This window comes from Lysinibacillus sp. DFXJR4 (assembly GCF_057196045.1).
On record NZ_JBXUNW010000015.1, the window covers coordinates 1 to 110,346 of the forward strand.

Here is a 110,346-nt window from a genome sequence, read left to right on the forward strand (position 1 = left end):
CCGTTCCCATACCGAACACGGAAGTTAAGCTCTTTAGCGCCGATGGTAGTTGGGGGCTTCCCCCTGTGAGAGTAGGACGTCGCTAGGCAATAGTAAAACCAGAGTTTATTTCTCTGGTTTTTTCTTTTTTATTAAATATGGAAAATTAAAATTTATAAAATTGTGTTATTCCAACAAAGTTTAAACAAAAACATAAATTTTGAATTATTCAATTGATATACTCTCTATTAGGTAAGCAGATAACAAATAAAATCTGTCTACCTAATAGGGAGTTTTTTTCAATACAAACAAACTTTCAAAAAAAGTAGATACATGTGCTCGAATTAGAACTCTAGAGCGTTTCGAAGATTATTTAAATAAGATTGACTAACGGGCAGTTCGCTTCCATCCTTTAGGGTAATTATAAAATTGGAAGTAAGATCACGCGCCATTTTTTTTATGAAATGAATATTCACAATATAGGATCTATGAATGCGAATAAAGAATGAGGGTAGACGCATCTGTAGCTCCTTTAGCGTGATACTAGTTTTGAATTGATCTCCGTCCACATAAAACCACGTTTTCTTCTGTAGACTTTCAATATGAGATATCTTATCAATAGCTACAGGATTCCATTCTTCCTCATGCTTGCCTGTTAAGAATTGAAATGGCTCTAATTTCTTTTCTATAAAGGCTGAAGGCAATACTACAACCAGTGCTGCGGGTGCATCTAAAATGTGTATTGGATAGCCTATACCATAATAGGGTGTTTCAAATAGGGAATTATCTAATATTGCATCTGTCCGTTTTCTTGTACGTATCACCTGCTCTGCAATGCTTCCAGGTTGTACTTGTTGACCCACTTCCAGGTTGATGTTTTGATGTCCAGAATGAAAATAGATATAGGAGTTTTCGACAGCAATTGCAATGGAAGAGTAGGCTGGAATCCAGTCCTTTAGTATTGAAATAAACTGTTGTGAAATATCTTTTGGTGAAGAAAAAAACTCATTATTCATTGTGAATATCCCCCTTGTTTGTAAACAGATTACCAAATTTCGTCGCTGAAAAAACTGGTTTTATCATTAAAATTTGGCCTTTTATCTAAAAATAATGAAAATTCAGATGTTCTGTTATATATTAATTTACAACAAATAAGCCTGTTATGGAACAGTTAATTAAAAAGTTTTTTAACAGAGTGAATTGTATACAAAGGGGAAGGTGGAATTTCAATATGTCAACACGTCAAGAAAAAATTCAAGCACTAGAAAAAGAATGGGCGGAGAACCCACGTTGGGCAGGCATTGAGCGCTCTTATTCAGCTGAAGAGGTTGTAAAGTTACAGGGGTCTGTTGTGCTTGAACAAACTTTAGCAACTAAAGGTGCTGCACGACTTTGGAAGTCTCTACATCAGGAACCATTTATTAATGCATTAGGTGCATTAACTGGTAATCAAGCTGTACAACAAGTAAAGGCAGGATTACAAGCAATTTACTTATCAGGCTGGCAAGTAGCAGCTGATGCAAACCTTTCTGGTCAAATGTACCCTGACCAATCTTTATATCCAGCGAACTCTGTACCAGCAGTAGTAAAGCGTATTAACCAAGCTTTACAACGAGCTGATCAAATCGATCATGCTGAAGGACGTGTAGATCAATTTGATTGGTTTGCTCCAATCGTAGCTGATGCTGAGGCTGGCTTCGGTGGTCCTCTAAATGTATTTGAACTTGTAAAAGGAATGATTGAGGCAGGAGCTGCTGGTGTTCACTTAGAGGATCAATTAGCTTCTGAGAAAAAATGTGGTCACTTAGGTGGTAAAGTTTTACTTCCAACACAAAATGCTGTTCGTAACTTAGTTGCTGCTCGTCTTGCAACAGATGTAATGGGTGTAGATACAATTTTAATCGCACGTACGGATGCAGATGCAGCAGATATGGTAACATCTGATATTGATCCACGCGATGCTGAATTTATTACGGGTGAACGTACACCAGAAGGCTTCTTCCGTACAAAACCAGGTATTAAACAAGCAATTGCACGTGGATTGGCTTATGCACCATATGCAGATTTAATTTGGTGTGAAACATCTAAGCCATCTCTTGACGAAGCTCGTGAATTTGCAGCAGCTATTCATGCTGAATTCCCAGGTAAAATGCTTGCGTATAACTGCTCACCTTCATTCAACTGGAAGGCTAACCTTTCAGAAGAAGAAATCGCTGAGTATCAACGCGAACTTGGTAAATTGGGTTATAAATTCCAATTTGTTACATTAGCAGGTTTCCATGCATTAAACCACTCTATGTTTGAGCTTGCACATGATTATAAAGACAATGGTATGGCTGCTTACTCTAAGCTACAACAAGCTGAATTTGCTTCTGAATCAAAAGGTTACACAGCTACACGCCATCAACGCGAGGTTGGTACTGGTTACTTTGATGAAGTTTCTCAAGTTATTTCTGGTGGTACTTCTTCAACAACAGCAATGGCTGGCTCTACAGAAACAGAACAATTTGTTTAAGTCTAAATTAATTACGCGTATATCCTAAATTCATAATCATAGATAGTCTCCTCCGCTCCTCCTAAGGCGGGGGACGACTCAACTAAATTCACAAAGGTGGGGGAAACTACTGATGGAACAAGCAACAACTGGTAAGCTTAATATTGTTGGGGAACAAAATGAGCAAACAAAAGAAATCTTAACACCAGAAGCCCTTGAGTTTGTTCTTGCCCTGCACGAAAAATTTGATGCTCGACGTAAAGAATTGCTAACAGCACGTCAAGAACGTCAAAAGCGACTTGATGCAGGTGAGAAGCTTGATTTCTTACCCGAAACAAAGCATATTCGTGAGGGAGATTGGTCAATTGCACCACTTCCAGCTGATTTGCAAGATCGCCGTGTTGAAATTACAGGACCGGTGGATCGTAAAATGGTTATTAATGCATTAAACTCTGGTGCAAAAATGTTTATGGCTTGCTTTGAGGATGCATCATCCCCGACATGGGAAAACATGATTGGCGGCCAAATTAATATGCGTGATGCTATTAATAAAACAATTGAATTTACTCAAGCATCCAATGGAAAGACGTATAAATTAAACGAGCAAACAGCAGTGTTATTAGTACGTCCACGTGGTCTTCATTTACTTGAAAAGCATGTCCTCGTGGATGGAGAACCGATTTCAGGTAGTTTCTTTGACTTCGGCTTGTATTTATTCCACAATGCTAAAAATGCATTGGCACAGGGTACGGGCCCATACTTCTATTTACCAAAGCTTGAAAGCCATTTAGAGGCACGACTGTGGAATGATGTCTTTGTGTTTGCCCAAGATTATATTGGCATTCCACAAGGTACAATTAAGGCTACAGTTCTAATTGAAACCATTTTAGCTGCATTTGAAATGGATGAAATTTTATATGAACTACGTGAGCATTCAGCTGGCTTAAATTGTGGTCGTTGGGATTACATTTTCAGCTATATCAAGCGTCTACGTAACCAGCCTGATGTCATTTTACCTGACCGTGGGCAAGTAACAATGACAGTACCATTTATGAAGGCGTATACATCATTGTGTATCCAAACATGTCATAAACGTAATGCACCTGCGATGGGTGGTATGGCAGCCCAAATTCCAGTTAAAGGTGATGATGAGGCGAACGCTGTAGCATTTGCAAAGGTTGCTGAGGATAAGCGTCGTGAAGCAACAGATGGCCATGACGGTACTTGGGTTGCACACCCAGGCATGGTTGCTACGGCGATGGAGCAGTTTGATGCGATTATGACAACGCCGAACCAAATCCATAAAAAACGTGAGGATGTAAATGTTATAGCTGAAGATTTAGTAGCTGTCCCAGAAGGTACAATTACACTTGATGGACTTCGTATAAACTGTAGTGTAGGTGTTCAATATATTGCCTCATGGTTACGAGGAAACGGAGCTGCACCTATTAATAACTTGATGGAAGATGCTGCAACTGCGGAAATCTCTCGTACACAAGTATGGCAATGGATTCGACATCCTAAAGGTATTTTAGATGATGGTCGTGGCATTACATTGGCATTCGTACTAGAAATCTTGGAAGAAGAGCTTGTGAAAATTAAAGATGCTGTTGGGGAACAAGCCTATAACAGTGGTCGCTATGATGAAGCTGCCGAGCTGTTTAAATCTTTAATTGAGCAGGATGAATTTGCCGAATTCTTGACACTTCCAGGTTATGAAAAATTAGCTTAATCAATAGCAATCTACTAAACGAACATATCCAACTTTCCTAAAATAATTTATGGACTGAACTCGAATGCAGTCCACCCAATTCCACTATTGAATGAGCAGGGTCTGTTCCCCTGTTCTTTCCTAAACGAAATGAGCGCGTTTTTGTAATAAAAAGGGGTCTACTTATAAAAGTAAAGAGATTTAAATGGGGTGTAAGATGTCTTGCAAGCTTAGATGGGGGGCTTGTAGGACATCTTTTTCGTAATAAGGTAAACTAAAAACAGTCTAGAGAATCATTTAAGAATCTTTTCAGGGAGATGTCTCAGAATTTATGAGACATCTCTTTTTATTATTTAACGATCGCTAGCACAAAGCCATCGTACCCCTTAGTACCAACCGTTTGTATAGCTGTTGATTCAATTTGTGTTTCTTCTTTTAATAAATCCATAAATTGTCGCACACCTTGTACCCGTTCATCTTCACTTTTTACATCTATTACTTCGCCATTGCGCACTACATTATCAGCGACAATTACAGCTCCTGAGTTAGCTAATTGTATAGCCCATTTTAAATAGTCTGGATTATTAGGCTTGTCTGCATCGATAAAAATGAAATCGAAAGCTGGAGCTGCATTTTTCAGGGTAGGTAATGTATCTAATGCATTACCAACAATTATTTCCACTTTATTTTCATAACCAGCATTTTTAATATTTTGCTTTGCTAGGGAAGCATACTCTGGATTAATCTCAAGAGTGTAGATTTTTCCTCCTTTTGGAAGGGAGCGTGCTAACCATAAACTACTGTATCCACCAAGAGTTCCGATTTCTAAAATATTCTTTGCACCTTTCATCTTGGCCAATAAATATAACAGCATGCCTTGAGTTGGTGAGACATCGATTTCGGGAATACCTGCTACTTTATTTGCCTGTAATACAGCTTCTAGTTTTCTATCCACCGGTATTAACTTTTCCAAAAAATACTCATCTACATGATTCCAAACAGTTGAATCGGTCATCAAATCTTCTCCATTTCCACATTTTCTCTTGCAAGCTTGCAAGTTAAGTGTATGTTAGAATAAATCATAATAAAAATATATTATTGTTATTAATCCATAACTTTTGATTATGGGTACGAGGTGAAACCATGAATATTCATGCATTGAAGTTATTTTATCAAGTTGCTACAACTGGTAGCTTCACAAAGGCAGCAGAGTTACTCTGTATTAGTCAACCAGCCATCTCAAGTCAAATTAAAAAATTTGAGCATGAAATTGGTGTTCAATTATTCAAACAGCAAGGAAGAGGTGTACTATTAACTGATTTTGGAGAAGCCTTAGCAGAAAAAGCGAGAAACCTTGTTGCACTTGAAGAGCACATTGAATCATTTATTGAGGATTATCTATTTGCAAAAGCTGGTACGATACATATTGTTGCAACTTACTTACCAGCCAACTTTCTAATTCCAAAATGGGCAGCTACCTTTAAAGGAGCACATGAAGATGTGAACTTAGTCATTACAACAACTAATACGAAAGATGCCTTTGAACAGCTAATTCACTATAAAGCTGATATTGCCATTTATGGTGGAGGGATTTCAGAAAGGCCGGAGGAAATAGCTTGGGAGGAGCTTTTTGAAGATGAATTATGGTTTGTTGTTTCACCTGCCCATCGCTATGCAAATCAAAGCATTGCACTTGCTGATATGATGAAGGAACCCTTTATAATGCGGGAGGAGGGTAGCTCTATGAGGGAGCATCTTTTTTCTTTATGTCAAACCTATCAAGTGAAACCGCCAAAAATAGCTCTTCAATTCAATGGCATCAATGAAACAATTCGTTCCGTTATGGCAGGTTATGGTGCAAATTTTATTTCATCCTTAGCAGTTCGCGAGTATGTGGATAGCGGTCAATTGGCAAGAGTTTATGTAAAGGATATTCATATTAAACATAAAATTACTATATGTACTAGAAAGAATGAAAGGCATAGTATACTTGTACAAAAATTTATAGAAACGATTAAGAGCTCTCTATAACTTTTTTTTATGCATAATAATCAAATATTTGTTATATTATTTGTATAACAAATATGGAGATGATTGAAATGTATATTCAAATTGAGCCTCAATCTGACGTTCCTATTTATGAACAGGTAACACGTCAAATTATTGAAGGGATTGCAAGAGGAGAAATGAAGCCTGGTGACACCTTGCCATCCGTGCGTAATTTAGCGGCTGATTTAGGTGTTAATATGCATACAGTCAATAAAAGCTATCATGAGCTAGAAGAGAAGGGAATTATCACAATAAGAGCCAAATCAGGAGCTATTATTCGTTCAGCTGAAGAGCGAGCCTTAACACCTAAACAATTACAGCAGATTGAAAAAAATTTAAAGCCTGTTGTGGCAGAAGGAATGGTGCTTGGCGCAACAGCAGAGCAGATCGAGCACATGATGAAAAAGGTATTCGCTGATTTGCAAATATCCGTAGAAGGGGTATAGAGAGATGTTACTTGGTGTTTTTACCACAATCTACATCATAAATTTAGCTTTACAAGTTTTTATTCCCTATATTGTACGAGAAACAATTATCTTTGGTGTTACTGTGCCAGAGCAGAATGTAAAACATCCTACATTAAGGAATATGAAAAAGCATTATGCGCAAATAGTAGGCATATTTGGGATTGTGTTTTTAATAGTTATGATTGTAGGCTTTTCTTTTATACAATCTACCTTCATACAAGGGAATTTACTTCTAGGGTGCTTTTTTGCTATGCTTGCGGTGAGTATGGCACTATATTGGATGAACCATCATAAAGTTTTAAAACTTAAAAAGCAAGAGCAATGGGGCTTGCATATTAAGCAAGTGCGCTCCGTTGATTTAACAGCACGTAGCAGAGATGAAATGCTGCCATGGCCATTTTATGTAGCACCTGTAGGGGTAACAATCTTTTTAATCATCTTTACTTTGCTACATTACGAACAAATACCAGATAAAATAGCTGTTCATTGGGGGCCAAGAGGTGAGGCAGATTCTTGGAGAAATAAATCGTATTTTACAGCCTTATCTTTACCATTGATTATGCTAATGATGCAATGTATGATGTGGGGAGTTGTTGATTCTATAAAGCGTTCAGCGATTAAATTAGCTGTTAATCGTAAGGAGGAATCGTTGGAGGATCAACTGAAAAGTCGAAAATATATGAGTTGGAGTATTATGCTAATAAGCTATACGCTAACAATTCTATTCACGGTGCTACAGCTTAGCAATATTTATCCTTCAATAGCTGAAGGCAATAAACTATTACCTTTATTTATTTTTTATTTAGTAATTATTCTAGGCTCTCTACTTGCTTATGCATGGAAAAAACGTCAGTTGCGTGTGAAGTTTGAGGAAAATTCCGATTCTAAAGTAATGGATTTGGATGATGACCGCTTTTGGAAAGGCGGACTAATCTATATGAATAAGCAGGACCCTTCTGTTTTTGTGGAGAAACGCTTTGGCATAGGCTGGACGATGAATCTTGCAAATCCAAGAGGCTATATTGTTATTGGATTACCACTTCTTAGTATGCTGTTAATTTGTATCTTTGCACTCTAAAAACCTCTCGCTATTGCAGGAATGTAATGCAAATATTTTGCAATGCACCTGAAAAAATAGGCGAGTTTTTTTGTCTCCAAAAAGTAACATATGATAAATTTTAAGGAGCGTAAGGAAAAATGGAGGGTCAAATTATATGAAAATTCTTGTTGTGGATGACGATGTGCACATCTTGCAGCTTGTGAATATATATCTTACAAAAGAGGGCTATCAGGTTTTACAGGCTGAAAATGGACAGCAGGCACTACAATTACTTAAGGGGAGCTTACCTGATTTAGCAATTGTAGATGTGATGATGCCCGGAATGGATGGTTTTACACTGACGGAGATCTTGAGTCAAGATTACGATATTCCTGTCTTGCTGTTAACTGCAAAGGGAGAGCTTGAAGATAAGGAACGAGGATTTTTAGCAGGCTCAGATGACTATGTTGTGAAACCTTTTGAACCAAGAGAATTGTTATTTCGTGTAGCGGCTATATTACGTAGATTAGATAAAAAAAATCAAATTACTATCCAAGTAGGTAGGCTACTCATTGACCGTCGAAGCTTTGAGGTTGTCATTGGAGAAGATACATTAGTTTTGCCATTAAAGGAATTTGAGCTACTTGCTTTACTCGCCTCACGTCCAAATCAGGTATTTACACGTAGTTTCATTATGGCACAAGTGTGGGGCTATGATTATGAAGGTGATGAGCAAACGTTAAATACGCATATGAAGCGCATTCGAGAGAGATTGCACCACTATATAACAGATGTTGAGATTACAACAGTTCGTGGTGTTGGTTATAAGCTTGAGGTTATTACATGATGAAAACATTATATAGTAAATTTGTAATCACAACGATGCTTGTTATGATTGGTAGCTTGTGTATAGGCTTTCTAGCGACAAATACTTATTATCATCAAGTTGTAAAGGAAAAAAATGATGCTAAAAATGTGAATATTGCGCGGGAAATTGCGAGCTATATAGAGACCGCAAAGCCTGAAGACCTTGATAAATATTTCACAACTTTAGGCGGAATTGGCTACCAAATCTATGTTACAGATGGTGATGAAGGGCAATTTTTCGGTGGTGAATACCGTGATAAATCACTGTCATCTAAGGTCGTTGATCGTGTTATAGGTGGGGAAATTTATCATGGTATGCGTGAATTTCCTAAAGAGACATTTGTGACAGGCTTTTTTGCGAATGAGCTTATTAATACGATAGGTGTACCATTTACAATTGAAAATAAGCATTATGCATTGTTTTTAAGACCTGATATTCGATTATTATTCTCTGAGGTGCATACGATACTAGCGGGGCTTATTTTAGTAATGACGATCCTTAGCTTATTAGCCATGCTATTATTTGCTAAAGCATTAATTCGCCCCATCACAAAGTTAACTGAGGCCACACATCAACTAGCCCATGAAAAATTTGATACGTTATTGAATATTGACCGTGCAGATGAGATTGGACAACTGGCAATTAGCTTTAATGTCATGACAGAAAAATTACAGGAAAATGATCGCATGCGTAAGGAGTTTATTAGTAATGTATCACATGATTTTCAGTCACCATTGCTAAATATTCAAGGTTATGTAGATTTATTAAAGAATCCTTCGCTAACAGAACAGAAGCGGCAGGAATATACAATGATTATTGAACTGGAAACAAAGCGCCTTTCTACGTTAACGAAGCAGTTACTTTTGCTGACTTCATTGGATCAATCTACAAGATTATTAAAGCGTGAACCTTATCGTTTAGATGAGCAATTGAGGGAGACTGTTAGCAAGTATCGCTGGCAACTTGAGGAGGCAAATATGCAATTAACCTATCAGCTTGTGCCCCTTATTTATAGCGGCGATGCAGGACTGCTACAAAATGTTTGGGATAATTTGTTGACCAATGCTATTAAATATAATGTCGAGAACGGAGAAATTCATATTCATTTACAGGAGCAATCGACCTATGTTGAAGTACTAATCGAGGATAGTGGTATAGGAATAACTGCTGATCAATTACAGCAAGTATTTGATCGTTTTTATCGAGTAGATGCTTCAAGAACAAAGCAAGGGACTGGGCTTGGGCTAGCTATTGTTAAACAAATCGTAGAGCTACATGAAGGCTCAGTTCAGATGGAAAGTGTTATTCATTCCGGTACAAAGGTTTTTATCCGTTTACCAAAATTGTAATAAGGAGTTCATGTAAAGTTCATGTTCCCCCAGTAAACTACTGATAGTTAAAAAAGCTTAGGGGGAATCATCGAATGGAACAAAAATGGAGTTTACGTTTAATACGCCTTGCTGCAATTTTTGCGTTGTTTGGAACGTATTTGGGTTCACATATGTCCGGTTCAGGAAGTTATCAATTTAGACCAATACATGCACACGTTTTACTAGTAGGCTGGTTAAGTATGTTCGCATGGGGAATTTTTTACCGTGCGTTCAAAGTGAAATCTCAAAAATTAGTAGTTATACATGGCTGGACAGCTATTTTAGGTGTTTTTGGCTTAACGTTAGGGATGTGGTTTTACAATTTAAACCCATTCAATTTTAGCAGTACATTTACATTAATTTTCTTTATTGTAGGTGGGACAACCTTGTTAATAAGCTTTGCATTATTTATCGTTGTAACATTTATGATTCAACAAAAAGAAGAAATGAAAATGTAAGGCGAATACCGTGTCACAGTTAGGTTAGCAGGTGACATGGTATCCCCGTTTAAGTGGCTATTCTTTTATATTTTCGAGAGACATCTTTAGCCATTTTGTTGCCTCATTATAATCTTGAGCAACACCCAGCCCCTTTTTATACAGCATACCTAGCTGAAATTGGGCCTTTTGATGGCCTTGATTAGCAGCTAGACGATAAAGTTGAGCGGCCTTTACAAAATCCTTAGGGACACCCTGTCCATGACAATGCATTTGAGCTAATTGATATCGTGCTTTAGCATGCCCCTGTGCTGCAGCCTGTTCAATCCATTTCGCTGCCTCTGTATAATCCTGTTCGACACCTTTTCCTTTATCAAATAAATTTCCAAGCTGATATTGAGCACCTGCATGCCCTTGAATGGCTGCTAGCCGATAACAGCGCCGTGCCTCTTCTAAATTTTGTTCAATTCCTATGCCCTGTTCATATAAAAGTCCCAATTGGTACTCTGCATTAATATGAGACTGATCTGTGGCTGCTCTCCACCATTTCGCAGCCTCCTTATAATTTAATGTGCCACCAGCTTCATTTACATATAATAATCCAAGCTCGTACTGGGCATCAGCATAGCCTTTTTCTGCGGCTTTTTTAAAATAAGGTAAGGCTTTGTCAGACTGCTCAAGCTGATATACATACATACGCCCAAGCTCGAAGCCTGCACTTATATGTCCATGACTAGCAGCGAGCTGCAACCATTTTTCAGCTAAAGCTATATCTTTTTCCTTTTGATACAGCAGACCGAGACAATATTGAGCATTTGTATGCCCACTATGTGCCGCAAGCTTAAACCACTTAATAGCCTCTACTTGGTCCTGAGCAATACCTTGACCTGTGTTATAGAGCATTGCTAATTGAAATTCTGCATTCGTATGGTCTTGGAGTGCTGCCATGTGGAACCATCTAGCAGCTTCTTCAAAATTTTGTGTGATACCACGACCTTTTAGATACATGTAGCCGAGATTATACTGGGCACTTGCATCACCTGCTAAGGCGGCCATTTCAAAATAGGTCATCGCCTCTTCATAGCTTTGCTCTACACCTGTTCCGTTATGATAAAGAAATCCAAGGTTATTTTGAGCACTTGTATTGCCTTGATTGGCTGCAGAAATATACCATTTTGCTGCCTCAAAAAAATCTACAGGTACACCTAGTCCTTGATTAAAAAGTACGCCTAAATTATACTGAGCATCAGCATTTCCTAAATTCGCAGCCTCTTTATAGTAGTGAGCTGCTTTCTCATAATCCTGCGAGACACCCTGTCCTAAATGATAAAGTACTCCTAAACTATATAAAGCATTTACATCTTTTTGCTCCGCAGCTCTCTCATACCATTTTCTTGCTAGAGTATAATCTTTTTTTACACCGCGACCGTGATTATAAAGCACCCCTAAATTATATTGGGCGCTTGGATTGCCCTGTTTTGCTGTCATCTCGAACCAGTCTGCTGAATTTTTATAGGCCTCTACTGACTGATGCTCTTGATGTAGTATATTGCCATTTAAAATGGATGTTAAATCTTCAAAATTAGAGCTTTTACTTGGTAATTTGGCCTTGAAGCTTCGATCGTAGCGTTTAAGAAACCACTCTACAATATCACTTAAATAATCAAGAACAATTTTCGCAGCCTTTGCCTCGACAACCTCATTGCTTTGACTGGAGGCCATTTTATTCACAAGGTTCATTAGTAAATAGATACGGCGTGGATGTATTTTAGCAACAAAATCACGTTGATTAAGTAAAGAATGTATGTTTTTTAGCCTAGGTTCTACATGCATTTCTAACTTATAAATTTCATATAAAATTTCCTCTAGTACGAGAAGTGATTTATGTAGGGATAGAGCTGGCTTCGAAATAGCGAATGCATTTGCACCCTGTAAATTTTCAGCTAAATTTAGGAAGGATAACGCTCTTACTTTCTTACATTGATCTTGTAGGATTTCCTCTTGCCTGACGATTGTCCTCACCTCTTTCATCCTCTTTTTTCATATATCGGGAAAATATCTATATTATTGATATGTTTAATGGGATTCATCAGTTGAATTGTCATCGTTACATGATACTATGTGATATAAGGGAGAATTTCAAAAAGAATTGTTAAAAAGTGCATCTGCCAACGTTTCATTTTAATGCCGTCCGGAGGATAGAAATAATGAAAAATATTGCAGCCGTTATTCCAGCATTTAATCCACAATCTTCATTAATAACATATGTACATCAGCTTTTAACAACAACGATTTCACAAATTATTATTGTTAATGATGGTAGCGATGATAAATATGCAAATATTTTCGAAGAGTTGAAGAGCATTAATTGCTGTCGAGTGTTAGAGCATGATAAAAATATTGGAAAGGGCGGCGCACTGAAAACAGCATTTTCTTATATATGGTCTCAAAAAAGTCAGTTTCAAGGTGTAATAACTGTCGGTGCTCACAATCAACATACAGTGCAAGATGTAAAATTGGTATTAACGATGACAAAGGTATTCTCAGAAGGGATTGTGCTAGGAGTACGTAATTTTCATTCATCAGACAGTACCCTTTTGTCCTACTGGGGAAATCGTGCAACAAGCTTGTTTTTTGAGCTTCTTTACCATAAAAAGCTAATGGATACTCAGACTGGTCTAAGATATATCTCTATAAAAGAACTTCCATGGTTGCTGCGAGTAAAGGGAGCACGTTATGATTATGATACAAATATGCTAGTTGCAGCACTTAAAAGAAAGTGTCCAATTTTTGAGGTGGAGATTGGGCAGTTACGTATAAAGAAAAATACCATTATTCAATATGATGAAATAAACAATGCAGGAACAATTATTACTAAAATGCTTATGAATTATTTAAAACCAAGGGACAATAATCAATAAGTTTATAAATAAATAACATTAATTACTCAAGAACGTAGCGAGTATGGAAAAAAGGAGCAATGATGATGGAGTATTCAGATCAAGTAAAAAATCGTGTTAAACGTATGGAAGGCCAGCTACGTGGTATTTTGAAAATGATGGAGGAAGAAAAGGATTGTAAGGCAGTTATTACCCAATTGTCTGCAGTACGTTCAGCAGTAGATCGTACAGTAGGGGTGATTGTAAGTACAAATCTTTTAGAATGTGTACAAAATGCTGAAGGGGATGGCGAGAAAATGAATGAAGCTATTCAGGAAGCCGTTAATTTAGTAGTAAAAAGTCGTTAAAATCATGGAAAAAATACCCACTAAACTCACTAATTTAGGTGGGTTTTTATTTTTGCAAAAATATAGTTCATTTCGGTGCTAATTTAGAAAAATTAGGGATTTTAACCTATGCAGTTTTATGGTTTTATTAGTTAAAAGTCATAGTTAGTGAACTTGTACGATAGATTTATAGTTACTTTTTCTGTTATGCTAATTATTAAGAAGATTACCATAAATCGGAAGGTGATTGTTATGAAAAAATGGCTGATAGGTGGAGCAGCTTTATTGATGTTAAGTCCAACAGCAGCTCTTGCTCAAAATACAAATACTCATCCAGAAAATACTTCCCCAGTGATTGCTTATAATGCAGTAGCTAATTCTAAAGTAACGACTTGGGATCAATTTACAGCAGAAATCGTCAAGCAATTAAATAATTTCACACCAGAAATTAAAATTACATATAGTGGTCCAATGACTAATTTTAAAGATAAATTTATGGATGCCTATGAAAAGGCTCAGAAGCAAGCCGTCTATGCGAGTGGTCATTTGGAAAGTACCGCTATATCTGCGGATTCATCTGGTAATGTGACGTTTAAAGTCAAATATTTCACAAACCAAACACAAGAAGTAGCTGTACAAAAAAAGATTGATCAAGTATTAAAAACAATTATTAAGCCTTCTATGACAGAATTTGAAAAAGTAAAGGCCATTAATGATTATATTGTATCAAATAGTGAGTATGGTACAAAGACAAAGGCTAGTCCTCATAGTGCATATGCGCTGCTAATGGAAGGGCAGGCTGTTTGTCAAGGTTATACGCTAACGGCTTATAAAATGCTGGAGCAAGTAGGGATCGAATCGAAATATGTTGTTGGCTTTGTTAACGGCAATGAGGACCATGCATGGAATTTAGTGAAGGTCGATGGCAAATGGTATCATTTAGATACAACATGGAATGATCCATTACCAAATCGTGTAGGTGTTTCTTCATACGATTATTTTTTAGTAACAGATGCACAGCTTAAAAAAGATCATACTTGGATAACGTCAGATTATCCTGCTGCAACAAGTACAACATATAGTTATATGCAAAATGTTCATTATGCTTATCAAGATAAGAACACATTATACTTTAGCAATACAGCAGATAATGATAAATTGTATAAGCTTGATTTAGCAAGTGGTAAGAAGACTAAAATTATTGATAAGCGTGCCCTCTACATTACTGGTGCGGACGACTTTTTGTACTTCAGTGACTTCAGTAATAGCGGTTACTTAACGAAACTAAATCTAAAGACATTAAAAATGGAAGTGCTAGTAAAGCAATCCGTTTCAGATTTAAGAATTAGTGATAATCATTTAGTTTACAATATGAATAAAAAAGAACAAAAACTTAAAATAAACTAGGATTCTAAAAAACGTAAAAAATAGAACCTCTTAAAATTAAGTATCTGTAAATAAAATGTAAGCACAAAGGAGCTCTCAAGTGAGTTCTTTGTGCTTTTTTGTATATAATAAAGAGGAAGACGGTTGGAGGTGAGGATTTTGTGGAAAAAATTAGCCATTATCGTAATAATCGTTATATTTATTGACCCAATTTATACGACTGGAAAAGCAGTTGTCCAACAAGTAATTACTTGGGCAAATAATGATGAAATTGAAACAATGCTGCTCTCAACAAAGGAAAAAATTGTAGATGTCACTGCCAAATTGTCAGAGAATACCTCTATTGAAACAGCCACACCTCTAGAAGAGGAACCAGAAGCAAGGGTTGCTGTGACAGCTCCTACTGCTCCGAAGCCTGACGCAAAATTAGTAGTAACAAATGCAAAGGAAATGGCTGATGCAATGTATGCCTACTACAGTAGTTTTTCACCAACGTTTGAGATTCAATATAAAGGGAGTACACAACGAATTGAACAGATTGTGGAAGAAGCCTATGACAATGCTATAAAACGAGATGACTATGTATATGGACATATTAGCAAACACTCAATCCGGTTTGAATATGGTAGAAAAACAGCCACAATTTATGGTAAACAAAGCTATTTGATGACACCAGATCAAGCAGCATATGTGGAAACAAATATTCAAGACATAGTTGCTTCTATTCAACAAAAATCTTTAAATGATATAGAGAAGGTAAGGGCTGTTAATGACTTTATCGTTGCTAACACAGCTTATACCGATCAAACTTCTTCAAGCCCACATAGCGCATATACTGTACTGGCTGAGCATGGGGGGGTTTGTCAAGGATATGCATTGTTAGCACATTCGATGCTCCAAAAGCTAGGTATAGAAACAAAATATATAGTGGGCTATGTTGGACAGGAAGGACATGCTTGGAATTTAGTCAAGCTGGACGGCCAATGGTATCATCTTGACACAACATGGAATGACCCAGTCCCTGATCGTAAAGGAGCGGTGCGGTATCAATACTTTTTAGTGGATGATCGAACGATGGCAAAAGATCATACCTGGATTGCTGAAGACTATCCTAAAGCGACGAGTACTAAATATAACTATTTTCATAATATAGACTTTCCGGCTCAGGTAGGGCAGCAAATTTTTTATAGTGATGTTACTGATGATAATAAACTATATATGCTTGATTTGAGAACAGGTCAGTCAATGCGTATTTCAAACTCTCGAGCACAATATATCGTGTATGCAGATGGCTGGCTCTACTTTAGCAATTATTCGCATGGCGCGTATTTAACAAAAATTCGTCCTGACGGAAGTGGGGAACAGATTCTTAATAGAGAGGATACGAAGGATTTATTTGTAAAAGACGGCTATTTATATTTTACAACAGATGGATTGAAAAAAATGGCGCTCTAAATCAAAAGGCCTATGACATTATAAATTGTCATAGGCTCATGTTGTTGAAATACTATTATGTCAAGGAAATCAAGGTGACAAATTAAAAAGTATAGCCCTTTTTCAAAACGAGGGGTTGATCTCCGTTCCGACTGAGTGCTTTCCTGGGGGCGTCCGATGAGCCGCTTCACTCGCGTTCCAGGGTCTCATCTGTGACGCTGAATCCCCGAGGAGTCACTCAGTCTACACTCCAATCAACCATTGCTCATAGTATTTTCTTCTGGCATTTCACACAAATTAATAGTGATAAATTTGAAGTCTTAGCCATCACTATTTTTCGCAAAAATGGAGCTTTGATAACATTTTTCTATGTGTGCAGAGCGACAGTAATAAGTGCAATTATGTAAAGTGAAAAAGTAGTTTTATGCATAGAATGTAGGTTGACAGCTATAGAATTGTACCACTATTCTATCCATTTAATGATGGTGAGTAACATGTTTTTAATTTACTTTTGAAGGAAGAAAATATTTAAAGTTCTACACTATTGCTGATTGGAGTGCAAGGCTACTCGACTCCCGTGGGATAGTGAGACAGACGAGACCCGGCACGGAGCGTCAGCGCAGGAAGCGGCTCGTCGCTCGCCCACAGGAAGCTTTGCTCTGTGCGAAAGCGAAGCGTCAGCAACAAAGCGAGTAGCCTGGAACGGAAATCATCTTCATTTTGACTAAATATTCACAAAGGTATCCTTGACCATTTAGTTTTTCAACACTATGGGCCTATGACATTATAAATTGTCATAGGCTCTTTTTGTACGCTCTATAAGGTAATAAATGGGCTGATGTTGGCATAAGGAAACCTCAATTTGTGGATACATGGATTTCATTTCCTGAGAGAAGGTTTTAAAAATAATTGGGTTATGCTTAATAGCACCACCGTTGCAATAAAGGTTAAATGTGCCACCATTGTAGCCTATTTTTTTCAATACAGCACAAGCTAAAAGCACTAATTCATGGGCAGCTTGCATGGATATTTGAATGGCGCAAGAATCCTTTTTAGTTACTGCATCTGCCAAAAATGCGCCCATTTTTGCGAGCTGTGCATTTGTATAAGATGGATTGAACAGCCATGCAGCTAGTTCCGTAACATCTTGAATGCGTAAATAATGATAGACTGCATTTTTTAGGATGGTTGGTTCCCCGCGTCCGTCCTCCATCTTGAAAATAGCACGAATTACTTCTTGTCCTAGCCAATAGCCGCTACCTTCATCCCCTGCGCGATGTCCCCAACCACCAGCGCGTGCAATTTTAGAGCCATCAAAGGCATACGCAATGGCACCTGTGCCTGCAATAAGTAAAGCACCTGCTTGTTCAGCAGTGACCCCTAGTAAAGTAGCTTGTGCATCATTTTCAATAATAAGTGTTTCGACTTGCAATGAAGTAGAGGAGATGGCCTGCTGAACAATAGCTGATACAATTTCATGATCTTTAGGGGAATCAATCCCAGACAATGCAAAGGTCGCTACCTCAATTTTTGAATCCTCTTGTTTTTGTAAAAAATCATATACATTTGCTAGTAAGGATTGCAATACTGCTGTAGCTGATTCAGTACCAATGGCTTGATAGTTGGAGCCCTTTGTGGAATTTGAATAGTTAATTTCACCAGATTCGACATGTACGACTGCACAAGCCGTTTTAGTAGCACCACCGTCAACAATAAGGAGCCATTTCATCATTGATTCCAGTCCTCTAAAAATACAGTTAATTGTTTTTCTGCCTCAATGATTTTTGTCTCCTTTGCATGAATCCAGGCATAAAGATCTTGAGCTTTTACCTTAGATTTTTCAAGCGATGCCTTCATCGTTTCTGGTGCTGGGCCACCAGGCAATGTACGAACACCTACAAAAGTTTCTGGTTTTAAAGTATTATAAAAATCCTCTTCAGAAATATTTAACGGTTTACCAGTAATTAGCTTAGATTGTGTATTCGCTAATCCCCATGAAAGGCTTGCTAAAGATTCCTCACCGTGAGCAAGCAGTACTTTTATGCATTTGCTGACAATACTATGTGACTGACGGAAGGATATCCCCTCAGATCGTACCAGGGTATCAGCAAGCTCTGTTACGTTGGCAAAGCTATTTTCTGCTCGATTTCTTAATTTTTTCTTGTTCACATTCATTGTCACAACAAGTGAACCAAATAGTTTGTAAATACCTAGTAAACGATCAATAGCACGCCATAAATAGGGTTGCATATCATCTTCTGTGTCTACGATATCTCCAAACGGTGTATTATGTACCATTTGTAATACTGTACTAGCATCCCCAACAACCGCTGAGAGTAATGAACGAGTATGCTCAATTGAAACAGGGTTACGTTTTTGTGGCATGATGGAGCTAATTTGTACATATGGACTTGCTAGTGTAAAGGCATTGAATTCCTGCGTAGCCCACAGTAAAAAGTCCTGTGATGTACGACCAAGATTAAGCGCTGCAAGCTGTACAATGCTTGCTGCCTCAGCAATATAATCTGCACCTGCGACCGCATCCCAGGCATTTTCGATAATCTCATCGAATGCCAATAAATCACGCATACGCTCTCGACTAATTTTGAAGCCTGTCGTTGTTAGTGCTGCTGCCCCCATACTGCTGCGGTTAACTGTTTTGTAGACATGCTGCAAACGTTCGAAATCCCGTTCTAACTGATCGATAACAGCCTTCAAATAATGCGCAAAGGTTGTTGGCTGTGCCTGTTGAGTATGGGTATAGCCAATCATAATAGTATCAACATGCTCCTCTGCCGCTGCGATTAAATCATCACGTAATGTTAATAATTCACGCATAAGCAATAATAATTTCTTTCTTAATGTCATGCGATAAATGGCAATACCCATGTCATTACGACTTCTGCCAATGTGAAGATTTCCGGCAACATCACCAGCCAATTCTATCAATTTATTTTCGATACGGAAGAATAAATCCTCATATCTTGGGCTGTAATCCTCTAAGCGATAATAGTTTAAATCTAGCTTTTTAAGTGCGACACCAATTTGTTTTGCCTCTTCTTTTTTAATGAGTCCTTGTTCTTCTAGCATTTTCAAGTGTGCAATATTAATTTGTAGCATGATTGATAAAAAGTTTTTCTTTGCTTCATCATAGGCCGGTTGTAAGACAATTTTGCGATAAATATTAGAAGGGAAAATCATCCCATCTTCTTGCTGTGTTTTGTTGCGGAAATCTTCAAACATGTTCATTGTGTTCATTGCCTCCTAGTAGATGAGCAGTTAGATGGCTGAGCCAGCACTGCCCTTAGATAACTTCTCAGAAATAATCAGTACAATTAAAATTAAACAAATTTGTAAAACACCATAAGCACAGGCAGTTCCAAATTTAAAAGAATATAGTTTTTGGAATATAGCGACGGACAATGGAATAGTTGATGAACTGTAAATAAGAATGGATGCTACAAACTCACCAATGCTTTGGACAAGCGCTAATAATGTTCCTGCAAGAATTCCAGTAAAGGTAAGCGGTACTACGATTCGTCTAAACGTATACCACCAAGTGGCACCTAGGCCTCGTGATGCTTCTTCAATAGACTGATCTAATTGCACAAGTGAAGCGGATGTCGAGCGAAAGACAAGTGGTAAATGTCTAATAAAGTAAGCTAATGGCAAAATCCAGAACGTCCCAATAAGTACCTGATTAAAAGCAAAGACGTTTTCGGTACTAAAAGCGGCAATTAAGTTAACTGCAACAACAGTCCCTGGTAATGCCCATGGTACCATAATTAGTATATCAAGTAATGTTTTACCTTTGAAGTTTAATCGTATCATAGCGTAAGCAGCTGCAACCCCAAAAATTATATTACCAATCGTAGCAACAACACCCATCTGTATAGAATTCCAAATGGGTCGCCATGTGCGTTCATCTGTAAACAGTGCTACATAATGACTCATTGTGTATTCAGTTGGGAGAATTTGCGTTTTCCATGCACCATCCACGGAAAATGAAATTAATACAAGCACGAATATGGGTAAAATCAAAATTAAGGTACCAATGAACGAAGCAGCAGAGGCAGCTATTTTCATTCCCTTTGAAGATACTTCTGATCGATGGATACTGACGCCTTTGCTTAGATTTTGATAGTTTCGACGATTTTGATACCAACGCATTAGCAACAGAAAAGAGATAGACACAAAGGATAAAATCATAGATTGTGTCGCTGCCATATCTAAATTGCCATTCGTACGAGATAAATAAATTTGCATTGTCATTGTACGCTCTACACCGAACATTAATGGTGCCGTGTAGGATGCCATAGATATCATAAATACTAACAATGAAGATGCCACTATTGAGGGGGTCAGCATCGGTAATATAACCTTTGTCCATATACGGATACGTCCAGCGCCAAGGCTCGTAGCTGCTTCCTCTAAAGCTGGATCCAGCCCCTTTATAGCTGCAGAGGCAGTTAGATAGAAATAGGTATACATCGTGAACGTATGGACAACGATAACTCCCCAAATTCCCTTTAACGAAAAGGGTACCTGATCCAATCCAAATAAATGCTGGAAGGCGCGTGGAAAGATACCGCTTTCTCCATATAAAAATGTAAAGGACAACACGCCTACTAACGGTGGAAGAGCCATCGGTACTAATACTAAAATTGATAGCAGCCGTCTTCCAGGGAAATCATAACGTTCCAGTAAAAATGCCATTGTCACACCGACAATTGCACAGCATATAACACTGATGACTGAAATATATAGACTAGTCCATAATGCTTCTAAATTGGCGGGGCTAGCCAGATCAAAAAATTTTTTATAGGAGAAAAATGGATCATCACCTGAAAAACTCTGTAAAAAAGTTTGATAAAAGGGATAAACCACATAGCCAAACAATACTAAAAATAATGGCGCAATGAGGATATATACAAACCCATTAGAATACGTAATTCGTGACCATATACTTTCTTTAGGAGAGTTGATGGGCGTTTTGTTCATGTTATTCCCCCCTATTCCCCTAAAAAATACATTGCATCGTACGGAATATTTAACGTAATATCCTCACCAATCTTTTTTAATGAACCGCTTGAATTAACAATCATAACTTTTAACGAAAATTCATGAAAATCGACAATATAATTCACGCTAATTCCAGTAAATTCAACAAAAGAAATTTTACCAGTCAATGTATTGTCACCTTTATCAAGACGAATCGATTCTGGACGAATAGAGATAAACACTTTGTCTCCAATCATATGCGATGAAGTTAGAGAGCTTTGGTGCTTTCGCCCAGTGAGAACAAGTCCATTTGCTGTTTTTGCTTGTATATGCTCGTCATCAATAGCATCAATGGTTGCTTCGATTAAGTTTGTTTCACCGATAAAATTTGCAACGAAGCAGCTTAAAGGGCGATGATAAACTTCCTGAGGGGTACCAATCTGCTTGATATAGCCATTTTCCATCACCATAATGCGATCAGACATGGCCATGGCTTCCATTTGATCATGCGTCACATAAATAGTTGTAACACCAAGCTCGCTTTGAATTCGTTTTATTTCAATTCTAGTTTCCTCACGCAATTTTGCATCTAAATTCGATAAAGGTTCGTCAAGTAGTAAAATATCAGGCTCAATCACAAGAGCTCTTGCCAACGCGACCCTTTGCTGTTGCCCGCCTGATAGCTCATTGATTTTTCGGTTTCCATAGGGTTCTAGATGAACAAGCCCTCGAATTCGATCGACCTTTTGTTTAATTTCGCTTTTGGTAAGTTTTCTAACCTGTAAACCAAAGGCTATATTTTCATCAACCGTCATATGGGGAAATAGAGCATAGTTTTGAAACACCATACCGATATTCCGTTTATTGGGCTGAAGCCGAGTCACATCCTGATCATCAAATAGAATTTTTCCCGCTGTTGGGTAGTAGAAGCCGGCAATCATTCTCAACGTAGTTGTTTTACCACAGCCACTCGGACCAAGAAATGTAAAAAATTCCCCAGCTTTAATATCAAGACTTAAATTTTTTACACCATGCACCTGACCAAATTGCTTAGAGACATTCTCTATTTTGACACTTCTCAAAAAAGTGCTCCTTTCTCGCAGAAAGTTAGAATACATGAAGGCTTTCAAATAAGAAATTCTGTTATCCTTTCGGTGAGCAATAGGTGGTCATTTATACAAAAATAGCAAACTAGTGATAACACTAGTAAGCTATTTTCTATCATTAATGAGAAATGTTATTTACCACGTCCTTTAATATTATTATCCCAGTATTCCATCCACTCGGCTTCTTTTTCCGACATAAGCTGCCAATCAATATCAAAAGTTTTTAAATCTAGCTCTTGGAACCATTCAGGCATTGTTGCTTTATCGATATCAGAACGTGTAGGAATCTGATAATAATCATTAGCTAGTTGCGTAACCATACCCTTTTCAAATAGGAATTCAACGAACAGCTTTGCATTTTCTAAGTTTTTCGCATTGTTGACAACAGCTACACCATCTACTAAAATTGGTGCACCGCTTTTTGGATAAATGTAGTCAAAAGGATAATCTGTCGTATATTTTTTTAATAAAATATCTTGCAGATTCCATAACGAAACACTGCCCTCCTGACGAGTAAGCTTTAAATAAAGTGCATTTGGATCTTGTGTATATTCTTTTGTATTGGCATCTAATTGTAATAGCCAATCATAGCCCTTTTCAGGGGAATCATCACCTTGACGTACAATCATCGAGGAATAAATAGTCCGCATAGTTCCAGATGCTAAAACACCACGAATTAAAATTTTATCCTTCCATTTAGGATCTAATAAGTCATCCCAATCCTGTGGACCAGATTCTTTCGTTAATACATCACTGTTAATCATAATTACTTCGGGTAGAAGCATTTCACCAAACCAACGTCCTTCTGCATCTTTATGCGCAGTATTGATGGAATCAATAAAACTTGGTTTCCATGCATGAAGTAAATCCTCATTGGCCCCAACAATAAGCGCTGATTGTGTACCACCCCACCAGAAATCAGCCTGTGGATTTGCCTTCTCACCACGTAGGCGCTCTAAAATTTGCTGAGCCCCCATTGTCAAAAACTCTACCTCAATGTCTGGATACTTTTCATTAAATTGATCGATTACCTTCTGTACCATCTCCTCATCGCGGCCAGTATAAATAACTAACTTGCCTGATGGTGATGTTTCAACATCAGCTTTTTCAGGATTTGGCGTTTTGTCATCATTTGTAGAATTCTTGTTGTTCTCACTACTACATGCAGCTAGGACAATGAGCATTAGCACAAGGAAAAAACCGAAAATATGCGATTTTTTCATCATCTTCTCCTTTCTCCAATTGAGTAACTTGCATATAGCAGTATAATACGGAGGTAACACAATAATGTTAGAATTATTAAAAAATTCTAATTGCCCTCATCATAAACTAAATAAATATTGGTTATCAACGCCATCATTACAAAATTCGAAAAAACTCCTTAAAAAGGGCTAAACCATTTTTAAGGAGCTTCATTTAAATTATGCGTTTTTATTGTTAACTGGTTCTAAAAAAGTGTCTTTTTGTCGACGTTGGGTAAGAATTGTAGGAAGCATCATCCCGACAATGACAAGAATTATACCGAATATTTGTATAGCAGTTAATGGTTCATGTAGAACAATAACGGAAACTGTAACTGCTACAGGAAGTTCAATGGCACTTAATATGGAGGCAAGGGCCCCACCAATTTTCGGAATGGCTATTGAAAATAAATAAATTGGCAAAATAATGCCCAAAAGCCCTAAAGCTAATCCATACTTCCATAAGCCTTGAACGAATAATTTTCCATTCCATATAATTTCAGGGTTCAGGAAGATACTAATTAAAATAAGTGCAACGAAGGATACAATTAACACACGGGCAGTAGTAGTAATACCTTCCACAGGTCGTGAGTTAAATTGAATAAAGCAAGCAAAGCTAAATGCAGCAGCAAAGCCAAACAGCCACCCTTTTATTGGGATGCCACTTAGATCCACATTTAACACACCAGCAGCTAAAATGGTTCCTGCAAATAAAATAATAAGAGAAATCACTTCAGGACGACTTGGTAACCGTTTATGTAATGCACAATCCAACAGTAGACCTATCCAGGTAAATTGAAAGAGCATCACAACTGCTAAAGAAGCAGGTAGATATCTTAATGATTCCCCATAAACAATACCTGTTGTTCCAGTAAGCAGTCCTGCACAAACCAAAATAGCTAGCCCGCTTTTCGATGGCTTGGGTAATTGTCTTTGTGTTATTAAAAAAATAGTGAGGACCAGTATGAAGCCAATAATATATTGACTTGATACAGCCTCCGCTGATGTAAAGCCATGTTGCATCGCTACTTTGACAATTGTCGACAGTACTCCATAGCTACTAGAGGCAATAACAATCAGTAGAGGATATAGTAAATTAGTTTTCATATTTTTGCGATTCACTTCCTAAATTTGCTTCACCATATGATGAAAAGGTTCATCAATAATTGACCATGGTTCTGTAATGACGAAGCCTAAACGTTCATACAAACGACGTGCATTTTCTTTTTGAGTTTCAACATTTAACGATAGTTTTTTAAAGCCTCGCTGCTTTGTTAGTTCCTCTGCATATTGAAGCAGCAATGTACCAATTCCTTTACCACGAGCCTCAGATGTAACACATACTGTATCAATATAGTACTCGTCCTCGTGAGCCTCTTGATCAATGATAATAGAAGGCGCATTTTTAGCTTTCAGCCATTTTACAAGGTTAGCATCCATCTCAATAGCCTGCTCGCCATTGTAATAAACAAGAATTCCTAATACGTGTTCATCCTCAATGGCTACATAAGTATTTAAATAAGAATGTCGATTATCTTCACGCTTGAAAAGGTTTGTTAATTCTCGTTTAACAGCTTCCTCTGTCTGTTCACCAGTTAAACGATTGGCAATATCACCAATAGCATCCATTATTAATGGAACAACGGCATGGGCATCCTGTGGTTGCGCTTGTCGAATTGTTATACTCATTGTCAAAATCCCTACCTTTCTATAGGCAAGTATAACAAAGATAGAAGATGACTCAAGTTTTAAGTCAAGGATGCTCGCATTCCTATTTTTCAGAAAACTTTAACTTCCTTCAGCGTTATGTCGAGGCATAATTGATACATAAGCCCATCACTATGGAGGATTAAGGAAAGGCATCCTCATGAAGTTTCACTTTATGCGACAACTATTTTCATGTTAATCTATAATGAATAGACTTTTGGGAGGACAACAATGACAAAGGATGAGAAGGATTTTATATTAGTCTATGGAGATGCTTTTATTGACTATATTGCTGATGATGTAACAAATACATCTTTTACTAAATATATGGGTGGGGCGACTGTAAATGTGGCAGCGGGTATTAGCCGTATTGGTGCGCCATCTGCATTAATTACCATTACAGGGGATGACGAGGGCTCACAATTTGTGAGAGATGGACTTGCACAAGAAGGGGTGACTCTGGATTATGCAGTTTTTAACCCTGCAAAACGTGTAAGTGGTGTCTATGTACATTTAACTGAAGCATGTGAGCGAATTTTTAAAGATTATGTCGATGAGACGCCAGATTTACAAGTAGAAGCGTCTCAATTGAATGAAGAAGCTTTTAAACATGCCTCCGCGTTAACTGTTTGCTCAGGTACGATGTTCCATCCCACAGCACTTGAAACAACACGTGCTGCAGTTGATATGGCTAAAGAAAAAGGGGCTATTATTGCGATGGATGCGAATATAAGACCTCTACGCTGGAGCAGTGAGGAAATCTGCCGTGAAACAGTCACATCTTTTTTTGAACAGGTAGATATTTTAAAGGTCACAGATGATGAACTTTTCTTCCTTACAGAGACAACAAGTTTAGCACAGGGAATTGAGTATTTAAACAGCTACCTAGTGCCAATTATTTTAGTAACTGTTGGTGAAAACGGGACATATGCGGTATTAAATGGTGAGACGATTTATGTACCAACAGAGAAGGTAGTACCAGTGGATACTACAGGTGCTGGGGATGCCTTTATGGCTGGTGTATTACGTGATGTTCATTACAATGGCTTACCTACAACAGAAGAGGAACTAATTCGTTGTGTAAGCTTTGGCAATAAGCTAGGTGCTTTAGCGGCAACAAAAGCGGGGGCTTTAACAGCTCTTCCTTATTATGATGATATTAAGCATTTGCTTAAATAATCATGTGAAGGGTCTATAAATGGAGAAGAACTATGATGTGTTAGTGAAGGATCGATTATTTTTCGGTGGGGCAAAGGATGCTGAAGCGGCTTTTGAGCATGAGTCCGTTGATATTGTAATAGATGTTCGGGTAAATGGCCTTACCCCAGAAGAACAGAATGAGTCTGCATATCTGTACAAGCATTTACCGATAGCTGATGATGATTTAGAGGTAGCACCATCTATAAAAAAGGTAGCCGATGAAATCATTTCTTCCTATGAGAATGGACAGAAGGTATACTTTCATTGTGGAAGTGGCGGTGGACGAGCAGGTGTTGCAGCCACAGCAGTATTGATGGAGCTTGGATTTGCAAGCTCTCTAGAGGTGGCTGAAGCGGCTGTAAAGGAGGCACGACCACAAGTAACAATCCGTCCAAAAATGGCGGATGCTTTGCGGAAACTATATAAATAATGATCAGAGGAGTACCATAAAGTATTTTGGTACTTCTTTTTTATTTCTATAAAACGGTCCTTTTTAGCAAAAACATAACTAAATAGATTGGCATTTTCTTATAATGGTGTTTCCTTAATTTTGTTCTATACATATTAGAACAAAATTTGTTATAGTAGTGGTATAACAACAAATTGAGGTGATCAGTATGATAGAGCAGTTAGGGAATATTCCATGGGCAATCATAGCACCACTAATCATCGTACAATTAATTTTAATGATTGTAGCTCTATTTGACTTACGAAAAATTCACGCAACGAATGGTCCTAAGATTTTATGGGTTTTTATAATTGTTTTTGTTAATCTACTTGGACCCATTGCATACTTTATTGTTGGGAGAAAACAAACATGACAATATTGCTTAAAGTAACAGGTCTGACTAAGCAATTTGCAGAAAAAGTTGTAGTGGATGATATTGATTTCACACTAGAAGAAAATACATCAACAGCTTTGATTGGACCGAATGGTGCAGGGAAAACAACAACTTTATCAATGTTAACCGGCCTATTAAAGCCAACTTTTGGAAGTGTAAAGTTGCAGAATGGTGAGGTAAGAGACAACATTGGTTTTTTACCACAATATCCACAATTTCATCCTTGGCTAAGTGCGATAGAGTTTACAGAAATGGCTGCAAAATTAAATGGAGTCCCCGCTAAAAGCGCTAAAAAAGATGCACAAAAAACGCTTGAATTTGTAGGGTTGGGTAATGACTTAAATAAGAAAATTGCTACATTTTCAGGTGGTATGAAGCAACGTCTTGGCATTTCTCAGGCAATTGTGCATAAGCCTAAATTACTGTTATTAGATGAGCCTGTTTCTGCCTTAGATCCAGTAGGACGAAGGGAAGTTCTTGATTTATTAAAGGGCTTACAGCAAGAAACGACTATTTTATATTCCACACATATTTTAAATGATGCAGAGGAAATGACAGATCAGCTATTATTTTTACGTGATGGCAAATTAGTAGAGCAAGGAACATTGCGAGAGGTACGCCAGCGCTTTGATGAGCTCCATTATGTCATAGAATTTAGCTCCGAAGAAGAGGCAAAACATTTTACTGAGCAATATGAGCTGAAAGGCAAAATCAAGGGATGTTTTGTATATATAGAAATTATTGATGAGAAGCCAAGTATGCAGCAGTTACTGCAATATTTAAGTAATGCCCCTTATAAAATCAGAAAAGTGGAAAGACAAACGGCATCACTTGAAGAAATTTTTATGAAGGTGGCGAAAAGAATATGAGAGGATTTAACGTACTTCTGCAAAAGGAATTTAGAGAAGCCTGGCGAAGCAGGAAGTTTTTATGGATACCTCTTGTATTCGCATTACTAGGTATGAGTGATCCACTGACAAACTATTATATGATGGATATTTTAAATGCTGTTGGAAATGTACCAGAAGGATTTGAAATGTTACTGCCAGAGTTAATGCCTGCCGATTTACTACAAGCTTCTATTGGACAGTTTCAAACAATAGGGTTACTAGTGATAATGGCTACTTTTGTTGGAGCAATTAGTAAGGAGCGCGCAAATGGAATGGCGACGCTCTTATATGTACGTCCAATTTCATTTGCTGCATATTTTCTAAGCAAGCTTACGGTTTTAAGTGTTATAGGTTTGGTTAGTATTATAGCAGGCTTTACAGGTAGTGTTTATTACACAGTCATTTTATATGGATCATTTGATATAGCAACACTTCTAGCAAGCTTTTGTACTTATTATGTTTGGCTGGTATTTGTACTAGCGGTCACACTTCTAATGAGTGCAGCCTTTAAAACAACTATTGCCACAGCATTTACGTTCATTGTGATTTTTGTTGGACAGATTATAGATGCATTGGTGGGCTCATTTTGGACTATATCACCGTGGAAAATTCCGGGATATGGTGTACAGCTTATCCGTGGTACGATGGAAATGTCGGATTATTGGTGGAGTATATTAATTACGGTTATACTACTTATAGCTTGTATCGTTTTAGGAATATGGACCATGAAGAAAAATGCTGCAATGACAAAGATTTAGAGCAATTTAAAAAAGGGTGACATGGCTAGCAAAATAAAGTGCTAGTCCTTTTTTGTTGTATAGTATATAGTTTTTTAATGGATTTAAAAATACATATTGATGCACAGCTTGAATGAAAGGGAGGTGTGAGATGGCATCCATTATCTATTATATAGTACAGCTGGGGAACAGCTATTATCACGGGTCAGATGAAGATTCTATGCTTACTACAGATGAAGAGCAGGCATTTGCTTTTACGTATAGTGAGGCCGCGGAGCAATTTGCCACCAAGGTTAATGGAACTGTTCTGACAAGAGAAGTCAGCTATGAAGAACTAGAGGAACTCTCAGCAGATCATTGGACAGAATATGATGCACTGCCAAAAGATGAACGAGACATCATTGAATCCTTTTGCAGCAACCTTAAACTAGGCAAGGATGAATAAATTTCAGGTTATTCAATCATTTTATCCCTTCAAATAAAGTAAATTCACAAACTGTTCAATGAAAGCGTTTTGAATGTGAACAGTTTGTGAAACCCCTCACATAACACTTTTCTTTTAAAAAAATCGGAGTAGAATAGGAATCAAGTTAGAAGTTGTTATAAAACAGTTAGATAAAAATATTACCAATAGCTTAATTGTTATAATACAAAAACAAATTGATGGGGGATTTTACTATGTGGGTTATTACAGTATTTGAGCAAAAAGATGTTCGTATTTTTGAATATACAAACAAGAAGGAAGCTACACAAGCACTTCAGCATTTTAAGAAAAACGCAGTATTGTCTTATACAAAATAATCTTAACCCTTAGCTATCTTAAAACGTAGCTAAGGGTTTTGTTCTTTTATACAAACAACAACAGGAACTATTCATTTCTATCTTCTTTCATCACTTCACCTGTACCTTTTCTTGGAATCTTAGTCATTTAGGCATATAATGTAGCTATAACTCGAAATTTGTCAAATAACTCGGAAAATATGAAAACTAACATGTGAAAGAAGGTTAGTAAATTGACAATACAAAATTCCGATCGTTTTCTTACAGCATTTAATCGAATAGATCATAGGTTAAGAGATATTGTAGGTGCCAAAGATTTCATGCCCTTTTACCGACTGATTGATCAGGCAAAGAAGAAGGATGTACTAGTGCGGAAATACGAAGATGATTTGAGGTCCTATGCAGACCTGAGAAATGCCATTGTACATCATCGAACGTCGATGGAATTTGTGATAGCTGAGCCTCATCTTGATGTAGTTGAAAGAATTGAGCATATTGATTCAACCATCGCCAAGCCTACATTGGTCGGACAAATGTTTCGAAAAAAAGTGCTCGCTTTTCAGGAAAGAGATTCCTTAAGGCATGTGTTGAAGGTTATTCGTCAACGTAAATTCACACAGTTTCCTGTATACCATAAAGATCAATTTAAAGGATTAGTGACGACAGTTGGCATTACTAATTGGCTAGCTACGATGATGGGAGGCAATCAAATTCCAAAGCAGATTCCAACCCTACATGATATTTTAATGCATGAAAAAAACCGAGTGAATTACAAATTTGTGAGTAGATACATAACGATTTATGAGGCTGAAGATATTTTTAAGCAAGGTGTGGAACGTGGTCGACGATTTGAGGCATTGTTAATAACTGAGCATGGGAAGCCGCAGCAAAAGCTAATTGGAATTATTACACCTTTAGATATTGTGAAAATTGATTAAGCAAGACGATTCAAGCTGTTAAGGGCTTGATCGTCTTGCTTTATCCTTCAGACTGATATATAACGAACCATTTGCTTGAACTTGAGCAAAATAGACATCTTCAACGGATTGGACATTCTGCTTTTTCAGCTTTTTCATTAGCCAGTCTTCTGTTAATTCAAGTTCAACTAGGTTTTCATAAATAAGCTGTCCATCTGAAACCACTTCTGTTGGAATATAACTTGGCGGGGTAACATCGGCCTTCACATCCTGCTTAGTTGCTGGTTGTTCGGCTGGCTTTGGAAGCACACTCAATTTACCAGTAGTTTCAAGCAACGCATATTGAACATCTTGAACGGAGAAAACAGCCTGTTCTCGAAGCATCATTGTTAGCTCATCCATATGCAATCGATTTTTCTTTAAGGCAGATTCTAAAATAAGACCGTTTTGAATAACAATGGTTGGTTTGTCATCTATCAATACTCGAGCCTTTTTAGATTTAATAGTAATAATCGTCATTAAATAGGTTAACACACTCCACCAAATTAATGCGATAAGACCATCTGTAAAGGGCGTCTCTGCCTGTGCTGCTATTTCAGAGGCAATCGAACCAAATGTAATACCTGTTGTATAATGGAAGAATGTGAGCTGTCCAAGCTGCTTTTTCCCAAGAATACGAGCTAAAATGAGTAATGCAAAAAAGGAAAGTGTAGCTCTTAGAATCATTTCCCAAAAATTAACTTCAAAAAAATCGTCCATATTCATCAACTCCTTACACTGCTATCGGTAATTAGCTTGTGCAAAAAGGCCAAGAGTATGCGATAATCATTTATTATCGTAATTTGAGAAAATTTAGAAAGTGGGTGTGCAGCATGAACAATTCAGTAGAAAAAATAAATAATCCAATCTATCCAATTATGATTGCAATAGCTGTTGCCCATCTTATTAATGACACGATGCAGGCGGTTATACCAGCAATGTTCCCAATATTCAAGAGTGATTTAGGTTTAACCTTTACACAAATTGGACTTATTTCATTTGTTTTAAATATATTCGCCTCCGCCTTACAGCCCGTGGTAGGTTTTGTTAGTGATAAAAAGCCAATGCCCTATGCTTTGCCAATTGGTATGATAAGTTCATTCATAGGTATTGCTATCATTGCGTTTACAACCCAATATTGGGTAATTCTTATAGCTGTATTATTTTTAGGCTTCGGCTCTGCTATATTTCACCCAGAAGGCTCTCGTGTTTCATTTATGGCAGCAGGCTCTAAAAGAGGGCTAGCACAATCGATTTATCAAGTGGGTGGGAACTCAGGTCAAGCGTTGGCACCATTAATTAGTGCCTATATTTTTAGTGTTTTTGGTCAACGTGGTGCCGCAATGGTATTAGTTGTAGCAGCTATTGGTATCGTTGTATTAAGTAAAATTGCTACATGGTATAAAAAGAGGTTAGAGCAGGAACGTTTAGCAAAGAAAAAGCGTGTATTAGTATCCTCCTTACCACCATTAACAAAAAATCAAGTAGTTATTGCACTGACTTTATTATTTACTATTATTTTTGCACGATCATTTTATACAACCAATATTACAAGTTTTTATGTATTTTATTTGATGGATCATTATGATGTTAGCCTTCGACTCGGGCAAATTCTTATTTTCAGCTTTATGGCATTTGGTGTTGTAGGAACATTTTTCGGTGGTTCATTATCCGATCGAATTGGTAGAAAGAATGTGATACTGTTATCTGTTGTTGTACCGATGCCGTTTTGTCTGGTACTTCCATATGTTCCATTATGGGCAGCTATGATATTCCTAGTGATTATTGGTACACTTATTATGATTAGCTTTTCGGTGACAGTTGTATACGCACAAGAGCTAGTCCCATCAAAAATTGGTACAATGGCTGGCTTAACAACGGGCTTTGCTTTCGGTATGGGAGCAATCGGAGCGATGGTCATTGGTGTTTTAATGGATCATAAGGGAATAGATTTTACGATGATGGTCGTTTCCCTTTTACCATTATTGTTATTAGTAGCCTTTTTCTTACCAAAGGATAAACCTTCATCAGCAGTATAAAAAATTAAACGCGTCTCAAAATTTTAAAAGAACCTGCGAAGGACATTTAAAATTTGAGAACGCGTTTTTTATTGACGTAATGGTGATAAAAACTCTGCTGGTAGATTTTCTTTATCTATAACGTAGCCCTCTGATATATGAACTTCATGCATTTTATCGTTATAGGTAAATTTAAAAATGCCATTGTCAAAGTCGGTGCCAATTTCTTTAAAGAAAATGCCCTCAATCGATACATATTTCGGACATGTAAATCCTACTTTAAAGCTCTCATGCTCTTTAATCAAATAAGCGCGTACACCTTTCTCATATATGTCATTTGCATCATCATCTGTTGGACGCTGAACAGCAACAATATGGAAATCGACAAAGGGAACCTCTTTTAACAATACGTTTAAGAATGAGCCTTTTGTAATCTCTTCCCAACGACTTTGCGCACTTTGACCTACAATTATTTGTGATATTCCAAAATTCTTTGCTACCTCTGCGATAACTTTTTGTATAGGGCGTTTTTCATCATCTAATAAAATGAATTTTTCAACATCTAGCTCATCCGATAGCTTTTTCCATTGCTCTATGTAGCTAGATTTTTCTGCATCAAATGCGTCAAGGGGCTGTGAGTCTACCGAAAGAATATAGAGCGGGCAATCTAACATTGTAGCCATTTTATGTCCACGGCGTATTAAGCGTTCCCCATTAAGACCGTAATAAACACAAACTAAAATACTTTCGTCTAAACGCCCTTTCACATGCTTCATAAAAAATGACACCTCTTATCTTGTTGTTATTTTGTTATTTCCACTGTCTATTTCGAAAAAATTATCCTAAAACAGCTAAAATTGATGCTGTTACAGTGCATTATGCTCATTTATATTGTATACTTAAAAATGTATAAAAGTTAATGACAATATATCGAGAAATCCTTGAGAAATTAGGTTTATTTCTATAACTCACACATATTTTATTTATGCATTTTGCGCATGTAAACGAATTGTCTCTATATGCCACACTATTATGCAGTGAGTTAAATAGATAGTCAAGTCTCTTGGCATTCCTTAGTAAGATTGCGTTTAATTTTAATAAGCTTTCAATTTTAAAAGTACTTTAGTTACCAATTCTAAGTCCCTCTAGTTTTTTCTTACAGCACTATTATAAAAAGCTTACTGACTCATAAATTAAGTTGCAATAAAAATCCTTTTATCTCACTTTTAATTCATCATACATGATATCTTCTAAAACCCCTTAAGGATTATTCGAAGGAATTTCTGATATATTTGTTTAGCTTTACTATATTCATATTGGTTTTTTTTCGGTAGGTAATGAGTACTAGCTGAAATAAATAAAGTGTCCTCAACAACGTAGTTAATTTTGATTGCTATGAAATAAAGCATACTATCTTCATTAGATTTGGGAATACTTTATTGGGATCATTAAAATCAAACAACTGTCTGTAGGGCGAAATCGAAAGTAGGAGGTTTTCATTTGGTTACAGTTCTTATTGCGATACTTTTTCCATTTGTCTGCGCTGCGCTTATTCCACTTCTTTATAGGCGACTAAGGCGTGTTACACATCTTGGCTGGTTTGTGTTAGCCGTTCCATTCATCTTGTTTCTTTTACTCGCTCGCTATATTCCTCAAATTGCCGAGGGTAAAACGTTTATTCATACATATGAGTGGATTCCCTCTTTTAATATAAATTTCACAACGTACCTAGACGGTCTCAGTATGATATTTGGCTTACTGATTACTGGTGTAGGTAGTTTGGTTATTTTATATTCTATTTTTTATTTATCAACGAAAGAATCTCTTCATCATTTTTACTGCTATCTTTTACTATTCATGGGCGCTATGCTTGGCGTCGTTTTTTCAGATAATTTAATGGTATTATACACGTTTTGGGAATTAACGAGCGTGTCCTCATTTTTATTAATAGCATTTTGGCATCATCGAAAGGCATCTCGAGCTGGTGCGAGAAAAGCCATGACGATTACAGTTTTTGGTGGACTATCTATGCTTGCTGGTTTTTTAATGCTTTTTGTGGCATCAGGATCATTTAGTATTCGTGAGATTATAGCTAATGTAGAAGTAATACGTGATCATACACTATTTACGCCGGCATTAATCCTTATATTAATTGGTGCTTTTACAAAGTCAGCACAATTCCCATTCCATATTTGGCTACCTGATGCAATGGAGGCACCCACTCCAGTCAGTGCTTACTTACACTCCGCAACTATGGTAAAGGCTGGAATCTATTTAGTTGCACGTTTTTCCCCTGTTTTTGGCGGCGAGGCCATTTGGTTCTGGCTTGTTAGTGTGATTGGTCTTGCAACTTTATTCTGGGGTTCATTTAATGCGGTACGCCAAACAGATTTAAAAGCATTATTAGCATTTTCAACAATAAGTCAACTTGGCTTGATTATGAGTTTATTTGGACTAGGATCGGTTGGTCATTATTACGGCTATGCTGAAAATACTATTCTTTATACGCAGGCAAGTTTTGCGGCATTATTTCATCTTGTGAATCACTCTACTTTTAAAGGCGCGTTATTTATGATGGTCGGTATTGTCGATCATGAAGTAGGTACCCGTGATATACGCCGTCTAGGTGGCTTAATGGCATTGATGCCTGTAACGTTTACAATTGCCGTAATTGGTGGTTTTTCGATGGCTGGATTACCACCGTTTAATGGTTTTTTAAGTAAAGAAATGTTTTTTGCTGCAATGCTAGCTATTCGTAATGTAGAAGCCTTTTCAATCACTGATGTAGGGCTATTATTTCCGATTATCGCATGGGTGGCGAGCATATTTACATTTGTCTACAGCTTTATTTTAATAAGCCGTACATTCTTTGGAAAATTACAGCCGGATAAAATAGATAAAAAACCACATGAAGCGCCAATTGGTATGCTAATTTCGCCAATTATCCTAAGCATCCTGGTAGTGGGAATCTTTTTCTTTCCGAATATGCTAGGACATTATATTTTAGAGCCTGCAATGGCAAGTATATATCCAACTTTCCCATCGACAAGTGAGCTTACACCGCATATTCATGCTTGGCATGGCATTAATGCAGAGTTGTTAATGACACTAGGAGTTATCATTATTGGGGCTATTTTATTTAAAACGTTAAAAAGTTGGAAGCCCTTATATCGAATATTCTCACAAAAGTATACATTTAATACGTATTACAATCGTCTTATTGAAATGAGTGAAAATGGTTCAGCAAAGCTAACTAATCGCTATATGACAGGTCATTTAACTCATTATTTTATCTATATATATGTATTTTTTGTTGCGCTTATTGCTGGCTACTTTATTTGGTCAGATGCTATTGTATTTGATTTTGCTAAGGATTCCACTGTTGAGTCCTATGAGTTAATTCTAGTGTTTGTAATGGTGTTCGCTGCGATATGGATGATTTTTGCAAAGGGTCGTGTCACAGCCATGTTATTAAATGGTGTACTTGGTTATTCAATTGCCTTTTTCTTTGTTATTTTCCGTGCTCCTGATTTAGCCTTGACGCAATTAGTTGTCGAATCTGTAACGACTGCTTTATTTCTTCTATGTTTTAAATATTTACCTGATTTAATGCCAGAATCAGCCCATAAAAAGATCCAATGGTCAAATGCCACTATATCTATTTTAGTTGGTGCTACCGTTACATTGATAGGCTTAGCTGTAGTTCATTTTGATCGCTTTGAGCCTGTTTCTACTTACTTCAATGATGCCTATGAGCTTGCAGGAGGCTCAAATATTGTAAATACGATACTGGGTGATTTCCGTGCATTTGATACGATGCTAGAGGTTGTCGTTCTTCTAATTGCTGGCTTAGGCGTGTATACACTTACGAAGCTCAAGCCACGAAAGGAGAAGACTGACCATGAAAATTAATGACGTTATTTTACGTACTGTAACGAAAGCAGTCGTATTCATTATTTTAACCTTAGGCGTTTATTTGTTCTTTGCAGGGCATCACGCTCCAGGTGGAGGCTTTATAGGTGGTCTTGTACTTGCATCGGGTATTGTTCTGTTGTATTTAGCCTATGATATAGAAACCGTGCATAAAGGAATGCCATTTGATTTTAAAAAAATGGCAGCGTTAGGAGTATTGCTTGCTACGGGAACAGCTATCGGATCACTATTTTTTGATGTCCCATTTTTAACACAGGCACATACCTATATTGAGGTTCCGATATTTGGGAAAATGGGCTTTTCGACTGTCACCATTTTTGAGGCTGGTGTAGCGTTAACCGTCGTAGGTGTTGTAGTGACAATTATTTTAAGTATAAGTGAGGATGAGTAGCCAATGGAATCTTTAATACTTGTATTAGTTGGTGTATTAGTAGCTGTTGCGACGTACTTAATCCTCTCGAAACAGTTATTACGCGTAATTTTAGGAACTGCGGTTTTATCACATGCAGCCCATCTCCTAATTTTAACAATGGGCGGGCTGAAAAAAGGGGATGTCCCACTTTTAGGAGAATCAGAAGGTCCCTATACTGATGCATTGCCTCAAGCATTAATTTTAACTGCAATTGTTATTAGCTTTGCAGTGACAGCATTTGTGCTTGTTCTTGGCTATCGTGCCTATAAAACAAATGGTTCAGGGAATTTTGACGAATTGAGAGGTACGCCAGATGAGTAATATGATTGTTTTACCATTAATCGTACCTGTTATTACGGCAATTTTACTAGTTTTTTTACGTGAACATGTTACCCTGCAGCGCATTATTAGTGTATTAACATTAAGCTTTGTGGTTTTAATTAGTATCGTATTATTATTAGCCATTCAGGAGCAGGGTGTGTTGCGAATCGATTTTAGTGGCTGGGGACCACCCTTTGGTATTCTATTTGTTGCAGATTCATTTTCCATTTTACTTGTTTTAATAGCGAATATAGTCGCTGTTATATGTGTCCTATATGCCTTGTTTACGATTGGCAGTAGCTATGAAAAAATGTATTTCTATCCATTCGTATTACTCATGGTAGCAGGAGTCAATGGTTCATTCTTAACAGGGGATATATTCAATCTGTTTGTGTGCTTTGAGGTAATGTTACTGGCCTCCTATGCGCTTATAAGTTTAGGGGGCGATAAGATTCAGCTTCGGGAGGCATTAAAATATGTCCTTATTAATATTGTTGCCTCTTGGATTTTCTTAGTAGCATTAGCTTTTTTATATGGAACTGTTGGAACATTAAATATGGCACATATTTCTGTCCGTGTAATGGAGGCTGGGGCAGATCCAGTTATTACAACTGTTGCTCTTATTTTTTTAATAGTCTTTAGTTTGAAGGCTGGTTTATTATTGTTCTTCTGGTTACCAGGCTCATATAGTGTTCCACCTACAGCGATTGCCGCACTTTTTGCTGCATTACTAACAAAAGTTGGCATTTATGCGCTTGTTCGTACCTTTACCTTGCTATTTCCAAACAACCCAGAGGTTACACATGTTGCACTCGGGATTATGGCAGGGCTTACAATAATTGCTGGTTGTATGGGTGCATTGGCAGGGCGAGATGTACGAACTATTGCCTCTTATAATGTCCTTATTGGTGTTGGATTTATAGTCGCTGGTCTTGCGATTGGTACTGAGTCAGCACTACAGGGAGTAACTTATTATTTAATGCATGATATGGTAGCTAAAGCTATGTTATTTTTGGCAGTAGGTATGATGATTTATGTTACGGGTGAAACGTTGATTGATAATATGAGTGGGCTAATTCGGAATTATCCACTTTTCGGCTGGTTATTCTTTATTGTTATGTGTTCACTTGCTGGTATTCCTCCTTTAAGTGGTTTTTTAGGCAAGGTGTTAATTGGACAAGGTGCAATTGAAGGTGGGAATTTTATCCTATTAGGTCTAGGGTTTTTTTCAAGTTTAATTGTCTTGTATTCCCTTCTACGAATCTTTCTTTCCTCATTCTTTGGAGAAACAATTATTAGTCTAGAAGATGAGAAACCATTACCGAAACGCATAGTCTTGCCATTAGCATTATTGGCCGTTTGCACAATTGGTTTAGGGGTTGGCGCTGAGTGGATGGCGCCATTTGTAACAGATGCAGCAGAAACACTTTATACGCCATCGATTTATATTGATGCTGTGTTAGATGGAGAAGTATGGCAGGGTGAGGTGAGTAAATAATGGCAATGCAATTTATTCTAAATTTATTTATCGCAACACTTTGGCTATTATTACAGGATGAGATAGTTCCGCAATTTTCTACATTCCTAATTGGCTTTATTGTAGGTATTGGGATTTTGTATGCGTTGCATCGCTTTTATGGCACACAATTTTATTTGCGACGTGTGTTTTCCATTATTAAATTACTATGGCTCTTCAATTGGGAGCTACTATTATCGAGCTACAGCGTATTAAGACAAATAACCACGCCAAGACTTCAAATTACTCCTGGCATTTTTACGTATAAAACAGTACTGAAGGGAGATTGGGAAGTAACAGCACTTGCGTTGCTACTCACACTTACTCCAGGATCAGTAGTGATGGAGGTTTCTGAGGAGGGCGATGTGTTCTATATTCATGCAATGGACATTGAGCAATCGAAGGATGCTGTTATACGTTCTATAGGAAAATTCGAACAAGCAATAATGGAGGTGACACGTTAATGATTGAAAATATTTTACTCTTAGCCTTAGCTTTATTTAGTGCTTCCATTGCGCTGTCACTGTATCGTGTTATTCGGGGACCGTCTATGCCAGACCGTGCCATTGCTCTTGATACTATTGGTGTAAATTTATTGTCAGCAATCGCCATCGTATCGATCGTATTAAAGACAAAGGCATATTTAGAAGCAATTTTGATACTAGGCATATTAGCATTTATCGGTACAATCGCTTTTACAAAATATATCGAAAGAGGTGTGATTGTTGAACGTAAATCAAATGATTGAATGGGCGGCTGTCATCCTCATTTTGATTGGCTCCATTGTTAGTGTTATTAGCGCATATGGGATGATTCGTTTACCTGATGTATACACACGCTCCCATGCTGCAACGAAAAGTTCTACGTTATCGGTATTAACATGTTTATTAGGTGCATTCATTTATTTTTGGGTGCATGATGGCTTTGTAAGTGTACGGCTAATATTAGGTATCCTCTTCGTCTTTGTAACCGCACCTGTAGCAGGGCACTTAATCTGCCGTGCTGCCTATCGCTCCCGGGTTCCATTAGCAGAAGGCTCTGGTGAGGATGAGCTGAAGCCTAAGCTATTTCCAGAAGAAAAATAGAAGGAAGACTGTTTGCCAAAAGCAAGCAGTCTTTTTTGTATTGGTGGATAGAGGTTTTAAAGTGCTGGATAGTCATACTGAATTGGCGGATTAAACCTCCGAAATGGTGGATAGAAACGCAAAATGAATGGTTAGTGTTATCACAATTTGAATGAGATTTTATGGGAATTAAACAATTGTAGGATAAAAGCTGGTGAAACGGAAAATAGTAAAGGTACCTTGGAATAAACACTAAAAATAAATTGACTTATCAGAAAATTATGTTTATAATATTTGGCTAAAAATTATTCACTTTAGCTTGATTATTATTTCAAAAGAGTATATCTTAATTAGCAGATAGATTTTTTATTCTTTTGAATGAATAATTATCCATTCGACTATTTTCGAGAAATACTTTCTCATACACAATAAAATATACTTAAAAGGAGATCTTGGATGATGAAGAATAAATTTTTCTTGCTTATGCTTGTTCTAGTAATTGGTGTACTAGCTGCATGTGGCGCAAAAGAAAATAAAGACAATAGTGCAAATTCAAATGCTGATGGGGCTACAGAGCAAAAGCAAGTATTAAAAGTAGGTACTTCTGCTGACTATGCACCATTTGAGTATGTGGATGCTGCAAAAGGTGAAGATATTATCGGGTTTGATATAGATTTAATCAAATTAGTTGGCGAAAAAATTGGTGTAGACATGCAAGTGCAGGATATGGATTTTAACAGCCTAGTACCAGCATTACAAGCAGGTAAAATTGATGTAGTTATTTCAGGTATGACGCCAAACCCAGAACGTGAACAGGTCGTTGATTTCACGGATAAATACAATGAGACAGAACAAGTAATTATCGTGAAAAAGGAAAGCGGTATTAAAAAAGAGGCTGATTTAGCTGGCAAGAAAATTGGTGTGCAAACAGCTTCCATACAAGAAAATTTAGGGAATAATATTGCAAAAAAAGTAGATGCAACTGTTGAAGGACGTACTCGAATTCCTGAAATCATCCAGGATATGATGTCTAAACGTTTGGATGCCGGAGTTTTAGAAGGCGGCGTTGCCAAAGGTTATCTCAAAACTAATGATAAATTAGCTGCTTTCCCTGTTGAAGAGCAACCAGAAGATTTCAAAGCAATCGCTGTTCCAAAAGGAAGCGACCTAAAAGATAAAATTAACAAAGCATTAAAAGAATTAGCTGATGAAGGTAAAATTCAAGAGCTAGAAGAAAAATGGTTAGAAAAAGTTGAATAAATAAATGGACTGCGGTAGCTCTATTTTGGGCTATCGCTTGTGCTTTTCATATTCTTAACAGAAATCAAGAAAGGAGGGAGATGCTGTGAATTTAGATTTTTCAGCTATCGTTCCCTCTATTCCTTATATACTAAAAGGAATAGGTGTTACACTTCAAATTGCAATTGGTGCCTCGATTATCGGTTTTATCGTAGGGGTGTTACTCGCATTATGTAAAATTGGTAAAGTGCGTATTTTACGTTGGTTTGCAGATTTTTATACATCTATTTTCCGAGGTACACCACTTGTCCTACAATTATTAATTATTTACTATGCAGTACCACAGCTATTTGATATTCAAATCGAACCAATCCCAACAGCGATTATGGCTTTCGGCTTAAACTCAGGTGCTTATATTTCAGAAATAATTCGTGCTGGTATTAATGCAGTTGATAAAGGCCAGATGGAAGCAGCACAAGCACTTGGAATTCCCTATACAAAAATGATGAAGGATATTATTATCCCACAAGCCGTAAAAAATATTTTACCATCTTTAGTCAATGAATTTATTACATTAAATAAAGAAACAGCAGTAGTAACAGTTATTAGTGCCTTAGATATTATGCGTCGTGCTTATATTGTTGGGGGTTCAACATATCGCTACCTTGAGCCATTACTCTTCGCCGGTGTAATTTATTACATCATGACGCTTGTTTTAACGTTCCTTGGTAAACGAATCGAGAAAGGAATGAGAAAAAGTGATTAGAATTGAAGATCTTCATAAGTCATATGGACAAAATGAGGTACTTAAAGGAATCTCAACTGAAATTAAAGAAAAAGAGGTTATTGCCATTATTGGTCCATCCGGCTCGGGTAAATCAACATTTCTTCGCTGCTTAAATCTATTAGAAGAGCCAACGGGTGGAAAAATTACTATTGCTGGTGATGTTCTAACAGATAAAGGGACAAATATTATGAAAATACGTGAAGAAGTCGGCATGGTTTTTCAGCATTTTCATCTTTTTCCTCATAAAACAGTACTAGAAAATTTAACATATGCCCCCATTAATGTGAAGGGAATGGACAAGTCGGCTGCTATAAAAAATGCAGAGGATTTACTGACAAAAGTGGGGCTATTTGAGAAGTGCCATGAGTATCCTAACCGTTTGTCTGGTGGGCAAAAGCAACGTGTTGCCATTGCTCGTGCCCTTGCAATGGATCCAAGGGTAATTTTATTTGATGAGCCTACCTCTGCACTTGATCCAGAAATGGTTAAAGAGGTTTTGGCGGTTATGAAAAATCTTGCAGATACAGGGATGACGATGTTAATCGTTACACATGAGATGGGCTTCGCTCGTGAGGTGGCAGATCGCATCCTATTCCTCGATGGCGGGAAGCTAATTGAGGATGCTCCACCAGAACAATTTTTTACAGCGCCATCTACTCAACGTGCAAAGGATTTTTTAGAGAAAGTGCTATAGTTTTAATACTGCATCTTAAAAAAAAATAGCTACACCAAGCGGATAAGGCAATAAAGCACGGTGATTGTTAGATAAATTTCTAATAATCATCGTGCATTTTTTAATTAAGAAAATTCTTCTATCAATGAAGAAAACGTAAAAGGTTTCTTTATTGTTTCGATGGTAAACAATTCCTCAATATGATAGGCTCCTGCTGGTTGATGATGTTCAAGTGATTCAGTAGCAATAGAGAAATAGTGATGCCAATTATGGGGAAAGGTTAAAGGAGTTCCATCATTATATTATTGAGGGGCGGCTTCCAACTGTAGAGGGAGAACAAGGAATTGTTATTTTTGATAAAGAACTAAGGGTACTATCTAGTAATACAAAGGCTTACGAATTGTTATCAATTTTAAGAAAATATGAAAGCCTAACGGAATGGCAAGTACCTAAGCCTATTCAAGTAATATGTGCGAACCTACTTGCTGCCAATTACAATACCAATACTTCTTTAATAGTCCCTATTAAGGATATAGGTTATATTGCTATTCGTGGATCACTTATGCTAACTAGCCTTCAAGAACAGCAAATTGCTTTATTAATAAATGAGGCATTATCGAGAGAAATGCTAAATGTTTTAATAATGGCTTACAACCTTACGCCGAGGGAAAAGGAAGTGGTATTTGAAATTATAAGAGGAATTCCAACAAAAGAGATTGCTTATAATCTTGGTATTTCACATTATACTGTACAGGATAATTTAAAGGCTAGTGTGGAAGATTTTTTCTCGATTTCAATTAGATTAATAATGTGGATTTAATAAAAGAATTTACTAAAATAATAGCAGATTCTTATCATTGATAAACGGTCTTTTTGATGAAATAATAGCTCATAATCAAAGCCTCGTACATTTAAAATTGTGGCATGATTCTCAAAAATGGATTCTAAATTTGCCCAGAATGTGACAAAAGAGCAACAGCAAACAGAGGAAAACTCAATTGATAGGGAATTTGAAGCACCGAGCGATAAAAGATATGGATGTTATACCTTGGATTTTTAGCAAAATGATTCTTTTATATCGAACTGATAAAAATAATGTGACGACATTAATCGGAGCATCCGAATGGGATTACGCAATTTTGAATCGCACACACCAATACGATTATGGACAATGCTAAGAAAAAATTAACGACAGGAGGAGAGTGTTAAAAATGGCAACTTGGACTTTTTCGTTAATGCTAACTAATTGCAACAGATTATGAATTAGAAGTTTTTCATAAGCAGCTAGATTGGGGTATTTGGAATACAGAGGATATTGAAGACAAGGCGCCTCTTCATGTTCCGCCTAATACAACTATTCAGGCATTAGGCATAAAGGCTTCAACTGGACCAAATGGCTATGAATGTTCTTGCTCTTGGCGAGATAAGGTACCATCAGGTGAAAAATCTTAGGGCACCATCTCGTTATCATTAAATGTCCCGCAAAAAAAGAAAAATAGAATGCTTAGCTGATCATCAATTTCATATAGATGGCTGGGGGACTTACCAGAAAAGGGTCATAACTTTGTGCGATCCATCATTGTAATCACTAAAGATTTTTAGAAGAGATTGGAGCGATAAGATGAGAGTAGAGCTTAAGCCTATTACGAAAGATGATGAGCCATTTCTCTATGAAGTCTATGTTTCTACTAGAAGAAAAGAAATAGATTCATGGGGATGGTCTGCTGAACAAATACAGCACTTTTTAGAAATGCAGTGGTTCGCACAGCAGACTTCATATAGGAAGAAATTTCCAGATGCAAGCCATTGTATTATTCTTTCAGATGATAAATATGTAGGTCGGTTGTTAACAGAAAACCTACCAGAACATCATCATCTTATTGATATCTCTATTTTGCCAAGTTTCCAAGGTAAAGGAGTAGGAACATTTCTAATTACTCAACTTCAGCAAAAGGCAAGAGAAGAAAATAAATCAGTGATATTGCAAGTTTTTCAGACAAATCCTGCAAGAGACCTTTATGAGAGACTAGGATTTCAAGTAATGTCAGCTGATGAAATATATTTGAAAATGAGATGGCAATAAAAAGAGGATGAACTTAGGAAATAAATATAGGCATGAATATGATATAGACTATTTGAGTATTCTAAGTGCATGTACTTTGTTTTTTGCTTATAATAGGAGAGTCAGAATTATTCTGAACAAGTAGCCACAGGGTGAGCGATTGCGATTGAAAAAATTATTATATGTAGTTATCTTTTTTGTTTTTATAGTCATTTTTTTGTACGTAAACAATCACTGGCTGGTTGTCAGCAGGCATGTATTCGAATCGGAAAAAGTGCCTGCTAGCTTCGACGGGCTACGCATTACCCAAATAACAGACCTACAGGATGCTCTCTTTGGTGAACAGCAAGAGAAACTCATAGCAAAGGTGAAGACAACAAATCCTGACCTGATTTTTATTACAGGTGATTTAATTGACAGTAATCGCTATGATTTGGAGCGTAGCTTGCAGGCTGTTAGAGGATTAGTGAAACTAGCGGATGTCTACTATGTACTTGGAAACCATGAGGTAGCTACTAATAAGGTAAGTGAAATTTATGAGGTGCTTTCATCGTTAGGTGTACATATATTAGCCAATGAATCGACAGTTATAGAGCGCGACGGGGAGCGCTTAGCGATTGTTGGTATAGAGGATCCGTTAATGGGTAGAACAACAGAAGACATGCTAGAGATGGTAAATGTACATCCAGATGTTTTAACCATTTTATTAGCACATCGACCAGAAGTGTTTAATACGTATGTAAATTATGAAATTGACTTAGTGTTTGCAGGACATGCTCACGGTGGACAGGTCCGTATTCCCGGTATTGGTGGTATCTTTGCTAGAGGCCAGGGATTATTCCCAAAATATACGGCTGGTGTATATGAAGAAAATTCTACAACGATGGTCGTTAGCCGAGGATTAGGGAATAGTTCTGTACCTTTTCGAATTTTTAATTTGCCGGAAATTGTCGTCATGGAATTAAAGAAAAAATAAAGCACTGCGTCTTTACTGCGCAGTGCTTTCTATTTGTTTTCGTTCAATACGTTTCACAAGATATATACTTATTTCATATAAAATAACCATTGGAATTAGTACAAGCAGCTGACTGATAAAATCAGGGGGGGTAATGACAGCCGAACCAACACCCATCGCAATATAAGACCAGCCGCGGATTTTTTTCATAGATTCAGCTGTGAGAACACCAATGGATGATAAAAATAAGGCGACGATAGGTAACTCAAATAGTAATCCAAGGGGAACTGTGGTCATAACTAAGAAGTGCATGTATTCACTTGCTGACACCATTACATCAAAGTTTTTGGCTCCAATGCTTACTAGGAATGTGTAGCTAAGTGGATTTACAACAAAATAACCAAAGGCTACACCCATTAAAAAGAGCACAAGCATGACAGGTGCATAGAGTCCAAGGAAGCGACTTTCTTCCTCCTTTAAACCTGGCTTTACGAAGCCCCACAAAAAGTGAACTAGAAATGGCATCGAAAGACCAAAGGCAAGTGTGGTAGAGATTGTCATGTAAAATTTGACTACCTCTAATGGACCTAAAATAATAAGTGAATGCCCCCGAGTTACATAAGGAAACCAAATATTAATGGTAGAGAATACAACAATAAAAAATAAAATAAAAACGACAAGTCCTTTAATTATTTGCTTTCTTAATTCTATAATATGCTCAAACAATGAAGCCATTGGAAAGAGTGGTTGATCCGTCACGGAACCCTGTTCAATTTCAGCTGGAGTTTCAACAAAAGCCTCCACAGATGTGAGAGGCTTAGCTTCTTTCTTATCAAGAGGACTTAAATATTTTCTTTTTCTGTCTTCATATGGATCCATAGGAACACCTCCTACGAAGCATCAGATTTTTTTTCTGTTTTTTTCGGTTGCTCATCATCATCATCTATAAGCCCCTTTGTGGACTTTTTAAACTCTGCAAACGTTTTACCAACAGCTCCGCCGATTTCTGGTAGTTTTTTCGGGCCAAATACAATTAAAACAATGACTAAAATAATAATTAGTCCAGGTACTCCAATCGCTCCAAGTCCTCCCATAGTCTCGTCTCCTTTTAAATTAGTATATTTTTTACACCAATGAACCGCCTGATTTGCTATATTTCACAACACCCTCTGCACATCGGTATGCTAGTGCACCTAATGTACCAGTAGGGTTATAGCCGCTATTATGAGCAAAGTTTCCTGCGCTCACAGCAAATAGATTCTCTACATCCCAATGTTGAAGATAATTATTGACAACCCCATCCTCTGGCTTTGAGCTCATAACAGTTCCGCCGGTGTTATGTGTTGTTTGATACGGCACAATATTGTAATCAGTGATTTCAGCATTTGGGACAACTGTTTTTGCGCCCATTTCCTTCATAATGTCAGCCGCACGAGCCGAGATAAATTTATGAAGTGCTCGATCCTGATCTGTAAAATTGTACGTTAACTGTATTAAAGGTAAATCGTAAGCATCCTTATAGGTCGAATCAAGAGATAAATAATTTTCTTTATGTGGCATGGAAGCACCTTGAGCACCGATACCGAATGAGCGTGTATAGTAGTGAATAGACTGCTTTTTAAACTCGGGTCCCCATGTGGGTGTATCAGGGGGGGTTGGATTTGAAACAATAGGGCGTGTGCCTGTTTGCGTCAGTGCTATATTTCCGCCATGAATAAAATCTAGGTCGCTATGGTCGAAATTATCTCCATTATAATCATCAACACTCACCCCAAGTGAGCCTGCCCCCATAAATGTGTTAAACTGCTCGTCAAAGAATCCTGCAGCACCAGGAAGTATTTGATAGCAATAATTTCTTCCAAGTGTTCCTTTTCCCGTTGCTGGATCATAACGCTCTCCAATATTAGAGACCATCAATAGCTTGGCGTTATTAAAGACATAACTTGTAAGAACAACGACATTTGCAGGTTGTATAAATTCTTCTCCAGATATCGTATCGATATATCTAACACCAGTTACTTTATTGCCTTGCTTGAGGATTTCTACAACGTTGGAGTTATAACGTAAATCAAAATTACCTGATTTTAAGGCAGTTGGTACAACCGTTATTTCTGCAGATGATTTTGCCCCATATTCACAGCCGAAGCGCTCGCAAAAGCCGCAATATTGACAAGCATTAATCGTTTCTCCATCAGGATTCTTATAAACTTCTGATACATTTGCAGAAGGAACCATATAGGGTGATAACTTAAGTTTTTTTGTCGCCTTTTCAAATTGCTGAAGCATTGGCGTCATTTTCATAGGTCCCGTAGGATAAGGATTTGAACGTTTTCCACTAAATGGGTTTTTGCCATCGCCAGAAATACCAGCTGTTTTTTCGAACTTGTCAAAATAGGGCTCAAGCTCATCGTATGTCAATCCCCAATCCTGAATTAGATAATCAGGTCCAAGTTTATTTGGACCATAGCGCTTGTCCGTTAATGTTTTAATTTGAAAATCGTAGGGTAAGAAGCGAAATGTCATACCGTTCCAGTGTGTGCCGGAACCCCCAAGCCCTTCGCCCAGTAAAAAGGAGCCTAGTTGACGCATAGGTAATGCCTTCATGTTGCGATTGTTTCGGAAGCTGACCGTCTCTTTTGAAAGATTTTGCATTAAATCATATCGAATTGCATAACGATACTCGTCATGAATACTCATAAAATCTTCTGTCCCTCGTTTTTGTCCACGCTCTAAGCCAACGACCTTCAATCCAGCCTTCGTACATTCTGCAGCGACAATGCCTCCTGTCCAACCTACACCGACTGTCACAACGTCTACGCTCGGTAATGTTGTTGCCATGTGCTAACCTCCTTTTTTAATGCCCACCTAATGAACTAGGCTCAATTTTTTGGAATTTCGGATCTTCAATTTGTGATATATATGCCATTTGATGACCAGGGAAATTCTTCATACGCCAGCCATCCATATTTTTGTTTCCACCATACATAGGGTCAGAATATGCCCCCTCTAATGTTGCTGCACGCAATAAAGTAAAGAAGAATGCAGAGGTGACTCCACTCATTTGTACTTCACCTTTCTGGAAGGCTGTCAAAATTTCATCCATTTGTTTGCCATCTAAATCATTGAAGCTTTTTTTGTAGCGCTTCTGAGCTTCAGATTCAAATTTTTGGATTCCTTGCTTAAAAATCTCTCCGCGTGTTAGGCGACTTTGATAGCCCTGAGTTGGGGCCCCCTCAGCAAACGGACCGTGCATGTATTCTTTGGAGTTACTTCCGTATTGTCCTGCGAGCTGATGATCAATGAAATAAGGGACATCTAAACCTTTTGCTCCTGGACCTAAATCATCTTCTGGAAAAATACGTTCAGTAGCATTAGATAAAATATTGAAATCTCTCTGATTCATAAAGAACATTTTTGCTTTTGGTGAGCCAAGCGCTTCATTCGTAGTGCCATGCTGACCATGCTCTTGTGTGGAAGTTCCCTTGCCTGGTAGGTTATAGCCTACAAGTCCTCCGATTATTCCACCACCGACTAATGTACCTGCTGCAATCCCTGTTGTTTTTAAAAAATCTCGTCGTGAAACATTATTTTCTGAACTCATGGAAATCCTCCCCTCAAATGTATAGAAACTTTCCTATCTTTTATAATCAGCAAAAAAAATAAATTATAATCAAACTTATTGGAAGAAATTTTATTTCTATCCAATTATAAAAACCAGTCCAATGTAATTAAGAAAATAAGTGAGTAATATGTTCAGAAATGTAAACACTATTAAAATAGTGTAAATACCATTATTAAACAAATATTATTCTTATTGGAAAAGTTTTGTTGACTTCTTCTTTTTGTGACCTTACTCTGAAGAAGAAGGACAAAAAAATACTAAAAAAGATGTTAAATATGGGAGATGTGAGAAAAAAGAATATGTGGATTAAGGGTATAGGTGGTAAACTAGTTGTTGCAATTATAGCTCTAGTATTTGTAACGTGTGGAACGCTTGGTGCATCTACCATGATTAGTAGTACGAAAGCAGTGGATGAGCAGGTTGAATCCAATTTAGTATCTAGGGCAGCAGATGTGTCAAAATACATAGAGGAGCACTTCCAATTAACTTTAGTGGAGGTAGAGGCAATTGCTGAGCAGGAAGCAATTCGTAGTATGAATTTTGAAGATCAAAAGAAATATTTAACGAAGCGTCTTGCAGATAATGAGAATTATTTAGGGTTTGGGATTATTACTGCTGATGGTGTTGCCCATTATTTAGATGATACTATAGCTGATTTAGGGGACCGTGCCTATGTGCAGGAGGGTTTTACAGGTAAATCCGTAATGTCCGACATAACAATTAGTCGGGTGACAGGTGAGCCAGTTATTCTAATTGTTTCTCCTATAGATACAGTGACAGGCGAAAAGGCTTTATTGTTAGCTCGTATCGATGGCTATTATTTATCAAAAATTGTAGAGGATATTAAAGTTGGAGAAAGTGGCTATGCCTTCATGCTAGATGGAAAAGGTACGATTATTGGTCATAACAACCATGATTATGTAAAAGAGCAATATAACCCAATAGAAGCGGCACAAGAAACAGGAAAAGTGACGGGGAGGGCATTAGCTGCTCAGGAAATGATTGATCATACGCAAGGATATTTTTCCTTTCAAAATGATGAAACAGGTACAAACCTTTTAGGTTATCACACTTTAGAGAATGGCTGGAAAATGGGTGTTATTGCGCTAGAGGGTGAAATGATGTCAGGTCTTTCACGTTTAAAAGTCAACTTCATCATTACAACAGTTGTTGTCACTATATTAGGCTTGCTTATCTCATTTGCAATTTCACGATCTGTCAGCAGACCGCTACGTCATGTTTTACGCATTACTGAGGGGCTATCTGAAGGTGACTTTACTCAGGAAATCCCCGATAAATATTTAAAACGACATGATGAAATGGGGACAATGTCAAAAGCTTTAGACCAAATGACGGACAATATGCGGGAAATGATTTCACAGGTGGGACAAGAAGCTACTGCCGTTAATGAAGCCTCATGTGATTTAATGGAAGATGTGCATGCTGTAACAAAACAATCTAAGCAAATAGCAGGGGCAATAAATGAGGTCGATCGTGGTGCGCAAAGTCAAACAGCGATGGCAGAGGAAAGCGCGTCAGCTATGGAACAAATGGCTTTAGGGGTTCAGAACGTTGCAGAGGTGGCTTCCACAATTGCTACAAATACACAATTTATTTCCCAGAAAATTAGAGAAAGTAACAAAGCTGTTCAACATTCCATTACACGAATGAATGAAATTCAACAGGGGACTTCGTTGGAAATAGAAAACATTCGTAAACTGGAACAAGAGTCCGAAGAAATTAGTTTAATTTCAAAAATGATTACGGATATTTCTGACCAAACAAATTTATTGGCACTAAATGCATCGATTGAAGCAGCACGCGCAGGAGATGCGGGCAAAGGATTTGCAGTTGTCGCTGAAGAGGTTCGCAAGCTATCGGAGCAAACAGCTGAATCAGCAACAAAGATTAATGTACTTATAGAAAGAGTACAATCCTACACATTAGAAGTAGTAAAAGCAGCTGAAATGGGAGAGGAAAATGTTGAACGTGGATTAGTATCTATTGAAACATTGGGTGAGCGTTTTGATGAAATGGTACATGCAGTAGGTGAAATCTCTAGTCAGATTGAGGAAATGAATGCTTCAGCTGAACAAATGTCTGCGAACACAGAGGAAGTGTCAGCCTCGATGGAGGAGATGGCGGCAACGGCTCATGCAGCAAGTGACTACGTGCATGATGTGACAGATGCTACGACAAAGCAAACGAAAACAGTGCAAATGATGAACGATCAAACTGTTAAACTTTCTGAAATGGCAAAACGATTGTATGGGGCTACCCAGAAATTTAAACTTTAAAAGATAAAGGAGCTGTCGTTGATTAGACAGCTCTTCTTATGTTTTAAAAAGTTAAATAAGCACATTTTGCATGGCTTTAAGGAGTTCCCCCGTAGAGATTAACTGCTCTCCACCACCTTGAACCATTTGATCATTACCGCCACCTTTTCCATTTATGAGCGGTAAAATCTTTGCAGCTATATCTTTCATACTTCTTTCAGTTGCTGCACCTCTTGCAGCAACAAACTGAAGCTTATCTTCGTTTTCAGTGACAAGAAGTACGATAGCATCTGTTTGTTCAGTAACAATTAAACGTGCTAGCTTTTGTAGCTCCTGCATCGTAAGGTGAGAAAAGGCAGCAGCGATCATGTTGTTGTTATTGGAAATGAGTGCTTTTGCTTCAAATTGGAGCAGCTCGTCTTTTGCATGAGCAAGTGCCTTTTCTGTATTTTTTTGTGCTGATAAAATTTTAGCAAGTGCAGCAGCGGCTTCTGCTTCAGGTACACTTAACTGTCTTGCCACGTCAGCTAGTACTTTTTTACGCATGGCTAGCTCTTTTAAAACGCGCTGACCGCACACAAAGGAGACACGAATATTGCCCTTCATTTTTTCAGTGCCCAAAATTTTAATTGCGCTAACTTGTCTAGTGGCGATTGGGTGTGTCCCACCACAACCGTTATAATCAAAATTAGGAATAATCACTAGTCGAATATCTCCAGTAACAGCTACATCTTTACGTAGATTATAGTTCTCCAGTTCATTTTCTGTAATCCACGTCGTTTCAATTGGACGATTTTCTAAAATAATATCATTGGCAAGAGCTTCAGCTGCTAAAAGCTGTTCTTCAGAAATTGTATCCACAGCTAGATCAATTGTGACCTGCTCACTGCCTAAGTGGAAGCTAACAGTTTGTAGATTAAATAGCTCAACAAAAGCTGCTGTTAATATATGCTGCCCTGCATGTTGCTGCATATGATCAAAGCGACGTTGCCAATTTATTTGCCCTTGCACGTCTCCAGTCAAAATGGAAACGTCACCCTGAATATAATGTCGTATTTCATCGTCCACCTTTTCAACATCAATAACCTCAATACCATTTATTGTCCCTGTGTCATGTGGTTGTCCACCACCCGTAGGATAAAACGCAGTATTTGAAAGTACAATGAAGTTTCGACCATTTTCATCAGTTCCTTTACTGATAACAGTCGCATCAAATTCTCGCAGCATCACGTCTTGGTAATATAATAGCTCCTTCAAGAAAAAGCCTCCTTTTATGTAGTGTATCCGTAAGAGAAGCATCTCTTTAAATTTATTGTGTCATAATTAAGGATAGGTGTATATGAGTTTTCTAGTTGACCCATGCTGAATTTGATTTAATATATAAAAGAACAGGTTAACATAAAGGAGCTAGTATGATGGAAATTACACAATTCTCAATGGAAGAAATTTTAGATCCAACAAACATAATTGAGGGTAAGCGTTACGAGTTTATTTTAGACGTGGAAGTGGACGAAGAAGATGAGCTTTACCACGAAGCCGGTATTGAAATACGCGTACTAATCGCTGAAAAAGGTGAAGAGCTATTTATTTTAAACTACTTTATTATGGAAAAGGCAGAGGGCGAGTATTTAGATTTTGCATTAGAGGATGAAGAGTTAAATGAAATTTTAGCCTTCTGCAAAGAGGAATTAGCAAAAGCTTAATAACCCATTTAAAGGATGGAGGCTGTCCGAAAGGTCGATGTAGATCGACTTTTCAGTACAGCCTTTTCATTTTTGTATACAAAAAAGCCTTTGAAGGAATCCTGTTAAAAAGGACAGAATAAGTCCTTCTGATTCAATCTCAAAGGCTGTACGCTAGAAGTAAATCCGTCCTACCAAAAGTGGCTGAATAAAAGTCATTAACAACTTTGGTAGCTACTTCTCAAATTCCGAGTGTAGTTTAATTGCAGTCATTTACAAACTGTTTTATTCACTTTCGCTTTTTAAATTATTAAAAATGCTTAACATGAATGTTAAACCTGCAACCATTTCAATTAAATTCGAACTTATGGCTTTATTAAACCATATATCACCTATGGGAAGAGATATTGAAAAAATCATTGCTAATGGTACAAATAGGGAAAAGAGAAAACAAGGAAGGAATACGCAAATAAGTAAAGGTAAATTTATTTTAATGGTCCATTTTTTTATAAAAATAAGTGATAAATAGACACCCCATATAAAGAGAATAATAAAATTAGTCCAAATAACAGGAACAATACTATATGTTGAAGTTGAGATAGCATGAATTTTATATTTAATATTAAAACTAATGATAGTTAATAAAAATAATCCCATAACCCAAATTAATTTCCCAAAATAAGATGACCACTTTTTCATGAACAACACCCCCTTAGAAATTTAATTTATAATTATTAATACGTTCCAATATTCAAAAAGTTCCCAAATAGTCCATATATCATAAATTATACTTTTAAATGACTACTGTTAGATACTTATTTCATCATGTAAAATCCCTACACTACATGAGCTCATTTTTAAACTGTTCAATTTGCTAAATTACTGTTCATTTTTTTGCAATATGTATGGCAAAGTTAAAGGTGTATCGTATATACAAGAAATAAATACATAAACATTCGCTTGTGCACTAGATTTTAGCCGCAATGAAATCGAGGCTTTTTTAAAGTACGTAAAAATTGACCAACTATGGCTGTATAGGAAGAATTTTTTCTATTGTCATCTCAGTAACTGTACTTCAAAGAGGTTGAGTTTTACTGTCTGTTGTTTCTAATGGTAGAGTTTTTGAATTGTTATTTGTAATTGATTTAAGAATTATTTAAGATTACTGAAATAGTAGTGTTGTGTTCAAAGGGTAGACTAAATCTTAGCGTTAGGATTAACGGGAATTTAAAACGAAGAGGTGCTTTTATGTCTTTATATACACAATCGATTATGGTGGCTTTTCTTATAACCATTTTTTTATCCTTTGCTTTGTTTATACCTTGGCTAATTTATACCTATCGAAAGTACGGTTATTTATCAATATCTAAAACGATTATTATGTTCTCCTTTATTTTTTACTTTTTATCAGCATTATGTTTAGTCTTATTACCGTTTCCTCCAACTCGTGATACTTGTTCGCTACAAGCTGCAGATACTGTTCACTATAATTTACGCCCATTTCAATTTATTAGGGATATTTTAAAGGATAGTGGAATCGTTCTTACGAGTCCCTCAACATGGCTTTATATAACGAAGCAACCAGCTTTTTTTCAAGCCTTTTATAATTTCTTATTACTTATGCCATTTGGGATATACTTGCGTTATTTTCTTAAAAAAAGAGAGTACTGGAAACGTGCATTTATCATCAGCTTTTTGCTAACATTGTTTTATGAGGTAACTCAAGTTACAGGAGTTTATGGCATCTTTAATTGTGCGTACCGTATTTTTGATGTAGATGATTTAATGCTTAATAGCGCTGGTGCATGGCTTGGATTCTTTTTAGCACCTATTGTATGGGCGCTGTTTCCTTCTCATGAGGCAGTGCAGGCAAAGGCAGCAGAAATTGCAAAAAATGATATCGTCAAACCACTATCTATATTACTAGCCATCATTATTGATTTATTTATTGCGCAGCTTATTTTGGTTGTAGTAGGGGTTGTAGTTCCTAATAATGGCATTTTTGAATTTTTTATGAAGTTCATAATGTATATGTTGCTATTTGGTCTAGTTCCGACTATTACTGGGGGAGCAACTATGGGTATGAAGGTTTTACGCTTTACGATGACTAGTGTAAAGGGCAACGGTATTATTCAGAAAACATGGCGACGCTGCTTCGCGATATTAGCAACGATAAGTCTTTTAGAGATGATTACGATTTTAGGGCAAATTAAGCTGAATATGGATTCTCCCTTCTATGTACTACAAATAGTAATTACATTAGTAGCATTTATGGCTGCACTGCTTATTAGACTTATAATTATCATACATGTAGCTCGTGTCTTAATTAGTGGAGGGAAACGTCATCTGTTTATTGATGAGTATGCTGGGTTGGTGGCGACGAGAAAAAAATAAGGGGGATTGTTGAATGAAATACGTAATCATCGGGGGAGATGCTGCAGGAATGTCAGCAGCAATGGAGATATATCGAAATGTACCAGGCGCAGAAATAACATCTTTAGAGCGTGGATTTATTTATTCATATGGGCAATGTGGATTGCCCTATGTAGTGGATGGACGTATTTCATCGACAAAGCGGCTTATTGCAAGAGATGTAGAAACATTTCGTGATAAGTATGGCATTGATGCACGAGTAGGTTATGAAGTAAATGGAATAGATGTAGACAAGCAGCTTGTTTTTGGTACACAGGCATCTGGAGAAGCCTTTGAACTCCCTTATGATAAACTTCTTATCGCAACGGGTGCAGATCCAACGATGCCAGTGAAAAAAGGTGCGCATTTAGCAGGTATACACACAGTGAAAACAATTCCTCAGCTAGAGGATTTACTAGCCGATTTAACACCAGATATAGAAACTGTCACTATTATTGGTGGCGGCTATATTGGTCTAGAAATGGCTGAAACGATTCATGCATGTGGTAAAAAGGTAAGATTAATTCAGCGAAGCAGCTATGTTGCTAGAATTTTAGATGAAGAATTTGCCCAGCATGTTCATGATGAGGCAAAAAAGAATGATATTGAACTATTGCTAAATACAGATGTAGAAGCGTTTGAAGGTCAGCACCGTGTGGAACAAGTGTTGACAGATAAAGGTGCCCTCCAAACAGATTTAGTGATTATGGCTGTAGGGATTAAGCCGAATACACAATTTTTAGAGGGAACAGGTATAGCAATGTTGAAAAATGGTGCAATCATTGTTAATCGCCATTTAGAGACCTCTATCGAAAATATTTACGCTGCTGGTGATTGTGCTACGCATTTCAATATTGTCAAGGAACGCTTAGATTATATACCGCTGGGTACGACTGCTAATAAGCAGGGACGGCTGGCTGGACTTAATATGTCTGGTAAATTTGCACCGTTTCGTGGCATAGTGGGTACTTCTATTTTAAAATTTTTCAATTTAACAATTGCTACAACGGGTATTAATGAGCAGAAGGCAAAAGAGCTGGGATTTGACTATGAGGCTTTTAAATTATCGGCTCGCCATATTGCAGGTTATTACCCTGGTGCTCAACGAATGTACATTAAAATTATTGTGAGAAAGCGAGATCAACTGTTGTTAGGTGCTCAAATTGTGGGACCTTCTGGTGTTGATAAGCGTATTGATGTTTTTGCGACAGCTTTATACAGTAAAATGACACTACCTGATTTATTAGATTTAGATTTAGCCTATGCGCCGCCATTTAACGGTGTTTGGGATCCATTGCAGCAGATTGCAAGAAAGAATGGACGTTTATAAATAGGAGGTAGAGAAATGAGCATTTATGATATTAACGTAACCTTAGAGGATGGTACTATCTATAGCCTGGAACGATATAAGGGAAAGCCTATGCTAATTGTCAATACAGCCTCAAAATGTGGCTTTACACCGCAGTTTGAGGAATTAGAGGGTCTCTATGAGAAATACCAGGAGGAAGGTCTTGTTGTCCTTGGATTTCCCTCAAATCAGTTTAAGCAAGAGCTCGCGACTGCAGAAGAAGCGGCATCACAGTGTCGACTGACATATGGAGTGACGTTCCCAATGCATGAGATTGTCAAGGTGAACGGCAAAGAAGCGCATCCTATTTTTGATTATCTCACTTCTCACTCCAAAGGATTTTTAGGCAACAGCATTAAGTGGAACTTTACAAAATTCCTTGTCAATCGTGATGGTGAGGTTGTTGGACGTTACGCATCAGCGGATAAGCCACATAGCTTTGAGGATGATATTAAGAAAGTCTTAGCACAATAGTTTAGGGGAATTCATGCACAATCTGTGTGTGAATTCTTTTTTTATGTCGATATTTATTAAAAATTGGGCGATAAAAGAGGGAAATGTTTCGATAAAACATATTAACTTTTCGACAAATGATTGATTTAAGGTTGCTGTAAGCTTACGACAAATTTGCTGTAAGTTTGGAGTCGTATACTAAGGTCAGAAAGAAGAGGTGAGCGTATATGACGCCATTATTAAAGGTTCAAAACGTTGGAAAAACTTACGGCAAAGGCGCAAATACTTTTACAGCGCTATCAAATATATCATTTGAAGTAGAAAAAGGAGAGTTTGTTGGTGTAATGGGTCCTTCAGGGGCAGGTAAATCTACGCTTCTCAATGTATTAGCAACGATTGATACACCAACGACTGGTGAAATTATTATTGGTGATACCAACCTAGCACGTATGAAGGATGCGGAATTAGCAGATTTTCGTCGGGATAATTTAGGGTTTATTTTCCAGGATTATAACTTACTTGATTCTTTAACGGTTCGAGAAAATATTGTTTTGCCGCTAGCAATTGCGAAGATGCCAACAAAGGCTATTAACGCAAGAGTTGATCGCATTGCCTCATTGTTTGGCATTCGTGAATTATTGGATAAATATCCATACCAAATTTCAGGTGGACAAAAGCAACGTACAGCTTCATCACGTGCGTTAGTGACAGAGCCAAAATTAATCTTTGCTGATGAGCCTACAGGTGCATTAGATTCAAAGTCAGCAACAGATTTACTTGAAAGTTTAAGTGATTTAAATCAATCCCAAGCAGCTACCATTATGATGGTTACCCATGATGCCTTTGCAGCTAGCTTCTGTCAGCGCATACTATTTATTCAGGATGGGCAGCTATCTAAGGAAATTCATCGTGGGACTCTCACAAGGAAGCAATTTTTCCAGGAGATCTTACAGGTGCTGTCTAGCATCGGGGGTGGAGTAAATGACGTTATTTAGCTTAGCGCGTAAAAATATTCAGCGTAATTTGTCGAATTACTTTTTATATATTGCCTCAATGGTATTTAGTATTGTTATTTACTTTACGTTTGTGACGCTAAAATATAATGATGATCTATCAGCCTTAAAACAATCCTCTCAGCAAATTAAAGGATTGATGAGTGCATCTTCGGTTGTGCTATTGTTCTTTATTGTCATCTTTATGGCATATTCTAATTCATTTTTCATGAAGAAACGGAAAAAGGAAGTCGCACTCTATTCATTATTAGGTGTACGTAAGCAAAAGATCGGTCTTATGCTTTTTTTCGAGAATTTAGTCATAGGGCTAGTCTCTCTAGTACTCGGTATTGTTCTAGGGTTCTTTATGTCACAGGGTCTATTAATGATCCTAGTAAAATTAATGGGCTATGAGGTTGTTGGAAGTCTAACTTTTTCAGTGGAAGCACTGATGAATACAACTGGTATTTTTACACTATTGTTTTTATTCACATCCTTACAAGGCTATCGTGTTATATACCAATTTAAATTAATTGATTTATTTCATGCTGAAAAACAGGGTGAGCAAATTCCACGTGCATCTTTAGTAGCTGCTTTACTTGGGACAGCACTCATTGCATTTGGTTATTATACAGCCGCCTCTGATATGTTTACGAGTAAAATTTGGCGATTCTTCACCGTTTTAGGTACGCCACTAATGGTCATAGGAGTAACCATTGCAGGGACTTATCTTCTATTCCATAGTGTTAGTGTCTTTGTGTTAACAGCATTAAAACGAGCAACATCTTGGTCTTGGAAGGGCTTAAATTTAATAGGTGTCTCACAGCTATTATATCGCATACGAGCAAATGCGAAATCGTTGTCGATTATTGCAATCTTAAGCGCAACGACTATTACTGCTGGTGGTGGCGTCTTTGGAATGTATTACAATGCTGAGGCCACTGTACGTCAGATGTTGCCAAATACATTTATGTGGAAGGGTGATCCAGTAGAAATTTCTCAGAATGATGTCTTATATAATGAATCACTTGCTGTGAAAAATTTACGTGTCGATAACGATTTGTCGTTTTTTGAATATACCTTATTAAAGGAGTCGGATTATAATCGATTAGCGAAATTCCAAGGTAAGAATCAAGAACTGCATATTGCAGATGGATCAACCGTATTACTTGATGCAGCATACGATGAACGATTTTCACATGATTTTACAGGAGAAGACTTTAAGTTACAAAACGGAGATTCCTTCCATGTAGATAAAATGTATACAGAAAGCGTACTAAACTTTATAGCAGCCGGAACAGTACTTGTGGTGAATGATCGAGAGTTCGCAGCTACTAATGCTGAAGAGGTAAAGATGCAGGTTGTTGGTTTAGATAATGATTTGAAGCAACAGGCGGTTTCACAAGACATTTCCAAGCAATTGTCCACAGAACAACAAGAATCCTTCTCTAGTGTTCCGCAAAGCTATGAGGATAGTTTAGCGACAGTTGGTGCATTATTGTTTGTGGGCAGCTTCCTAGGCCTAGTTTTCCTAGCGGCAACAGGCAGTATTATTTACTTCAAAATATTAACGGAAGCTGAGGAAGACCAGGCGAAATATGCCATTCTAAATAAAATCGGTGTGAATAGTAAGCAAATCCTAAAGACAGTGGCAGGGCAGGTGGCTGTTATCTTTAGTGCACCACTTATCGTAGGCATTGTGCATAGTGCGTTTGCGTTACTAGCATTTTCACAGCTTTTTAATATGAATATTACAAAGCCAGTAATACTGTGGATGGTTGCATACTCAGCTATTTACTTTATTTATTATATCTTTACCGTACGAGCATTTTATAAAATCGTAAGACAGGGGAATTAATATGAAAAAAGTATTTTTAGGAATAGGTGCATTGTTTATCCTATTCGTTGCAGGGTTGGTTGTATTGATGACTGTTGACTTTAACCGTCTAAATAAAGACACCTACTATGTCCATATTACGACGGATGGTGAGGTAGAGGAATATAAGGTAAGTAGTGGCGAAATTTTTAAAATGTATTGGTACGAGCTACCTACTTACAATAAAAATGGCGAAGAAAAAACATTAAAGTTCTCCGCTCAGAAAAATTTACACCATGATGCTTATTTAAAGCTATATGTAAAAAAAGAAACAGAAGTCACTTCATATGATGAAGTCAAATTCCATGAGTTACCTGCTAAGGTGCAGGATCAAATGGAATAACAAAGAGGAGCAGCCACTAGGACTGCTCCCTTTTTAGATAAATGCTAACGGTTGTTCCTTTTTGCTCTTCGGAGGTAATACTGACTGTTCCTCCATGAGCCTCAATAATATCCCTAGCAATAGCCGTCCCTAAACCAGTGCCAGTTGTTTGTTCTGTATTTGTACCACGATAATAGCGTTCAAAAATATGCTCTAAATCTGCCGCCGCTATCCCTTTGCCATTATCAGAAATCGTAATAATATTCTCATCCACAGACACATGGACAGTTACATCAGGGCCATTGTGAAGCAGAGCGTTGTGTAAAAAGTTCATGATAGCTCTGCGCATAAAATGCTCATCTATTTGATGGCAACTGTTATGTGAGGTTGCCTCAAACTCAATATTGGCAAGCTCATAGTGTGGCGTATTTAATGTATCAATCACAATCTCACGAATAAACGACACTATGTCAATTTCTCTTAGTGTGAGCGGAAGCTGCTGATGTCTTAAGCGCATCGTTAAATTTAAATCATCTAGCAAATCTTGCATATGCAATGACTGTTTCTCAATGATTTGTGCGTATTCAGCTTGCTCTTGAGGAGTTAGTGTTTCATCATCTAACAGCTCGGCATAACCACGAATAGAGGCAAGGGGCGTTTTCATGTCGTGTGAGACATTACTAATCCATTCTTCACGCATCAACTCTAGTTGCTTGCGTTCCTGCTCGTGTGCAGCTAATTCTCTGGATACCTCATTTAAATTTTCAAAAACGGGTTTATACACACCACTAGGCATTTTTACAGTTTGATGCTCATGATTTTTTAAATGTCGGATACGCTCTATCAGTGCATATAGTGGCTTAGTTAATGTACGACCAAAAAGCCAGCCCACCAATGTAGCTACTAATAAATCGGCAATAACAATAAACAACCCGAATTTTCCAATAAACTGTAAAAATGAAGTGCCAGAAAGATGCATAACGAGTCTTGTCACACCACTACCCTTGATACCAATGAGATAATTTACATCATCCTTACTGCCAATATAAACAGTAGTATCAGCATCAAATTCTTTATATTTATATACTTGGATTAAATCTATAGGTGCATAGTGTGAGAGAGCTTTCTCTGGTGCGAATTGGGAATCGATAACTTGACCATTCACATCAAGTAACTGAATCCAAGCATTTCGCTGATGCAAGTGTTCAAGTCCTTCTTTACTGATTGAAGGCTTTTCATTACTTATCTCAATATATTTTTGGAAATCCCGTACAAAGCTTTCTTCTGTAGATGGAACAAAGCTATCATTTTCATTTGCTAGCCGATAAATGAGGAGCCCAATAAGAATAGCAGTATTGACAAAAATAACGATGATGACAATAGAAAGTACGGAAAGGAGAAAGCGTGCTGTTAGTTTCCACCTCATCCTTGTGCCTCTTTCGGTAGGACAAACTTATAGCCAAGTCCTTTAACAGTGGTGATGTACATAGGTTTAGAAGCATCCTGCTCAATTTTCTCGCGCAGACGTCGAATATGCACCATGACAGTATTATCAGAGCCGAAAAAATCCTCTCCCCATACACGCTCAAAAAGAGTCTCTTTACTTAAAATTCGATTAGGATTGTGCATAAAGCATGCCATTAAACCAATTTCCTTAGCCGTTAATTCCAATAAAACGCCATCCTTCTGAACTTCAGTTTCATCAGCATTTAGCTGGAATGGTCCAACCTGTAATGTCTTTTCGCCAATGCTCGGTGTTTTCTCCTGTGTTTGATAGCCAGCTCTACGTAATTGTGCCTTTACGCGATAGGCAACCTCCTTTGGACTAAAGGGTTTTGTAATATAATCATCGCCCCCAATTGCCAGCCCTAAAATTTTATCTATTTCCTCATTTTTCGCTGACATAAAAAGGACTGGAACATGCGATACTTCTCGAATTCGTCTACATAAATCATAGCCCTCACCATCTGGAAGCATGACATCGAGTAGCACAATATTTGGTTGTGTCTGCTGAAAGCTTGTCCATGCTTCTTGAATAGTACCTGCAGTATAAATTTGCTTATAGCCCTCTTTTTGCAGACTGACTTTTAGCAGATTAGCTAAATCAGCCTCATCATCCACTACTAAAATAGTTGGTTCTTGCATGGGGACACACCCTTTCATTTTTATAATCATCTTAGAGATTTAAGAATAGCGTATAGTCTTAATTTTTGAAAGCCGAACAATGATTAATGAATTATTAAATTTACAGTATGCTCATTTATAAAAATCATTATAAAAGAAATGTTTAAAAAGTTGAGAGTTTTAACACTTTGTATTCGATATAGTTAGTGAAAAAGCTTTTTCAAAAGATTTAGAGGGAGGCGAAATGATGAGGTGCACTGCCAAAAATTTCATTAGCCGTTTACAAAATAAAAAAGAAGATGCACTTGATTATGTAATAGAGCATTATTCTAGTTTCGTGAATGCAATAGCTTATAAAATTCTTTCAGACATCAATAAAGATGCTATTGAAGAATGTGTGAATGATGTGTTTTTAGCTATTTGGCAAAATGCTAAACAATTTGAAGGCCAGCCTGAAGATTTTAAAAAATGGATAGGTATGCTCACAAAATATAAAGCGATAGATATTTTTCGTAGGCTTGAAAAACAACAAGCAAGAGAGAAGGGAGACGAGGAGCTCTCACAAAAGCCTGATGTAAAAGAGACAGAGCGGGAATTTCTAAAAAAGGAGCAACGAAATGATTTATTATTCGCAATTAGCTGCTTAGAAAGTGTTGATCGGGATATTTTTATGATGAAGTATTTCCTACAGTTAACGAATACTGAGATAGCAGAGGCACTTCATTTATCAAAGGCTGCTGTAGAAAACCGGCTATACAGAGGGAAGAAAAGGCTAGCTACATCCATAAAGTTAAGGGAGGTATTCATATGACAAAAAGCTATAAAGATTGGTTAAGTTTAGATATTGAAAATATAGAACCACTAGAAATGTCATCACAGCAAAAGGATAAGCTAAAGCAAAGGGTTTTTAAGCAAACAGTTAAAAAGCGTGTACCAAAATGGGTACGTCATTTATCAGCTGCGGCAATCATTGGCATCGGCACCGTAACAACTGTAACAACTGCTTTTCCGACGCTAGCCTCACAAATTCCATTTATGAAAAACATAGCTAGCTATTTTAATAATAAAGACACTATGTTTGAGAATTTCGATAGTTACGCTACAGAGATTGGTCAGGTTCAAACTAGTAACGGTATATCAATGATGATCGAAAATGCAGTTTTTGATGGTACTTCCCTCACGATTTCTTTTGCTCTAGAGAGTGATACAGATTTGGGGTCCCATCCATTTATTCAAGGTAATTTTATTGATATAAAAGGCTCTGAGGCTATGGGAGGAGGAAGTCGACTAGAAAAAATAAGTGATAATAAATATGTTGGATTAGCAAATGTTACACCCTATTTTGATAAAGAAGCACCAGAGGAAGTAGAGGTAAGTTGGACGCCACAGGCTTTCTATGTAAATACAGATAAAATAGTAAAGGGTGATTGGGCCTTTCATTTTAAAGTCTCAAAACTTGCAGGTGAGCTACAGTTAATAAATGAAACCGTTACTAATTATGATGTCACTGCTAGATTTACTTCCCTTGAAAAAAATGAGATGTCCACAATTATTCATTATGAATATGAAATGGATCCAGATTTGCTGAAAAAATGGCCAGAGGTGACAGTGCAATTTGATGAGCTACAAGATAATGCAGGGAATAAGTATACAGTGCATGGAAATGGCGCAAGAAGTCTTGACAATGGTATTTCCTATAAATCTAGTGCTACTATACAGGCTATTCATTCATCCGCTAAGTCCATTACATTTGTTCCAGTGGTCTATTTCTCCTTAGGCTCCGGAAAAGGTATGGAAATAAAGGAGATGGACCCTATCACACTTCCAATAAAATAATTAAATGAAAGGTCCTTGTGCACTTTTAAAGCACAAGGCCCTTTTGAAACTTTTACAGAGTTTAAATCGTAAAGAGAGTATTAAATATCTAGGAGGGAAATTTCAAATGTTCAAAAAAATAGCAGCAGATGCACTGGGATTGTCGGATATTGGCATAGTTGTGCCGCGTGAGGATTATGATAAAACGGATGCAGATGATTTTATTTTGCATGAAATAGATGAAAAAATTTATTTTTTAATTAAAACGAAGGCAGACGAGTATTGCTTTACAAATAGAGCAATTATACATGTTGATGGGGAAAGTGCCATGAGCAAGAAGCGATTACTGCGCCGTTATGATTATTCTATGTATGCTATTACAGATGTTTTTCTCGAAACAGCAGGAACAATTGATCTTGATGTCGAAATTAAGTTTACGATAGGTAATTCTCCACTTTCCATTGATATTCATAAACGGTTTATAGATGATATTAAAGATTTATATAAAGCGTTACATGCAATCAGCTATGAGCAAAAGCAAAATGCCTACAAGCTAGAGGCAGCAGAAAAAAGCTTACAAATCGCTTCCTCATCCATCGGACGTATTGGTAATGATAATGTCACTCCTTCTGCATCATTCGAGGAAATTACACGCTTCGCAAATAGCTGGATGATAGATCATAAGGACAAATATAAAAAAGAAGATTTCTCACACGTTTATGATTTATATATGAACAATTAAGAAAGAATAGCTCTCTGCAATTTGTGGAGAGCGTTTTTAACATAAATACATAAAATCAAACTAGGAGCGTGACGAAAAATGACAAACGAATTGCAAGTGCTAGAAAAAGAAATAGGAATAGAAAATGAACATTTCGAGCAGCAACCGCAAGCCGTAGAAACATTATTCGTAAATGAGTTTATAGATGGTATTTTAGACCCTTCGCAGAAAATGCTTGGTCCTGTTAAGGATGGTGGAACGATTATTGCTAATACAACACCTGGTTGCTGGGGACCCATGCTGACACCTACAATTCGTGGTGGACATGAAGTGACAAAGCCTGTATTTGTAGAAGGCGCGGAGGTAGGAGATGCCATTGTCATTAAGATTAAATCCATTCAGGTGACATCATTAGCAACGGCATCTGGACACGATGAGGTTATTAACGATCGATTTATTGGGGACCCATTTGTTTCCGTAAAATGTCCAGGCTGTGGCAAACTTCATCCGAGCACTATCGTTAAGGGAATCGGTCAGCATGCCATTCGCTGTTCCACATGTGATACAGAAACGGCCCCTTTTAAAATGACCAATGGCTACACGATGACATTCGATCATAAGGGGAATATTGGTGTTACTGTTGGTCGAGAAGGAGCACGTCGAATTGCACTGGATGCGAAAAATTATATGCGCACACCTGAAAATTCTATACAAAATCCGGTAGTAGCATTAGCGCCCAGTGATTTAGTTGGCATTATGGCTAGAATGCGACCATTTTTAGGACAGCTTGGTACGACGCCATCCAAGGCTATGCCAGACTCTCATAATGCAGGTGATTTTGGTTCATTTTTAATTGGGGCACCGCATGAATATGCCTTTACACAAGAGGAATTGGATAAACATCGTACAGATGGGCATATGGATATAAGCCGTGTTCGTGAGGGGGCAACCATTATTTGTCCAGTTAAGGTTCCTGGAGGTGGCGTTTATATTGGTGATATGCACGCCATGCAGGGAGACGGTGAAATTGCAGGACATACAACAGATGTTGCTGGTATCGTCCAACTACAGGTTAGTGTATTGAAAAAAGCGTCATTGGAAGGTCCAATTTTATTGCCAAATGCTGAAGATCTACCTTATACAGCTAAACCTTTTACAAAGGAAGAAAAACGCCGTGCTCGTGAGCTTGCGGAGGAATTTGGGGTTAAACAGGTGGAGGACGCATTTCCTGTATCAATCATTGGCTCTGGAACATCATTAAATGAGGCAACAAATAATGCCCTAAGTCGTGCTGCAAAGCTTTTTGAGATGAGCGAGCCTGAGGTGATGAACAGAGCAACCATTACAGGCTCCATTGAAATTGGTCGTCATCCTGGAGTTGTAACAGCAACCTTCCAGGTACCAAAAACTGTACTGAAAAAAGCACGAATTTATAAACCAGTGAAAAAACAATATGATTGATCATATAAAAGCACAAAAGCAAACTACGGAAATTATTTCTGGTTTGCTTTCTTTTTGTTGGCAAAGACTTTTGTCTAAAGATTGACAAATAAAAATTGTTTTCTATTGATTAGTTGCTATAATAGAACAAGTTCTAAATAGCTAAAAGATTGTTATAGTTCTATTAGAATTCTTACATAGAAATGATGGTGACACATGGCAGATTTCGTGCGTTTACAAGAAAAAAGAGAAAAAACAAGCAGTTTTAAAGCATATCTCAATAAAATGCGAGGTGGAGGACATGCACCTTCGAGAACAAATTTTGCTGACGCTCTCACAGGTGCGGTTGGGGGATTAGTATGTATTTTTGTGCTACTTTGGCTGACGAATTACACAGGGACACCCTGGCTAATGGCCTCACTTGGTGGTAGCTGTGTACTCGTATTTGTGGTTTGGAATGCACCGTTGTCTCAACCACGAAATATTATTGGAGGGCATTTTATTTCTGCCTTTATTGGTCTATCTATATATTCTCTTCTAGGAACAAGTATTGTTTCCATTAGTATGGGTGTAGGATTAACGATTTTCCTAATGGCGATTACGGGAATTATTCATCCACCGGCAGGAGCTAATCCTATTATTATTATTTTAGGAGGCTATGGATGGAGCTATTTGGTGATGCCTGTATTAATAGGTGCATTAATTATTGTGTTCTTTGGTATAGTGATTAATAATTTACGAGAAACACGACAATATCCTTCATTCTGGTAAAACAATTGTGTAATCCATATATGCAGGGCAATTAAAAATTTGACAGATTTTTTTGTAACTATTTGAATGGTTACTCGTCTACTGTTACGAGAAGGTTACTTTCTCGATTATATTAGTGAATTATACATAACTTCCCTAAGTTGTGTATGCAGCTAGCACTGTCTAGCATAGGCAATGAGTGAATTGTGACAATGCCAATGGGCTACCAACTTATAAGCACTTGTCCAATGAACTCATTTGCCCTTTATCAGGAAAATTTAAATGTTAACCCATCTATTAAGTTACTATTCAATAGATGGGTTTTTCTTTGTCACATTTATAAGAATACTTTTGTCGTATTCTTAAGGCATATCATAATTTTTTTAGCATATGTTGGATTAGATTTGTTATATTGAAGAAAGAGCATTAGCTAAGCTTGTTAGTATTTTTGATAGGGGGCTCCAATTTCATGCTGTTGGATTGTGATGAGCAGTTATTCATGGCATATAAACGTAGTGGTGAAAAGGGTACTGAAAAAGTGCTGTCAACTTGGTCAGAGGCGGAGAATAAGTTACAGGCAGACCCAAAAATATTAGGTACTGCCCTTTCACCAAATTTATTTTTAGTGAATGAGGAAATAGCGATGAATATTGCTTTTTCAACTGCGAGAAAATATTGGGGTCATGTAACTACAGAGACGCAAGCTTTTTTTGATAAGCAGGGTATGGATGCTAAATTTGTACATGATCGTCTGAATGATTTTTTTTATACGCAAAGAGGGAAAGAAATTTTTTTTGAGCAGCTTTTTGCACAGCATACAATGGACTTTGAACGGTTAATATGGTTAATCTTTGGCAAACGAATGCAAATTACAATGCCGGTTAACGAACTTCAAACTATATTTTTATATAAATTAAATAATGAATATTTTGTGCATATGATTTATAAAGAACATACTCTATTTTGGCATTGGTTGTTTATGAAAAAGATTTATTCACTGTTTATCCACAAACCTTTAGAACAATTCACATTTATTCATGAAATGCTTGGTCATTTTGAGTATTCTGCAAGAAAAACTTATGCACATGTGAATAACTTTGTGAATAATTACAAAAAAGTTCTGGATAAGTGTATAACTTATGTGGATAACTATAATTCAACGTGCTTAGAAAAAAAACAGTTACACCTTTACCAAATCGTTGTGCATTACCGGTTAGCCGAAGGGGATAATCGTTGCGTTAAGTCATTAATTACTGCTTTTGAAGCGGATTGGCGTTATTCAATGTATGCGTTGACAGAGAAAGAAAAGGTGCTGATTGCCTACCTTCTGTTTCATATAGCACATCAGGAGAAGAATGATGAATTGGTTATCCAGTATGGGGAATATTTATTAGAGGATGAACGTCTTAATAATTATGCAATAGAGATTATGCTAGAATATAAAGAACTACTGCCTAATCGTAAGCCAACACCTCCCGCTATTATCAAAAATTATGAACTAAATTTTCTAGAAAACTTATATGCTATTTTACTCGATCATTACGTAAGAACCGAGCGTTATCAGGAGGGATTAACACTTTTAAAGGAGCATAAACTAGCATCCAATAAAAAAATACATGCAGCATTAGTGCAGAAAAATTATAGTAATGAACATTTTATAGCGATAGAGGCTTATGTCCAACAAGATATTGCTTTACTTGTGAATAATTCATTACAGCACATCGGATTATCTGTTGATGAATGGCGCAGAAATTATCGTCTACCAGAGGCTTCGTATTATTTTGTTGCACAGAGCGCATCCCTTCATATATTAAATATCTTAAAGGTTCTATTTGTAACAGAGCAGTATGAACTCTTTGAAAAATTAATGGAAATTTATAAAAAATACTTACTAATAGATGATCATTTCGAAAGTTTACGAGTGTTTATAAGTGCATATGTAGAGCAGGAATGATTAAAAAGAGTGTCTAGTGTAAATATGCACTAGACACTCTTTTTGGGATTTATTCTAAAACGCCCTTGTCTTTTAAGTTAGCAATTTCTTCTGCACTAAAGCCAAGAGCAGATAACACTTCCTCATTATGTTCTCCAAGCTTGGCGCCTACATGCCTATATTCTGGTTGAGCGCCATCAAATTTAAAGGCAGATGCAATTTGTTTTTGCGTCGTACCATCGCTTTTGGGAATATCAACAATCATGCCGCGAGCTTTTAGCTGTGGGTGCTCGCACGCTTCAGGAAAGGTTAAGACAGGTTCCACACATCCCTCAAAATCCTCGTTAAACACTTCTAGCCATTCATTATAGGTTTTTGATAAAAAGGCATCATGAACGGCTTCTTTAAAACGAATTTGTGTATAGTATGAATCATTAAAAGTATTATCAATAAGCTCAGGAATATCAAGGGCTTCACATAGCAGCTTGCGGAATTGAGGCTCAAGACTTCCTACTGAGAAAAATCTCCCATCTTTTGTTTTGTAAAAATCATAGTAGCTACCACCATTTAAAATCTCCTGCTCTGGCTGAGGCACACGCCCCCCTCCAATGTATGCGGCTCCATACATAGCATTAAGTGAAAATACAGCATCGGTCATACTAATGTCAACATATTGCCCTTCGCCTGTTTTTTCACGATGTAATGCAGCAGCCAGTACGCCAATTGCAGCATGCATGGTGCCTCCTGCAATATCAGCTAACTGAATTCCCATCGAAACGGGTTTTTTATCCTTATGGCGAGAGTAATCCAGTACACCAGCTAATGATAAATAATTATTGTCATGTCCTGGACGATTGCTATAAGGTCCCGTTTGACCATAACCAGTAATGGCACAATAAATAACCTTTGGATTAATTTCCTTTAGAGCCTCATAGCCAATGCCAAGTCGTTGCATAACGCCAGGTCGAAATCCTTCAATAATAACATCGAACTCATGAACGAGTGACTTCACGATTTCCACAGCCTCTGGCGATTTTAAATTTAACGTTAATGACTTTTTAGAACGATTTAAATGTTGGTGTATATATGCCTCATGATCGTCATCATAAGGAGGCATGATTCGTGTTAAGTCCACGCGCTTCGAAGATTCAACGTGGATAACCTCCGCACCTAAATCAGCAAATATCATTGTTGCCATTGGCCCTGGCAGTAATGCAGAAAAATCGAGAATTTTTAACCCCTTTAAAATACCCAAATCTCCCAACCCCTTTTGTGTAGCTACTAATGCCACCTATATTAAGAGACCTAGTAGCTTTTCTCTTAACCCCATTTTGAAAAGCGTATATTGTATCTGTATTAATACAGTGTACTATAAATTTATCAGTATTATAACAGAAAAATTGATGGCTTGACTATGCTAATTTTTATTATAAAATACTTAGTCTGAAAATTATATGTCAGAATAACAATAAAAGTAAAAAAATTTTGAATATAGATTTTCTGTCAAAATTCAGATAACAATCACCTTTTATTTGAAAATTTCGTAAATATGAAGGCGAAAAATCTCTATGTAATAGAAAATACATAGAGATTTTTAATTGATATAGAAATATTATGTCAAAGTGTACGCTATGACTTTGAATAAAAATTCACTGTAAAATAAGGTGAACCATTGTTTTTAAAGCAGACACCGACAAAAACATGCGTAAATTCTTTTCTTAAAATATTCCTACGATGTCCTGCAGAATTCATTAATGCCTCATGAGCAAAAATGCTATTGCATTGACCAGAGGCAATATTTTCACCATACCAGAAATAATCTACACTACCAGCAGTAAGTCTATCATTAGAATGATAACCTTTATGATCCTCATGGCTAAAAAATTGATGAGTTATCATATTACTACTATGTTGGCGCGCAATAGAATTGTACTTTTTATCGTAAATAAGTGGTTGCAATCCTTCTATGGCTCGTTCATGATTAATGAGTTCAACCATTAAATCTTCAAATCCTGTCCGTAATTCATTGGAAGGTTTTCCGTAGAAACTATTTTTATTTAATTCTGTAACAGCATGAATCCAAAGAATGGAGCGAACTATATTGCTTTTGTGTAAATCATAGAAAAAAGTGACATAGTGCTGATTAATTAAATAGGTACCATGTGCTACATTGTCTGTACAATCAATATAATGTAGCAAGTAACTTGTATTTTGATAGTGAATAGCTTTGAGAGGAGACCCATATTTTTTAGTAACCTCTGTTAAACTAGCACCTATTTTAATACCAAATGCTTTATGCGCTATTCTTGTTTCATATCCACCAACGACTTGAGAATTATGCCTTCCTACAATAGAAAATAGGGAATCATCTGTCCCTATTCGATGCCATTCCATTTTATATTCACTTTGAAAGCTAATACTTGAGGCGTTTTTTTTTGTCAAAGCACTCGAATAAGCCTTTTTATTTGAGCTGATAGAAGCTTTAGCCCATAATCCCATACCAAAGCCCAATAAAATTGGAGCTGTTTTATAAATCAACATACTTCAATCCTCTTCTGTTAAAGTACAATATCTAATAAAAATCTATCAGAAATAGAGCGTTTTATTACTATAAAAATACTATATTTTTGCTAAAAAAACGAGAGGATAAATGTTGGTACTTACACTATAATGTTACTTTAGATATAAAATGTCTATAAAAAATCACTGTTTTCAATAAATTATTTCTAATAAAATAAGGAAATGTACTCATTAAGAATAATAGGGGTGTGAAAGTTGAAATCAAATCGGTTAAAGTTAAAACATTTAATTATGGGAGTAGCAATGGCTGCCTTTTTCTTTACAAGTATTGGTAGTCTCTGGAGCGGTTACCAAATGAATGTTGATTCGATTAAAGAAAATACATTAGAAACGAATCGAGTGTACGCACAAAAATTAGCATCTACAGCAGATGCTTACCTAGAGGAGGCTTTTCAAATTTTAGGTTATAGTGCTTCCAATATAAGCTCAAAGATGAATGATGGAAATGCATTAGAGCAGGAAACAGATCGTTTGAAAATGCAAAATAGTATGTTTAACTCTGTCGTTATTACGAATGCAGATGGCCGTGTACTTTCTATCTCACCTCCCTCTATAGAAATAAAGGGAGAGGTTTTAACATCAGTTGGTGCTAAAGAGGCTTTAACTAAAAAGGAGCCGCTTATATCAAAACCTTATGAGGCGATAACAGGACGTCTAATTATTTTTATATCTTATCCTATATTCTCAGCATCCAATGAATATCTAGGAATGGTGGCTGGTAGCCTTTATTTAAAGGAACAAAATGCCTTTAATAATTTATTGGGAGAACATTATAGCCATGATGGTTCTTATGTATATGTAGTAGACGAAGATGGTCGAGTGATTTACCATCAGGACCCAAGTAGAGTCAATGATATGGTTACTGAAAATAAAGTCGTGAAAGCTGTAATTTCTGGGAAGAATGGAGCACAGCTAGTCGAGAACACAAAAGGCATTAAAATGCTTGCAGGCTATAGTGCAGTATCTTTAGCAGGGTGGGGAGTCGTATCTCAAAGACCTTTAGATGTGGCATTAGCGCCTTCGTTTGATCGGGTGCAGGATGTGGCGATAAAATCTATACCACTTATGCTGGTTTCAATCCTTATTGTGCTTTGGGCGGCAGCACGTATTGCTAGTCCTTTACAGCAATTAGCCACTTTAACAGAGGAGAGCCTAGATAGTAAAAATGTTGAGGGGCTAAAATCTGTCCAAGGTTGGTATTTTGAAGCGTATTCTTTAAAAAGTGTTTTAATAAGGAGCTTATCTTTTTTACATGGACAGGTACTGTTTTTCAAGGATCAATCGACCACTGATCCACTAACAGGGGTAACAAATCGACGTACGATGGATGCAATGCTGGCAGAATGGCAAGAAAACAAGCTACCTCACGCTATCATTATGTTGGATTTAGATCATTTTAAAAGTGTGAATGATACATATGGCCATGCGGTGGGAGATAAGGTGTTGCAATTTTTAGCGAAAAATATGAAAGCTGTCGCTCGAGAAGGAGATGTGTGTTGCCGCTATGGTGGGGAAGAATTTGTTATGCTATTACCAAATACTACAGCGGATGAAGCTGCTTCTGTTGCAGAGACGCTGCGTCAGGTTTTAGCTAACACGATTAGTCCTTGTGGTCGACCTGTGACATTATCGGCAGGGGTGGCTGTCTATCCTCAAATGGCTGATTCAACGGAAGCATTATTTGAAGCTGCCGATGGGGCATTGTATCTTGCTAAGCAGGCTGGTCGTAATCAAGTGATGGTAGCTAGGCAAGAAAATTAGTAAAAAATTTATGACAGATAGGCATACATTGCTATTTTAGGGGTACATGATTAATGTAGAAATCATTTGGGCAAGCTACTCTTAAATGATTTGACATATATCACTTCTAAATCATGTTCAAATAATATGCAAACTCGGGACACATCTCTTGATCGACTTGACAAGACGTAAGGTTATCCCCCTTTCCCTTATGACATTTCAAGAACGACTAGATGTATGCCTATATATCGTTAAAGCCAAGCGAGCACCGATGCTCCTTGGTTTTTTTGTGTAGGAATCCCATAAGAAAAATGAATGAATTATGCTCATAAAGTTGCTTAATAGGACAGGGAAATCTTAAAAGGCGTACTCACTGCTCAAATGTACACTTTAAATTCACAAAGCACCGATTAATGCGTGACTTTCTACTAGTATTTTAGAATTAACTATGAAGGTTTTCTAATTTGCTGTCGATATAAAGGGTATGATGAAATTGATATTTGTGCGTATCAAAATCCATAAAGTGAAAGGATGAGTGGAATGGATAAAACCAAAATCCAAAAAGTGAACAAAGCACTTATTGCAACTGTCTTTGCTACTAGCGGAATTGCTTTAGTAGTGCCACCGCCACAAAAGGCAGAAGCAGCTACCTCACCGTTTAAGGATATCGATCAATATTCAAGTCACTATGATAATATTTTAAAATTATATTCTCAGGGTGCGATTAGTGGGTTTGCAGACAATACCTTCCGACCAAATCAAAATGTAACAAGAGGTCAGGCAGCTAAAATGCTGGCTACTGTCTTAAAGTTAGACCTAAAAAATGTACAGGATCCTTATTACAAGGATGTTCCAAAAGGTAGTGAATATTACAAATACGTAGCGGCATTACAAAATGCAGGGATTATGTCTGGATATTCGAATGGAACATTTATGCCAAATGAAGTTATTACACGTGGCCAATTAGCAAAAATGCTAGTGCTTGGATTTAAATTTGAGGTAGCTTCAAATTATAATCATAGCTTTCAGGATGTTAATAGCCAAACGAGTAATGCCATTTATATTCAAACATTAGTGGATTTAAAAGTTACAGAAGGAACTACGCCAGTTACATTTTCTCCATTTAATCCAGTAACTCGTGGTCAGATTGCCTCTTTCATTGTTCGTGCACAAGATAAAAAGGGGAATGCATCCTCTTACAAGATTACGGGTATTGAAGATGATGTAGTCTACATAAATGCTGAGCCTTACACGGTACCTGACAATTTAGCAAACGTTTTTAATGAGTATAATGCACCTGTTTTACAGGGAGCAATTATTGAAGGTAATTTAGCTGGGAAGACTATTCAATCTGTTTCAAAGCTAACATTGAATGCAAGCGGCACAAGCTCAAAATTTTTAGATTTTGACGGTGAGTATGGTTCATTTGGTGCAACCATTGTTGTCAATGGAAACTATATTGGATTTTCTAATATTACATTGACTGGCACAATGCTAGTAAACGAAACAGTGCGTCCTCCTTTACATTTAAATGTTTCTGGCTATAAGCCATTATCAATTGGGCGCACAGCAAGTACGAATTTTTCATTTATTAACTGGTCAAATCCAGAAAATCAAAATGGGGAGAGCTCGTCCTCGTCCAATAGCAATTCATCGTCTGATCTTCAAAATTGGACAAATCAAAATTCAGAGAAGAACCCAGATAAAAACAAACCGTTTGTTAACTGGTCTAAAGAAAAAGTGACCATGAAAAATGTGGAAAAACATCTTGAATTTTATAACAGCACTGTCTCGCGTTTAGTTGTATCTCAAAGCGGTACTAAAATTGAAACGAATACTAAGCTACCGCGTGTAGATATTATCGGAAGTGTTCGTGAATTTGAAATTCAAGGTGACATTGGAACACTAAACCTTGATACAGAAACAAAGCTGACAATCTATGGAGATAGCAATATCGACTGGATTAACTACAATAGCTTTACAGATTTAGAGCTTTATATAGACGGTCGAGTGGGTACACTGTATGTGGATAATGCATTTGGCTGGGTGGATATTGGTCCATACACGTATATTGACAAAGTCATTATACCGAAGGGTGAATCACCAAATAATATCTTCGATGATTTCTTAGAGGATAAAGATAATATTGGTAGTATCACAGATCCAGATGGTAAACCAATCGATAAGGATGATATTGAAAACCAAAAGCCTGCTGATAAAACTAAGCCTGTTGTTAATATCACAAAAGTATCTGTATTGAATGGTAGTGATGTACAGGTAGATTTTACTTCAGATAAAGTCGGCACGTATTACTATATAGTTCGAGAAAAGGACACTGAACCACCAACAAAACGAGAAATGGTTGATCGTGTTTCTACTGATAATGTTGCAAGTGGAACAGGTTCGGCTGTATTAAATAACAACACCTTTAAAGTGACAAATCTAGGTGAGAAAAAAGAATATGTTATTTATATAATGGTTGTAGATGGTGCGAAAAATGTTTCTGATCTTAAATCAGAATCCTTCCAGATGAAGGATGCGTCACCGCCAGTAGTAAAATCTCTAAAAGTGAATCCTTTACATGGTGGAAAACGAGCAGAGTTTACATTTACTGCAAGCGAGCCAGGGGACTACTACTACTATGTTCGGAAAAAGACAACTGCAGCTGATCCGACAACCGCAGATATAGTAGCGAAGCCAACAGGTACAGGTAAGGCTGTTGCAGGTAAACTAGGAATTACGGAGATTTTAACAGGCTTAGAGGCCGAAGAAGTGTATCAGCTCTACGTAGTAATGAAGGATGCATCAGGTAACTATTCGGTAGACCCTATTCCGAAGGAGGCTATCAAAGAGTTTACGACAAGTGCATTAGATAATATTCATCCTTATGTTGAGCAGACGAAGCTAGAACCAGCAGGAAAAGCAAATCAATTTTATTTATATTTAAACGAAGCATTAGATCCTGAAAGCGCTCGTAATATAAACAACTATGATTTATCAGGGACAGTTATTGTTAACACAACAGGACAAAATAAAATTAAACCTTCGGCAGTAGAATATAAAGAAGGGGATAAAAAAGTATTATTAACGATTCCTTCTGAAACAGGCTTTGTGTACGGTGATACATTGCGCGCTACTGTTTTACCGGGCGTAAAGGATTTAGCGGGTAATGATTTTGAAAATGTCAATACCGTTGACCCTGGCAAACCGGTGAGAAACTATGCGGAATATATCCATGAAAAATTTGATATGCCTGTCATAACGATTGAAAATGTAGTTAGTAAGCCAGATCAAAATGATAACTATAGACGTTCTGAAGTAGAATTTAAGCCAAGTAAGGCTGGTACTTATTATTATATGGTGCTACCTGATACTGTTGAAGACAATGGAGAAGTAAAAACGTTTAAGCAATATTTAACAGACAAGGGCATTACAGAACGTGATTTTGTGAATGAGTTTGCAAATGAATCAAATTTAAAATCAGGCTATTTCCAAATTGGCGGGAAGGATATATATATTGACCGTGGCTCGGGTCCAGCGGATTTAGAGGAAAAAACAAAAAAATTCCCAATTACTATTTCCAAAGATAAGCTGAATCCTTTCTTAAGCTATTCCGTGTATATGGTCTTAAAGGATCGTGGCGGGGAACTTTCGAAAATTACCTCTAAGGAAATGATTGGTGATACAAGAGCGCCGTTAATTAAAAATTTAGTAGTAAAACCTAAAGAAAATGATGATACGAAAGCTATGATTTCCTTTGATACTGATGAAACAACAGAGCTTCATTATTGGTTTGTACCGAAGAAAAATGCAGATGGCACAACAAATGATTCGGCAAATCTAAAAATTGATACACCTGCTGAACGCAAATTCTTAGAGGAAAAATTAAGAAGTAGCCCAAGTGTTAAGAAAAGTGGAAAGGGATCATTCCCATTATCTGAAGCTACAGGTGTAACTTTAGAGCCGCATAAGGAATATGTTGTGTATTTTGGTGCTGCAGATACGTATGGAAATATAACAGTGTACAGATCTAACGCTACTTCCGATGGTTACGATGAATCAAGTATGGGTTGGATGAGAGAAAATTTCTATTCTGATGGTACACCACCACGTATTGAAATGACAGTTGATGGTCAAAAGAAACGTAATATTGTTTATCGTAATCCAGATGATACATTTACGATTACATTTAGTGAAGCCATTATGCGCGATGAAAATGGTAATTCTTTAATAAACAATTTAAATTTACTTACAATTACGAATGAATCAGGTCAAGATATTACGTCTCAATATCAATTTGTTAAGTATACACAAGGTACAAAAACAACAGATGAAAGTAAGTTGATTATCAAACCAGTGGCACCAAATACGGCAGATAAAACATTTACAGTGAAGATGAAAAATGAAGCAGTCGATTACAATATTACAGGTTACACGGGTAATAAATTCAATGTTGAGGATTTTGGAAAATATGTATACCAAAAATCAGGTGTGGCATTCAGATCAGCTACATTAATGGGGAATATCTCAGTGGGGAATGTCCATTCTTACAGAGAGCTTGAGTTTATGTATCAACTTGCAAACGCAGGAGATGATGTAAAATTCTATTATGCAGTCCGTGTAAATGTTGTTCCTGGAGACTTAACCGCAGAAGAAATTATTTTTGCAGGTGAGCATGCTGACCAAATAGCGGCTGGACAAGCTGTTCCTGGTATTGCTAATGGTATTTCAGTTGCAGGTACTGGTAAACCTGAAAATTCATCAGATAACTCACAAAGATCGGTATTAACAACGAAGTCTTCTAATCTGAATAAAGTATTTATGGAAGGTGACCGTATTTACTTTGCAACTGTCGATAAATACGGTAATATTTCTCAAGGCGTATTAGATACAAACGACCAACAGAAATATATTAAAATTGAGAGAAAACCTTAATCAAAATCGTATAATAGACATCTAATTAAAGTTTTAGTTCACACTTTAAAGATTCTAAAACGTTATAATCAATTTATCAATAAAGTAATTTGGAGAGATATTAAAAGCCAAACAATTGTAGAGAGCTACAGTTGTTTGGCTTTTATTTATAAACTTTAATTTGTTGGCATTGAAAAAAACTCAACTAAGAACTACGGGCTATACGAGAGAGTAACAAAGTGTATTTACAAAAAATACTTATCCTATCAAAAGTATCAGACATTAGTATTGATGAAAGTATTGTCACATCAAAATTCATAAGAGGATATGCTCAAGTACCGACTTCGTCATACAGCATTTTGATGCTATAAATATAACCCCAAGTGTGGAGGATTCGTCACTTGGGGTTTTCATTGTCATCAGGTATTTAAAAATCGGGGGATTCGGCTAAGCATACAGGGAAGAACACTAACATGATCCTCCTCATCGAACTTCACAAAATTGGTGCGAATATTCTTGTCACTTAAACGCTTCATTCGTTCTGCTGCTTGCTCAGCCCCTTCAAGCATATCAGCCAGTTCATTGGCACCAATTGTGAGCAGTAGATTGATAGTATGATTCCCATTCCAAATTTCACTAAATCTCTCCATTTCTTTTAACACAGCATTATCAGCCCACCAAACTGAGGGACTTCCAGCTATGATGTGCGTAAATAAATAAGGTCTTGCACATAAAGCATATAGAGTAAAAAGACCACCTAATGAATGCCCCACAATGCCTTGTTTACTTTTATTAATGGGCCATTCCTTTGCCACCTTAGGCATCAATTCATGTTCGATAAAATCTAGAAAATCATTCGCCTTGCCATTAGGAGGCCAAGGCGTACCATCAGGACGAGGTGGTAGATTTTCCTCATCTACAGGTAGTGTAAAATCAAGGCATCGTCGTTCCATATCAAATGGCTCCTTTGAGGGATAGCCAATACCTATAACAAGAATGGGGTCAAAGCCTTTTGGTTTTCTTGTTTGTAGCTTCACTGCCTCTGCAAGTGTTGGAAAAAGTGCGTCACCATCTAAGACGTATACCACAGCATAGCCATCTGCTGGCGGCTCGTCTGTTGGGGGCGCAATCAATATTCGATAGTCTAACTGCTGTTGGGAAGTCATCATGTATTCAAAATAGTCTTTTGATACATAGGGTTTCTTTGTCATTGTTTTCATGGCGTTAAAAACTCCAATACATCATCTATGACTTTTCCCTGTGCATGAATGCCCCCATTTAGCCAATAATCTCCTGCTGTTTCGTAAACTTGATTGTTTTTGAAAGCCGTTGTACTTTGCCAAATTTTACTTTCTTTAAATTCATTTAAAAATTCATCGCCAAGATTGCCATCATTAATAAGGAAAATATAATCGGCATCAAGCTCTGGTAAAATTTCTAATGACACCTCGAAGGCACCATTCTTCACTAAACTGCTTTGTTCAAAGCCTAATTCATGCGTTAATACATAGCCACTGAAATACTCATCAGTCATGAAGAACATACCTTTCGCATTAAAGCGAATTAACGCCACTTTTTTCCCTTTAGTAATAGCAGCTAGCTTCGCTTGTGCAGCATCTACCTTCTCTTGATAACTTTGTAATGCTTGCTCAGCCTTATCTTGTTCATTAAGTAGCTGCCCTAATACTTTAATAGAACCTTCTAAATCACTTGCTGCATTTTTGAATACGTATGTTGGGGCGATCTTTGCATATTTTTCATAAGTGCCGTTTTCAAGATAAAAAGAGTTGTGCAATATAATTATATCTGGTTTGTTTGCCATAATCGCCTCTGCAGATGGAGGACCACTTGCAAAGCTGATTTCTGGTACACCTTGTAACTGATCCTGCAAATAGAGCTGTGGCCTCACGCCATTTGACCATTGCATCATGGGTTTAATGCCTAAAGCAAGCAGCGAATCTTCCATGACAGGCGCAAATATTTTTGTCGGCTTAGCAGGTAATGTCACGTCATTTCCAAGCTCATCCTTTACTGTTAATGGATAAACATCTTTTTGCTCCTTCGTGCTTTCCGAAGCTGCCTGTATTACTACCTCTTCTTCTTTATTACTTGATTGAGCATTGCAGGCAGTAAGTACGCCAATAACAAGTAATAAAGAGGCGAATACAAAGATAGATTTTAAAATTGTTTGATAGTGATAACGACAGTTTATGTTCATTGTTCATCAAGGTCTCCTTTTACTGATAATGATTCTCAAATGGAATTATAATTCAGTGTTAGAAAGGAAGCCATGGACTGGAACAGGAAAGGGATTTGGATTTTTTCCGGTTAACATTAACAATGTTTCATCTAACATTCGATTAATGGCAATAGCAGAGTACTCAAACCAAGGATTCGATGGCAAAATATACACATGTCCATTTTTTATAGCCTGTAACTCTTTCCAACTATCAAGGTATTGTAAAGCGAGCCAATAATTTCGAGTGGCCGTATCGGGGCAAATGATGAATAGCAAACGATCTGGATTTATGTCTAAAAGCTGTTCAAGAGTGATAAGCTCGTTACATGTTTCTTGTTGAGCATCAATAGGATGAAGCTGCAAATCTGTAAAAAGAACATTCTGAATTCCTTTATTACAATATAAAAATAATTGATCTCCACATAATCGGAGTACAGCGAAAGTATCCTTTCCAACCGCTCGTTTGATCTCTAGCTTTGCCTGTAATGCTTTTTGCTCGTACGTTTGAATGAAATGTTTACAAGCGCTCTGTTTGTTGATGGCGTCAGCTATTTCTGTTAATTGAGTTTTCCAATCCTGTGCTTTAATCGTCACATGTTTGACGCCAATTGATTCAAGCCAATGTAGCATTGATAGGGAGGGCTCTTCCTGAAAAATATGAATATCTGGCTTTGCAGATGCTAATTTTCTAAAGTTATCCTCCGATTCCGCGTCAAATATATTTAAAGGCACATGAATTTTATCCTGGTAATGGTTGTAATAATATGGACTCCATTTAGCATTGAGTGGCGCAGCGACAGGTATTATTCCCAGTGCTAATAAATTCCCAGTAGTGGACACAGAAAAAGTGGAGATACGCCGACGGGCTATTTTGCTATAAGAGGATGGTGAAACTCCAACCTCTTTTTTAAATTTTCGACTGAAATAAAACTCGTCACTGTAGCCAACCTTACTAGCAATATCACGTAACAATAAGTCAGTATCGCGAAGTAATTGTTTGGCATGTCCAATGCGTAACTCTGTTAAATAATCAGTAGCACTTTGCCCGAATTCCTTTTTAAATGCCTCCCCAAAATAACTGGAACTGAGACCAGATATGAAAGCTAAATGATCAATCGTTAGAGGCTGATGATGGTGTTTTGCAATATAATTTCGGATATCCTTTAATGATATTTGAGTTGTCATCGTATCTGTAGCACTTTCGGTTTTCATGTTAACAAGTCACCTCTTATATGTTAGTGTGAAAATTATTTTACATTAACCAATAGCTTCGGTAATGCACCCAGTAATTTCTCTCTTGTAAAGGCATCGTTGTAATTCCATTTTGTTGCGTCAATCAAATAAGCGTGGTTATTTTGAACAGCAGAAAGTTCTTTCCAACTATCACTTTTGAGCAATTCCATAGTTGCTATTTGCGATTCAGGCTTGTCAGATAATAGCATAAAGATTCGATCACCAGCGTACTGAGGTAAGTGATCAATTGGTATTTCCTTATAGCCTTTCCCGGCTTGTAGTAATTTTTTTACTTGTCTATGAGGCTGAAATCCACATGGATGAAAAAGCGCAGGGGATAGACCTGTACAGCCCATAACAAATAGCCGTTTACCATGATCAAAAGTAAAAACAGTAGCCGTTTCATCAGGCTTTACATCTTTTTGTAGCTGCTGCCACATTGTATTTTCTTGTAGTCTAAAATGTGTTAGCCAATCTTCTGCCCGTTGTTGTTGGCCAAGCCACTGCCCTAGTAGAAGAATGCGTTCATCCAAGGAATCCCAGGAATTGAGTGTAATGGTTGGAGCAATAGATGATAAAGACTGATATTGCTGCTCGTCATTATTTGTAAAAATAATTAAATCTGGATTCAGCTTTGAAGATTTTTCAATGTTAATTGGAAATGCCACATCTTGCACATTAGGTACGTGATTTTTATAAAATGATTTGCTAATCGATTTTTTGTCACCACCTATTGGCTGTACATTAAAAATCAACATATCCCCAAATGTTTCTCCATGATAAATAATTCGATGAGGTGTGGCAGGAATTTCTACTTCATGCCCTGTCCAATCTTTAACAATAGTCCTTTGCTTATATTGACGAGCGAACTGCTTAGGCGGAATGCCAACGATCTGTCGAAAGCGGCGATTAAAATAATATTCATCATCAAATCCAACCTGCTGGGCAATATCTTTTAAAGGTTCATTTGTTTGTAGGAGTAATTCCTTTGCGTTTTTTAGGCGTAAATCTGTTATATAATCCAATGGCCTTTTCCCAGTTAAGGTTTGGAAGATTGCACTGTATTGCCATTGGGCGATATGGGCTAAATCAGCGAGTTTTTTTACTGGTAAAGACTGCTGATAATACTTATGTATATAGTCAATTGTTTGTTCAACAGCCTTGGTAATATTTACTTGGTAATCCATATGAAGCTGATGCTCAAATAATAAATGTAATAATTCATACAAGATCACTTGTTGTTTAAGATAATCCGAATGAGGCTTCATAGCATACAAATCCTCTGTTAGTCGAGTAAAGCGGGTAGCCGGGTATAACGTATATTCCACTTGCTCAGAAAAAATGGGTTCTATATATGGAGAGGGGCCTTGTACTAACTGAAAAGCTGAAAAGGAAATTTTATAGAAACGAAAATCTTTAGTTATACCCGATAAATCAATCATTGAATGTGGCTGTACAAGGAATATTTTTCCCTTCGTCACAAGATAGGGAATATCATCAATCGTTAACGTTCCACAACCATCCGTAAAAAGAATCATCATATGATGAGAGGTTGAAATAAACGGATAGCTCTGTGTAATACAGTCAATAGCTTCTAAATGAAAAAGTAAGTCTTTGGTAAAAGAAGTTGAATTTTTATCTTCCATTAGTGACTTCCTTTCTAAATGAAAATCATTATCAATTAACTATATTGTATAAAAAGTAAAGAGACATTTCAACAAAGATGAAATGTCTCTTTCTTTTATTTATTTTTTTAGCATATTAGGTAGTTCAGTTAGCAGCCATTCTCTAGTTGAGGCATCACTATCAGCTTTTCGAATGTCAATTGTGTAAACATGCCCATTTTTTACAGCAGGGAGCCCCTTCCAAATGGGACTTTCCATCATTTCCTTTGTAGACTGTTTCGCTTCATCAGGTACTGGCGTAAGGATGAAAATTCGATCTCCTGCATACTCAGGAAGAAGCTCTGTGGAGATTTCAGCAAATCCTGTCCCTTCATCTAGGATTTGTTGTATGTTGTCGCCAGGCTTTAAGACATTGGAGTCGTAAAGAACCTGTGAAAGACCTGCACGTGCCATCACAAACAGTCGATCCCCAGGATAGTAGGTTAAAACAGATGCCGTTTCATTTTCTTTTAAAACTCCTTCGTCAACTAAGGATTTCCACATTGTATCTGCCTTCGCTTTATAATTGCTGAGCCATTTTTCTGCCTCTTCCTTCTTGTTTAATATATCTCCAAGTTCTGTTAAACGCTGCTCTAAAGGTGCAAAGGTATCGATTACAATGGTTGGTGCCACTTTAGATAGCTGTTCATAGATCTTTTCATCTGAAGTCGCAACAATAATAAGGTCTGGTTTCAGCTCGAGAGTTTTCTCAATATTGATTGGGAAACCGACATCCTCTACATTATGTACTTCTTTCTCCCATGCATAATCAGTAATCCAGGAGAAACCTGCACCTACTGTTTGGGCATCTAATGCGATAATATCACCATAGCCCTCGCCATGATAAATCACTCGCTTTGGTTCTAGTGGGATTTCCACCTCATGATTTAAATAATCTTTATAAACACGTACATTGCTTTCAGCCGGTTGTTCTTCCTCTTTTTTTGCTGTTTCATTTTTGGAGCTACAAGCAGCAAGTACTAATCCTAAAGTTAGCAATACGCTACAAAGGAGCATATATTTATTAAACGTTTTCATACCTAGTCCTCCGAAATAGTATTTAATAGATAATGAGAATCATTATCGACATTAGTTAGCATAATGGAGCAAGTTAACTTTCACAATGGAGAAATGAAAGAAGCTCCATTAATTTTTATCCAAAACTTAATTGATGATCATTTGGAAGTAAAATCCGTGTAACCGTTAAAATATCCGCCAATTGGTGGAGAACGATATTTAAAAAGATTAAACTAACCATGTTTTTAAATGATAATAATTATCAAAGAATCGAGGATGAAGGGAAATGAGAAATTTTTGGCTGTTTGTTACAACTGGTATGTTATTAATTGTCACAACGACAGGGTTTGCACGTATGGCCTATGGTATTATCTTACCCTTTATGCAGCAGGGGCTATCACTGTCAACAACACAATCCGGGCTACTTGGAACAATGCTCTTTCTAGGCTATTTGCTAACAGTAGGGCTCTCGGGAATGCTATCAATGCGCATTGGTGCAAAAAATGTTCTGCTTGTTGGAGGATGCCTTGTTATTTTAGGCTTGGGTGGTCTAGTATTTGTCACAGGCTTTTGGTGGTCGGCTATCACTTTGTTCTTAGCAGGGGCTGGAAGTGCATTCGTTTATACACCTCTACTATCGATAGCCGTTAGCCTGTATCCAAAGAAACGAGGCACTGTGATGGGACTGTTAATGAGCGGAGCTGGTATTGGGATGCTATTTTCAGGCTTACTCGTGCCATTTATGCTACAGCAGTTTCCAGAGCTAGGTTGGAGGGGTGCCTGGTTAATATTCGCAATCATGACCATTGCAGTAGTGTTGTTAGCATTTTGGGTGATAAAGCAACCACAGGCTACAGCTGAAAAGGATACTACTGGAGATAGTAACGTTGCTTGGCGAAGTAAGGAGTTGTATATGATTGCAGGTATGTATTTCGCTGTTGGACTGGTCTATCTTATCCCTAATTTATATCAGACAAGCTATATGAAGGAGCTTGGCATCTCAACTGCTACAGCAGGCTCTATTTATGCAATGGCAGGCATCGTTTCTATTGGAGGAGCTCCATTTTGGGGAATGTTGGCTGATAAAATCGGTGTAAAAAAAGCTTTAATAGCAGCATTGCTGTTTTCTGTTATAGGAGATCTCCTGCCTATTATGCTAGAAAATGCAGGAGGGTTTATCTTATCCTCCATCATATGGGGCTCTTCACTTGGCGGAGTTCTTGTTTTGATTCAAATGAAGGCTAGCCAACAGGTGTCACCTTCATATGTAGCATCTGCCATAGGTTTTATTTCCATTTTCTATGCGGTTGGTCAAATGATGGGACCGGGAATTGCTGGTTGGCTAATCGAATATGCAGGAGGTTTTAAAATGGCTTATGGCTTTGGTGCAGTCGTTTTCCTTTTCACACTACTTTTGACAACTATTCTTAAGGGTGAAAATATACAGGAACGCTAAAGCACCCACTGGATTTCACGTATTTACGCTAGGACATAATTGATAGCTAAAAGTCAATCTGTTTGCTATACTTTGGTTAACTATTGATAATCATTCTCGATAAAGAACTGAAGGATGGTGACAACCTCAATGAAAGTTGACTTTCATCAAAATTTTAATCATTTTTATCATGCATTCGAAATACTGAATCTGCAGGAAATACCACAAGATTACATGGCTTTTCAGTCAAGTGTAAAAGATGGAGCTATTCATCGACTTAGTCCTCGTCAGGATTTGGAAGTGGTCGTTTCTGATTATTCATTTTACAAAGAGCATCGAATGGATATGCTTACAGCCAAGCCTATGGTAGAAATTAGCTTCTGTCTACAAGGAACAAGGGAAGTTCAGGTTTCGGGTTGTGCCTATGAAATAACTGCAGGAACATGCTCATTACAATTTATTGAACAAGTAGAGGCAAGTTTTTTATTCAATAAAAATGAATCCTATCAAATGGTTGGTATTGGTATTCCAGTTTCAACCTTTAATCATTATATGGATAAGATAGATGGTATTGGTGAGAGTTCTTTAAATTTTGGTAAGGTTCTTAAAGGGACCTCCTATCGCCTGTTTCAGGAAAAAATTGATGCGATTGATACGCTTATTTTAAAACAAATGTTGCATGCTATTGCTGCTAAAAAAATGACAAATTTAGAGCTTGAATATACAGTTTTACAACTGATAATGAGAACATTTCAAACTTTTCTCAGCCACCCTATTAATCAAACGGAATTCTCAAATAGTGATAGGGAAAAGATACGTCATGCACAGGCTATTATAATTGAAAATATGATGAATCCACCATCCTTAATGGAATTGTCGCGTTTAATCGGATTAAATGATTTTAAATTAAAAAAGGGCTTTAAAGAAATGTTTGGCACAACAGTGTTTGGCTATTTACGTGAGAAACGCTTAGAGAAGGCTAGTTATTTACTACAAAATGGCACAATGAATGTAACAGAGGTTGCCAATGCAGTGGGCTATTCCAATCCAAGCCATTTTGCTGAAGCGTTTAAGGGGAAGTATGGAATAAATCCTAGTGAGGTATTAAAGAAATTTTCTCAGCCTTTTACCGAGAGGAGCAATCTATGAAAAAAGTAGAAGATCAGCTAAAGATATGGGAGAAGAGTGATTTTTGGGTGAAAGATATTCGCTAGTTTCGATTGTTGTAGGATGAGATTTCCCAGTCATATAAAATGCAAACTAATGCCTTTCTCTGTTTTTAAAAAGGAGGAGCTGAGATGATACTATTGAATATTATTAATTCTTTAGAAAGGGATTAAACATAATTCATAAAGATGCCTAACTAGTTTGCTTTTTTAAATTCTACTTCATTATAATGAAATTGATAATCAATATCAATTTGGCGTTTTAGGAGGATAGAAAAAGATGTCTATAGCAAACAGCCTACTTTCCCATATTTTTTATCAGCCTATACAAATAATTCATTTAGAAGATATGCTAGATACCTATAAACATTCATCTCCATTACCATGTATCATTATCGTTTATGATGGTAGTGTTAGCTATACTCTTCAAAATCAGCAAATTGAGCTTCACGCTAGAACCATAATGTTTTGGGATCATATCAGTAATTTTCATATTCCCAATAATAGCAATGTGAATGGAATAGTCATCGAGTATCGCCCGTTTGGAGTAAGAGAATCCAACTTATTTCAAGAAATCTCCATGATTCAAGATTGTTCCTATAAGATTATGAGTCTGGCATTGGAAATAGAGAAGGAAGAAAGGGCTATTAAAAAAACGCACCCATTCCGCCTACAGAAGTTATTCGCTGACTTGTTAGAGACGATTTATACCGAATTAAATGAATCTATACAGCAAAAAGAAGAATCATGGATTGAAATAGCACTAGCATATATTCATTTACATTTTCAGGAAGAATTGACGCGTGAACAAATGGCGAAAAAGGCTCAGGTGAGTCCAGAACATTTTTCGCGCACATTTCTTAAGCATACCGGTTATCCATTTACTAAATACTTAACTTTACTAAGAGTCCGTGAATCCCAAAAAAAGCTATTGATTGAAATGCCAAAATTGGATGACCTTGCGCGAGATGTTGGCTATCGAGAAGGTACCTATTTAAGTAGGAAATTTAAACAGCTCGTTGGTGTATCGCCTTCAGTTTATAATCAAAAATCGAAACGTGTTGTTGCCCTGAACACAAATCATACAGCATGTTTATTAGCTCTTGGGATTATGCCTGAATTAGGTGTATTTTCACCATATATTGAGAGCTTAAAGCCTGTTCCTCCTGTATATAAGCTAAAAGGTTATGAGTATGATGCTGCCACAATTTATGCAGAAATTATAGCAGCATGTCCAGACGTCATTATTAACTATACTGGTGAAAGAGAGAGAAAAGCATTACTTTCGTTGGCACCTGTATTCGAGCTTCCGTGTATGCAGTTTAGCTGGCGAGAACAATTTCGCCTTATCGCAAGCATTGTTGATAAACAGGATTTAGTTGAAGAATGGCTTTATCAATATAATGAACAGTTAGCGGACTATAATCATATCCTTGATCGACGGATTGGTCAAAGAGGTACTGCAATTGTCTGGGAGATAGGTAGCCATGCAGCCTATTGTCTAGATAGTAGCTATGGTAGGGGGAGTCAAATATTATATGATGATTTAGGATTTAGTCGACCGAATTCGATTGTTGGACAAAGTATTAGGGAATCTGGTTTTTTTCCAGCAGAAATAGAAGAGCTTGTTTATTTTCCAGCAGATCATATTTTTATCACGGCTACTCCTAAGCAAGACTTTGAGAAAAAACGTCTTATGCAGTTGCTACACTCAGAACAATGGCGGTCTATGGAGGCTGTAAGCAGGAAACAAGTGTATTTTATCAATCAGTATGAGTTATTTTATGGATATGACCCATTGTCAACAGCCGCTCAGCTGAAAGAATTGATGAGAGTATTGACATCATAAAAGTACATGGAAATAGATCACTTTCATGCATGGACATTTATAGTATACTCTTCTACAATAAATGAGAATAGTTATCATTTACGTTGTGTGGAGGGATAATATTGCTTTTACAAAGAAGAAAAATCATGGCTTCACTTTTTCTTGGATTACTGCTTTTATTAACGGCTTGTGGGAATACAACTACCTCAGCCACTAAAGAGAGTGAATCAGCAGATACAAAAAAGGTACAAACTATGAATGGAGAAATTGAAATTCCCATAAACCCTAAGCGTATCGTTGCTGAAGAATATATTGCTACTTTAATCGTGTTAAATGAAAAGCCTATTGGTGCACCTGGATTAACACTTGAAAATTATTATTTAAAGGATGCTTTAAAAGGGGTTACGAGCATTGGCACCTATGGGAAGCCATCCACAGAAAAAATTATAGGCTTAAAACCAGATTTAATCATTACAGGCAACGGAGATAATTATGAGGCGTTAAGTAAAATTGCTCCAACCGTTGTGATTCCTTATGGTGAATTAAAAAATGCACATGAAGAACTTACATACTTTGGTCAATTACTAGGCAAGGAGCAGGAAGCAAAGGAATGGTTAGCGCAGTATGATCAAAAAATTGCTGATGCTAAAGCACAGGTAGATGCGATAATATCAGCAGATGCAAGCTTTTCAATAATTGAAGATGCGGGCAAAAAACTGTATGTTTATGGCGATAACTTTGGTCGTGGTGGACAGCCAGTTTATCAGGCACTCGGACGAAAGCCACCTGCAAAATTTGCCGATGAAATTATGGAAAAGCAGTGGGCAGAGATTTCAGAGGAGATGCTAACAGAATACGCAGGTGACTATATTATTTTGACTGCCGATACTCGGACGCTTGAGGATTTCAAGAAAGATCCAATTTGGAGTAGCCTACCAGCAGTAAAAAATGATCACCTTTACATCTGGCCTGAGGAACGTTCTTGGTATTACGATCCAACTGCTGTCCTTGCTCAGGTTGAAGAATTAACCAAATGGCTTACAAGTAAAAAGTAAGAAAATGCTACTTCTTTGTTTTATAAAACAAGGAAGTATTTTGCATATCATGAATAGGTGATATCTTCGTATTAAAAAAATTACAATGGTTTAACCCATCCTCTCATCACGAATGGAAATTAGGCTTTAACGGAGAGCCTTATTTTGTCATTTGTGTACTAGCAAAAAGTAAAAAGTTAATGCATAAACAAATAAATGACTATGATGAGATTCCTAGTCTTCAGATTTTAATGGAATGAACAGGATTATAATGAATGGAAGCAATAATTTACTTGATGACGAATAAAATTCATCAACATGTCCTTTTAAAAAAAATGAAAAGCAGACCCAAAAAACGAGTCTGCTTTTTTCAATTTGGATGATCCAAAAGCCTGTTTCTTTAAATGCATGCTAGAAGCCTTAGTAGGTTAGTTAAAAATGTTTAATGACCTTTGTGATTAACTGGGCGGCTACATTATGACCTACAATTTGATTAACCGTTCCTGTAAAATAAAGATCCTTTTTCGGTAAATAAAACGCAAATGCCCCAGATTGTCCCCAATGACCGATTAATCCATCTTTAAAGGAAAAAAGAGAGATCGGCTGTTTTGCTATGCCTATTCCATAATAAAATTGTCCAGGAACAAAGAGGAAATTAAAGCTATTTAATAATTCATTAAAATCACTTTTCGGAAAAAGTTTACCGTTAAAGAATGCTCTTACAAAAATCATTGATTCCTTAGCTGTAGAGATAATACCTCCCTCTGCAGGTATAGAAGACATGTATTGAGGAATATGGAGTTGTTTAGATTTGTAATTTAATGGAAGTGGTTTTGAATCATTGCTATCCTCATAAACATAGGTATGCTTAAGATTTAATTCATCAAAAATAAATTCCTTAAATACTTCCTGAATTGATTTTCCTGTAATCGTTTTAATAATTTCACCCAAAATCTGATAATTCGTATCAGAATAATGTGCCTTTCCTTTTTGTCCAGGCTTAAATTTTGGTTTCATTTGTTTCACAGAATGAATTGTTTTATCAAATGGCCAAGATTGATCCTTGTCATTTACTAGTTCTAAAAAAACCTCAGAAGTAAAATAGTCTGGAATTCCTGAAGTATTAGACATCAAATGTTTGATTGTAATATCATTTGAATAGTCAATCTCTTTAAACACATGAATTCGGCTTACTACATCTTTAGAAAGATATTTTGAGATTTTATCATCTAAATTTATCTTATTTTCTGCCCTTAGCCTCAAGATGCTTGCTGTAATATATAATTTCGTGACACTTGCAAGAAAATATGGGGAATCATCCTCCATATTGCCTGCACTAGCCACTTGAGAAAATGAATTATCCCCTTTTTCTACACATAACACGACATTCACAATATTCTTTTTTTTAACTGCCTGAGCGACTAGCTCATCCAAGGTCGATTGATTGATAGCATTGTTCATTGTAAAAGGCTCCTTTCTGAAAGTTTCTTTTATATACTATCTACATATACGCTTTACTCCATGAGATGTTTCATCTGAATAATTACAATGACATTTATTCGCGGATGTCACGGATTTTAAAGGGAATGACGGGCATAATTCAAAATCCGGACGCATTGTTTATCTGTAGCGAAAGCGAAGCGACAGCAACAAATGTTTTCTGTAGCGAAAGCGAAGCGACAGCAACAATTACGCCAAGACGAAATTGATTGACAACGACAAAATAAAGATGATAAAAGAAAAAAGCTGCTTACTAGTTTTTTAATTACTAGAATGGCAGCTTTTTTGAATGAAAACGATGAAATAATTATACAAGAGATGCTTTGTTATCACTTACCTCTTTCTTTGCAGTATGGTCAATGACTAAGCCCTTATGTGAGGAATATACAAATATAATTAGTAGGAGACTGATTGTAATGCAAATCCAATAAGGTGTATCTGGATGTATACGATATAACTCTGTCCCAACAATTGGTGCAACTAATGAGCCAATTCCAGTAGCAACTGCTGTTAAACCGCCAGCTGCTCCCTGATTTGCCTTTCCAGCTGCCAGGGAAATGCCCGCTGTATAACCTGACATTAGAAAACCTCCACCAATACCAAATAGCATAAAGGCAATAACAAATCCAGCTAAATGATTCCACTCGATTAATAGGACAAACCCAAGTAGAAGTATAGGCAACCCGATACGTACCAGCCTACGTGGTGAATACTGCCGTTTTTGAATAATAGTCATTTGCACAAGTGCCATCATGATACCAACGGCAAACATACCAATACCTACCCAGACTGCTGTTTCCTTAGAATCTAATGAAAATCGATCCTGTATAAAAAATCCAGATGTTACTTGAAGCATAACAATCATTGACATAACACTCGTAGCAATAAGTAGATAGGGACGAAGACCACTAGTTGTTAATTTAATTTTATTGCGTTTATTGGCAACTGCAGTCGACTCTGTTTTAGGGATTTGTATGGCTATCAAAATGACAGCGATTAATGCAAGGATAGCTGTAATAATGACGGGGAAAATTAGATTAATTGTTGATAGGAGTGCTCCTAGGGCAGGGCCAATAATAAAGCCAATGCCTGTAGCTGCACCTATCATCGCCATACCTGCTGATCTTTCTTGCACAGAAGTGATATCTGCCATCAATGCCTGTGAGGATGCTGAAATTGCTGGGAAAAAGAAGCCAAACATAATCCTCGAGCTGAGTAATAGGAAGAACACGACATTGATTGGTAATAAATCCTTCATCCCCATCCATCCTAAAAAGGCGAAAAAGGCTAAACTAAATGAGAAACCAACAAATCCAATCACCATGACCTTTTTCCGACCTATCCGATCACTTTGTATTCCCCAGAAAGGAGCCGCTAGTAATAATACTAAGGCAGCGATAGAAATAACAATTCCAGCGTGTCTTTCCTGAAGCCCAATCTCTCGAATTAAAGGTGCAAGAATTGGGATAATAACCCCGAATCCGATATAACAAATGATCATTGATAAAAAAATTACTTTTTTAGGTTGCAAGTCCATTCCTCCTTTATTGATAATAATTATCAATAAAGGTAGTGGAGGTTGCCACTCTGTAAAGGATTTTCTTTAACGGTAAATGGATTTTTTAACAACAGTTTTGACAAAAAAATCCGTCTACTAGTATAAATAATCCCGGAAATGGTAGAAAGATAAAAATTTTTATATAAACTTAATAATGATATTGATTATCATTTTCAATAATTAAGGAGGAATAAATAGATGTGTAGATTGAAAAATTATAAATATATTTTTGCTTTTCTCTGTTTACTACTCTTGGTAACAGGATGTTCTAGGAAAACAACAGAAGTAGAAATAAAAGGGGCTTCTAATTCTACAGTGGAACAGACTCAGTATCCAAAAATAATTCATCATTTAGAAGGCAGCACTACTATTGATAAAAAGCCCAAAAGAATTGCGACACCCTACATTTCCTTTGTAGATTATTTAGCTGTTTTAGATGTATTTCCAATTGCTGGTCAAGGAATTGGTACTATTCAGAGAAATTTTCCTTACTTAAATGAGTTAATAAAAGATCATATGATTATAGATCTTGGTCAGGAAGTAGATATTGAAAAGGTACTTGCTGTTAAACCAGATTTGATTATTGCGGCAGATGATATGAGCGACAAATACGAACAATTATCTAAAATAGCTCCAACAGTGATTTTGCCACAAGCCGGCGATTGGAGAGAAACATTAATGCAAATGGGTGAAATTGTTGGAGCTGAAGAAAAAGTAAGAAAAGTACTAGTAGATTTTGATGAAAAATCGGCTAGGTACAAACAAGAACTTAGTAAGCATAGTAATGAAACTGTATTGTTTACAATGTACCAAGGGAAAGAAAATTTTGTCACATGGGATATAGAAAGATTTGAACCCTTTTATAATGGACTAGGATTAAAACCAGTTCCAGAGGCTGAAAAAGGGGGGACCATAAGTCTAGAAGGTCTAGGTAAATTAAATCCAGATCATATTTTCGTTGTGAATAATTGGCAAACACCAATTGCAGGTGGTGTTGAAAAAGATTTGGAACATAACGCTGTTTGGTCAAGTTTAAACGCAGTTAAAAATAAGCAAGTTTATTACTTAGATGATCCATCTTTACCTGGTCCATTAGCTCTTGCCAAAATAAAAGGAATTGAAGATATTTATAATGCATTAAAATAGTACAATGTAAAAATCCTCTCAATTATTAGGAAATATTGAGAGGATTTTTAAGGATGACTATTTTTCATTTTTTAATATTTCACTAGGGTTATAACCAAATGTTTTACGAAATAATGTAGCGAAATGACTTAAATTTTGATAGCCAACCATTAGCGCTGTTTCACTGACATTAGCTTTTCCTTGCTCTAAAATATTTCGTGCTTCAAGCATCCGCAAACTTCTAACATAGCCGAAGACTGTTGTACCAAATAGTTCTTTAAACCCGTATTTTAATTTGTAGTCATTTAAGCCAATCTTTTTCGAAAGTGCTAAAATGCTAGGTGGATTTCTCCAGCAATTATTTAAAATCTCTTTTGCATGATAGAGAGCATGAATATCAATTTCATTAAGCTTCGTGGCGGCTTTCTTCTTACTCTCTTCAAGCTCTATTCCGTTTAAATGAAGGGTTAACAATTCAAGTGCTTTCCCCTCTATATAAAGCTGTTTCAGTATGCCTGTATAAGGACAATTCTTTATTTGCTCGATTAGTCTATGAATGTAAGAGGGATTGGATATTTGCTGACAAAAAAACGATTGCTCAAAAAGATGTTTATTTTCTGCGATTAATTGTTTGAAGTATCTTAAATCTAACCGTAATTCCATCATGACTACTTTTTCCTTCGGTGTCAGCTCTGAATATATTTTCGTGTTTTGAGCAAATAGAAAATTGGAGGTGTTGGCAGCTAAACTAAATTCTTTTCCATTTGTTGCCCAAAACCCATCCCCAGATAGTGGATAGAATAATTCAAGATGAGGATAACGAACATTGCAGCTTAAAGATAGGAGCTCATTCGTTTGAGCTTGAAACCAATTTATTTCCATACCTACTCTTAAAAGCTGTCTTTCAATATTACCTGAGCCATTATGGATAGGTAAACTATAGGTTTTTTGATTGGATGGCATGATCAACTGTCTGCATTCAATTTCGCTATAGAGTGAGTCTAGATCATTTGTATCGATGTTTAAATTCAATTCTTGAACGCTCCTTAAGTAGTAATAAGATATGTAAAAAATTTCTTATTATATCCACTATAAATGAGAACTGTTTTCATTTCAAATAAGGAAAACTTGTAGAGATAAAAAGAAAAAAGGGGATGAGTACCCCTTTTATCATATCCAACCAAACACTCGAGCAATCGTTGCTGTTAGCCATGTTACCCCGATAGCGATAGCCGTTGGAATTAAAAATGACATAAATGTCCATTTTGGACTCTTAGTTTCTTTATAAATATTCACTAAAGTGGTTCCACATGGGAAGTGTAGGAGAGAGAAAAGCATCATATTTAAAGCTGTCAGCCAAGTCCAGCCTTGGTCGATAAATACTTGCTTAAGCTTCGATAAATCCTCAATTTCAAGCATAGCCCCCTGAGATAAATAAGCCATGATGAGGATAGGAATAACAATTTCATTAGCAGGAAGCCCCAGAATAAAGGCAGCCATAATAAAGCCATCCATGCCTAAAGCCTGACCAAATGGATCTAAAAAGTTCACAAAGTGCATTAAAATACTTGTATCGCCAATGTATATATTAGCGAAGATCCAAGTCAAAATAGATGCAGGTGCTGCAACGATTACCGCTCTTTTTAAAACATTCCATGCTTTATCGATACTTGCTCGCAAAATTGTATTCCAAAACTTTGGTCTTCGGAATGGTGGCAGCTCTAGCGTGTAATGAGTAGGAACACCCTTTAAAGCTGTTTTAGATAGTCCCCAGGATACCGTTAATGTTACAACTACGCCAAGCAAAACAAATCCTATTAAAATAGCTGCTGTCATAAATGTACCAGCTACTCCTGTAAATCCAGTTACCATAAAGAGCGAGGCTAATAAAATAAGCGTTGGCCATCTCCCGTTACAAGGAACAAAATTATTGGTTAAAATCGCTAACATTCGTTCACGAGGGGATTCTATAATTCTAGTAGATAGAATGGCTGCCGCATTACAGCCAAAGCCCATAGCCATTGTTAAAGATTGCTTTCCATGACCACCTGCTCGTTTAAATAAACGGTCCATGTTAAATGCAACGCGAGGTAAATAGCCATAGTTCTCTAGTAATGCAAAGATAGGGAAGAAGATAGCCATTGGTGGCAGCATCACGCTAATCACCCAGCCAGTTCCTCTAAATAGCCCAAGCACTAAAACACCATGGAGCCACTCAGGCGCGTGCATTGTTTCAAAAAGGTATGTGAGCTTACTCTCTAGAAAGCCAAATAAGCTTGCTAGCATATCGGATGGAATATTTGCTCCAGCAATCGTAATATAAAAAATAGTCCCTAGCATGAGCAGCATAATCGGGAATCCCCAAATGCGTGATGTGAAAATTTCATCTAATTTATCAGATCTGTACAGAGCTGTATGCTGTTGTGACACGACTTTTTTACATAAGGATTTACTTTTTGCATAAATATCACTAACGATTTCATCTCGAATGTCCTCGTTCGAAACTTCTCTTACTTCAGCTAAAATTGCCTTTAAGGAGCTATGATTTAACACTGACTGGGACTCCATTTGTGCTCACCTCTCGCTGTCTAGTATTGTTATGATTGTGCAGCTTTACAATTAAATCCTCATCTCCGTCAAGTAAGCGAAGGGCAACCCATCTTGAGAGATATTTATCATCAAAATAGCCATTAAGTTTAGATTCTATTTTGGATATTGCTTCCTCAATCTCTCTTGAATAGGTCATACGATAAGGAGTTGTAATGATCTGCCCATTGACGAGCTGATTCAATGTATCCAACAATTGACCAATTCCTTTTTTATTTCTTGCTGATATTTTGACAACAGGGACTCCTAGCTCGCGTGCCAATTTCATTTCATCAATCCGAATACCCTTCTTCTCTGCTTCATCTATTAAATTGATACATATAATGACATTGTTGGTCATCTCTAATACCTGTAGTGCAAGATTTAAATTTCTTTCTAAAGAAGTTGCATCAAGCACGACAATCGTTGCATCAGGATGATCAAAAATAATATAATCTCTTGCCACTTCTTCATCTGTCGAATTGGAGAATAGAGAGTAGGTTCCTGGTAAATCCACAAGTACATATTGTTCACCCTTGTGTTCAAAGGTACCTTCAGCATGAACAACCGTTTTTCCAGGCCAGTTTCCCGTATGCTGTTTCAATCCTGTTAATGTATTAAACAATGTACTTTTGCCTGTATTTGGATTACCTGCTAAAGCTATTTTATTTACTCTCATATTGTTCCCTCCTTTACAATTACGCCTAAAATCTTAGAGCTTTCATCTTTACGTAAAGCAATAGTCGTATTACTAACACGGTATGCAACCGGATCTCCTAAAGGACTTTTGCGAAGAACCGAGATTTCGGCTCCTTTCACAAAGCCTAAATCTAATAATCTTCTTCTTAAGGGACCCTCGATATTTATTTCCTTTATTAAAAAGCAATCGCCGAATGAGCATTTTGAAAGTGATGTTAAGTTTTTAGCCATGGGCAGTTTTTGTTCCCTTCCATAATAAAATTTCCTGGATTATATATTGTTTCTTTTGGGAAACTTTATTTAAGCATATGCCCATAATATGACTAATGTCAATGATTTTCTAAATTTTTTTGAAGGAGGCAAATGGTAAGAGACCTTATCCTGCAATTTAAAACCTATGATTCTTATAGGTTGTATTAGTAAAGGAAAATACGGTACAGATTTCGCTATTTATAATGGTTTTTTACATGAAGGACACGTGAATTAAATGAATTCTTGCTTATGGTATAGCCCAGTTTTAAATAATAAATGATTCTTATAAGCAACAAAATTGTATTGAGATGATGAATTAATGGTAGGTAAATTAATCTATTTTGGAAAAAAGTCTATTTTTTAACCTATTTTTAACCTTGAAACCGTAATGTGTTAGGTAAAGCAATGTTTTTTGAAGGAGGTTTAAGAATGGATCAATTTGTCGGAGAGATTCGATTGTTTGCTGGGGATTATGCGCCAGATGGCTGGGCCCTTTGTAATGGTCAACTACTATCTATTTCCGAAAATGAAATACTTTTTTCTTTGATTGGCACAACGTATGGGGGAGATGGTCAAACAACCTTTGCATTACCCAATTTTCAAGGCAGGGTTGTGGTACATCAAGGACAGAATCCAACGACTGGCACTACCTTTGTCAATGGTCAAATGGGAGGGGTGGAATCTGTCACATTAATCTCATCACAGCTTCCTGCACATACGCATCAGGTAAAAGCTTCTTCTCTTGATGGCACAACACCTAGTCCAGAAAATGCTGTTTGGGCAAAAGATATACAATATTCGACACAGCCTCCAAATGGCACAATGAATGCCGCCATCGTTTCAAGTGTTGGAGGAAACGCTGCTCATGACAATATAATGCCATTTTTAACGATTAGTTACATTATTGCCCTTTACGGTATTTATCCAACGGAATAGGAGGTATGAAGAATGAGTGAACCATATGTAGGTGAAATTCGATTGTTTGGCTTTGGGAAAGTTCCAAGGGGCTGGGCACGATGCGACGGTCAAGTATTGCAAATTAATACAAACCAAGCGCTGTATTCAATATTAGGAGCAACTTATGGTGGTAATGGCTCCTCGACATTTGCATTACCTGATTTAAGGGGAAGAGTTCCAGTTCATGTAAGTAAGAGTATCACACGTGGACAAAAAGCAGGGGAAGAGGCACATGTATTAACAACTAATGAGATGCCGACTCATACACATATTGTTAATGGTAGTTCAGAAAGCGCTACGTTGAAAGTGGCTTCTGGAAACGTATGGGGTACATCCACTAATAATACTTATTCTGTCAATCAACCAAATACTAATATGAACACGCAAGCTTTGTCAACATCAGGAAATTCACAGCCACATCAAAATATGCAACCATACAATGTCGCTAATTACTGCATAGCTTTAGTCGGAATTTTTCCATCAAGAGATTAGAAAAAAGGAGGTGGGCAAAGTGTCAGAAGCATATATTGGAGAAATTAGAATATTTGGCGGTAATTTTGCGCCAAAAGACTGGGCTTTGTGCGATGGCCAGATAATAAACATTGCCTCGAATAGTGCATTATATGCTATTTTGGGTAACAGATATGGAGGAGATGGAAAAACAACGTTTGCTTTACCCAATTTAAATGGTAGGGCAGCGCTTCATCAAGGAACAGGTGTAGGATTAACACCAAGAAATGTTGGAGAATCTGGGGGTTCAGCTACTGTTACATTATTAACCACTCAAATGCCTAGTCATAATCATATTGCTACTTGTAACAATACTCAACCATCAAATAATGAGCCAACTGGAGCAATATGGACCGATCAACAAGGGAAAGGCTCTGTTCCTCTCTACACGTCACAAGTAAATAAACAAATGAATCTAATGACGATGGATGTAACTGGGGGAAATCAACCACATAATAATATGCAACCATATTTAGGGCTAAACTTTATTATTTGTTTATATGGGGATTGGCCTCCTAAGGGTTAACGATTCATTAAATGAAAGGTGTGGAACCAAGAAGGAGAATATAGAATGGGAAAAAAGATATTAACAATAACCCTGTGTTTGGTGTTAGTCGTTTTTAGTCAATTGGCAGGAATAGGGTTTGTGTCACCTTTAAAAGTAGAGGCAGCCGCTTGCGATTCTCCCGATTCCCCGAAGTGTATACAGGATTTAACACAAGCTTCGTGGAAAGATGACACAAATAATGGCTTTGTAGTGAGTGGTATTCCTGGTGATGATGGTATTAATTTATTCAAGTATAGCAATGGATCACAATTTCCAGCTGGTTATTATTTTGATGCAGATGAATATTCACCACCAAAATCAATTAGAATTTCTGCTGGAGAAAGCTTTGCAGGTGGGATTTTCGATTTAAAATCAATGAAAATTAATACTATTAATAAACATCTTGAAAACGATGCATTGTCCTTAACAATTCAAGGGTATGATGGAGCAGGAAACCCAAAAGGAAATCCTGTAATTTTTAAGACAGTTGCAAATCATGAACCTATCTATGAAATTCCTATTAATATAGAGGGTATCAACTCATTTGTCATTACTGCGAGTGTAAAATTTATACCTACTGTACAGGCGGGACTATGGGATTTAACATTTACTCAATTTACGATTGATATCCCAAATAATAATCCGCCGACAATTTCAAATGGTACTATTACTGCCTCGAATATTACAACATCCGGAGTACAGTTGGACTGGGCTAAAGCATCTGATGATATAACAACTCAAGAGGATTTAGAATATCGTGTCTATCAATCTAGTAGTAACAATATTGGTACGATTAGTACAATTGAATCGAATGGTACACCACTAGGCAGCTATGTCAAGGATAGTAATTCCTTTAATGCCACAGGTCTTGCTGCCAATACTACCTATTATTTTAATGTCATTGTCAAAGATACCGATGGCAATAAGAGTGCATATATGATGCAGCAGGTAATAACCCTTGCCTTAAATAAACCACCGACATCCAGTAATGGAACCGTAAATGTAAACGAGGGTCAAGTGTATACATTTAATAGTACTTCCTTCGCTTTTTCTGATGAAGATGCTGGAGATACTTTGAAACAGATTCAAATCTCTACTATCCCAAATAGCGGACAGCTCTTTCTTGATAACAACAATAATCAGCAATTTGATGGTGGGGAAGCTATTACAAATGGTATGACAATTAGTAAGGCTAATTTAGATGCAGGTAATTTAAAATATATTACGGAAAATGGCTCTTCTTCATCTTTTACATTTAAGGTAAGCGATGGTATTGATTTTAGTACGGTCTATACGATGAATCTAGTCGTCAATGCACGTCCAGCAGTGACAATTACAACAAATAAACCTAGTCCAACAAATAGCCTTCCAATTTTTATAGCTATTGTTTTCAGTGGGTCAGTGACAGGCTTTACGGTTGGGGATATAGAAGTTACAAATGGAAATGTGACAGCACTGTCAGGAATTGGCACCACATATACAGCCTTAGTATCACCTATTGCAGATGGAGCTGTTAAAATCAAAATTCCTGAAAAGGTTGTTGCAAATAGTGGAGGTGCATTAAATAAAGCATCAAATGAATTACAAATAATCTATGATGGTACACCCCCTACCGAAATTGACCTCAGTAATACTACTGTACAAGAAATGAAGCCTATTGGTACAACTGTTGGGACATTGACAGCAACAGATTCAGGAAGCTCGCAAACATTCAAGTATTCATTACAGTCTGGGGATACAAGCTTCTTTACGATTGATGGAAATGTATTAAAGACAAATATGCTGTTTGCATATGATACGAAAAATAGTTATAAGATTACGATAAGAGTAACAGATGAGGCTGGCAATACGTTTGATAAGGAGTTTACAATCCAGATTACTAAAAATAATGCACCAACGGGCTCTGTTGTGATTAATAATGGGGTAGCATATACAAATTCCACTAATGTGATCTTAACAATGACGGCAACTGATTTAGAAGGGGAAGCGATAGAAATGCGCTTTTCGAATGATGGTACTACTTGGTCCAGTTGGGAGTCAAAAGTATCTACGAAAAGTTGGACATTGTTAATTGGCGATGGTAGTAAAACAGTGTATATGCAACTAAGGGATACTGCTGGCAATATATCAAATACATTCTCAGATACAATTGTACTAGATACAACACCTCCAGTCATAACAGGAGTTACAAATAACGGTCTTTACAACACCAACGTAACAATCAGCTTTAATGAAGGAACGGCTACCTTGAATGGAGCTGTTTTCACAAGTGGAGCCACTGTAAGTACATCCGGAAATTATACTTTGGTAGTAACAGATAGTGCAGGTAATACGACAACCATTACATTTGTGATTGATAAAGCTCTGCCAAAAGCTGTAGAGGTGAAGATCAAATCGAATAATCTGGATCCTACAAAGGCTAAGGTAGGAGATACGATCACATTAACGATGAAAACAGATAAGAATATCCAAATACCGACAATTACCATTGCGGGGAAAACTGCAACTGTAACGGGAGCCGCCACAAACTGGCAGGCAACATATGTTATAGCGAATGGTGATTTAGAGGGAAAAGCACCTTTTACCATTAACTTTAAAGATTTACAAGGCAATTCAGCAACAGAGGTAACGGACGTAACTAACGGAAGCTATGTCATAGTCGATGGTATAAAGCCAACTGTAAAGAAGGTGACAATGGCTTCAAATAATGCTAATCCAGCAGTTGCTAAGGTAGACGATGTTATCACAATCGACTTTGAGACAAGTGAGGATATTCAATCACCAAATGTAAAGATCCTAGGACAAACAGCAAATGTAAGCGATAAAGGTGATGGAGATGCTAAAACATGGCAAGCAAGCTATACGCTGAAGCCCGGAGACACAGAGGGACCAATTAGCTTTACAATGGATTATCAAGATTTAGCAGGGAATGACGGCTTACAGGTAACGAAGGTTACATCAGGAACAATTGTGATGTTTGATAAAAAGGCTCCTGAAATAACAACCTATTTCCCAGCGCAACAGGCAATTGATGTTCAGCCTACAGATAATCTCGTGTTAACATTTAATGAAAAAATCTTACCTGTAACTAGTAAAAACATTATCATTCGAAATGCTACGGATAATCAAATTGTCGAAACAATTGGTGCTACACAAGCAAATGTTTCTATTACTAATGAAACTGTGACAATAAATCCTACAGTGGATTTGGCCCTTAACACCGCTTACAGCATTCAAATTGATGCAGGAGCATTTACTGATTTAGCGGGCAATGCTTATAAAGGTATTACTGATAATACTTCCTGGAATTTTACGACTAGCGTACTGCCAACATACACAGTTACGTATGACGGTAACGGAGCAGGTGGGGGTAAGGTGCCAACAGATTCGAAGCAGTATAAAACTCAGGAGACAATCACAGTACTGGGCAATACAGGTAATTTGATGAAAGCAGGCTATACATTTGTAGGATGGAATACGAAGGCTGATGGAAAAGGTGTTACCTATAAAGATGGGCAAACGATTCAGATGGGGAAAGAGAATTTGATATTGTATGCTTTATGGTCTAAAAACCATGTACCAGGAGATGGAGGATCGTCAACTCCGAATCCTACTTCAACACCTGACCCTGTTGCACCAAGTAATCAATTAAAGGTGAATATTGTAGATCCGAGTATGCCAGACGAGGTGCTCCTACAAACAATGTTAACACGTGTATTTAGTAACGGTAGTTTCCAGGATACAGTAAACTTTACGGTTGCAAATGCAAACGAGTTTCTCCGAAAATTAGCGAATAAGGAAGAAAAAAGATCTCGACTTGTGATACCCGATATGGAACAACCAGCAAGTGAAACAAAGGTGATACTAGCTAGAGAGGCTGCCAAACGATTAATAGAGGGTAAATCACATTTTGGTATAAGTATGGGAATGGTCAAAATTGATGTTCCTTTTGCTTCAATGAATGATTTCGATGAAGATATTTATTTCCGAATTGTACCGATTAAGGATGCACTACGGCAGAAAGCTATCGAGGATCGGGCTAAACAAGCAGAAAAAGTCTTACAACAGAGTAATGGCGCTAATGTAAAGCTCGTTGGTCAGCCAATATCTATTGACACAAATCTACAAAATCGTCAGGTGACATTGCTGCTACCATTACCAGCGAACATAACATCGGCTCAACGGGAAAATATAATGGTTTACGTAGAGCACAGTAATGGAACACATGAATTAATACGTGGGCGTTTTGTAGAATTTACGAAAGGGCAAACAGATATTGCCTTTGATGTACAACACTTTTCTACTTTTTCTTTACTATATGTAGAACAAGGACAGGAAGAAGAGCAACCAGAAAAGGAACCTATAGAGGTAGACAGAACATATGCCTCCTATATTCAAGGCTACACAGATGGCACTTTCCGTCCGAATGCAAATGTCACACGTGCGCAAATAGCAGCGATGCTGGCAAGAAACCTAAGTAACAATGATGTACCAGAGACATCTAGTTTATTTTATGTGGATACAGCTACTTCTTGGGCAAAAAATGACATTGAGTATATTCGGACGCAAGGAATCATGCAGGGACGTCTTGATCATTCATTTGGTCCGAATGATATGATTACTAGAGCTCAAATGGCGGTTATTGCTGTGAGGTGGATTGATAAGCAATGTGTAGAAGAATTTACAGATACCCCATATTGTGAAGTGACGGCAAGTGGCGAAACATATAGTGATGTGGCTTCTACGCATTGGGCGGCAAAAGAAATCGATCGCATAAGCGCAATGGGAATAATGGTTGGCTCAGGCAATGGACAATTTAGACCTGAAGAGAAACTAACACGCGCTCAGGCAGTAAAGGTACTGAATCGAATCTTTAATCGTCCAATATTGACTGAGGAAACAGAACAAATCTTCAAGGATATACCAAAAGAACATTGGGCTTTCTTTGAGATTCAAGCCGCAGCAAAATAAGATCATTAGAATAAGCATACTAGGTGGAAAATGCCTAGTGTGCTTTTGTTTTTGTCGAATACTAAGAAAATTTTAATTTTGAAGGGGGATTGCTGAATTGATGGGAATATATGCACGATTGACTAGTATTCATGCTAGATAGAAGACTATTTAGCATGAATAGAATCTATGGATATTTACCTTTTACAAGACATCTGTGGTAGTAACAGCAAAACGCCTGAGCCATCTTATTCCATTGAAAAACTTTATTTGATTGGCATAATAGTTTTTTAATAACAAGAAACACGCTAGGAGAAAACTGCCTAGCGTGCTTTAAATTCGAGCATAAACATCAATTAATTTCTTACAATTTGGAATGTACCAGATGTAGTTGTTTGAATATAAATTCGATTGCCATCAATTGTATAGTCAGCTGGCATTCTCTCCCCAAATTCATCGATACGAACAATGTAGGAGTTGGAAGGTATATTTTCAATAATAATTTCCATATCAGCTTCATATTTAACAGGTTTTTTATTTAATGTTGCCTGGAAATTGATACGATTCAAATTTCGTGTAACTTGAATATCCATCACGCCACTACCCTCATTTAGAAGAGTTTCTAGTGGTGGAATGATGACCGTCATATTGGCTTTAGTTGTTAGTACGTAGCGTTCTGTATCAATTTCAGAGTCAGCCACATTTATTTTAGCTTTATAGGTATTTTTGCTTTTAGTCATCTCTGTAGTTTTACCCGGTTCAGCGGCTGTATCTGATAAAGTCGGCGTTTTTGTCCCGTTCCCATTCTTTGATAATGAATACTTGCCGTTTACATAGTCTACCAATGTCCAAACATTTGGAACAAGCTGCTGTTGTACAGGTGTCAAGGCTTCAAATGCTGTTTTTACTGCTTGAACATCCTGAGCAGTGGAAGTTTTAGGTGATAAAGCTTTAATGGCATTTTCTACTTCCTTTGCTACAGTTTTATCTTTGACAACGAGTTGCTCAGCATCTAGTAAAAGCTGTTCAATCCCAGAAGGTAATGAGATGTTCGAATATTTTCGTAAAGCATTCAGCTCAGCTCGGGCATCAGCGACATCCTTATGAAAGTTCGTGCGAGACGAGTTTAATAATTTAATTTTATTGACCACTTTATCTGTAGAGGTATTCGGCAAGATAGAGGATGTCAATATTTTTTGAGTTTGTGCGCTTACATAGGTTTTTTGTGCAGCATTCAAAGTATTATACCAATCTCTTGTTTCTAAGACATTTTGATAATAGTTTACAGAAGTCGATTCAACAGAAGCTAATTTTTCTTCAATTTGAGCAGCAAGCTTACGATACGCGATTCTCGTTTGTTGATGATAAGAAAGAGTAGCATAATTGGTTACATATTGTTTTTCGTTTTCATTTAAGGCGTTATAGGCTTTAAGAGCAGATTCTAACGATGTTTGGAAGGAAGCTGTTGTGTTATTAATATTTGAAATAAGCTGAATAACATTTGCGACATTCGAGTTATAATTTGCAACATTGTATATGTAGGCTACATTTGGCTGATTAGAGAAATCGGTTGCAGCAGCTGTTGTAGCAGGTGTCGTATAAAGAAGTGAAGGGACTGCAACTAGGGCTAGTAATGCTAGTCTTTTTTTGTTTGTCATAATATAAGAAAACCTCCTATTGGAAAAGTTTGTTGGAAATCATGGGAATCTCAGAATGACACTCTTTAGTAAAAAGCATCAAGGGGAGTATTTTCGTGTTCAAAAATAGATCTATCTGAACAAGAATCTAACCCAAGATATGGTGATAAACCAATTTTATCATAGCTTAGGATTTTTTTATGTATATTTTGGATGAATAGGTAGATAGGTTGTGTGATTTTTTAGCGGACGTGTGTCTTATGTACTTAAAGCGAAAAAGAACTAACAAAAATTAGTGATATAACAGGCAATGTGTCATCGAAGAAACAACATTGCTTGTTTTTTATTGCTTAAATTGAGTTCATTTATGGTTATTGTTGCAGTCGCAATGAAAGCCCAATGACAAATTATAGTTGTAAAGGTTTTGTATAGGTCGGTCTTCTATACTTAAGTATTAGGGAATTTGTCGAAAAACACGGATTTCTTGTTAACAATAAAAGAATGGAGTTAACAAGGAGGGAGGGGAGGAAGCCAATAAAAAACTATGAAACTTTTAGAAAATAAATCAAAAATGCATGCCTGACTTCGATTGATAAGAGCTGTAGATACTTAGGTTACTCTATCTATGACTGAAGTAGAAAAATTTAATCTGAATGGTAAAGCTTATGCAATTTAAGATGTCAGTGCATTGTCAAAAGGCAAAATCAGAACAAAGTTTTACTTCTCTGTTGAAATCGTTTTATCTGTACATGAGCCAGAATAAAACGACAAATTCTCTATAAGAAAGTGGAATAACCTTAAATGAAAAGAAATTATGAGCAAGCAATTACTAATGCTTTCGTTAGAAGGAGTGAAAAAAATGAGATTAAAGTTTCAAAGAATGGTATCTTTTTTTGTGATAGTCGTTATGTTATTAACGATGATACCCTATCATCCTTTAGAAGTAAGAGCAGCGGTAACGCCAACACTTGATCTCGGTACCCCTGTTAAATTATCCGAAAAAGTCTATCAACTATCAAATGCTAAATTTGATAACTCAGATGTCGTTAATGCAGGGGGAGGATACTTTACTGTTTCTGTAAATAATGGTGTTACAACTATTGGATCTCTTCCAATAGGTATTACTGAGTTGACTAACGGAATAAAAATTAGTGGTGTGGTTACTGATAAATCTACAGAAACAAATAGAGTATTTAATTTTACAGGTAATACTACTTATCAAGACATTCAAGATGTCATTCAAAATATCGAGTTTACAAGAACTGAAGAAACACAAAATGTTACAGTAATTGTAGTACCAGGTTTACCATTAAGCGATGGAAAAACATCTGTCCGTACTTATGACGGGCGCTATTTCGCATATGTGGAAAGATTGTCTACAATGACTTTTAAAGTTGCTGTAGATATTGCAACGAGTAATAATGGACATCTTGTAGAGCCGAAATCAGACAATCCTACAGAAATGTTGGGCATTGCTCAATTGTTTAATGAATTTAAGCAGCCGTTTACTGCAAGGCCTGGATGGAATTTTATAAGCTTTATCGGCGCGACTAAAACAACAGAACCAAATTGGGATAGTCCTAAAGATATCAATAATACAACAAAGTTTTTATCGAATGGTGAGCTAACAGGTCTTGGAACAGGAAACAAATATATGGATAATGGAGGCTACTCACATCTTACACTTTTGTTAAACAACAATGATACTGACCTAAGGTATTTAGGTGTAGATAATTCACATGGTGGTTCTAGTTCGTATCTAGATCCAGGGGTTATTGTCGAGCTGAATTTAGGTGCCACTGGTGATATCATCACTGCCACTAAGAATGTCAAACAATCGCTTGAAACAGGACCTGCAGGTATAGCAAATCCACATCTTTGGCTCCGTGCAGATAAAAATGTAGTCGCTAATGCAGGTAAAGTTGAAACTTGGGAAGATCAAAGCGAGAATGGGCATGATTTCACACAAGAAGATGCAAATAAGCAACCTGTGTTAAATGATGATAGCAAGCGCTTAAACTTTAATAAAGCTGTTACATTTAATGGAACTTCATCATATTTAGTTAAAGAAGGTGGAGTTTTAGGAGGACAATCTTACAATAACTTCAATGTCTTTGCGGTAGCTGGAATAGGGCATCTTGCACAGAATTCCTTATTTTGGGAAAATATAAAGGGCAGTGGAGGCAGATTGAATGTTCATCTTCCTTATGGTAATACGGTTTATTGGGATGCAGGAAGTCAGGGTTCAGAGCGAGTATATGTACCTTCGCCTATAACTTTAGGACATTATTATACTTGGAATTTTAATTATGGTACTACAGGCACAGTAGATTCTGGTCAATCCATTTATCGAGATGGGAAGGAAACAGTTTTAGCAACTAATCGATCAAAGGCTATAGAAGGCGATGCCAATCAGAACATGTTCCTTGGTTCACAGTCTGCTACGAATGGCTTTTATAAAGGGCAAGTTGGCGAGTTAATTTTCTATTCAAAACCATTAACAGCAACAGATAGACAGAAAGTAAATTCTTACTTAGCGATTAAGTATGGTATTTCATTAGATATGATTGATTACTTAGCGGCAGATGGTACAACATGGTGGAGTGCAGATGCTACGTATAATTACAATATTGCAGGTATTGCCCTTGACGATGCAGGTAGTTTGCACCAAAGACAAAGTCGTTCAGTAAATGATACGTCCAAATTAACAATTGGTATTGGAACAACACTTTTACCTAAAAATGAAGAAGATAATAGAATTGGAGATCTTACTAACGGTCAAGCACTAGTTTGGGGTAGTAATGACAAAGCGTTGAATTTTACCCAATCCATTGCTGGGAAAGATATGAAGCATAGTGAACGTGTTTGGAAGGTGCAAAATACAGGAAATGTTGGTCAAGTAACGATTGCGATTCCTAAAAATGTGGTAAGCAAGGACAAATTATCATTATTAATAGGTGCTGATCCAGCAAACTTTACGGCAGCAACACCTATTCAAATGACAGAAATGACATTTGATGGAGAAGTTTATTTTGTAGCACAGGCAACCTTAGCCAATGATCAGTATTTCACGTTTGCAGCGGATGTACCTGTTCCACAAAGCGTGAAAGTGGAAGAAATCACTGTGAATCAAAATCAAATTGTTGTGACATTTGATAAAGACATTAAATTAACAGCGCCTGAAGCAACAGGGTTTACAGTGACTGTAGGTACTGAAACAATAACACTTACAAATGCAGATATTAAAGTAGATCCTGTAAATCCAAAACAACTACTGATTACTTTACCGGCAGGGACAGATACGACTGGTAAATCCGTAAAAGTGTCGTATGATGGGCAAGGCAATTTAACAGGCACAAATAATGTTCCGGTAAATGCCTTTGAAAAAGAATTAACAATTGTTGATAAAACAGCTCTTGGCAATAAAATCACGGAAGTAGAGGGCTTAACAGAAAAAGACTATACACCAGATAGCTGGACAGCATTACAAAACGAATTAACAAAGGCAA

At 37.0% G+C, this 110,346-nt stretch carries 96 protein-coding genes and 1 rRNA gene; 63 read left to right on the forward strand and 34 right to left on the reverse strand.

The window, feature by feature from the left end:
- A 5S ribosomal RNA gene (gene rrf / locus AC2CGN_RS20415) occupies positions 1 to 88 on the forward strand; the annotation flags it as partial.
- Between the two features lie 235 nt (positions 89 to 323).
- Here rrf and AC2CGN_RS20420 read toward each other — a convergent pair.
- The gene (locus AC2CGN_RS20420) at positions 324 to 995 is read right to left on the reverse strand and encodes a LytTR family DNA-binding domain-containing protein (protein ID WP_484515910.1); all 672 of its coding nucleotides are present in this window, start codon (positions 993 to 995) and stop codon (positions 324 to 326) included.
- Between the two features lie 215 nt (positions 996 to 1,210).
- On the opposite strand from AC2CGN_RS20420, the gene aceA reads away from it, so the two are divergent.
- Together aceA and aceB are read left to right on the forward strand one after the other, a co-directional pair.
- The gene (aceA, locus tag AC2CGN_RS20425; RefSeq protein ID WP_286924707.1) at positions 1,211 to 2,494 is read left to right on the forward strand and encodes an isocitrate lyase; all 1,284 of its coding nucleotides are present in this window, start codon (positions 1,211 to 1,213) and stop codon (positions 2,492 to 2,494) included.
- 112 nt (positions 2,495 to 2,606) lie between these two features.
- Positions 2,607 to 4,205 (forward strand): malate synthase A, encoded by a 1,599-nt coding sequence (gene aceB, locus AC2CGN_RS20430; RefSeq protein ID WP_484515912.1) that lies wholly within the window; start codon positions 2,607 to 2,609, stop codon positions 4,203 to 4,205.
- Positions 4,206 to 4,533: 328 nt separating this feature from the next.
- On the opposite strand, the gene AC2CGN_RS20435 is transcribed toward aceB, so the two are convergent.
- Positions 4,534 to 5,199, reverse strand: a complete 666-nt coding sequence (locus tag AC2CGN_RS20435) for an O-methyltransferase (RefSeq protein ID WP_484515914.1) — start codon at positions 5,197 to 5,199, stop codon at positions 4,534 to 4,536.
- 128 nt (positions 5,200 to 5,327) lie between these two features.
- On the opposite strand from AC2CGN_RS20435, the gene AC2CGN_RS20440 reads away from it, so the two are divergent.
- The 6 genes from AC2CGN_RS20440 (at position 5,328) to AC2CGN_RS20465 (ending at position 10,435) form a co-directional block, all read left to right on the forward strand.
- Positions 5,328 to 6,215 (forward strand): LysR family transcriptional regulator, encoded by an 888-nt coding sequence (locus AC2CGN_RS20440; RefSeq protein WP_429989317.1) that lies wholly within the window; start codon positions 5,328 to 5,330, stop codon positions 6,213 to 6,215.
- A gap of 68 nt (positions 6,216 to 6,283) precedes the next feature.
- Positions 6,284 to 6,679, forward strand: coding sequence for a GntR family transcriptional regulator (locus AC2CGN_RS20445; RefSeq protein ID WP_283870289.1), 396 nt, complete (start codon positions 6,284 to 6,286; stop codon positions 6,677 to 6,679).
- A gap of 4 nt (positions 6,680 to 6,683) precedes the next feature.
- Entirely contained in the window at positions 6,684 to 7,778 is a 1,095-nt protein-coding gene (locus AC2CGN_RS20450; RefSeq protein ID WP_484515916.1) for a DUF1648 domain-containing protein, read from the forward strand.
- Between the two features lie 136 nt (positions 7,779 to 7,914).
- Positions 7,915 to 8,586 (forward strand): response regulator transcription factor, encoded by a 672-nt coding sequence (locus tag AC2CGN_RS20455; protein ID WP_286924702.1) that lies wholly within the window; start codon positions 7,915 to 7,917, stop codon positions 8,584 to 8,586.
- On the forward strand, positions 8,583 to 9,956 hold the full coding sequence (locus AC2CGN_RS20460) for a HAMP domain-containing sensor histidine kinase (RefSeq protein WP_484515918.1): 1,374 nt from the start codon (positions 8,583 to 8,585) through the stop codon (positions 9,954 to 9,956). The genes AC2CGN_RS20455 and AC2CGN_RS20460 overlap by 4 nt, the downstream gene beginning before the upstream one ends.
- Before the next feature lie 74 nt (positions 9,957 to 10,030).
- Positions 10,031 to 10,435 carry a hypothetical protein gene (locus AC2CGN_RS20465; protein WP_286924701.1) on the forward strand — a complete coding sequence of 135 codons (405 nt, stop codon included), beginning with the start codon at positions 10,031 to 10,033 and terminating at the stop codon, positions 10,433 to 10,435.
- A gap of 57 nt (positions 10,436 to 10,492) precedes the next feature.
- Here AC2CGN_RS20465 and AC2CGN_RS20470 read toward each other — a convergent pair whose 3' ends face one another.
- Positions 10,493 to 12,436, reverse strand: coding sequence for an SEL1-like repeat protein (locus AC2CGN_RS20470; RefSeq protein ID WP_484515920.1), 1,944 nt, complete (start codon positions 12,434 to 12,436; stop codon positions 10,493 to 10,495).
- A gap of 185 nt (positions 12,437 to 12,621) precedes the next feature.
- Here AC2CGN_RS20470 and AC2CGN_RS20475 point away from each other — a divergent pair, with 185 nt between their 5' ends.
- The 4 genes from AC2CGN_RS20475 to AC2CGN_RS20490 all read left to right on the forward strand — a co-directional run bounded on the left by AC2CGN_RS20475 (position 12,622) and on the right by AC2CGN_RS20490 (position 16,481).
- On the forward strand, positions 12,622 to 13,335 hold the full coding sequence (locus AC2CGN_RS20475; RefSeq protein ID WP_484515922.1) for a glycosyltransferase family 2 protein: 714 nt from the start codon (positions 12,622 to 12,624) through the stop codon (positions 13,333 to 13,335).
- A gap of 65 nt (positions 13,336 to 13,400) precedes the next feature.
- Positions 13,401 to 13,661, forward strand: a complete 261-nt coding sequence (locus AC2CGN_RS20480; RefSeq protein ID WP_004233098.1) for a metal-sensitive transcriptional regulator — start codon at positions 13,401 to 13,403, stop codon at positions 13,659 to 13,661.
- Positions 13,662 to 13,892: 231 nt separating this feature from the next.
- Positions 13,893 to 15,047 carry a transglutaminase domain-containing protein gene (locus AC2CGN_RS20485; protein WP_286924698.1) on the forward strand — a complete coding sequence of 385 codons (1,155 nt, stop codon included), beginning with the start codon at positions 13,893 to 13,895 and terminating at the stop codon, positions 15,045 to 15,047.
- Positions 15,048 to 15,176: 129 nt separating this feature from the next.
- Entirely contained in the window at positions 15,177 to 16,481 is a 1,305-nt protein-coding gene (locus AC2CGN_RS20490; RefSeq protein WP_484516021.1) for a transglutaminase domain-containing protein, read from the forward strand.
- Between the two features lie 763 nt (positions 16,482 to 17,244).
- Here AC2CGN_RS20490 and AC2CGN_RS20495 read toward each other — a convergent pair.
- The 7 genes from AC2CGN_RS20495 to AC2CGN_RS20525 form a co-directional block, all read right to left on the reverse strand.
- Positions 17,245 to 18,192: an N-acetylglucosamine kinase gene (locus AC2CGN_RS20495; RefSeq protein WP_484515924.1), complete on the reverse strand. Its 948-nt coding sequence runs from the start codon at positions 18,190 to 18,192 to the stop codon at positions 17,245 to 17,247.
- Complete coding sequence (argH, locus tag AC2CGN_RS20500; RefSeq protein ID WP_286924695.1) at positions 18,189 to 19,703, reverse strand: argininosuccinate lyase; 1,515 nt, start codon at positions 19,701 to 19,703, stop codon at positions 18,189 to 18,191. The genes AC2CGN_RS20495 and argH overlap by 4 nt, the downstream gene beginning before the upstream one ends.
- A 36-nt stretch (positions 19,704 to 19,739) precedes the next feature.
- Positions 19,740 to 21,461: an ABC transporter permease gene (locus AC2CGN_RS20505; protein WP_484515925.1), complete on the reverse strand. Its 1,722-nt coding sequence runs from the start codon at positions 21,459 to 21,461 to the stop codon at positions 19,740 to 19,742.
- Between the two features lie 11 nt (positions 21,462 to 21,472).
- Positions 21,473 to 22,543: an ABC transporter ATP-binding protein gene (locus AC2CGN_RS20510; RefSeq protein ID WP_286924693.1), complete on the reverse strand. Its 1,071-nt coding sequence runs from the start codon at positions 22,541 to 22,543 to the stop codon at positions 21,473 to 21,475.
- A 155-nt stretch (positions 22,544 to 22,698) separates the two neighbouring features.
- Entirely contained in the window at positions 22,699 to 23,790 is a 1,092-nt protein-coding gene (locus AC2CGN_RS20515; protein WP_484516023.1) for an extracellular solute-binding protein, read from the reverse strand.
- A gap of 198 nt (positions 23,791 to 23,988) precedes the next feature.
- A complete protein-coding gene (locus AC2CGN_RS20520; RefSeq protein ID WP_429986494.1) occupies positions 23,989 to 24,915 on the reverse strand; it encodes an EamA family transporter in 927 nt (308 codons plus the stop codon).
- An 18-nt stretch (positions 24,916 to 24,933) separates the two neighbouring features.
- Positions 24,934 to 25,497, reverse strand: coding sequence for a GNAT family N-acetyltransferase (locus AC2CGN_RS20525; RefSeq protein WP_286926371.1), 564 nt, complete (start codon positions 25,495 to 25,497; stop codon positions 24,934 to 24,936).
- A gap of 249 nt (positions 25,498 to 25,746) precedes the next feature.
- Here AC2CGN_RS20525 and AC2CGN_RS20530 point away from each other — a divergent pair, with 249 nt between their 5' ends.
- The 8 genes from AC2CGN_RS20530 (at position 25,747) to AC2CGN_RS20565 (ending at position 30,902) form a co-directional block, all read left to right on the forward strand.
- Positions 25,747 to 26,694, forward strand: coding sequence for a carbohydrate kinase family protein (locus AC2CGN_RS20530; RefSeq protein WP_484515928.1), 948 nt, complete (start codon positions 25,747 to 25,749; stop codon positions 26,692 to 26,694).
- 19 nt (positions 26,695 to 26,713) lie between these two features.
- Positions 26,714 to 27,145, forward strand: a complete 432-nt coding sequence (locus AC2CGN_RS20535; RefSeq protein ID WP_484515930.1) for a protein-tyrosine phosphatase family protein — start codon at positions 26,714 to 26,716, stop codon at positions 27,143 to 27,145.
- Positions 27,146 to 27,332: 187 nt separating this feature from the next.
- Positions 27,333 to 27,536, forward strand: a complete 204-nt coding sequence (locus tag AC2CGN_RS20540; protein WP_286926368.1) for a PLDc N-terminal domain-containing protein — start codon at positions 27,333 to 27,335, stop codon at positions 27,534 to 27,536.
- Entirely contained in the window at positions 27,533 to 28,426 is an 894-nt protein-coding gene (locus tag AC2CGN_RS20545) for an ABC transporter ATP-binding protein (RefSeq protein WP_429983626.1), read from the forward strand. The genes AC2CGN_RS20540 and AC2CGN_RS20545 overlap by 4 nt, the downstream gene beginning before the upstream one ends.
- On the forward strand, positions 28,423 to 29,205 hold the full coding sequence (locus AC2CGN_RS20550; protein ID WP_286926366.1) for an ABC transporter permease: 783 nt from the start codon (positions 28,423 to 28,425) through the stop codon (positions 29,203 to 29,205). The genes AC2CGN_RS20545 and AC2CGN_RS20550 overlap by 4 nt, the downstream gene beginning before the upstream one ends.
- A gap of 130 nt (positions 29,206 to 29,335) precedes the next feature.
- The gene (locus AC2CGN_RS20555) at positions 29,336 to 29,629 is read left to right on the forward strand and encodes a hypothetical protein (protein ID WP_484515933.1); all 294 of its coding nucleotides are present in this window, start codon (positions 29,336 to 29,338) and stop codon (positions 29,627 to 29,629) included.
- 233 nt (positions 29,630 to 29,862) lie between these two features.
- Positions 29,863 to 29,985: a hypothetical protein gene (locus tag AC2CGN_RS20560; RefSeq protein ID WP_283870306.1), complete on the forward strand. Its 123-nt coding sequence runs from the start codon at positions 29,863 to 29,865 to the stop codon at positions 29,983 to 29,985.
- Positions 29,986 to 30,197: 212 nt separating this feature from the next.
- A complete protein-coding gene (locus AC2CGN_RS20565; RefSeq protein WP_286926364.1) occupies positions 30,198 to 30,902 on the forward strand; it encodes a CBS domain-containing protein in 705 nt (234 codons plus the stop codon).
- Positions 30,903 to 30,920: 18 nt separating this feature from the next.
- Here the strand turns inward: AC2CGN_RS20565 and AC2CGN_RS20570 are convergent, their stop codons facing one another.
- Positions 30,921 to 31,640, reverse strand: a complete 720-nt coding sequence (locus AC2CGN_RS20570; RefSeq protein ID WP_429983628.1) for a DUF421 domain-containing protein — start codon at positions 31,638 to 31,640, stop codon at positions 30,921 to 30,923.
- A gap of 113 nt (positions 31,641 to 31,753) precedes the next feature.
- Between AC2CGN_RS20570 and AC2CGN_RS20575 the strand changes: the two genes are divergently transcribed.
- Positions 31,754 to 32,959, forward strand: coding sequence for an MFS transporter (locus AC2CGN_RS20575; protein ID WP_484515936.1), 1,206 nt, complete (start codon positions 31,754 to 31,756; stop codon positions 32,957 to 32,959).
- A gap of 68 nt (positions 32,960 to 33,027) precedes the next feature.
- Here AC2CGN_RS20575 and AC2CGN_RS20580 read toward each other — a convergent pair whose 3' ends face one another.
- Positions 33,028 to 33,714 carry an adenine nucleotide alpha hydrolase family protein gene (locus AC2CGN_RS20580; protein WP_283870310.1) on the reverse strand — a complete coding sequence of 229 codons (687 nt, stop codon included), beginning with the start codon at positions 33,712 to 33,714 and terminating at the stop codon, positions 33,028 to 33,030.
- Positions 33,715 to 34,438: 724 nt separating this feature from the next.
- Here AC2CGN_RS20580 and AC2CGN_RS20585 point away from each other — a divergent pair.
- From AC2CGN_RS20585 to AC2CGN_RS20650, 14 genes are all read left to right on the forward strand, one after another.
- Positions 34,439 to 36,850 (forward strand): Na+/H+ antiporter subunit A, encoded by a 2,412-nt coding sequence (locus AC2CGN_RS20585; protein ID WP_429983631.1) that lies wholly within the window; start codon positions 34,439 to 34,441, stop codon positions 36,848 to 36,850.
- Positions 36,840 to 37,262 carry a Na(+)/H(+) antiporter subunit B gene (locus AC2CGN_RS20590; protein WP_429983632.1) on the forward strand — a complete coding sequence of 141 codons (423 nt, stop codon included), beginning with the start codon at positions 36,840 to 36,842 and terminating at the stop codon, positions 37,260 to 37,262. The genes AC2CGN_RS20585 and AC2CGN_RS20590 overlap by 11 nt, the downstream gene beginning before the upstream one ends.
- Positions 37,263 to 37,265: 3 nt before the next feature.
- Positions 37,266 to 37,604, forward strand: coding sequence for a Na(+)/H(+) antiporter subunit C (locus AC2CGN_RS20595; RefSeq protein WP_286926359.1), 339 nt, complete (start codon positions 37,266 to 37,268; stop codon positions 37,602 to 37,604).
- Positions 37,597 to 39,102 (forward strand): Na+/H+ antiporter subunit D, encoded by a 1,506-nt coding sequence (locus tag AC2CGN_RS20600; protein ID WP_429989304.1) that lies wholly within the window; start codon positions 37,597 to 37,599, stop codon positions 39,100 to 39,102. Before AC2CGN_RS20595 ends, AC2CGN_RS20600 begins: the two co-directional genes overlap by 8 nt.
- Entirely contained in the window at positions 39,102 to 39,584 is a 483-nt protein-coding gene (locus AC2CGN_RS20605) for a Na+/H+ antiporter subunit E (RefSeq protein WP_484515939.1), read from the forward strand. Before AC2CGN_RS20600 ends, AC2CGN_RS20605 begins: the two co-directional genes overlap by 1 nt.
- Complete coding sequence (locus AC2CGN_RS20610) at positions 39,584 to 39,868, forward strand: Na(+)/H(+) antiporter subunit F1 (RefSeq protein WP_286926357.1); 285 nt, start codon at positions 39,584 to 39,586, stop codon at positions 39,866 to 39,868. The genes AC2CGN_RS20605 and AC2CGN_RS20610 overlap by 1 nt, the downstream gene beginning before the upstream one ends.
- Positions 39,846 to 40,205 (forward strand): Na+/H+ antiporter subunit G, encoded by a 360-nt coding sequence (locus tag AC2CGN_RS20615; RefSeq protein WP_427539505.1) that lies wholly within the window; start codon positions 39,846 to 39,848, stop codon positions 40,203 to 40,205. The genes AC2CGN_RS20610 and AC2CGN_RS20615 overlap by 23 nt, the downstream gene beginning before the upstream one ends.
- 438 nt (positions 40,206 to 40,643) lie before the next feature.
- The gene (locus tag AC2CGN_RS20620) at positions 40,644 to 41,444 is read left to right on the forward strand and encodes a transporter substrate-binding domain-containing protein (protein ID WP_429983635.1); all 801 of its coding nucleotides are present in this window, start codon (positions 40,644 to 40,646) and stop codon (positions 41,442 to 41,444) included.
- Between the two features lie 85 nt (positions 41,445 to 41,529).
- Positions 41,530 to 42,189 (forward strand): amino acid ABC transporter permease, encoded by a 660-nt coding sequence (locus AC2CGN_RS20625; protein ID WP_283870317.1) that lies wholly within the window; start codon positions 41,530 to 41,532, stop codon positions 42,187 to 42,189.
- On the forward strand, positions 42,182 to 42,904 hold the full coding sequence (locus AC2CGN_RS20630; protein WP_484515942.1) for an amino acid ABC transporter ATP-binding protein: 723 nt from the start codon (positions 42,182 to 42,184) through the stop codon (positions 42,902 to 42,904). The genes AC2CGN_RS20625 and AC2CGN_RS20630 overlap by 8 nt, the downstream gene beginning before the upstream one ends.
- A 379-nt stretch (positions 42,905 to 43,283) precedes the next feature.
- Positions 43,284 to 43,703, forward strand: coding sequence for a helix-turn-helix transcriptional regulator (locus tag AC2CGN_RS20635; RefSeq protein WP_484515944.1), 420 nt, complete (start codon positions 43,284 to 43,286; stop codon positions 43,701 to 43,703).
- Positions 43,704 to 43,917: 214 nt separating this feature from the next.
- Positions 43,918 to 44,061 (forward strand): hypothetical protein, encoded by a 144-nt coding sequence (locus AC2CGN_RS20640; RefSeq protein ID WP_484515946.1) that lies wholly within the window; start codon positions 43,918 to 43,920, stop codon positions 44,059 to 44,061.
- A gap of 443 nt (positions 44,062 to 44,504) precedes the next feature.
- Positions 44,505 to 44,966, forward strand: coding sequence for a GNAT family N-acetyltransferase (locus AC2CGN_RS20645; RefSeq protein ID WP_484515948.1), 462 nt, complete (start codon positions 44,505 to 44,507; stop codon positions 44,964 to 44,966).
- Positions 44,967 to 45,111: 145 nt separating this feature from the next.
- Positions 45,112 to 45,921, forward strand: coding sequence for a metallophosphoesterase (locus AC2CGN_RS20650; RefSeq protein ID WP_484515949.1), 810 nt, complete (start codon positions 45,112 to 45,114; stop codon positions 45,919 to 45,921).
- A 12-nt stretch (positions 45,922 to 45,933) separates the two neighbouring features.
- Here the strand turns inward: AC2CGN_RS20650 and tatC are convergent, their stop codons facing one another.
- The 4 genes from tatC to AC2CGN_RS20670 are packed head-to-tail and all read right to left on the reverse strand — an operon-like array spanning position 45,934 to position 49,501.
- Positions 45,934 to 46,779 carry a twin-arginine translocase subunit TatC gene (gene tatC, locus AC2CGN_RS20655; RefSeq protein WP_429989302.1) on the reverse strand — a complete coding sequence of 282 codons (846 nt, stop codon included), beginning with the start codon at positions 46,777 to 46,779 and terminating at the stop codon, positions 45,934 to 45,936.
- 11 nt (positions 46,780 to 46,790) lie between these two features.
- Positions 46,791 to 46,994, reverse strand: a complete 204-nt coding sequence (tatA, locus tag AC2CGN_RS20660) for a twin-arginine translocase TatA/TatE family subunit (protein ID WP_286926337.1) — start codon at positions 46,992 to 46,994, stop codon at positions 46,791 to 46,793.
- Positions 46,995 to 47,025: 31 nt separating this feature from the next.
- Positions 47,026 to 48,738 carry a GMC family oxidoreductase gene (locus AC2CGN_RS20665; protein ID WP_484515952.1) on the reverse strand — a complete coding sequence of 571 codons (1,713 nt, stop codon included), beginning with the start codon at positions 48,736 to 48,738 and terminating at the stop codon, positions 47,026 to 47,028.
- Between the two features lie 16 nt (positions 48,739 to 48,754).
- Entirely contained in the window at positions 48,755 to 49,501 is a 747-nt protein-coding gene (locus tag AC2CGN_RS20670) for a gluconate 2-dehydrogenase subunit 3 family protein (protein ID WP_283870328.1), read from the reverse strand.
- Between the two features lie 320 nt (positions 49,502 to 49,821).
- On the opposite strand from AC2CGN_RS20670, the gene AC2CGN_RS20675 reads away from it, so the two are divergent.
- Positions 49,822 to 51,819, forward strand: coding sequence for a methyl-accepting chemotaxis protein (locus tag AC2CGN_RS20675; protein WP_484515954.1), 1,998 nt, complete (start codon positions 49,822 to 49,824; stop codon positions 51,817 to 51,819).
- 51 nt (positions 51,820 to 51,870) lie between these two features.
- Here AC2CGN_RS20675 and AC2CGN_RS20680 read toward each other — a convergent pair whose 3' ends face one another.
- Positions 51,871 to 53,055 (reverse strand): alanyl-tRNA editing protein, encoded by a 1,185-nt coding sequence (locus AC2CGN_RS20680; protein WP_484515956.1) that lies wholly within the window; start codon positions 53,053 to 53,055, stop codon positions 51,871 to 51,873.
- A gap of 158 nt (positions 53,056 to 53,213) precedes the next feature.
- Here AC2CGN_RS20680 and AC2CGN_RS20685 point away from each other — a divergent pair, with 158 nt between their 5' ends.
- Positions 53,214 to 53,501 (forward strand): DUF6509 family protein, encoded by a 288-nt coding sequence (locus AC2CGN_RS20685; protein WP_054772429.1) that lies wholly within the window; start codon positions 53,214 to 53,216, stop codon positions 53,499 to 53,501.
- Between the two features lie 264 nt (positions 53,502 to 53,765).
- Here the strand turns inward: AC2CGN_RS20685 and AC2CGN_RS20690 are convergent, their stop codons facing one another.
- Entirely contained in the window at positions 53,766 to 54,179 is a 414-nt protein-coding gene (locus AC2CGN_RS20690; RefSeq protein WP_484515958.1) for a hypothetical protein, read from the reverse strand.
- Between the two features lie 549 nt (positions 54,180 to 54,728).
- On the opposite strand from AC2CGN_RS20690, the gene AC2CGN_RS20695 reads away from it, so the two are divergent.
- From AC2CGN_RS20695 to AC2CGN_RS20720, 6 genes are all read left to right on the forward strand, one after another.
- Positions 54,729 to 55,874 carry a VanZ family protein gene (locus AC2CGN_RS20695; RefSeq protein WP_484515960.1) on the forward strand — a complete coding sequence of 382 codons (1,146 nt, stop codon included), beginning with the start codon at positions 54,729 to 54,731 and terminating at the stop codon, positions 55,872 to 55,874.
- Between the two features lie 13 nt (positions 55,875 to 55,887).
- Positions 55,888 to 57,222 (forward strand): FAD-dependent oxidoreductase, encoded by a 1,335-nt coding sequence (locus AC2CGN_RS20700; RefSeq protein ID WP_429983645.1) that lies wholly within the window; start codon positions 55,888 to 55,890, stop codon positions 57,220 to 57,222.
- A gap of 15 nt (positions 57,223 to 57,237) precedes the next feature.
- Entirely contained in the window at positions 57,238 to 57,714 is a 477-nt protein-coding gene (locus AC2CGN_RS20705) for a glutathione peroxidase (protein WP_054772426.1), read from the forward strand.
- 206 nt (positions 57,715 to 57,920) lie between these two features.
- Positions 57,921 to 58,688: an ABC transporter ATP-binding protein gene (locus AC2CGN_RS20710; protein ID WP_429983647.1), complete on the forward strand. Its 768-nt coding sequence runs from the start codon at positions 57,921 to 57,923 to the stop codon at positions 58,686 to 58,688.
- Complete coding sequence (locus AC2CGN_RS20715; protein ID WP_484515962.1) at positions 58,675 to 60,543, forward strand: FtsX-like permease family protein; 1,869 nt, start codon at positions 58,675 to 58,677, stop codon at positions 60,541 to 60,543. The genes AC2CGN_RS20710 and AC2CGN_RS20715 overlap by 14 nt, the downstream gene beginning before the upstream one ends.
- A 1-nt stretch (position 60,544) precedes the next feature.
- Entirely contained in the window at positions 60,545 to 60,904 is a 360-nt protein-coding gene (locus tag AC2CGN_RS20720; RefSeq protein WP_484515964.1) for a YxeA family protein, read from the forward strand.
- Between the two features lie 16 nt (positions 60,905 to 60,920).
- On the opposite strand, the gene AC2CGN_RS20725 is transcribed toward AC2CGN_RS20720, so the two are convergent.
- Both AC2CGN_RS20725 and AC2CGN_RS20730 read right to left on the reverse strand, forming a co-directional pair.
- A complete protein-coding gene (locus AC2CGN_RS20725) occupies positions 60,921 to 62,309 on the reverse strand; it encodes a sensor histidine kinase (RefSeq protein WP_484515966.1) in 1,389 nt (462 codons plus the stop codon).
- The gene (locus tag AC2CGN_RS20730; RefSeq protein WP_484515968.1) at positions 62,306 to 63,028 is read right to left on the reverse strand and encodes a response regulator transcription factor; all 723 of its coding nucleotides are present in this window, start codon (positions 63,026 to 63,028) and stop codon (positions 62,306 to 62,308) included. Before AC2CGN_RS20730 ends, AC2CGN_RS20725 begins: the two co-directional genes overlap by 4 nt.
- A 223-nt stretch (positions 63,029 to 63,251) precedes the next feature.
- On the opposite strand from AC2CGN_RS20730, the gene AC2CGN_RS20735 reads away from it, so the two are divergent.
- From AC2CGN_RS20735 to AC2CGN_RS20760, 6 genes are all read left to right on the forward strand, one after another.
- Positions 63,252 to 63,818: a sigma-70 family RNA polymerase sigma factor gene (locus tag AC2CGN_RS20735; RefSeq protein WP_484515970.1), complete on the forward strand. Its 567-nt coding sequence runs from the start codon at positions 63,252 to 63,254 to the stop codon at positions 63,816 to 63,818.
- On the forward strand, positions 63,815 to 64,843 hold the full coding sequence (locus AC2CGN_RS20740) for a DUF4179 domain-containing protein (RefSeq protein WP_484515972.1): 1,029 nt from the start codon (positions 63,815 to 63,817) through the stop codon (positions 64,841 to 64,843). The genes AC2CGN_RS20735 and AC2CGN_RS20740 overlap by 4 nt, the downstream gene beginning before the upstream one ends.
- A gap of 106 nt (positions 64,844 to 64,949) precedes the next feature.
- The gene (locus AC2CGN_RS20745) at positions 64,950 to 65,564 is read left to right on the forward strand and encodes a PH domain-containing protein (RefSeq protein WP_429988414.1); all 615 of its coding nucleotides are present in this window, start codon (positions 64,950 to 64,952) and stop codon (positions 65,562 to 65,564) included.
- Between the two features lie 78 nt (positions 65,565 to 65,642).
- Positions 65,643 to 67,004: an acetamidase/formamidase family protein gene (locus AC2CGN_RS20750; RefSeq protein WP_484515974.1), complete on the forward strand. Its 1,362-nt coding sequence runs from the start codon at positions 65,643 to 65,645 to the stop codon at positions 67,002 to 67,004.
- Positions 67,005 to 67,199: 195 nt separating this feature from the next.
- The gene (locus tag AC2CGN_RS20755) at positions 67,200 to 67,754 is read left to right on the forward strand and encodes an HPP family protein (RefSeq protein ID WP_484515976.1); all 555 of its coding nucleotides are present in this window, start codon (positions 67,200 to 67,202) and stop codon (positions 67,752 to 67,754) included.
- A gap of 448 nt (positions 67,755 to 68,202) precedes the next feature.
- Complete coding sequence (locus tag AC2CGN_RS20760) at positions 68,203 to 69,687, forward strand: hypothetical protein (protein ID WP_484515977.1); 1,485 nt, start codon at positions 68,203 to 68,205, stop codon at positions 69,685 to 69,687.
- 49 nt (positions 69,688 to 69,736) lie between these two features.
- Here AC2CGN_RS20760 and AC2CGN_RS20765 read toward each other — a convergent pair whose 3' ends face one another.
- Positions 69,737 to 70,921, reverse strand: coding sequence for a CaiB/BaiF CoA transferase family protein (locus AC2CGN_RS20765; protein WP_429986515.1), 1,185 nt, complete (start codon positions 70,919 to 70,921; stop codon positions 69,737 to 69,739).
- 374 nt (positions 70,922 to 71,295) lie between these two features.
- Positions 71,296 to 72,207 (reverse strand): CAP domain-containing protein, encoded by a 912-nt coding sequence (locus AC2CGN_RS20770; protein ID WP_484515979.1) that lies wholly within the window; start codon positions 72,205 to 72,207, stop codon positions 71,296 to 71,298.
- 234 nt (positions 72,208 to 72,441) lie between these two features.
- On the opposite strand from AC2CGN_RS20770, the gene AC2CGN_RS20775 reads away from it, so the two are divergent.
- Together AC2CGN_RS20775 and AC2CGN_RS20780 are read left to right on the forward strand one after the other, a co-directional pair.
- Entirely contained in the window at positions 72,442 to 74,007 is a 1,566-nt protein-coding gene (locus tag AC2CGN_RS20775) for a sensor domain-containing diguanylate cyclase (RefSeq protein ID WP_484515981.1), read from the forward strand.
- Between the two features lie 519 nt (positions 74,008 to 74,526).
- Positions 74,527 to 78,921 carry an S-layer homology domain-containing protein gene (locus tag AC2CGN_RS20780; RefSeq protein ID WP_484515982.1) on the forward strand — a complete coding sequence of 1,465 codons (4,395 nt, stop codon included), beginning with the start codon at positions 74,527 to 74,529 and terminating at the stop codon, positions 78,919 to 78,921.
- Positions 78,922 to 79,319: 398 nt separating this feature from the next.
- On the opposite strand, the gene AC2CGN_RS20785 is transcribed toward AC2CGN_RS20780, so the two are convergent.
- The 5 genes from AC2CGN_RS20785 to AC2CGN_RS20805 form a co-directional block, all read right to left on the reverse strand.
- Positions 79,320 to 80,120, reverse strand: coding sequence for an alpha/beta hydrolase (locus AC2CGN_RS20785; protein WP_484515984.1), 801 nt, complete (start codon positions 80,118 to 80,120; stop codon positions 79,320 to 79,322).
- Positions 80,117 to 81,118, reverse strand: coding sequence for an ABC transporter substrate-binding protein (locus tag AC2CGN_RS20790; protein WP_484515985.1), 1,002 nt, complete (start codon positions 81,116 to 81,118; stop codon positions 80,117 to 80,119). Before AC2CGN_RS20790 ends, AC2CGN_RS20785 begins: the two co-directional genes overlap by 4 nt.
- 45 nt (positions 81,119 to 81,163) lie before the next feature.
- Complete coding sequence (locus AC2CGN_RS20795) at positions 81,164 to 82,351, reverse strand: AraC family transcriptional regulator (RefSeq protein ID WP_429983664.1); 1,188 nt, start codon at positions 82,349 to 82,351, stop codon at positions 81,164 to 81,166.
- A 35-nt stretch (positions 82,352 to 82,386) separates the two neighbouring features.
- Entirely contained in the window at positions 82,387 to 84,018 is a 1,632-nt protein-coding gene (locus AC2CGN_RS20800) for an ABC transporter substrate-binding protein (protein WP_484515987.1), read from the reverse strand.
- Positions 84,019 to 84,117: 99 nt separating this feature from the next.
- Entirely contained in the window at positions 84,118 to 85,074 is a 957-nt protein-coding gene (locus tag AC2CGN_RS20805) for an ABC transporter substrate-binding protein (protein WP_484515989.1), read from the reverse strand.
- A gap of 265 nt (positions 85,075 to 85,339) precedes the next feature.
- On the opposite strand from AC2CGN_RS20805, the gene AC2CGN_RS20810 reads away from it, so the two are divergent.
- The 4 genes from AC2CGN_RS20810 to AC2CGN_RS20825 all read left to right on the forward strand — a co-directional run bounded on the left by AC2CGN_RS20810 (position 85,340) and on the right by AC2CGN_RS20825 (position 90,537).
- Positions 85,340 to 86,509 carry an MFS transporter gene (locus tag AC2CGN_RS20810; RefSeq protein ID WP_484515991.1) on the forward strand — a complete coding sequence of 390 codons (1,170 nt, stop codon included), beginning with the start codon at positions 85,340 to 85,342 and terminating at the stop codon, positions 86,507 to 86,509.
- Positions 86,510 to 86,638: 129 nt separating this feature from the next.
- Positions 86,639 to 87,637, forward strand: a complete 999-nt coding sequence (locus AC2CGN_RS20815; protein WP_484515993.1) for a helix-turn-helix transcriptional regulator — start codon at positions 86,639 to 86,641, stop codon at positions 87,635 to 87,637.
- A gap of 297 nt (positions 87,638 to 87,934) precedes the next feature.
- The gene (locus tag AC2CGN_RS20820; protein WP_484515995.1) at positions 87,935 to 89,503 is read left to right on the forward strand and encodes a helix-turn-helix domain-containing protein; all 1,569 of its coding nucleotides are present in this window, start codon (positions 87,935 to 87,937) and stop codon (positions 89,501 to 89,503) included.
- Between the two features lie 101 nt (positions 89,504 to 89,604).
- Positions 89,605 to 90,537: an ABC transporter substrate-binding protein gene (locus AC2CGN_RS20825; protein WP_484515997.1), complete on the forward strand. Its 933-nt coding sequence runs from the start codon at positions 89,605 to 89,607 to the stop codon at positions 90,535 to 90,537.
- A gap of 411 nt (positions 90,538 to 90,948) precedes the next feature.
- Here AC2CGN_RS20825 and AC2CGN_RS20830 read toward each other — a convergent pair whose 3' ends face one another.
- Complete coding sequence (locus AC2CGN_RS20830; RefSeq protein WP_484515999.1) at positions 90,949 to 91,977, reverse strand: serine hydrolase domain-containing protein; 1,029 nt, start codon at positions 91,975 to 91,977, stop codon at positions 90,949 to 90,951.
- Between the two features lie 104 nt (positions 91,978 to 92,081).
- Here AC2CGN_RS20830 and AC2CGN_RS20835 point away from each other — a divergent pair, with 104 nt between their 5' ends.
- Positions 92,082 to 92,225: a hypothetical protein gene (locus AC2CGN_RS20835; RefSeq protein WP_484516000.1), complete on the forward strand. Its 144-nt coding sequence runs from the start codon at positions 92,082 to 92,084 to the stop codon at positions 92,223 to 92,225.
- Between the two features lie 98 nt (positions 92,226 to 92,323).
- Here AC2CGN_RS20835 and AC2CGN_RS20840 read toward each other — a convergent pair whose 3' ends face one another.
- Entirely contained in the window at positions 92,324 to 93,547 is a 1,224-nt protein-coding gene (locus AC2CGN_RS20840) for an MFS transporter (protein ID WP_484516002.1), read from the reverse strand.
- 225 nt (positions 93,548 to 93,772) lie between these two features.
- Here AC2CGN_RS20840 and AC2CGN_RS20845 point away from each other — a divergent pair, with 225 nt between their 5' ends.
- On the forward strand, positions 93,773 to 94,720 hold the full coding sequence (locus tag AC2CGN_RS20845; RefSeq protein ID WP_484516004.1) for an ABC transporter substrate-binding protein: 948 nt from the start codon (positions 93,773 to 93,775) through the stop codon (positions 94,718 to 94,720).
- 57 nt (positions 94,721 to 94,777) lie between these two features.
- On the opposite strand, the gene AC2CGN_RS20850 is transcribed toward AC2CGN_RS20845, so the two are convergent.
- The 4 genes from AC2CGN_RS20850 to AC2CGN_RS20865 form a co-directional block, all read right to left on the reverse strand.
- Entirely contained in the window at positions 94,778 to 95,731 is a 954-nt protein-coding gene (locus AC2CGN_RS20850) for a helix-turn-helix transcriptional regulator (RefSeq protein ID WP_484516005.1), read from the reverse strand.
- Positions 95,732 to 95,869: 138 nt separating this feature from the next.
- Positions 95,870 to 97,267, reverse strand: coding sequence for a nucleoside recognition domain-containing protein (locus AC2CGN_RS20855; protein ID WP_484516006.1), 1,398 nt, complete (start codon positions 97,265 to 97,267; stop codon positions 95,870 to 95,872).
- On the reverse strand, positions 97,239 to 97,964 hold the full coding sequence (locus AC2CGN_RS20860) for a FeoB small GTPase domain-containing protein (protein ID WP_484516008.1): 726 nt from the start codon (positions 97,962 to 97,964) through the stop codon (positions 97,239 to 97,241). Before AC2CGN_RS20860 ends, AC2CGN_RS20855 begins: the two co-directional genes overlap by 29 nt.
- The gene (locus AC2CGN_RS20865) at positions 97,961 to 98,215 is read right to left on the reverse strand and encodes a FeoA family protein (protein WP_429983680.1); all 255 of its coding nucleotides are present in this window, start codon (positions 98,213 to 98,215) and stop codon (positions 97,961 to 97,963) included. Before AC2CGN_RS20865 ends, AC2CGN_RS20860 begins: the two co-directional genes overlap by 4 nt.
- A 450-nt stretch (positions 98,216 to 98,665) precedes the next feature.
- On the opposite strand from AC2CGN_RS20865, the gene AC2CGN_RS20870 reads away from it, so the two are divergent.
- Genes AC2CGN_RS20870 through AC2CGN_RS20885 form a run of 4 tightly spaced genes read left to right on the forward strand, consistent with a single transcriptional unit; the run spans position 98,666 to position 105,221 of the window.
- Positions 98,666 to 99,172, forward strand: coding sequence for a phage tail protein (locus tag AC2CGN_RS20870; RefSeq protein WP_286927200.1), 507 nt, complete (start codon positions 98,666 to 98,668; stop codon positions 99,170 to 99,172).
- A gap of 12 nt (positions 99,173 to 99,184) precedes the next feature.
- Entirely contained in the window at positions 99,185 to 99,685 is a 501-nt protein-coding gene (locus tag AC2CGN_RS20875; RefSeq protein WP_484516011.1) for a phage tail protein, read from the forward strand.
- Positions 99,686 to 99,704: 19 nt separating this feature from the next.
- Entirely contained in the window at positions 99,705 to 100,229 is a 525-nt protein-coding gene (locus AC2CGN_RS20880) for a phage tail protein (protein ID WP_484516013.1), read from the forward strand.
- Positions 100,230 to 100,274: 45 nt separating this feature from the next.
- Positions 100,275 to 105,221, forward strand: coding sequence for an S-layer homology domain-containing protein (locus AC2CGN_RS20885; protein WP_484516015.1), 4,947 nt, complete (start codon positions 100,275 to 100,277; stop codon positions 105,219 to 105,221).
- Positions 105,222 to 105,556: 335 nt separating this feature from the next.
- On the opposite strand, the gene AC2CGN_RS20890 is transcribed toward AC2CGN_RS20885, so the two are convergent.
- Positions 105,557 to 106,858, reverse strand: a complete 1,302-nt coding sequence (locus AC2CGN_RS20890; protein ID WP_484516017.1) for a hypothetical protein — start codon at positions 106,856 to 106,858, stop codon at positions 105,557 to 105,559.
- Positions 106,859 to 107,696: 838 nt separating this feature from the next.
- Between AC2CGN_RS20890 and AC2CGN_RS20895 the strand changes: the two genes are divergently transcribed.
- Positions 107,697 to 110,346, forward strand: a 2,650-nt coding sequence (locus AC2CGN_RS20895; protein ID WP_484516019.1) for a DUF8202 domain-containing protein, incomplete at its 3' end; no start/stop codon positions are given.

Bases quoted from the DNA above. Each gene is read 5' to 3' on its own strand.
- AC2CGN_RS20420 (WP_484515910.1), bottom strand. From the start codon at position 995: ATGAATAATGAGTTTTTTTCTTCACCAAAAGATATTTCACAACAGTTT.
- aceA (WP_286924707.1), top strand. From the start codon at position 1,211: ATGTCAACACGTCAAGAAAAAATTCAAGCACTAGAAAAAGAATGGGCG.
- aceB (WP_484515912.1), top strand. From the start codon at position 2,607: ATGGAACAAGCAACAACTGGTAAGCTTAATATTGTTGGGGAACAAAAT.
- AC2CGN_RS20435 (WP_484515914.1), bottom strand. From the start codon at position 5,199: ATGACCGATTCAACTGTTTGGAATCATGTAGATGAGTATTTTTTGGAA.
- AC2CGN_RS20440 (WP_429989317.1), top strand. From the start codon at position 5,328: ATGAATATTCATGCATTGAAGTTATTTTATCAAGTTGCTACAACTGGT.
- AC2CGN_RS20445 (WP_283870289.1), top strand. From the start codon at position 6,284: ATGTATATTCAAATTGAGCCTCAATCTGACGTTCCTATTTATGAACAG.
- AC2CGN_RS20450 (WP_484515916.1), top strand. From the start codon at position 6,684: ATGTTACTTGGTGTTTTTACCACAATCTACATCATAAATTTAGCTTTA.
- AC2CGN_RS20455 (WP_286924702.1), top strand. From the start codon at position 7,915: ATGAAAATTCTTGTTGTGGATGACGATGTGCACATCTTGCAGCTTGTG.
- AC2CGN_RS20460 (WP_484515918.1), top strand. From the start codon at position 8,583: ATGATGAAAACATTATATAGTAAATTTGTAATCACAACGATGCTTGTT.
- AC2CGN_RS20465 (WP_286924701.1), top strand. From the start codon at position 10,031: ATGGAACAAAAATGGAGTTTACGTTTAATACGCCTTGCTGCAATTTTT.
- AC2CGN_RS20475 (WP_484515922.1), top strand. From the start codon at position 12,622: ATGAAAAATATTGCAGCCGTTATTCCAGCATTTAATCCACAATCTTCA.
- AC2CGN_RS20480 (WP_004233098.1), top strand. From the start codon at position 13,401: ATGGAGTATTCAGATCAAGTAAAAAATCGTGTTAAACGTATGGAAGGC.
- AC2CGN_RS20485 (WP_286924698.1), top strand. From the start codon at position 13,893: ATGAAAAAATGGCTGATAGGTGGAGCAGCTTTATTGATGTTAAGTCCA.
- AC2CGN_RS20495 (WP_484515924.1), bottom strand. From the start codon at position 18,192: ATGATGAAATGGCTCCTTATTGTTGACGGTGGTGCTACTAAAACGGCT.
- argH (WP_286924695.1), bottom strand. From the start codon at position 19,703: ATGTTTGAAGATTTCCGCAACAAAACACAGCAAGAAGATGGGATGATT.
- AC2CGN_RS20505 (WP_484515925.1), bottom strand. From the start codon at position 21,461: ATGAACAAAACGCCCATCAACTCTCCTAAAGAAAGTATATGGTCACGA.
- AC2CGN_RS20515 (WP_484516023.1), bottom strand. From the start codon at position 23,790: ATGAAAAAATCGCATATTTTCGGTTTTTTCCTTGTGCTAATGCTCATT.
- AC2CGN_RS20520 (WP_429986494.1), bottom strand. From the start codon at position 24,915: ATGAAAACTAATTTACTATATCCTCTACTGATTGTTATTGCCTCTAGT.
- AC2CGN_RS20525 (WP_286926371.1), bottom strand. From the start codon at position 25,497: ATGAGTATAACAATTCGACAAGCGCAACCACAGGATGCCCATGCCGTT.
- AC2CGN_RS20530 (WP_484515928.1), top strand. From the start codon at position 25,747: ATGACAAAGGATGAGAAGGATTTTATATTAGTCTATGGAGATGCTTTT.
- AC2CGN_RS20535 (WP_484515930.1), top strand. From the start codon at position 26,714: ATGGAGAAGAACTATGATGTGTTAGTGAAGGATCGATTATTTTTCGGT.
- AC2CGN_RS20540 (WP_286926368.1), top strand. From the start codon at position 27,333: ATGATAGAGCAGTTAGGGAATATTCCATGGGCAATCATAGCACCACTA.
- AC2CGN_RS20545 (WP_429983626.1), top strand. From the start codon at position 27,533: ATGACAATATTGCTTAAAGTAACAGGTCTGACTAAGCAATTTGCAGAA.
- AC2CGN_RS20550 (WP_286926366.1), top strand. From the start codon at position 28,423: ATGAGAGGATTTAACGTACTTCTGCAAAAGGAATTTAGAGAAGCCTGG.
- AC2CGN_RS20555 (WP_484515933.1), top strand. From the start codon at position 29,336: ATGGCATCCATTATCTATTATATAGTACAGCTGGGGAACAGCTATTAT.
- AC2CGN_RS20560 (WP_283870306.1), top strand. From the start codon at position 29,863: ATGTGGGTTATTACAGTATTTGAGCAAAAAGATGTTCGTATTTTTGAA.
- AC2CGN_RS20570 (WP_429983628.1), bottom strand. From the start codon at position 31,640: ATGGACGATTTTTTTGAAGTTAATTTTTGGGAAATGATTCTAAGAGCT.
- AC2CGN_RS20575 (WP_484515936.1), top strand. From the start codon at position 31,754: ATGAACAATTCAGTAGAAAAAATAAATAATCCAATCTATCCAATTATG.
- AC2CGN_RS20580 (WP_283870310.1), bottom strand. From the start codon at position 33,714: ATGAAGCATGTGAAAGGGCGTTTAGACGAAAGTATTTTAGTTTGTGTT.
- AC2CGN_RS20590 (WP_429983632.1), top strand. From the start codon at position 36,840: ATGAAAATTAATGACGTTATTTTACGTACTGTAACGAAAGCAGTCGTA.
- AC2CGN_RS20595 (WP_286926359.1), top strand. From the start codon at position 37,266: ATGGAATCTTTAATACTTGTATTAGTTGGTGTATTAGTAGCTGTTGCG.
- AC2CGN_RS20600 (WP_429989304.1), top strand. From the start codon at position 37,597: ATGAGTAATATGATTGTTTTACCATTAATCGTACCTGTTATTACGGCA.
- AC2CGN_RS20605 (WP_484515939.1), top strand. From the start codon at position 39,102: ATGGCAATGCAATTTATTCTAAATTTATTTATCGCAACACTTTGGCTA.
- AC2CGN_RS20610 (WP_286926357.1), top strand. From the start codon at position 39,584: ATGATTGAAAATATTTTACTCTTAGCCTTAGCTTTATTTAGTGCTTCC.
- AC2CGN_RS20620 (WP_429983635.1), top strand. From the start codon at position 40,644: ATGAAGAATAAATTTTTCTTGCTTATGCTTGTTCTAGTAATTGGTGTA.
- AC2CGN_RS20640 (WP_484515946.1), top strand. From the start codon at position 43,918: ATGGATGTTATACCTTGGATTTTTAGCAAAATGATTCTTTTATATCGA.
- AC2CGN_RS20645 (WP_484515948.1), top strand. From the start codon at position 44,505: ATGAGAGTAGAGCTTAAGCCTATTACGAAAGATGATGAGCCATTTCTC.
- tatC (WP_429989302.1), bottom strand. From the start codon at position 46,779: ATGGATCCATATGAAGACAGAAAAAGAAAATATTTAAGTCCTCTTGAT.
- tatA (WP_286926337.1), bottom strand. From the start codon at position 46,994: ATGGGAGGACTTGGAGCGATTGGAGTACCTGGACTAATTATTATTTTA.
- AC2CGN_RS20665 (WP_484515952.1), bottom strand. From the start codon at position 48,738: ATGGCAACAACATTACCGAGCGTAGACGTTGTGACAGTCGGTGTAGGT.
- AC2CGN_RS20670 (WP_283870328.1), bottom strand. From the start codon at position 49,501: ATGAGTTCAGAAAATAATGTTTCACGACGAGATTTTTTAAAAACAACA.
- AC2CGN_RS20675 (WP_484515954.1), top strand. From the start codon at position 49,822: ATGTGGATTAAGGGTATAGGTGGTAAACTAGTTGTTGCAATTATAGCT.
- AC2CGN_RS20685 (WP_054772429.1), top strand. From the start codon at position 53,214: ATGGAAATTACACAATTCTCAATGGAAGAAATTTTAGATCCAACAAAC.
- AC2CGN_RS20690 (WP_484515958.1), bottom strand. From the start codon at position 54,179: ATGAAAAAGTGGTCATCTTATTTTGGGAAATTAATTTGGGTTATGGGA.
- AC2CGN_RS20695 (WP_484515960.1), top strand. From the start codon at position 54,729: ATGTCTTTATATACACAATCGATTATGGTGGCTTTTCTTATAACCATT.
- AC2CGN_RS20700 (WP_429983645.1), top strand. From the start codon at position 55,888: ATGAAATACGTAATCATCGGGGGAGATGCTGCAGGAATGTCAGCAGCA.
- AC2CGN_RS20705 (WP_054772426.1), top strand. From the start codon at position 57,238: ATGAGCATTTATGATATTAACGTAACCTTAGAGGATGGTACTATCTAT.
- AC2CGN_RS20710 (WP_429983647.1), top strand. From the start codon at position 57,921: ATGACGCCATTATTAAAGGTTCAAAACGTTGGAAAAACTTACGGCAAA.
- AC2CGN_RS20715 (WP_484515962.1), top strand. From the start codon at position 58,675: ATGACGTTATTTAGCTTAGCGCGTAAAAATATTCAGCGTAATTTGTCG.
- AC2CGN_RS20720 (WP_484515964.1), top strand. From the start codon at position 60,545: ATGAAAAAAGTATTTTTAGGAATAGGTGCATTGTTTATCCTATTCGTT.
- AC2CGN_RS20725 (WP_484515966.1), bottom strand. From the start codon at position 62,309: ATGAGGTGGAAACTAACAGCACGCTTTCTCCTTTCCGTACTTTCTATT.
- AC2CGN_RS20730 (WP_484515968.1), bottom strand. From the start codon at position 63,028: ATGCAAGAACCAACTATTTTAGTAGTGGATGATGAGGCTGATTTAGCT.
- AC2CGN_RS20735 (WP_484515970.1), top strand. From the start codon at position 63,252: ATGATGAGGTGCACTGCCAAAAATTTCATTAGCCGTTTACAAAATAAA.
- AC2CGN_RS20740 (WP_484515972.1), top strand. From the start codon at position 63,815: ATGACAAAAAGCTATAAAGATTGGTTAAGTTTAGATATTGAAAATATA.
- AC2CGN_RS20745 (WP_429988414.1), top strand. From the start codon at position 64,950: ATGTTCAAAAAAATAGCAGCAGATGCACTGGGATTGTCGGATATTGGC.
- AC2CGN_RS20750 (WP_484515974.1), top strand. From the start codon at position 65,643: ATGACAAACGAATTGCAAGTGCTAGAAAAAGAAATAGGAATAGAAAAT.
- AC2CGN_RS20755 (WP_484515976.1), top strand. From the start codon at position 67,200: ATGGCAGATTTCGTGCGTTTACAAGAAAAAAGAGAAAAAACAAGCAGT.
- AC2CGN_RS20760 (WP_484515977.1), top strand. From the start codon at position 68,203: ATGCTGTTGGATTGTGATGAGCAGTTATTCATGGCATATAAACGTAGT.
- AC2CGN_RS20770 (WP_484515979.1), bottom strand. From the start codon at position 72,207: ATGTTGATTTATAAAACAGCTCCAATTTTATTGGGCTTTGGTATGGGA.
- AC2CGN_RS20780 (WP_484515982.1), top strand. From the start codon at position 74,527: ATGGATAAAACCAAAATCCAAAAAGTGAACAAAGCACTTATTGCAACT.
- AC2CGN_RS20785 (WP_484515984.1), bottom strand. From the start codon at position 80,120: ATGAAAACAATGACAAAGAAACCCTATGTATCAAAAGACTATTTTGAA.
- AC2CGN_RS20790 (WP_484515985.1), bottom strand. From the start codon at position 81,118: ATGAACATAAACTGTCGTTATCACTATCAAACAATTTTAAAATCTATC.
- AC2CGN_RS20795 (WP_429983664.1), bottom strand. From the start codon at position 82,351: ATGAAAACCGAAAGTGCTACAGATACGATGACAACTCAAATATCATTA.
- AC2CGN_RS20800 (WP_484515987.1), bottom strand. From the start codon at position 84,018: ATGGAAGATAAAAATTCAACTTCTTTTACCAAAGACTTACTTTTTCAT.
- AC2CGN_RS20805 (WP_484515989.1), bottom strand. From the start codon at position 85,074: ATGAAAACGTTTAATAAATATATGCTCCTTTGTAGCGTATTGCTAACT.
- AC2CGN_RS20810 (WP_484515991.1), top strand. From the start codon at position 85,340: ATGAGAAATTTTTGGCTGTTTGTTACAACTGGTATGTTATTAATTGTC.
- AC2CGN_RS20815 (WP_484515993.1), top strand. From the start codon at position 86,639: ATGAAAGTTGACTTTCATCAAAATTTTAATCATTTTTATCATGCATTC.
- AC2CGN_RS20820 (WP_484515995.1), top strand. From the start codon at position 87,935: ATGTCTATAGCAAACAGCCTACTTTCCCATATTTTTTATCAGCCTATA.
- AC2CGN_RS20830 (WP_484515999.1), bottom strand. From the start codon at position 91,977: ATGAACAATGCTATCAATCAATCGACCTTGGATGAGCTAGTCGCTCAG.
- AC2CGN_RS20835 (WP_484516000.1), top strand. From the start codon at position 92,082: ATGTCACGGATTTTAAAGGGAATGACGGGCATAATTCAAAATCCGGAC.
- AC2CGN_RS20845 (WP_484516004.1), top strand. From the start codon at position 93,773: ATGTGTAGATTGAAAAATTATAAATATATTTTTGCTTTTCTCTGTTTA.
- AC2CGN_RS20855 (WP_484516006.1), bottom strand. From the start codon at position 97,267: ATGGAGTCCCAGTCAGTGTTAAATCATAGCTCCTTAAAGGCAATTTTA.
- AC2CGN_RS20860 (WP_484516008.1), bottom strand. From the start codon at position 97,964: ATGAGAGTAAATAAAATAGCTTTAGCAGGTAATCCAAATACAGGCAAA.
- AC2CGN_RS20865 (WP_429983680.1), bottom strand. From the start codon at position 98,215: ATGGCTAAAAACTTAACATCACTTTCAAAATGCTCATTCGGCGATTGC.
- AC2CGN_RS20870 (WP_286927200.1), top strand. From the start codon at position 98,666: ATGGATCAATTTGTCGGAGAGATTCGATTGTTTGCTGGGGATTATGCG.
- AC2CGN_RS20875 (WP_484516011.1), top strand. From the start codon at position 99,185: ATGAGTGAACCATATGTAGGTGAAATTCGATTGTTTGGCTTTGGGAAA.
- AC2CGN_RS20885 (WP_484516015.1), top strand. From the start codon at position 100,275: ATGGGAAAAAAGATATTAACAATAACCCTGTGTTTGGTGTTAGTCGTT.
- AC2CGN_RS20890 (WP_484516017.1), bottom strand. From the start codon at position 106,858: ATGACAAACAAAAAAAGACTAGCATTACTAGCCCTAGTTGCAGTCCCT.